This window comes from Acidovorax sp. SUPP2825, assembly GCF_030158995.1.
In the GTDB taxonomy this organism is placed as follows: Bacteria; Pseudomonadota; Gammaproteobacteria; order Burkholderiales; family Burkholderiaceae_C; genus Paracidovorax.
Genome location: NZ_BQXK01000007.1, coordinates 1 through 113,639 on the forward strand (window position 1 = coordinate 1; position 113,639 = coordinate 113,639).

The window sequence follows — 113,639 nt, forward strand, 5'->3', positions numbered from 1 at the left end:
CCTGATGACCATAGCAAGTTGGTCCCACTCCTTCCCATCCCGAACAGGACAGTGAAACGACTTTGCGCCGATGATAGTGCGGGTTCCCGTGTGAAAGTAGGTCATCGTCAGGCTCTTACAGCCCAAAGCGCCCCGACATCCAACGATGTCGGGGCGCTTTGCTTTGGAGAATGAAAATCTCTCCTGCAAATCTTCGCTAAACGCAGCCTGCTTGGTTGAACCAGTCTGAAGTCAGGTACGCCCTGTGCCTCCTGCCCAAGCCTGACAACGCATTGCAGGCTTCAATGCGGCGCTATTCGTCGGCCCCAAGCATTCAACGGACCACGCGACCACGCTGCCATTCCGATCAGCTTGGCCTTGATCCAGGCCAGCTCAATCCGCTCCAGGCCAGCGAATACGATACGATTGACGTTACGTCAACGTCAGCGAGCCCCCTCCCCACCACCGCAGCCGCTGACAGGGATGGATCTCCACTCCACGAGTCTCCCCCACCTCCTATGGCCACCACCACCTACACCATCAGCGACCTCGCCAAAGAGTTCGACCTCACCACCCGCGCTATGCGCTTCTATGAAGACATGGGCCTTCTCCAACCCCAACGCACCGGACCCGGCGCCCGTACTCGCATCTACACCGCTCGCGATCGCACTCGGTTGCGGCTTACCTTGCGGGCAAAACGCCTGGGGCTTTCGCTGACCGAGGCGAAGGAAATCATCGATCTCTACGACAGTCCCAGGGACACCGGTGTACAGCTCCGTAAATTCCTGGACGTGCTGGCGGACCACCGCAAGCAACTGGAAGCCCAGATGGCCGATCTTCAGGCGAATCTGGAGGAGGTGCGGGAGCATGAAAAGGAAGCGCGTGCACTGCTCCTCAAGGCAGAAAAGAAGAAATAGGCCATAATTGACGTTTACGTAAACGTAACTCAGCCAAGCCATGCCGATCACGTTGTCTGACCTTGCCCACCCCGATCATGTGCAACGCGTTTCCCAGAGTTTTGCGCTACAGGGCGCGATGCACACTTTGGGAGCGCATCTGGGGCGCATCGCCCCGGGCGAGGTGGACATCGAACTGGATTGGGCCCCGTCGCTGACGCAGCAGCATGGGTTTTTGCATGCGGGAATGGTGTCCGCCGCGCTGGATTCCGCCTGCGGATACGCGGCCTTCACCTTGATGCCCGACGAGGCAGCGGTGTTGACGATCGAATTCAAGATCAACCTGCTAGCGCCGGCGCGCGGGCCCCGTTTTCGCATGGAAGGCCGTGTCATCAAGCCGGGCCGGACCATCACGGTGTGCGAGGGCCGCGCCTACGGTATTGACGGCAGCCAGGAAAAACTCATCGCTACCATGGGCTGCACGCTCATGTCCGTGATCGGGCGCGATGGTGTTGCCGGCTGAACTTCTTCTTCACTGATTCCAAGAACAGGAGACTTCCATGACCCTCGCCAGCCTTCCCGGCCTGAATTTCCAACTGGGTGAAGACATCGACGCGTTGCGCGATGCCGTGCGCGATTTCGCGCAAGCCGAGATCGCACCGCGTGCGGCGGAGATCGATCGCACCAACCAATTTCCCATGGACCTCTGGCGCAAGATGGGCGAGTTGGGCGTGCTCGGCATCACCGTGCCGGAGGCGTACGGAGGTGCGCACATGGGGTATCTCGCGCACATGGTGGCGATGGAGGAAATTTCCCGGGCCAGCGCATCGGTGGGCCTGTCCTATGGCGCCCACAGCAACCTGTGCGTGAACCAGATCAACCGCAACGGCTCCGAAGAGCAAAAGCGCAAATACCTGCCCGGCCTGATCAGTGGCGAGCACGTGGGCGCGCTGGCCATGAGCGAACCGGGTGCCGGCTCCGATGTGATCAGCATGAAGCTCAAAGCCGAAGACAAAGGCGGCTACTACCTGCTCAACGGTACCAAGATGTGGATCACCAACGGCCCGGACGCCGACACGCTGGTGGTCTACGCCAAGACGGAGCCCGAACTGGGCGCGCGCGGCGTCACGGCTTTTCTGATCGAAAAGGGAATGACGGGCTTCAGCATTGCGCAAAAGCTCGACAAGCTCGGCATGCGGGGAAGCCATACAGGCGAGTTGGTGTTCGAGAACGTCGAAGTGTCGGCGAGCCAGGTCCTGGGCACCGTCAACGGTGGTGCCAAAGTTCTCATGAGCGGGCTCGATTACGAACGCGCGGTGCTGACCGGCGGGCCGCTGGGGATCATGCAGTCGGTCATGGACAACGTGGTTCCCTACATCCACGACCGCAAGCAGTTCGGCCAGAGCATCGGCGAATTCCAGCTGATCCAGGGCAAGGTGGCCGACATGTACACGGTGCTGCAGGCCGGCCGCTCTTTTGCCTACACGGTGGCGAAGAACCTCGACATGCTGGGCACCGACCATGTGCGCCAAGTGCGCAAGGACTGCGCTTCCGTCATTCTGTGGTGCGCCGAAAAGGCCACCTGGATGGCCGGCGAGGGTGTTCAGATTTTCGGCGGAAACGGTTACATCAACGAATACCCCTTGGGCCGCCTCTGGAGAGATGCAAAACTCTACGAGATCGGCGCCGGCACCAGCGAAATTCGCCGTATGCTAATCGGCCGCGAATTGTTCGCGGAAACATACTGATTTGTTGAACAATATTCGAAAGAACTGACATGGCCGTTCCCGACATCGAACAACTTTTTGTCCACAACCGTTCGTGGGCTGCCCAGATGGAGCGGGAACGTCCCGGGTTTTTCACTGGCCTCATGGCGCAGCAGAAGCCCAAGTACATGTGGGTCGGCTGTTCCGACAGCCGCGTGCCGGCCAATCAGATTACCGGATTGGAGCCCGGCGAGGTGTTCGTGCACCGCAACGTGGCCAACGTGGTGGTGCCCACCGACCTGAACTGTCTCTCCACCATCCAGTACGCGGTCGACCAACTGCGCGTCGAACACCTGATGGTGGTCGGCCATTACGGATGCGGCGGCGTGCTGGCCGCGCTGCAGGATGTGCGCGTGGGCCTGGCGGACAACTGGATCCGCCACGTGAAGGATGTGCGTGACCGCCACCGCGAGCTCATCGCCGCGACGCCGCAGGCGTGGCGCCACGACGTGCTGTGCGAACTCAACGCCATCGAGCAGGTGATGAACGTCGCACAGACCACTGTGATGCTCGACGCCTGGGCGAGCGGCCAGAACGTCACCCTGCACGCCTGGTGCTACGGCCTCAAGGACGGGTTGATCAAGAACCTGAACCTGGAGGTCTCTGGTACCGAAGGCCTCGACGCGCTCTACCAGGCAGCCGTTGCCGGCATTGCAGGCACCCGCCGCGAGTAAGCTCGTTCTCCTTCGCAGGACGCGGCCCATGTTTCCCCAGCGACTGGACTCCCCCCACGCCTACGCGATCGCCAAGGCGATGATGGATGGCTTCAACCGCCACTATCAGCTGTTCCGCACGGAGTCCGCGCGCGCCAAGCACCGTTTCGAGACGGCCGACTGGCACGGGCAGCAGCGGGCCCAGCGCGAGCGGATCGAGTTCTACGATCTGCGCGTGAAGGAATGCGTGCGGCGGCTGGACAAGGAGTTCAACGCGGGCGAGCAGCCCATGGACGTGTGGCACCAGGTCAAACTGCACTACATCGGCCTGCTCGTGGACCACCACCAGCCCGAGCTGGCCGAGACGTTTTTCAACTCGGTCACGACGAAGATCCTGCACCGCACGCATTTCCACAACGACTTCATCTTCGTGCGGCCCGCCGTGAGCACGGAGTACATCGAAAACGAAGAGCCGGCCGCCCGGCCGACGTATCGTGCCTATTACCCGTCGCCGGACACACTGCACGAGACGTTGGTCCGCATCGTGGACAACTTCCAGCTGCAGCGCGAGTTCGAAGACCTGGACCGCGATACCCGCCATGTGCTGGCCGCCCTCCAGCAGCGCCTGGGACCGCACACCAAGCTGCGCGCCAATTTCCAGGTGCAGGTGCTGTCGGGCCTGTTCTATCGCAACAAGGGTGCCTACCTGGTGGGCAAGGTGATCAACGGCTTCAACGAACTGGCGTTCGCCCTGCCCATCCTGCACGGCAGCGCGGGCCGCCTGGTGATCGATGCAGCCCTGTTCGGCGAGGACGACCTGCAGATGCTGTTCAGCTTCGCGCGGGCGTATTTCATGGTGGACATGGAAATCCCGAGCGCCTACGTGCAGTTCCTGCGCAGCCTGATGCCGCGCAAGCCCCGGGCCGAGCTGTACAACGCGCTGGGATTGGCCAAGCAGGGCAAGACGCTGTTCTACCGCGATTTCCTGCACCACCTGCGCTATTCCAGCGACCGCTTTCGCATCGCGCCGGGTATCAAGGGCATGGTGATGCTGGTGTTCGACCTGCCCAGCTTTCCGTTCGTGTTCAAGCTCATCAAGGACTACTACCCGCCACCGAAGGACACGACGCGCGAGCAGATCAAGTCCAAATACCTGCTGGTCAAGCAGCACGACCGCGTGGGGCGCATGGCCGATACGCTGGAGTACAGCGAGGTGGCCTTTCCACGCGAGCGATTCGAAGACGGGCTGATCGCCGAGATCGAGAAATTCGCCCCGAGCCAGCTGGAGATCAGCGACCGCGACGGCGACGGCCAGACCGAAGTCATCATCAAGCACCTGTACATCGAGCGGCGGATGATTCCGCTCAACATCTACCTGCAGGAGGCTTTCGATGCCGGCCTGCACGATGCGCGCGCGCGTCAGCAGATGGAGCGCAGCGTGGTCGAGTACGGCAACGCGATCAAGGACCTGGTGGCCGCCAACATCTTTCCCGGCGACATGCTGTGGAAGAATTTCGGCGTCACGCGCAACGGCAAGGTCGTGTTCTACGACTACGACGAGATCGAATACCTCACCGATTGCCAGTTCCGCCGCGTGCCCGCGGCGCGCAACGAAGAGGACGAGATGAGCGGCGAGGTCTGGTACGCCGTGGGGCCGCGCGACGTGTTCCCGGAAACCTTCGCCCCCTTTCTGCTCGGCAACGACGCGGTGCGCGATGTGTTCATGCGCCACCACGCCGACCTGCTGGACGCGGACTTCTGGCAGTCGCACAAGGAGCGCATCCAGGCGGGCCATGTGTACGACGTCTTTCCCTATGACAGCGAACGGCGGTTCTCGTCCAGGACTGCGCCGCCTTCCTGAGCGCCGCCGCGGCCGCACCCTGGCCGTTTCCTTTCGGCTTTTCCACCCTTCCCCTCTTTTTGCAGCAGGAGCAACAGCATGAGCAGTGATTCCATCGTCATCGTCGGTGCCGCACGCACCCCCATGGGCGCCTTCCAGGGCGATTTCTCCAGCCTGGCCGCGCACGACCTGGGCGGCGTGGCCATCCGCGCCGCCGTCGAGCGCGCGGGTATCGCGCCGGAGTCGGTCGAAGAGGTGCTGTTCGGCAATTGCCTGATGGCCGGCCAGGGCCAGGCGCCCGCGCGCCAGGCAGGCTTCAAGGGCGGGCTGCCGCAGAGCGCCGGCGCCGTGACGCTGAGCAAGATGTGCGGCTCGGGCATGAAGGCCGCGATGTTCGCGCACGACCTGCTGCTGGCCGGTACGCACGATGTGATCGTCGCCGGCGGCATGGAGAGCATGACCAACGCGCCCTACCTGTTGCAAAAGGGCCGCGGCGGCTACCGCCTGGGCCATGACCGCATCTTCGATCACATGATGCTCGACGGCCTGGAGGACGCCTATGAGCCCGGCCGCTCGATGGGCACCTTCGGCGAGGATTGCGCCGCCAAGTACCAGTTCACGCGCGAGCAGCAGGATGCCTTCGCCGTGGCCAGCGTGCAGCGCGCCAAGGCGGCCAGCGATTCCGGTGCGTTCGCCGACGAGATCGCGCCGGTCACGGTCAAGACCCGCGCGGGCGAGACCGTGGTGTCGGTGGACGAAGGCCCGGGCAAGGTCAAGCTGGACAAGATTCCCCAGCTCAAGCCCGCGTTCAAGAAGGACGGCACCATCACCGCCGCCTCCAGCTCCAGCATCAACGACGGCGCGGCCGCGCTCGTGATGATGCGCGAGTCCACCGCCCTCAAGCTCGGCCGCCAGCCCATCGCCCGCATCGTGGCCCATGCCATGCACGCGCAGGCCCCGGAATGGTTCACCACCGCCCCGGTCGGCGCCACCCAGAAAGCCCTGAACAAGGCCGGCTGGAGCGTGCTGGACGTGGACCTGTGGGAAGTGAACGAGGCCTTTGCCGTCGTGCCCATGGCGCTCATGAAGGAGCTGAACGTGTCGCACGATATCGTCAACGTGAACGGCGGCGCCTGCGCCCTGGGCCACCCCATCGGTGCCAGCGGTGCCCGCATCATGGTCACGCTGATCCATGCGCTGAAGGCGCGCGGCAAGAAGCGCGGCCTGGCCACGCTGTGCATCGGCGGGGGCGAAGGCACGGCCGTCGCGCTGGAGCTGATCTGATCTGATCTGATCTGATCTGATCGAGGTCCGTGATGTTTTGCTATTAAATATATAGCAATACGCCCTAGAATTGATTGCGGTGGAAGCCGATTGGATACAAGGATTCAGGCAGTGACCCAGACCGTTCTCGTCATCGGCGCATCGCGCGGCATCGGACTCGAATTCGTGCGGCAGTACCGCGAGGCCGGTTGGCGCGTGATCGCCACCGTGCGCGACGACGCCGGCCGCGAGCGCGTGCAGTCCCTGGGGGCCGAGCCGATGCGCGTGGATGTGGCCGACCCGGCCAGCGTCAGCGGCCTGGCCTGGCATCTGGACGGCGAAAAGCTCGACGTGGGGCTGTACGTGGCGGGCGTGATCCGCCGGCCCTCGGCGCTCACCCCGCCCACGCGCGAGGATTTCGATGCCGTCATGCGCACCAACGTGCTCGGCGCCATGCAGGCGCTGCCGCAGGTCGCGCCCCACGTGGCGATGGCGGGCGGCACCCTGGCGTTCCTGTCGTCCACCATGTCGCTCATCGGCAGCGTGCCGGGCAGCGATTCGTGGCTGTACCGCACGAGCAAGGCCGCGCTCAACATGGCGGTGGCCGCGGCGCAGCACGACTATCCGGGGGCCACGCTCATCACGCTCGACCCGGGCTGGGTGCAGACCGACATGGGCGGTGAGGGCGCGGCGCTCACGCCCGAGGCGAGCGTGCGCGGTATGCGCGCGGTGCTGGCGGGCGTCACCCCGGCCGACCGGGGCCGGCTGCTGCACCACGACGGCCGCCGGGCCGCGCACTGGTGAGCGCCGCAGCGCTGGACGCCCCGCGCGGGGCGGCGGTGATCGCGCCGACCGCGCATGGCGCGAACCATTTCAACCTGCTGCGCCTGGCTGCGGCGATCGCCGTGCTGCTGTCGCATGGCGAGTTCCTCTACCGCCTGAGCATGCCCGTGCCCTTCGCCGGACACAGCCTGGGCTCGCTGGCGGTGTACTGCTTTTTCTTCATCAGCGGCTACCTCGTGTGCCAGAGCTGGGAGCGCGAGCCGGACATCGGCGTGTTCTGGGCCAAGCGCGTGGCGCGGATCTTTCCCGGGCTGGTGGTGGCGACCGCGTTCGCTGTGTTCGTGCTGGGCTGGGCCATGACGCAGCTGCCCACGGCGCAGTACTGGTCCGATGCCCGCACGTGGATCCATTTCCTCAACAACGCCGTGGGGCTGGCCGTCATGCAGGTGCTGCCGGGCGTGTTCGAGAACAACCCTTTCGCCCGGTCGGTGAACGGCTCGCTGTGGACGATTCGCTACGAGCTGCTGATGTACCTGCTGCTGTCGATGGCGGGCGTGGCGGGGTGGACGCGGCGGCGCTGGGTGTATCCCGTGGCTGCGCTGCTCATGGCGGTGTCCTGGCAGTGGGCGCGGGTGGCCGGCTGGGACGCCTGGGTCGATGCCGGGCCGCGGTGGCTCACGGCGCTCTTCCACCTGTTCCACTGGGCCGAGGTGTCCGGGTTCGGCGTGGCGTTCCTGCTCGGCTGCACCTTCGCGGCCTACCGCGTGCGCAGCGGCCTGTGGCTGCTGGCGGTGGCCGTGCTGGGCGGCGCCTTGGCTTGGTTCACGCCGCAGGCGTGGAGCGTGCAGATCGGCGTGTGGGCCCTGGTGGCGGCCGGCATCTTCTGGGCCGCGCACGTGGGCGGTGGCCGCTCAGGCGGCTGGCTGCGCGAGGACCTGTCCTATGGCGTCTACATCTACGCCTTCCCGATCCAGCAGGCCGTGACGGAAATCAGCCTCAAACGCGGCTGGAGCCTGGCGGTGTGCATCGCGGTGTCGCTTGCGCTCACGCTGGCCATGGCCGCGTTCTCGTGGTTCTGCATCGAAAAGCCGGGCGTTCGCCACGGCCGCCGCTGGGTCGGTTGGCTGTCGCGCCGGCGCAGCCCGAGCGCGCAGGGCGCGGCGGTCTGACCGCACCGCGCCGGCGTGCCGCCCCTCGGATGCCGTTCCCCTTTTTCCATGCCCCATTCGGCCCCTTCTTTCGACGACGGAGACAAAAAGCATGCTGTTGAACCAAGACCAGGAAATGATCCGCGACGCGGTGCGCGATTTCGCCCAGCGCGAACTGTGGCCGCACGCCGCCCGCTGGGACCGCGAGCACCACTTTCCCCGCGAGGCCCACCAGGGCCTGGCCGCGCTGGGCGCCTACGGCATCTGCGTGCCTGAAGAGGACGGCGGCGCGGGGCTCGACTACCTGACGCTCGCGCTGGTGCTGGAGGAGATCGCGGCCGGCGACGGCGGTACCAGCACGGCCATCAGCGTGACCAACTGCCCGGTGAACGCCATCCTCATGCGCTACGGCAACGCCGCGCAGAAGAAGGCCTGGCTCGCGCCGCTGGCGCAGGGCCGGATGCTGGGCGCGTTCTGCCTGACCGAGCCGCACGTGGGCTCGGACGCATCGGCCCTGCGCACGACGGCGGTGAAGGACGGCGACGGCTACGTGATCAACGGCGTCAAGCAGTTCATCACCAGCGGCAAGAACGGCCACGTGGCCATCGTCATCGCGGTCACCGACAAGGGCGCGGGCAAGAAGGGCATGAGCGCCTTTCTGGTGCCCACCGACTCGCCGGGCTATACCGTCGCGCGGCTGGAGGACAAGCTCGGCCAGCACAGCAGCGACACGGCACAGATCCAGTTCGACCAATGCCGCGTGCCGGCCGAGAACCTGATCGGTGCGGAGGGCGAGGGCTACAAGATCGCGCTCGGCGCGCTGGAGGGCGGGCGCATCGGCATCGCCGCGCAGAGCGTGGGCATGGCACGCAGCGCCTTCGAGGCCGCACTGGCGTATTCGAAGGAGCGCGAGAGCTTCGGCACGCCCATCTTCAACCACCAGGCGGTGGGCTTTCGGCTGGCCGACTGCGCCACGCAGATCGAGGCCGCGCGCCAGCTCATCTGGCACGCGGCGGCGCTGCGCGATGCCGGCCGGCCGTGCCTGAAAGAGGCCGCCATGGCCAAGCTCTTCGCCAGCGAAATGGCCGAGCGCGTGTGCAGCGCGGCGATCCAGACGCTGGGCGGCTACGGCGTGGTGAACGACTTCCCCGTGGAGCGCATCTACCGCGATGTGCGCGTGTGCCAGATCTACGAAGGCACGAGCGACGTGCAGAAGATCATCATCCAGCGCGCGCTGGCCTGAGTTGGATGGCGCGGTGGTGGTGCGTTGGTGCGGCCATCCTCGCATGGGCTGACCGCGCCATCAGGCGCGGTTGATGGATTTCCGGTGCTGTGAGGGGCGAGTGGTCCGGGCGTGCTGTTCCTTCAAAGTCTAGAAGGACGGCCTGCATTTTTCGCTGGTTTGCCCAGTGCTTCGCCATGATGGGTTGGCGCGCGCGCAGATATCGGATGCTCCGAGACGCCGGCAGGTCTTGGCGGCAGAAAGAGAGCCATGTTGCCGGAGAACTCATTTCGGATAGATCGAAACCCCGGCCTGGGATCGCAGCGCATTCACACCGACGTGGAGCCATCCCGGTCGGCATCGCCCTCTCCGTCAGTGCTTAATGCACCAGCCGGGCTGCGCAGCGCTGCCAGGCGCCCACCGGGCACCCAAGAGCATGGCTCTCCCGTGCGCAGCCCGTTGCCACAGTCGCTGTTAGGCAAGGCGCAGGCAAGCACCAAGGCGTCTGTCGCAGCATCGGCGTTGCCTCTGCCTGCGGTGGTACGCCATACGCCCTTCGTCCCGCCACACGCCGGAATTCATGGCGCGTCTGATCCCCTGCAGCGCGCGGCAAGCGCCCCGCGATCCGCGCGTGTGCCCCGAACGACACTGGGGCAATTGCTGGCTCAGGAGCGCCGGGAGGAGGCCGAGCAGGCGCGATTGGCACTGTTCAATGCCGGTGGAGCACTGAAGCGGTTGAAGGACCGCGCGGCCAGGATGCATCCGTCCACGATGGACCAGCGATGGCACGCCATCTTGAATGGAAAGCCCAAACCCATGGAGGGGAAACGCAAAGAGGCGTTCGAGGATCTGATCTGGGCAGACGTCGTGGCGCTTGGCGAGGCTGGTGATATCGAAAACTCACGCGCGATCGACGAGATGATCAACGCGTTGAAAAATGGCACCGCTGGCCCTTCCATCCTGGAGCGAGACCGGCAGATGCTGTTGGAAGTGCTTGAGGGATGGGCCGTCAACTGCCGATACGATGAACTGAACCTGAAAATCACTCCCTATACGCGGCTGACCTTTACCGACGACCAGGTTCTTGAAAAGCCCGAGAAGCTGGGATCGGGAAAGTTCAACACGGTGTTTTCGGTCAAGCTGACGGGCCCGGATGGCGTTCCGATCGACGCCATTTTCAAGCCGCTCAGCACGGTGGAGCGTGGATGGGTGGCCATGGAAACCGGTATTCCCCCTGACGATCCACAGATCGCAATGCGCAACGTGGCCACGGTGGCCTATGTGAGAAAGCTCGGCATGCGCGTGGTTGCCGATACACGCGTCGCGTTGATCGATACCGGACAAGGCCGTCAACTGGGTATGGTGATGGAGCGGGCCCGCGGCAAGTCGGCCGCCGACACTGATCCAAAACTTTTCAGGCAAGCGAACGTATGTGCGGAAGTGACCAAGTTGCAGTTACTGGATCACCTCACAGGGCAAGGCGATCGCCATGCCGGCAACTATTTCATCAACCTCGAACCGGACGGGCGTGCCAAGGTGATGGGGATCGATAACGATCAATGCTTCGGACACAAAATGACGGACCCGGCCGGAATCGAAAGAATCCGGAATGATCCCTCGCGTAAAGGGTTCCGCGGGACGGGGCTGCCTCCGGTGGTGGATACCGAAATGGAGCGATCGATTGGCGCGCTCACTGAAACCGACATCCGTTCGATGCTGGGAGACAAGTTGAGTGAGGCCGAGATCGACGCGGCGGTCCAGCGGCACGAAGGCGTCAAGCAGCATATTGCGCAACTGCGTTCCACCAACCGCGTGATCGATCCGGCCGAGTGGGGCGATGCGGGCGTGCAGCAACTCCTGAACAGCCAAAACAGCTACGTGGGGCGCGAGCGTGACCATGCGCTGTCGATCACCACCTGGTGAGGCATTGATCGCCAACGCATGGCCATCGAATTGCCAGTGGCTCATTGCCAATCGCTCTTCGTTTTTTCGCCTTTCGGCCGTGGGCTTCGCAGCAGCGTGCAGGCCCGTGTTGTTGTCCGGCATAGTCGCTCGGGCCGAACCATTCTGGCGGCAGAAAGAAAGCCATGTTGTCGGATATCGCTTCCCGGCTTGCCCGAGGCCTTATACACAATAAGCCCCGCACCTCCGCCGATGTACCGAAGCCTCCTGAGACGCCTTCGCCCCTCGCTTCGGAAAGTCCTGCGGGACTCCGGCATGCGCCCAAACGGCCCCAAGGATCGTTGGAGCAACTCTCACCCCTTCGCAGCCCGTTGCCCTCCCTGAACAGGCAGCCCAGCATTCGACTGCAAAGTGAGATTCAAGAGTTGTCTTCTGGCGCCAATCCATCGCAAGGGCCGGATGCGGCTCCGCCATCGCAGAAGGTTGGCCGTCCGAGACTGGGCGAACTTTTGAAGCAGGAGCTTCGGCAGGAAAAAATCGAGCAAGCCGAAAAGGCCGAGCAAGACCGTCAGCAACGGCGTGCCGCGCTGGAGCAACTGGTGCATTCGGCGCTGCCCGACGGGGGACAGGCCATGAAACGGCTCAAGGAGCGCGCAGTCAGAAAGCACCCGAAGACGGCGGCTCAGATATGGCATTCGGTCCAGACCGGAATGCCCAAAACCATGAAAGACCAGCGCAGGTCGGCTTTCGAAACGTTGGTGCGCGCTGATCTGCGGGCGCTGGCATCCACTGGCCAGATCGCACCCAGGGCTGCGGTCGACCAATTGACCGAGGCGCTCGGCGAAGGCATCTTCGGCCAAGGCATCCTCAAAAGGGATCGAGCGCTTTTGCTGGAAATATTGGGTGACCTGTCCTTGGAAGGTCTCTACCGGCGGTGGAATCTGGCAATGACAGACGACACCAAGCCTGCCTTTACCGACGCAGACCTTCTGCAAGTGCCTAAACCGTTCGGCGCTGGAAAATCCACACACGTCTATGAAGTCAAGCTCAAGGAAACCGACGGCGCGGTGCTGAATGCCCTCTTCAAGCCGATTCCGAGGGAGGATTGGTCTTATGCCGGTTGGGCGACCGGCATTCCGAGATATGACCCTCAGACCGTGATGCGCAATCTCGCCACCGTCGATTACGCCAGGAAGCTCGGATTTCATGTGATCCCGGATACCCGCGTGGCACTGATCGACGTCGATAAAAAACCGTTTGATCCCTCCTTGGGCCTGCTCATGGAGCTGGCCCCTGGCGAACCGGCCGAGCGCACGCCTGCGAGCGTTTTGGCCCGGGCAGATGTTCGCGCGGAAGTGACCAAGCTCCAGCTGCTCGACCACCTGACGGGGGAGGGGGACCGCCATGGTTTCAATTACTTCATCCATATCGACGCGGACGATCGGCCCACGGTCATGGGCATCGACAACGACCAGTGTTTTGGCGAGATGTTGACCGATCCCGACGGTGCCCGATACGCCGATGACTCGCAGCACAGGCTCTTGGAGGGAGTCGGGCTGCCTCCCGTGGTGGATACCGACATGGAGCGCGCTATTGAGGCGATGACGGAGGACGACATCCATTCCATGCTCGGCAACAAATTGAACACCGCGGAAATTGCCGCCGCGCTTCAGCGGTACCGAGGCTTGAAAGCGCACATCGTTCAGTTGCGGGAGCAGAACTGGGTCATCGATCCGAAAGATTGGGAGACGCCGCAGGTGCAGGCGCTCATGACCCCTCAGAACAGCTACCTGGCACGCGATCTTCAACGAGTGGCAGGTGCTTGAGCCACGGGGCTCTGCGGCGGAAGGTCATGACATTTCGCATGCCGACCCCGTGCTTCGCTGCAATGGGTTCGTCCGGTGTCCTTGGCCGACACACTCATTTGCACCGTTCCCTTTGACGGCAGAGAGAGAGTCGTTTTGCTGGATCACCTGTTTCGGACCGCTCGCAGTTCCGTGCCCAATGCGCCGCGCGTCGAGTCTGGCGGCGTGCCTCCCGCGCGTACGCCGCATACTCCGGTGGCGCTGAAGGGGCCTGAAGGTCTCATGGGCGCACCAAAGCGACTGCAGGGCGCTGGTGAGCAGTCTTCCCCCGTGCGCAGTCCGTTGCCACCGTCTGCACTGAACCGCCTACCGGTCATCGACCGCTCGCAGACAGAGATCCAGCCCCATGTCTCCGACGGCCATGCCTCGCCGACGCACGAGACCTCGCCTTCTCAGCCGGTACGACGCCAGACGCTGCGCCAACTGCTGGACGAGGCCCTGCGAGAAGAAAAGGCCGAGAAGGCGGAGCAGGCCCGGCAAGCCAAACAGGCTCGCCGCGCTGCGCTGGCGCAATGGGTGCACTCGGCATTGCCGGATGGCGGTCAGGCCATGAAACGATTGAAGGCGCGCGCGGCCAGGGAGCACCCGGCCACTTTGGCCGACAGGTTGCTTTTGATCCGCCATGGAACCCCCAAACCGATGGAAGGCCCCCGGAAAACGGCGTTCGAGGCGCTGGTGCGTGACGACCTGTGGGCGATGGCCATGGCTGGTGGGGTCGATCCTTTGGTGGCGGTCGACAAGATGGCCGAGGCTTTGGAAGAGGGGATACTTGGCCAAGGCATGTTGAAGAGCGACCTTGAATTGCTGACGCAAGTGCTGGACGACTTGGCCATCGACCGGTTGTACACGCGGCTGAACCTGAAAATGACGGACGACACCATGCCCGCGTTCACCAACGCGCAGGTGCTGGAGGCGCCTGTGGAGTTGGAGGCGGGGAAAATCAACAAGGTTTACGCAGTCAAGCTTGAGAACACTGATGGCTCTGAACTGGATGCCGTTTTCAAGCCGCTGAACCCCGAAGTGCCCAGCGTGGAGGAGTGGAGTGCGGCTGCCAGACTGGCGGGCATATCGAGAGAAGATCCGCAGACGGCGATGCGCAACCTTGCAACCGTCGCCTACGCGAAGATGATTGGTTTTCACGTGGTCACCGACACGCGCGTGGCGTTGATCGCCATCGGAGATGACCCGTTCAACCCTGCCTTGGGGCTGATCATGGAACGCGCCCTTGGTCAGCCGGCTGAAGAGGTCGATGCTGAAGTGTTCAAGGAGGGCTCCGTGTGCGCTGAAGTGACGAAGCTCCAGTTGCTTGACCATCTGACCGGGGAGGCCGATCGCTACGACAAAAACTATTTTGTCGAGCTCGGCTCCGATGGCCGGGCCAGGGTCATGGGCATCGATAACGACACCAGCTTCGGCGCAGCACTGACTGATCCAGCCGGCGCCAAAGCGCCGCCGACCAACCCGAAAGGCGTCGTGATCGATCCGTCGCGCCTGGGGCTCCGCGGTACGGCGCTTCCCCCTGTGGTGGACACGGACATGGAAAGCGCAGTCCTTGCCCTCACGGAAGAAGGCATTGTCTCGATCCTGGAAGACAAGCTGAACGATGCCGAGGTTGATGCCGCCATCCAGCGGTACCGAGGCGTCAGGCAGCACATTGCCGAGTTGCGCGAAGCGGGGCTCGTCATCGCGCCGAACGAATGGAGCCGTTCCGACATCCAGGAACTCCTCACCCCGGAAAACAGCTATCTGGGCCGCGATCGCGAACTTGCCTGGGTTGCCAGCCAACCATAGACATTGAACAACCCACATGAACCTCTCTGCCAACGAAGCCGAACGCCATGCCGGCGCGTCCTCAGCCCTGACCCTCTTCGCTGACGAAGGATTGCCGTTTCCTCCCGTACCGACAGCGCTGGCGAGCGCATTGCAGGTCCAGGGGCGGGCATGGTTCGCCACGCGTCCCGTGGCCTCGTCTCCTTACGATTTCCATCACTTCCTGGATGAAGTCGAAACGCAACCCGATGTGGCGGATTACGCCGTGGTGGGTTTCGACGGGCATGGCACCAACAGCTGGGCGGTGCATTTCTACCTGGTCGGCCAGGGGTTGGCGCTTTTCATCAAGCTTCCCTGGGGTGGAGCCTACCTGGAGCCCGAGCCCGCCCGCGCGCATATCACTGAAATGTTCGACTGGGCCGCTGCCTTGCTATCGCACCTGCAACGTGCCGAATCGGCCGGCAAGATACCGTCGGGCATGCGGCTGCACGTGGCGGCGAGTCGTTTTGATCACGCGGGTTGGCGCTGGGTGGCCGCAGGGCAGAACGCGGCCGAGACGCCGTGGAACCCGGCCGGCGGCATGAGAGCGGCCGTGCTTCAGGAGCTTGAGGCGGTGATCGCTGGCCGGGCATTGGCGGGTGGGTCGAATCCGCAGGGGCCGATGACTTAGTCGCTGTGCGCCGCCGTCCTTCGGCTGCCGGGCTGCCGTTTCGCCACAGGCTGGATCGCGAGTGCCGTTGGCCGACACACTGCCCGGTGCCGTGCGTTTTGAACGGCGGAGGGAGTTGCCTTGCCAGACAGTCCGTTTCGGGTCACCCGAAGCCAAAACCCCGGCCCGTCGCGCATCGAGCCCGGCACCTTGCCAGCCAGGCCGGTTGCCTCTTCGTCCCGCGCACTGGAGGGGCCCTTGGGACCGGGCCTGGCACCGCGGCTGCATCAGGCCGCGGCAGGGCCGCTTTCGCCTGTGCGCAATTCGGCACCCCGGCCACTGACGGGCCCTTCGCCAGCAAGCACCAGACGATCGCCACCCGGCCTGCGCACGCCAGACAGAGCCGGCCGAATGCGGTTGCTCGAATCGGCCCTGCCAAGCGGTGGTGGAACCCTGAAGCTTTTGAAGGAACGCGCGGCCAGGCAGCACCCGGCCACGCTGGCCGAGCGATTGAATGCACAACTCAAAGGCGCACCCGAAGCCTTGGATGTGCACAGCGATGCGGCATTTGCTGCATTGGTGCGCGCGGACGTGATGGCGATTGCCAAGGCCGGCGCGATGGAGCCCTCGTTGGCCGCCGACGCGCTGGGCGCCGCCATAGAGGAGGGCATGCTGGGCCAAGGCATCCTGCCTACGGACCGGCAGGCGCTGCTGGCCGCGCTGGACCAGTTGTCCATCCACCGCCTCTACCAAAAAATCAACCTGAAGGTCACGCCCGAGACGTCGCCCGCCTTCACCAACGTTCAGGTCCTGGAGCCACCCAGGGCTTCAGATCAGGGAGCTTTCACACCGTTTTCGGGGTCCGTCTCGCGAAGCTGGACGGTTCGGTGTTCGATGGCATCTTCAAGCCCCTCAAGGCCACGGAGAAGAACAATCCGACGACCGCAGGCACCGGCATTCCAGAGAGCGATCCGCAGACCGCGATGCGCAACATCGCGACGCTCGCCTATGCCAGAAAACTCGGCCTGGACGTGATCGTGGACACGCAACTGGCGCTGATCGATACCCGGCAAGCCCCTTCGGTATCCAACCTCCAGTTGGGGTTGGTCATGGAGCGTGCCCCCGGCAAGCCCGCTTTGCACACCGACGTGCAGACGCTGGACCGCGCGGACGTGTGTGCGGAGGTGACCAAGCTCCAACTGCTCGATCACCTCACGGGGCAGACCGACCGCTACCATGAAAACTACTTCATCGATATCGGGCCGGACGGGCGGGCCAAGGTCACAGGGATCGACAACGACCAGTGCTTTGGCCAAAAGCTCACCGATCCCGCGGGCATCCGGCCCGGCGCCGATGGCACTGCACAAGCCCGGTTCCGGGGTGTGGGACTGCCTCCGGTCGTGGACACCGACATGGAGCGTTCGATCCAGGCGCTCACAGAGGGCGATATCCGTTCGATGCTGGGAGACAAGTTGAACGAGGCCGAAATCAGCGCGGCGATACAGCGGCACCAGGGCGTCAAGGCGCACATTGCCCAACTGCGCGATATCGGCCGGGTGATCGACCCCGGACATTGGGGGGAGCCCGGCGTGAAGGAACTGCTGACCGAGCACAACAGCTACATCGGGCGCGAGCGCCGATGGGTGCCGTTCTATGCCGCGGGCCTGCAAAGCAACTGGTGAGAGGTTCGTGCAGGACTTGGCCGGGCATCGGCGTTGCGGCCCGCTTCGCCCCCCGGTCTGGCGCTTCGCAATTCGCCGGCCTTCAGCGCCTGCTCACCCGCACACTGCCTGGTGCCATCCTTTGATTTGGGTTGGCAGAGAGAGTCGCCTTGCCAGAAAGCCCGTTCCGTATCACCCGGGGTTCCAACCCCGGTGCGCCGCGCGTCGACCTCGACGCCGTGCCCTCCACACCCGCTTCGCCTTCCCGCGGTGCGCTGCAGGGGCCTGTCGGGTTGGTGAGCGGCGCGCCTGCGCGGCCTTCGGGGCTGGCCGGGCAGCTTTCGCCCTTGCGCACTGCGTTGCCCAAGGCCCCGGCTGAAAAATCGCCCGCAGCCGCTGCCTCGCCCGGCGCGGCGTCGCCTTCCCTGACGCCTTTTGTCACGGCGCCGTCCTCGCCCGCCCTCCATTCGAGGCATTCCAGCAGCGAGATCCAGCCAGAGCCAGCCACCGGCCCCGTGCCCCGTTCCACATTGGGTGCGCTGTTCGAGCAGGCGCGCCTGCAAGAGAAAGCCGAACGCAACCAGCTCTTGCATTCGTCCTTGCCCCATGGGGGCGCAGCGATGAAGCGGCTGAAGGACCGGGCGGCCCGAAAACACCCGACCACGATGGCCGAAAAATGGCACGCGCGCCTGAACGGATCGCCAAAACCCATGGAGGGCCAGCGCAGAGCGGCGTTCGTGGCCCTGGTGCGTGCCGATGCGATGGCGGTGGCCAGGGTCGGCCAGATCGATGCCCGTTTGGCGGTGGACCGGATGCGCGGGGCGGTCGAGGATGGGGTTTGGGGCCAGGACGTCTTGAAGGAAGACCGAGCATTGCTGCTGGATGTCCTGGGCCAGTTGGCGGACCCGGCCGATCACCTCTACCGGCAACTGAACCTGAAGATCACGCCCGCCACCCAGGTGGCCTGCACGGACGCACAGGTGCTGGAAAAGCCCAAGGACCTCACGTCGGGCAGCTTCGCTTCCGTCTTTGCGCTCAAGGTCGAGAACGCCGATGGCGTTGCGCAAGACCGTGTTTTCAAGCCGCTGAAAGCCAAGGAAAAAGGCTGGGTGGGCAGTGCTTCCGGCATTCCCATGGACGATCCGCAAGCGGCGATCCGCAACATCGCGACCCAGTCCTGTGCGAAGAAGCTCGGCTTCGATGTGATCGCGGATACCCGGTTGGCGCTGATCGACACCGGGCGAGGCCCGCTGGACCCCGATCTCGGCCTGCTCATGGAGCGCGCACCCGGCAAGCAGGCGCGCAATGCCGATGCGGACTGGTTCAAAAATCCGGCGGTCTTCGCGGAGGTCACCAAGCTGCAGTTGCTGGACCACCTGACGGGCCAGGTCGATCGCCATGACAACAACTACTTCATCGACGTCGGACCGAGCGGGGACGTCAAGGTCACGGGCATCGACAACGATCAGTGCTTCGGCAAGGACCTGCTCAGTCCGTCTGATATCCGGCCGATCGGTGGCCTGCCGTTCCATGGCACTGCGCTGCCCCCCGTGATCGATACCGGGATGGCGAGAATGCTGGATGTCCTTGGGGACGATGAACTGCACGCGATGCTGGACAACCAACTGAGCGACGACGAGGTCGATGCCACGGTCTCTCGCCTGCAGGGCCTCAGGCTGCACGTCGAGCACCTGAAGAGTCAGGGCCTGGTCATCGAGCCCGCCCAATGGGCTGATCCAGCGATGCAGGCGCACTTCACCGCGCAAAACAGCTACATCGGCCGCGAGCGCACCAAGCACCAGGTCTTCTAGCCCTCCACCTGGCGCACCGGTTTGGCGCCCGGCACAAACGCAGCGCCTGGTTCAGAGGTCGGCGGGCAACGGCCCCGCATTCAGCAGCCGGGGTGTGGCCGCGCCATGGAACAGCCGCGCGGGCACGTCGCCCACCAGCGTGCGCGCATCGCCCCGCACTCGCACGCCCGTGCCTTCGGGCAGGCCCAGCACCGGGGTGCCGGGGTTGAGCGCACAGAACTCCTGCAGCCGCTCCTGCCGCGTCTCGCCGCGGTGGCCGGGCGGATGGGCCTCTGTGTAGTGCGCGTTGATCTGCCACGGCACCAGGCCCATCGCGTCCAGCCCGCCGGGATCGGTGATGGGCATGTCATTGGTGGTGCGGATGGTGGGGCAGGCGATGTTGGAGCCCGCGCTCCACCCCAGGTACGACGCATCGCCGGCGCGCACCCGGGCGGCGATCGCGGGCAGCAGGCCCTGGCGGCGCAGGTGGCCGAGCAGCGCGAAGGTATTGCCGCCGCCCACCACGATGCGGCGCGCACCCTGCACGGCGGCCAGCGGATCGGCCGCGTGGTGCACCGACCGCACGTTCAGGCCCAGCGGCTGCAGGGCCTGCGCCACCAGCGCCTCGTAGTCGTCCCAGCCGCGCGTGACGCCGGCGAACGGAATGAAGAGCGCCTCGCCGGTATCCGCGCCGCCGGGGCCGGAGGGCAGCGCGGCCCAGTCGCGGACCCAGTCCAGCGCATGGGTGAGATAGCCTGCGTCGCTGCTGGAGTTGCTCAGGAGCAGAAGATTCATGGGGGTGTTCCGATGGGGTCCAGGGTGTGTGGGGTGGTGGGAGACGAGGGAGCCAGCCAGTGACCTGGGCAGGATAATGCTATTGAATTTATAGCTACATGCCCTAGAAAATATTGTGCTAGAGGCCTATTTTGTCATGATCCCGTGCCCCGCTGGCGCAGCACCACGGTGATCTGGCCGTTGGTCTCGATGGTGGCCCGCTCCACCTCGTGCAGGTGCAGGCTGCCCCCGGCGCGCAGCGCGGCGGCGAGGTCCTCGGTGGAGATCAGTTCCTTGCGCATCAGCGCGGCGTTCACCTGGCCGCCCTGCACCAGCACCTCCGGCTTGCCGTCCACCAGGTGCGCCAGGCGCGGGAAGTGGAAGGTCAGCTGGGCCAGCAGCACATGGCAGGCGATGAGGGTCAGGGCCGAGATGAGCCCGCCCACCAGGGAGTTGTCGCCCGCGTTCATCGAGTTCTGCACCGCGTTCGACAGGACCAGCAGCAACACCAGGTCGAACGGCGCGGTCTGCCCGGTCTGGCGTTTGCCGGTCAGGCGCAGGAAGACCAGCAGGAAGAGGTACACGATCACCCCGCGAACGATGAATTCCCACCACGGCACGCTCATTGCCAACATGGCCATTCTCCAGTTGCGCCCGACATGGGCGGGGTGCAGTGTGCCATCTGCAAGAATGCGCCCCTCGGGCCCGGGCCGGGCCGCTTTCTTGCTTTCCGTTTTTGCAGCAAAGGACCGCCATGCAGCGTCGCACCTTCCACCACCGCGCAGGCGCCGGGGCCCTGGCCCTGGGGCTGCTGGCCGCCCGCGGCCAAGCGCTGGCGTTGTCGCTGGGCGAGCTGTCCGGTGCCGATGCCGCCAGCGGCGTGAAAGCCGCGCTGGCGCAGGGCGCGCAGGCCGCCGTGTCCCTGCTCGGGCGGCCCGACGGCTTTCTGGGCAACCCGCAGGTGCGCATCGCGCTGCCGGGGCGCCTGGAAAAAGCCGCGGAGCTGATGCGCCGCTTCGGCCAGGGCCGGCGCATCGACGAACTGGTGACCTCCATGAACCGCGCAGCCGAGCAGGCCGTTCCCATGGGCCGCGACCTGCTGGTGGGCGCGGTGCAGACGATGACCGTGACCGATGCCAAGGGCATCCTGGCCGGTGGCGAAACCTCGGTGACCGAGTTCTTCGCGCGCAGGACCCGGGCGCCACTGGGCGAGCGCTTCCTGCCCGTGGTGAACCGCGCCATCGAGCAGGTGGGGCTCACGCAGCAGTACAACGCCTTCGCCAGCAAGGCTGCGGGGTTCGGCCTGATCCGGCAGGAAGATGCCAACCTGTCGCAGTACGTCACGGGCAAGACCCTGGACGGCCTGTACCTCATGATCGGCGAGGAGGAAAAGAAGATCCGCCAGGACCCGGTCGGCTCGGGCAGCGCCATCCTGCGCAAGGTGTTCGGGGCGTTGAAATGACGCAATCCCAGCCGGTGAGCCCGGCCACCCCACGACCGCCCGCCCCGCCCGAGGGCCTTGCCGCGTGCCCCTGCGGCCGTTCCTCCGGCCCCTCGCCGCAGCACCGGCCCTTGCCCTATGCCGACTGCTGCGGCCGCTACATCGACCACTTCGACACCACCCCCGCACCCGATGCGGAAAGCCTCATGCGCTCGCGCTACACCGCCTTCGTGCGCGAGCAGGCGCCCTACCTGCTGGCCACCTGGGAGGCCGCGCACCGGCCCGCGCAGGTGGTGTTCGATCCGGGCGTGCGCTGGCTGGGCCTGCAAGTGCGTGCGCACCGCCGCCTCGATGGCGAGCGCGCCGAAGTCGAGTTCGTCGCCCGCCAGCGCATGCCCGGCGGCCGTGCCCACCGCCTGCATGAACTGAGCCGCTTCGTGCGGCAGGACGGGCGCTGGTTCTACGTGGACGGCGACCTCCGCTAGGCGCTGCCGCATGCCCGATCGCTCCGGCGGCGCGGTGACGCCCGTTTCCGCATCCGTGCCCGCATTCCCCGACGTGCTGGGCCCGCTGGCATCCCGGGCCGGCGGGATCGAGGGGGCCGACGGGCAGGCGCTGGACCTGGCCGTGCGCCGCCGGCTGCTGCAGTCGCTGGCCTCGCGCGGCTCCTCGGAGATCGCCGCGGTGGTCATCCCCGGCGTGCTGGTGGGGTTCTACAGCCGCTTCGCGCCGCCCGGTCCGCTGATCGCCTGGTGGGTGCTCTTCGGGGTCGTGGCCCTGGGGCTGCTGCGGCTGCGCCGCGGCCTGCAGCGCGACGCCGCGCTGCCCGATGCGGTGGCCGTGCCCAAATGGGAGCGCATCTTCCAGCGGCTGTCCCTGGGGACGGGGCTGATGTGGACGCTGCCCGTCTTTCTCACGATGTCCGCGGCCCCGCTCGAATTCCGGCTCTTCCTGTACATGGTGCTGTGCGCGGTCATCGCGTCGGCCACGACGTTCCTCGCCCCGGTGCCGGTCATCTTCTGGCGCTATTTCGCGGCCAGCTACCTGCCGCCCACGCTGGCGATCTATTGGTACTTCCCGCAGCGCTGGCACTACCTGCTGCCGCTGATGCTGCTGTACGGCGCCGTGCTGTGCCGCCATGCCTGGGGATCGCGCCGCTTCGTGGTGCAGCAGGTGGAGATGGAGCGCCAGCGCGCGCAGCTGGCCGAGCAGTACCGCGCCGCCAAGGAGGCCGCCGAACGCGCGCTGGAGGAGAAGAACCGGTTCATCGCCACCGCCAGCCACGACCTGCGCCAGCCGCTGCACGCCATGGGCCTGCTGCTGGAAACGGCCCTGCAGCGCAACGGCGACGTTCGCCTGAACGCCGTGCTGCAGGACGTCCAGAGCTGCGTGCGGTCGCTGAACTTCATGTTCAACGCGCTCCTGGATTTGTCGCGCATCGAGGCGGGCACCTTCACGGTGCGCGAGGAGACCGTGTCCCTGCGCGCCCTGTTCGACGACGTTGCCACCGTGTTCGCGCCGGACGCCGAGCTGCGCGGCCTGCACCTGCGCCTGCGCCTGCCGCGCCAGCGCGAGGCGGCGGTGCGCGGCGACCCGGCGCTGCTGCGCCAGATGGTGTTCAACCTGGCGCAGAACGCGCTGCGCTATACGGCCTCGGGCGGGGTGCTGCTGGCGGCGCGGGGGCGGGGCGGCCGCTGGCGCATCGAGGTGTGGGACACCGGTGCGGGCGTCGCCCCCAAGGACCGCCACCGCATCTATGCGCCGTTCTACCGCAGCGATCAGGCCCAGGTGCAGCAGGCCGAAGGGCACGGCCTGGGGCTGTCGGTGGTGGCCCGCTCGGCGGGGCTGATCGGCGCCGGGCACGGGTTCGAATCCACGCCGGGCCGGGGCTCGTGCTTCTGGCTGGAGTTGCCGGCGGCGCAGCCCGGCGGTCCGCTGCCGGCCGAGCCTTTGCTGCAGCCGGCGGCGCCCTGGGCCGAACGCATGGCCTCGCTGCAGGGGCGTTGCCTGCTGGTGGAGGACGACCCGCAGATCGCCACGTCGCTGTCCCAGTTGCTGCAGTCGTGGGGGTTGCAGGTGCAATGGGCGGCCACCGGGGCGCAGGCCATGGCCCGGGTGGACGGCGGCTTCGAGCCCGATGCCGTGCTGTGCGACCACCGGCTGGGCGCGGGCGAGAGCGGCCTGGCCGTGCTGCAGGCGCTGCTGGCGCGCTGCGGCCATGCGCACGGCGCCATGGTGAGCGGCGAGCACGACGCCCCGGCGCTGGTGCAGGCCGAGGAAGACGGCTACCTCGTGTTCCGCAAGCCGCTGGCGCCGCAGGCGCTGCACGCGGTGCTGTCGCGCTGGCTGGCGCGCACGGACCCGGCGTGACCGGGCAGGCGGCTCGGCCGCGGGCTCAGCGCGGATAGTGCGCTGGCGGCACTTCCAGCCGCACGCCGCGCAACTTGGCGATGGCTTCGACCCGGTTGCGCGCCTGCAGCTTGTGCAGGATGGCCGTCACATGCTCCTTGACGGTGTGCTCGGACACGTTCAGCGCGGCGGCGATGGGCTTGTTGGGCAGGCCCTGCAGCAGCAGGGCGAGGATCTCGCCCTGGCGCGGCGTCAGCCCCAGGTCGGCCGGGGCCAACGGCACCTCGCGCGCCAGCGGCGTGTCGGCCACGGGCGGGGGGCCGTCCGGCGCGGCGTCGAACCAGGTGCCGCCGTCCAGCACCGCGCTCACCGCGGCGGCGAACGCCTCGGGCGCCTCCTGTTTGTGAACGAAGCCATGGGCGCCGCTGGCCCGCACCTTGAGCACGATGGCCGGATGGCTGTCGCCGCTCACCATGAGCACGCGGGTGGACGGCGCGAGCGCCAGCACGTCGCGCACGAACAGGTCGGTGGCCCCGTCGGCCAGCCAGAAATCCACCAGCGCGATGGCGGGGGCGCCGCGTTGGGCGATGGTGCGCAGGGCCTCGGGCGGGCTGCCCGCGCTCACCGCATCGTCCAGTTTCTTGTGTAACCGCAGGAACGCGGCCATGCCATGCGCGACGAGAGGGTGGTCGTCCACGACCAGCCCGTAGTGGTCGCCGCCAGGGCGCAGGGATTCAGAAAAGCTCAAGGAAACTTCCGTGCCGGTGCAGGCTGCCCGCCCTCGGAACCGGTGCACCGCGTAACAAATACCCCCCGAAAGGGGGGAGGGCATGGGGTGCAATGTACTGAAAATCACCCGCTCCTTGTACCGAACCGCGCGGATATCGTCCGCGTTCGTTGCTTTGATGCCAGTCACCCCGACGCAGGGGCGTGCCGGCGCTTGTGTGCCGGACCACGCGCGTCCGCTGCGATCGTGGGTGTTCTCCCTTCCGGGAGGGCACCTGTTCAACCCCTTTTCAGGAAACAAAAAATGAACACTGCGGACCTGACCCGCCGAACGGCTGCGGCCTTGATCGTCTCCCTGCTGGCCGCCTGCGGCGGAAGCGACGGCAGTGGCGACCCCACGGCGCCGACCGCCCCGGGAACGCCCGCACCCGCCCCCTCGCCCGAGCCGACCACGCCCACCCCGGCGCCGTCGCCCGCTCCGGCCCCCGCCAGCGTGACCGGCCAATACCGCCAGGAAAGCGCGGCCACGTCGATGGATGCCGCCCTGGCGGCCATGAACGCCCAGGGCGCCCAGGGCTACGCGTTCGTTTCCACCTTCGTGGCCGATGCCGGTGGCAGCGCGCAGGCATCGGGCGACTTCTACCTGCAGGACACGGCCCATGCCGGCTCGCGCCTGCAGTACGCGGCCATCGCACAGCCCGCCACGGCGGACGCGCTGCTGGCGCTGCTCAACCAGCAGGGCGCGGGCGGCTTCGCGTACAAGGCGCCTTTGTCGTTCGGTTCGGCATCGGGCATCCGCGGCCTCTTCGTGAAGGACACCTCCAAGTCCCTGACCTACACCTATGAGCGGCAGCCCATGTCGTCCGCACTGTCGCGCGACGGCTTCGTGGCCCAGCTCAACGCGCAGGGCGCGCGCGGTTTTCGCCTGGTGGGGCCGATGGTGGCAGGCAGTGAATCCTTCAACCTCTACATGAAGGATTCGTCGGCCAATACCTATGCCTACGTGGGCCTGGACGGCTTGCCGTCGTCCCCAGCCACCTACGGCGACGCATTGCGGCAGCGGCTGGACGAGCAGGGCGGGCAAGGCCGCCTGTGGATCGGGGACTTCGTGCTGCAGGCGGGCGCGAGCGCGAGCATCTTCGAAAAGAGCGCGGCCCAGAGCGGTGCCATCCGCTACAGCGTGGAGCCGTCGAGCGGTGCGCAGAGCCTGGCGCAGCTGCAGTCCCAGTTCAATGCGCGGGCGGCCCAGGGACTGTTCTATTACAGCGACGTGGGTGTCACCGATGTCGGCACCAGCCAGAGTGCGCGGTTCTCGGTCTCGGTCGGGGGCGCGCTCGCGATGCGCAACCCCTTGGCGGGCATCACCTACCCGTAAAGGCCGGCATCGTCCGGGCCGCCGCAGGCATGCGGTAGATTCCGGGGCTGGCTTCCAGCGGCGCCGGCTTCGGCGCCGCCGGATGCATCGCACGCAGAGCCTGTGCTGCCTGTCCCTCGCGCCGATCCTGCGCGCTCCTGCCCCGACCCTGCCATGCCCCCATCCGTCCTGCCCTCTTCCTACGACGCCGTGTTGTTCGACTGCGACGGCGTGCTCGTGGACAGCGAACCCATCACCCACCGCGTGCTGCGCGACCGGCTCGAAGCCTCGGGCTGGTCGCTCACCCCCGAGGAATGCCTGGCCATCTTCCTGGGCAAGGCCGTGCGCAGCGAGGCGGCGCGCATCGAGGCCGAAACCGGCCAGCCGCTGACCGACGCCTGGATGGCCGACTTCTATGCGCGCCGCAATGCCGCGCTGCAGGCCGAGTTGGGCCCCATTCCCGGCGCCCCCGATGCCGTGCGGGCCGTGCATGCGCGGCTCGGGGGGCGCATCGCCTGCGCGTCGGGCGCCGACCGCTTCAAAGTGGAGCTGCAACTGGCCAAGGTGGGCCTGACGCCGTTCTTCCAGGGCCGCGTCTTCAGCGGCCACGAAATGCCCCGCACCAAGCCCGCGCCCGATGTGTACCTGGCCGCGGCTGCCGCGCTGGGCGTGGCGCCGGCGCGCTGCCTGGTGGTGGAGGACTCGGTCACGGGCGTGCAGGCCGGCGTGGCGGCGGGCGCCACGGTGGTCGGCTACAGCCCGGCGCCCGTGGGACATGGGTCGGCCCAGGCGCTGCGCGCCGCCGGGGCGGTGCACGTGATGCTCCACATGGCCGAATTGCCCGAACTGCTGGGTTGACGGAGAGGCGGCGGCACGGCGGCCACGGGCTGCCGGTGCCGTCGGGGCGGGTGACCGGGGCGGCCATGCCGACGCGCCTTCGCAGCACGGGGCATGGGTTCGCTCCGCCGCGGCAGGTCCGGGGCTTTTGCTCCCACGATCCGAAGCGGTGGGATGGGACGTGGTGCGCGGCACCGCTTGCTGCCCTCCCTCAGGAGCCGCCCATGTCGATTCAGTTTCCCAAGAACCCTTTCTCCCGTTTCAACAGCACCTCCGAACGCGGTGCCAACGCCGTTCCGGAGTACCGGGAGCCTGCACGGCAGGGCCGCTCCAAGCCCGGTGTGGGCGCGGGGCCCATGCCGCAGCGCAGGGCGGCGGGCCACCCGGCCGACAACGCCACCGCCACCGACCGCCGGGGGGCCGCTCCACAAAAATTCGCGGGACACGCCAGCGCCCATGCCCGGCGGCCGGGCGCGCCACCGATCGTTCCGGTAAAGCCGACGGTCGCGCAGGTGCTGTCCAGCATCCCACTGCACGAAGTCGACCGCATGACCCCGATGCAGGTCAAGCAGTTCACGAAGCTCCTGGGCGGGCGCACCCTGGGCGTGGACCCCGCGCTGCTGGCTCGGAACTGGAAGCTGCTGCGCAGCCAGTTCAAAGGGCCTGAGCTGCAGCAGTTGCTGTTGAAGAAGACCGCCGACGTGATGAAGTTCCTGACGGCGCCGGCACTGCCCAAATCGCCTGCGGCCCAGGTGCTGGCCGTGTTCCAGTTGCATGAGATCGACCGCATGGACCCACCGAGGCTGAAGGATCTCGTGGCGATCCTGGGTGGGCATGCCCAGGGCAAGGGCCCCGAAATTCGTGCCGAGAACTGGCAGCGGCTGCGCGAGAACTTCACCGAGCCGGAACTGAAGCAGTTGCTATTGAACGACACGGCCGGTGTGGTGGATTTTCTGACGGCTTTGCCGCCTCCGCCGAAAGCGGACGCCGGAGGTGCCAAGGCGGATGCCGGCCCCAAGCCAGACAACGGTCCCCGGCCGCAGGCGGAGCCCCGGCCGAATGCAGGTCCCCGGCCGAATGCGGGCGCCGGGCGGCAGGAGGCGCCGAAGCCCTCCGCCAAGGTGCAGCAAGCGCCGGCGGCGGTGCCCGCGGCCGCAGGAGCCAAGCCCATCGCCCTCGCCGGGATGAAGCGGGAGGCGGCGTTCCAGGCGCTGAAGGACCGCGGCATGTCGCACGTGCAACTGCAGCAGATGCGGCAGGATTTTCTCGATCAGGTGAACCACGGCAGTGGCGCGTCGGGCGACGCATTGAGCGCCAAGTACCGGGCGTTCATCACCGACGACCTGTCGCAATCGGGCACCTTGCGCAGCTATGCCAAGCTGTTCGTGCGTCCCATTGCGGACGAGGCCAGCACCGGCAAGGCATAGGTCGCAGGCCCTGGCCGGATCAACCCCCGCCTGTGAGCCGGGCGGCGCGGCGGAACGCGGCGGGGGACTGCCCCGTCCAGCCCCGAAACGCGCGGATGAAGCTCTTTTCGTTGAGGAAGCCCGCGGCCTGCGCCACCTGCTTGATCGGCCGGTCGGTGCGGTGCAGCCATTCGATGGCGCGGTGCTGGCGCACCTCGTCTTTCAACGCCTGCAGCGACGCGCCTTCTTCCTTGAGCTGGCGGTGCAGCGTGCGCGGCGACAGGTGCAGCCGCTCGGCCAGCGCGTCCGCGCCCTGCAGCGTGCCGGTGTCGGCTGCCAGCGCCTGCCGCACGCGCTGCACCAGCAGGCGGTCGCGCCGGTACTGGCGCACGGTCAGGGGCAGCGCGCGCTGCAGCATGGTGCGAAGCGCGTTCTCGTCGCGCTGCAGCGGCATCGCCAGATAGCGCGCATCGAAGCGCAGCGCTGCATGCGGCGCACGGAAGGCGATGGGGCCGGCGAACAGCAGCGGATAGGCCGCCTGATGCGGCGGCGGCGTGAAGGGAAAATCCGCGCCCTGCAGCGGCAGGCGCGAATCGATGAGCCAGCAGGCCAGTCCCAGCGCGTTGCGCAGCATCGAGACCAGGCAGAACTCGCGCAGCGTGCCCAGGTCGCGGTGTTCGGTGATCGCCAGCGTGGCGGTGGCGCCGTCGGTGGTCAGGTGCAGGGCGATGTCGTCGGTCAGCAGGCCGTGGTGGCGGCACCAGCGCTGCAGGGCCAGGCCCAGGTGCGGCGCGCTGATCGAGGCCCGCGCCAGCATGCCGTAGCTGCCCCAGGGCAGGCGCCGGCCGAACCAGCCCAGGGCCTCGTCGTCCAGTTCGCGCATGGCGCCGTCGGAGAGCTGCTCCATCTGCAGCGCCGTGATGCGCCCCTGCGGATGCGCGATGTCCGATGGCGTGATTTGTGCCTGCCGCAGCACGGCCGAGGCGTCCATGCCGCGCTGGGTGTAGGCCTGCACGATGGCCCGTACAAAGGCCATGGGCGTGGCGGCGGTGGGCGCGTGGGGGGCGGTGCGGGGCAGGGCGGTGGCGGGTTCGGGCATGCGGGGAGTTTGCCTTGCGTGGCGCATATTGCAACCTTTGTGACCCCATCTGTCATGCGGTCCGGGCCCGGGCGGGCGTATGCTGCGGCCCATCGCCGTTCCCGGCCGGGCCGGGGGCGTGCCACACGAGGAGACATTGCCATGGACCCAGTGAGCCCGACCGCCCCGTTGACTTCCGCCTTTGCACGCGGCAGCACGGCGGTGCCCCTGATCGAGCAGACGATCGGCGCCTTCTTCAGCGACATGGCGCAGCGCCAGCCGGACCGCGAGGCGCTGGTGAGCGTGCACCAGGGCCTGCGCTACACCTACGGCCAGCTGCACACCGAGGTGCGCCGCCTGGCCAGCGCGCTGCTGGGGCTGGACCTGAACCCGGGCGACCGGGTGGGCATCTGGTCGCACAACAACGCCGAATGGGTGCTCATGCAGCTGGCCACCGCGCAGGTGGGCCTGGTGCTGGTCAACATCAACCCCGCCTACCGCACCTCGGAGGTGGAATACGCGCTCAACAAGGTCGGCTGCAAGGCGCTGGTGACCATGGCGCGCTTCAAGACCAGCGACTACCTGGGCATGTTGCGCGAACTGGCGCCGCAGTGGGCCGCCGGCACGCCTGGCGCGCTGCAGTCCGACCGGCTGCCGCAGCTGCGCACGGTGGTGTGGATCGACGGCGCGCCGGGAGACGCGGCGGGCGGCGGCGACCCGCCCGGCCTGCTGCGGTTTTCCGAACTGATGGCGCGCGGCGACGCGCAGGATGCGCGCATCGATGCCGTGGCCGCCACGCTGGACGCCAACGACCCCATCAACATCCAGTTCACGAGCGGCACCACGGGCTTTCCGAAGGGCGCCACGCTCACGCACCGCAACATCCTGAACAACGGGTTCTTCATCGGCGAGTGCATGCGGCTCACCCCCGAGGATCGGCTGTGCATTCCCGTGCCGCTGTACCACTGCTTCGGCATGGTGCTGGGCAACCTGGCCTGCCTCACGCACGGCGCGGCCATCGTGTACCCGAGCGACGGCTTCGATCCGCTCAAGGTGCTGGAGACGGTGCAGGCCGAGCGCTGCACTGGCCTGCACGGCGTGCCCACGATGTTCATCGCCGAGCTGGACCACCCGAGCTTCGCCGAGTGCGACCTGTCCACGCTGCGCACCGGCATCATGGCCGGCTCGCCGTGCCCCATCGAGGTGATGAAGCGCGTGGTGAGCGACATGCACCTGTCGGAGATCACCATCGCCTACGGCATGACCGAAACCAGCCCGGTCAGCTGCCAGAGCAGCACCGAGACGCCGCTGGACAAGCGCGTGTCCACCGTGGGCCAGGCGCAGCCGCACCTGGAGATCCAGATCATCGACCCCGAATCCGGCGCCGTGGTGCCCGTGGGTGAGCGCGGCGAGCTGTGCACGCGCGGCTACTCGGTCATGCACGGCTACTGGGACGACCCGGCCAAGACCCGCGAGGCCATCGACGACGCCGGCTGGATGCACACCGGCGACCTGGCCACCATGGACGCCGAGGGCTACGTGAACATCGTCGGCCGCATCAAGGACATGGTGATCCGCGGCGGCGAGAACGTGTACCCGCGCGAGATCGAGGAGTTTCTCTACCGCCACCCGCAGGTGCAGGACGTGCAGGTGGTGGGCGTGCCCGATGCCCGGTACGGCGAAGAGCTGTGCGCCTGGATCATTCCCAAGCCCGGCACGGCCGCGCCTACCGAGGACGACATCCGCGCGTTCTGCAAGGGGCAGATCGCGCACTACAAGGTGCCGCGCTACATCCGATTCGTCGCCGAGTTCCCGATGACGGTGACCGGCAAGATCCAGAAATTCAAGATCCGCGACGCCATGAAAGAACAGCTCGGCCTGCAGGAAAGCACCACCGCATGATCCTCGAATCCCAACTCAACGCCCGCTCGGCCGACTTCCTGGCCAATGCCGCCGCCATGCGCGCCCTGGTCGATGACCTGCGCGACCGCACCGCCCAGGTGGCCCAGGGCGGCGGCGAAGCCGCCCGCGCCAAGCACACCGCCCGCGGCAAGCTGCTGCCGCGCGAGCGCGTGCAGATGCTGCTGGACCCCGGCACGCCGTTCCTCGAACTGGCGCCCCTGGCCGCGCTCAACATGTACAACAACGACGCGCCCGGCGCCGGCCTGATCGCCGGCATCGGCCGCGTGAGCGGCGTGGACTGCATGGTGGTGTGCAACGACGCCACGGTGAAGGGCGGCACCTACTACCCCATGACGGTGAAGAAGCACCTGCGCGCGCAGGAGGTGGCCGCGCAGAACCACCTGCCGTGCATCTACCTGGTGGACTCCGGCGGCGCCAACCTGCCCAACCAGGATGAGGTGTTTCCCGACCGCGACCACTTCGGCCGCATCTTCTACAACCAGGCGCACATGAGCGCGCAGGGCATCGCGCAGATCGCCGTGGTGATGGGCTCGTGCACCGCCGGGGGCGCCTACGTGCCGGCCATGAGCGACGAATCCATCATCGTCAAGAACCAGGGCACCATCTTCCTGGGCGGCCCGCCGCTGGTGAAGGCGGCCACGGGCGAGGTCGTGACGGCGGAGGACCTGGGCGGCGGCGACGTGCACACGCGCCTGTCCGGCGTGGCCGACCATCTGGCGCAAAACGACCTGCACGCGCTGCAGTTGGCCCGCAACGCGGTGCGCAATCTGAATAGAAACAAGGCCCATGCCGGGGAATTGCATGCCTCTGTTGCTCCTAAATTCATAGCGAACGAGCTGTACGGCGTGATTCCGGTGGACACGCGCAAGCCCTTCGATGTGCGCGAGATCATCGCCCGCATCGTCGACGGCAGCGAGTTCGACGAGTTCAAGGCGCGCTACGGCACCACGCTGGTCACGGGCTTCGCGCGCATCGAGGGCATGCCCGTGGGCATCATCGCCAACAACGGCATCCTGTTCAGCGAGTCCGCGCTGAAGGGCGCGCACTTCATCGAGCTGTGCTGCCAGCGCAAGATCCCGCTGGTGTTCCTGCAGAACATCACCGGCTTCATGGTGGGCCGCAAGTACGAGAACGAGGGCATCGCGCGCAACGGCGCCAAGATGGTCACCGCCGTGGCCACGGCCGCCGTGCCCAAGTTCACCATCGTCATCGGCGGCAGTTTTGGCGCGGGCAACTACGGCATGTGCGGGCGGGCGTATTCGCCGCGCTTCCTGTGGATGTGGCCCAACGCGCGCATCTCCGTCATGGGCGGCGACCAGGCCGCGAGCGTGCTCGCCACCGTCAAGCGCGACGGCATCGAGGGCAAGGGCGGCCAGTGGAGTGCCGAGGAGGAGGAGGCCTTCAAGGCCCCCATCCGCCAGCAGTACGAGAGCCAGGGCCACCCCTACTACGCCACCGCGCGCCTGTGGGACGACGGCGTGATCGACCCCGCCGACACGCGCCGCGTGCTGGCGCTGGGCCTGTCGGCCACGCGCAATGCGCCCATCGAAGACACGAAGTTCGGCCTGTTCCGCATGTGACCGGCCTGTTGCCACTGACCAAGACCCTGCCATGACGTTCCGCCGACACACCCTGGCCTGGCTGTTGCACGCAGCGCTGTTGATGGGCGCCTTGCCCGCGCTGGCCAAGCTGCCTTCGCCCCCTCCGCCCGAACTGGATGCCACGCTGCGCGAGCAGGTCGTCATGGTGCGCAAGGGCGAAGGGCCGAAGGCCATCGAGTTGGAAACCACGGTGTATCGCCCGCCTGGCGCGGGGCCGTTTCCGGTCGTCGTCATCAATCACGGCAAGAGCAAAGGGGACACGCACCTTACGGCGCGGCAGCGATACCTGGCTGCCGCGCGTGTCTTCGTGGAGCGCGGCTACCTCGTGGTGATCCCGATGCGCCAGGGGTTCGCACAGTCCACGGGTGCCTATCCGGGCACCGGCTGCGATGTCGAACGCAATGGCCGCAAGCAAGCCGAGGACGTGCAGGCCGCACTGGCCTACGTGCGCCGCCTGCCGGACGCGGACAGCCAGCGCATCGTGGTCGTCGGCCAGTCGCACGGGGGCCTCACCACCATGGCGCTGGGAGCGCTGAACCCGCCTGGCGTGCGCGGCCTCATCAACTTCGCCGGCGGGCTGCGGCAGGACACCTGCCCCGGCTGGCAGGAACACCTGGTCAGTGCCTTCGGTGCCTACGGCGAGGGCACGAAGCTGCCGTCTCTGTGGTTCTACGGCGACAACGACTCGTACTGGTCGCCCTCGCTGTACCGCGACATGTTCGCGCGCTATTCGGCCTCCGGTGGGCCGGCGAAGCTCGTGGCTTACGGCAAGTTCGGTACCGACTCGCACCGGCTGTTCAGCTCGCAAAGCGGCGTGCCCATCTGGTTGCCAGAGGTGGATCGCTTCCTGGCCGGCCTGGGCCTGCCGTCCCGGCCGGTGACGCACATTCCGATGATGCCGCACGACAGCGCCGTGCCCCGGGCCACCGACGCCTACCCCGTCGCCGATGCGTCGGCCATCCCCTACGTGCGCGATGCGGCGCGCGAGGGCTACCGCAAGTTTCTCGCGGCGCCGTGGCCGCGGGCCTACGCCATCGCGCCCAGCGGCGCCTGGGCCTACTACTACGGCCGGGCCGATGCCATGGCCGCGGCGGTGGCCCGCTGCAACGAAAACGCCAAGGCGGCGACTTGCCACCTGTATGCCGTGGACGACCACGTCGTGTGGGAGGCGCCATGAGGCCTCGGCATTCGCCCGCCGCACGCCTCCGGCCGCATCCGCGTCCGGCCTTTTCTCCAGAGCACCGAGGACCCAACCCATGACTTCCGTCCAGACGGCCTATGACGGCGCCGTGGCGCGCATCACGCTGGCGCAGCCCGATCTGCGCAACGCCTTCAACGACGAAACCATTGCCGCGCTCACCGACGCCTTCGCGCAGGCAGGCAGCCGCGACGGCGTGCGTGCCGTGGTGCTGGCCGCGCAGGGCACGGCCTTTTGTGCCGGTGCCGACCTGAACTGGATGCGCCGCATGGCCGACTACACGCGCGAGGAGAACGTGGCCGACGCCGGCGCGCTGGCCGAGATGCTGCGCACGATCTACGAATGCCCCAAGCCCACCATCGCCCGCGTGCAGGGCGACGTGTATGCCGGCGGCATGGGCCTGGTGGCGGCCTGCGACATGGCGGTGGCCGTCGATACGGCGGGCTTTTGCCTGTCGGAGGTGAAGCTGGGGCTCATCCCGGCGACCATCAGCCCCTATGTGATCCGCGCCATGGGCGCGCGCGCCGCCCACCGCTATTTCCTGACCGCCGAGCGCTTCGGTGCGGCCGAGGCGCTGCACCTGGGCTTCGTGCACGCGGTGGTGGAGTTCGAGCAGCTCGACGACACGGTGGATGCGTGGCTCAAGGCGCTCACCAGCGCCAGCCCGGCAGCGGTGCGCGCCTGCAAGCGGCTGGTGCAGGACGTGGCGGGCCGCGACATCGATGCCGCGCTCATCGCCGCCACGGTGCAGGGCATTGCCGACATCCGCGCCAGCGACGAGGGCCGCGAGGGCGTGCAGGCCTTCCTGCAAAAGCGCAAGCCCTCGTGGCTGGTGGGGCCGGGCTGACCGGGGACGGCATGGACGCGCTCTGGCTGCACATCGTTCAGTGGCTCCACGCCGCAGGGCTGCACGTGGACCCCGGCACCGCCCGCGACGTGGCGGCCGGCGCGGCCCAGGCCACTTCGGAGATGGACCTGCCGGGCCTGCTGGCGCTGGCCGCTGCGCTCGGCTGGGCCAGCGGGTTCCGGCTCTACGCGGTGGTCTTCATCGTGGGGCTCATGGGCGCGGGCGGTTGGCTGCCACTGCCTGCCGGGCTGCACGCGTTGCAGCACCCGGCCGTCCTCACCGTGAGCGGGCTGCTGCTGTGCGTGGAGTTCTTCGCCGACAAGGTGCCCTGGCTGGACAGCGCCTGGGATGCGGTGCACACCGTTATCCGCATTCCCGGCGGCGCGCTGCTGGCCGCGGGCGTGTTCGGCGCCGACAACGCCACCATGGGCCTCGTCGCGGGGCTGTTGGGCGGCTCGCTCTCGGCCACGGCGCTGGCCACCAAGATGACCACGCGTGCCGCGGCCAACACCTCGCCCGAGCCGTTCTCCAACTGGCTGCTGTCGTTCTTCGAGGACGGCCTGGTGGTGGCCGTCGTGTGGATGGCCACGCAGCACCCGGTGCTGTTCGGCATCGCGTTGGTGGTGATGCTGGTGCTGTCGGCGCTGCTGCTGATCGTGCTTTTCAAATTCCTGCGTGCCGTGCTGCGGCGCGTGTCGTCCCTCTTTTCCGGTCCTGCGAAGGTGGTTTGAATGTTCTCCAAAATCCTGATGGCCAACCGCGGTGAAAACGGCCGCATCGCAGCCGTTTCGGTAAATGGCGTGGCACGCGCAGCGTGCGCACGCGGTTTCGCCGCGGAGGTGGCCCATGTTTAAGAAGATCCTGATTGCCAACCGCGGTGAAAACGGCCGCATCGCAGCCGTTTCGGTAAATGGCGTGGCACGCGCAGCGTGCGCAGGCGGTTTCACCGCGGAGGTGGCCCATGTTTAAGAAGATCCTGATTGCCAACCGCGGTGAAATCGCCTGCCGTGTGGCCGCGACCGCCCGCCGGCTCGGCGTGAAGACCGTGGCCGTGTACTCCGATGCCGACGCCGGCGCCAAGCACGTCGCCGCATGCGACGAGGCCGTGCACATCGGCGGCAGCTCGCCCAAGGAAAGCTACTTGCAGTGGCAGCGCATCATCGACGCGGCCCGGGCCACGGGCGCGCAGGCCGTGCACCCCGGCTACGGCTTCCTGTCGGAGAACGAGGAGTTCGCCCAGGCCTGTGCGGATGCCGGTCTGGTGTTCATCGGCCCGCCCCCGTCCGCCATCCAGGCCATGGGCCTGAAGGCCGAGTCCAAGCAGCTCATGGAAAAGGCCGGCGTGCCCCTGGTGCCCGGTTACCACGGGGCCGACCAGGACCCCGCGCTGCTGCAGCGCGAGGCCGACCGCATCGGCTACCCCGTGCTCATCAAGGCCAGCGCGGGTGGCGGCGGCAAGGGCATGCGCGCGGTGGACCGGTCGGAAGACTTTGCCGCCGCCCTGGCGTCGTGCCAGCGCGAGGCCATCAACAGCTTCGGCGACGACGCGGTGCTCATCGAAAAATACGTGCAGCGCCCGCGCCACATCGAGATCCAGGTGTTCGGCGACACCCTGGGCAACTGCGTGTACCTGTTCGAGCGCGACTGCTCGGTGCAGCGGCGCCACCAGAAGGTGCTGGAAGAGGCCCCGGCCCCCGGCATGACCCCGGCCATGCGCGCCGAGATGGGCGATGCCGCGGTGGCCGCTGCGCGCGCGGTGAACTACGTGGGCGCGGGCACGGTGGAGTTCATCGTGGAGCAGCGGGCCGATGGGTCCATGGACTTCTTCTTCATGGAGATGAACACCCGCCTGCAGGTGGAGCACCCGGTGACCGAGGCCATCACCGGCCAGGACCTGGTGGAGTGGCAACTGCGCGTGGCCTGCGGTGAGCCGTTGCCGCTGGCGCAGGACCAGTTGCGCATCGGCGGCCATGCCATCGAGGCGCGCATCTGCGCCGAGAACCCCGACAACCAGTTCCTGCCCGCCACCGGCACGCTGCAGGTGTACCGCAAGCCCGCGGCCACCAGCTTCCAGCGCGCGCCCCTGGACAGCGGCGGTGTGCGCATCGATGACGGCGTGCGCGAAGGCGATGCCATCAGCCCCTTCTACGACTCGATGATCGCCAAGCTCATCGTGCACGGCGACACGCGCGAGCAGGCGCTGGCCCGGCTCGACGAGGCGCTGGCGCAGACCCGCATCGTGGGCCTGTCCACCAACGTGCAGTTCCTGCGCCGCGTGGCCCGTACCGATTCGTTCGTGCAGGCCGACCTGGACACGGCCCTGATCCCGCGCGAGCAGGCCGTGTTGTTCCACCAGGAGCCTGTGGGCCTGCCGCTGGCCGCGGCGGCGGCGGTGGCCCGGACGCTGCAGCGCGAGCGCGCCACCGAGGGGGCCGACCCGTTCAGCCGCCGCGACGGCTGGCAATCGCACGGCGTGACGCGCCGCCGGTTCGCGTTCGAGTTCGGCGGCCAGCCCGCCAATGCCTGGCTCACCTACGCCGCGGGCGGCGCGATGGAGCTGGCGGTGGGCGAGGGCGATGCCGCGGTGGCGGGGTCGCTGGCCTTCACCGCCGATGGCGAAGGCCTGGACCTGCACTTCGCCGGCCAGCGCACGCGCGCCGTGGTGCATGCCCAGGGCGAGACCGACCACGTCTTCACGCCGCGCGGCGCCACGCAGATCGTCGCCATCGACCTGCTGGCCCATGCGGGTGAGGCGCCGTCCGAAGGCGGGCGCCTGACCGCGCCCATGCCCGGCAAGGTGGTGTCGTTCGCCGTGAAAGCGGGCGATGCCGTGACCAAGGGCCAGGCCCTGGCCGTGATGGAGGCCATGAAGATGGAGCACACCATCGCCGCGCCCGTGGACGGCACGGTGCAGGAGCTGCTCTATGCGCCCGGCGACCAGGTGACCGAAGGCGCCGAACTGCTCAAGCTCTCGCCCGCGTGACAGCGCGCAATCCGCAGCCGCGATACGCTCCTGGGCCATGAACATCACCTTTTGCTGTACGCACACCAAGGCCGATCCCTGGCTGCAGGGCCTGCAGGCTGCGCTGCCCGGGGCGCACATCACCGTCTGGCAACCCGGCGCGCCCCCGGCCGATTTCGCCGTGGTCTGGGCGCCGCCCCAGCAGTTCATGGACGAGCAGGCCGGCATCCAGGCGCTCTTCAACATCGGCGCAGGCGTGGATGCGCTGCTGGCCCTGCGCCTGCCGCCCGGCGCGCAGGTGGTGCGGCTGGACGATGCCGGCATGGCCGTGCAGATGGCCGAATACGTGTGCCACGCGGTGGTGCGCCACTTCCGCGAGTTCGAGGCCTACGAGGCCGACATGCGCGCCGGGGGCTGGGCCTACCGCCGGCCGCGCCTGCGCAGCGAATTCTCCGTCGGCGTCATGGGCCTGGGAGTGCTGGGCGAGCGGGTGGCGAAGGCGCTGGCGCACTTCGAGTTCCCGGTGAACGGCTGGAGCCGCTCGCCCAAGGCCGTGGAGGGCGTGCGGGCCTTTCATGGCGCGGAGGGTTTCGACGGCTTCCTGGCTGCCAGCCGCGTGCTGGTGAACCTGCTGCCGCTCACGCCCGACACGCAGGACATCCTGAACCGCGACACGCTCTCGCGCCTGCAGCCGGGCGGCTATGTCGTCAATGTGGCGCGCGGCGCGCACCTGATCGAAGACGACCTGATCGCCCTCATCGACGCCGGCCACCTGGCCGGGGCCACGCTCGACGTGTTCCGCACCGAGCCGCTGCCCGCCGACCATCCGCTGCGCACGCACCCCCGCATCACGACCACGCCCCACACCTCCGCCCGCACGCTGCGCGAAGAAAGCATCGCCCAGATCGCGCGCAAGATCGCCGCCATGCAGCGCGGCGAGCCGGTGGCCGGCATCGTGGACCCCCGGCGCGGCTACTAGGCCTCGGGCACCGCCCCGCATTCTTTACCGCAGGATTTCCCCATGAGCAGCAGCATTCCTTCCCGCGTCAAACTCGTCGACGTCGGCCCGCGCGACGGCCTTCAGAACGAAAAGTCTCCCGTGCCCGCCGAGGTCAAGATCGGTCTCGTGCACCGCCTGCAGGCGGCCGGCCTGACGGAGATCGAGGTCACCAGCTTCGTCTCGCCCAAGTGGGTGCCCCAGATGGCGGACAACGTGGAGGTGATGGCGGGCATCGAGCGCCAGCCCGGCGTGCGCTATTCGGTGCTCACGCCCAACCTCAAGGGCTACGAGGCCGCGGTGCCCACGCGGCCCGACGAGATCGTCGTCTTCGGTTCGGCCAGCGAGGCCTTCAGCCAGAAGAACATCAACTGCAGCATCGCCGAGAGCATCGAGCGCTTCGCGCCGGTGGTCAAGGCGGCGCGCGCGGCGGGCATTGCCGTGCGAGGTGCCATGAGCTGCACCGTGGGCTGCCCCTACGAGGGCGAGGTGGCGCCCGAGCGCGTGGCGTACCTGGCGGGCCTGATGAAGCAGATCGGTGTGCAGCACGTGGGCGTGGCCGACACCATCGGCGTGGGCACGCCGCGCAAGGTGCAGCGCGCCATGGAGGCCACCTTGCAGCACTACGGCATCGACGCAGTGTCGGGCCACTTCCACGACACCTACGGGCAGGCGCTGGCCAACACGCTGGCCTCGCTGGAGATGGGCGTGTGGCAGTACGACACCTCGGTGGCGGGCCTGGGCGGCTGCCCCTACGCCAAGGGCGCCACGGGCAATGTGGCGACCGAAGACGTGGTGTACATGCTGCACGGCATGGGCATCGAGACCGGCATCGACCTGGACAAGCTCATCGATGCGGGCACGTACATCAGCGACTTCCTCGGCCGGCCATCGAACTCGCGCGCGGCCAAGGCCCTGCTGACCAAGCGGCTGGGCTGAGGCCGAGCGGTCAGCCGCCAGGCAGCGGCGCCGCCACGTTCTGCAACTGCTCCTTGAGGTGCGCCAAAAACGATTGCGCCGCGCGTGACAGCGTGCGGCCCATCAGCGTCTGCACCTCGATGTTGCGCAGGTCCAGCCCACGGTCGCGCAGGCGCACGCAGGCCATCTCCTCGCGCTCGATCTGGTAGCGCATGGTGATTTCGCCCGAGATGGACACGCCCTCGGGCTCGTGCTTGACGAACCCAAACAGGCTGGCGATGTAGTTGCTGGTGAGCACGGGGTCGATCTGCACCTTCTGGCGGCTGCACGCGATGTCGAACAGCTGCCGCACGGTGGTGTCCATTTCGGGCAGCGCCACGGGATAGTTCTGCAGCTGCGACAGGCTGACCTGCTGAAAGCGCGTCAGCGGATGGCCGCGCTGCACCACGGCCAGCACGGGCGAGGGCTGCAGCAGCTCGATGCGGATGTCCTTTTCGGCGCTGCGGCTCATGGTGATGCCGATGTCCGCATCGCCCAGCAGCACGCGCCGCGTGCTTTCGGCCGGCGGAAACACCCCCAGGTGGAACTGGATGCCCGGGTGCCGCCGCCGGAAATCGCTGATGAGCCGGGGCAGGAATTCCAGCGCGAAGCCCTCCGACGAGGCCAGTCGCACCCGCCCGCGCTCCATGCCCTGCAGCGCCTGCATTTCATGCACCACGCGCTCCGCGTCGTGCGCGGACTTCTGCGCGTGCACCGCCAGCAGCTCGCCCGCCGCGCTGGGCACCATGCCGCGCGCGTGGCGGTCGAACAGCGTCGCGCCCAGGAGGTCTTCCAGGTGCGCAATGTGGCGGCTGATGGCCGAGCCCGCCACGTTCAGCCGCTGCGAGGCCTCGCTGATCGAGCCGCAGCGCACCACCTCCAGGAAGTAGCGCAGGGCCGTGTCCTGCAATTGGCGGGCGACGATCTGCGAGCGTTTCATGGCGGTGGGCGATGGGGCGTGGTGCACTGCGGCAATCCCACAAGCATAGGCGCAATGCGGCGGGAGCATTGCCTTTTTGAGATCGCTCGCCGCGATATTCGGTAATGGCGGAAACGCCTCCGAGGTCCCATTCTTGCTCCCGTTCACTGTGTTTCCTGTTTCATCACGATGAAGGAGTTCGCAATGGGGCATTTATTCACCCACTGGGTGCGCCGGGGCTGTCTGGCACTGGGCATGATGGTTTTCGGGGCCGGCGCGCACGCCGGCAAGGCCAACGACACGCTGACCTACGCGTCGGACAACGAGGTCGAGAACGTGAGCCCGTACCACAACAACATGCGCGAGGGCGTCGTGCTCGCGGCCATGGCGTGGGACACGCTGCTCTACCGCGGCACGAAGACGGGCGAGCTCAAGCCGCAGCTCGCCACCGCCTGGAAGTGGGAGTCGCCCACCGCGCTGCTGGTCACGCTGCGCCAAGGCGTCACGTTCCACAACGGCGACAAGTTCACCGCCGACGATGTGGCCTACACCTTCAACGTGGTGACCGGCCCCGACGCCAAGATCGCCACGCGCCAGAACACCGACTGGATCAAGAGCGTGGACAAGGTGAGCGACTACGAGGTGCGCATCCACCTCAAGACGCCGTTCCCCGCGGCGCTGGAATACCTGGCCGGCCCCACGCCCATCTACCCCGCAGCCTATTTCACCAAGGTGGGGCTGGAAGGTTTCAGCAAGGCGCCGGTGGGCAGCGGCCCCTACAAGATCACCAGCGTGGTGCCGGGACAGGGCGTGACGATGGTGAAGAACACTGCCTACTTCAAGGACAGCCCCGCGGGCCAGCCCAAGATCGGCACCGTGAAGTTCACCGTCATCCGCGACCCGGAAGCCCGCATGGCCCAGCTGATGACCGGCGCGGTGGACTGGATCTGGCGCGTGCCGGCCGACCAGGCCGATTCGCTGAAGGCCGCGCCCAACCTCTCGGTGCTGAGCGGCGAGACCATGCGCGTGGGCTTCATCTCCATCAACAACAACGGCACCACGCCCGAGGCCGCGCCCTTCAAGGACCCCCGCGTGCGCCAGGCGCTCAACTACGCCATCAACCGCAAAGGGCTGGCCGACAGCCTGGTGCGCGGCGGCAGCCAGCCGGTGTATGCGCCGTGCTTTCGCACGCAGTTCGGCTGCGACACCAGCAAGGTGCAGCAGTACGAATACAACCCGGCCAAGGCCAAGGCGCTGCTGGCCGAGGCGGGCTACCCCAACGGCTTCGACACCGCGCTGTGGGCCTACCGCGAGCGCGAGTACGCCGAGGCGATGATCGGTGACCTGCGCAAGGTCGGCATCCGCGCGCGGCTGCACTTCGTGCAATACCCGGCGCTGCGCACCGAGCTGCGCGCCGGCCGTGCGCCGCTCACGTTCCAGGCCTGGGGATCGTTCTCGATCAACGACGCCTCGGCCTTCGTGGGCAACTTCTTCAAGGGCGGCCCGGACGACACTGCTAAGGACCCGCAGGTCATCGCGCTGATGCAGACGGCCGACGCCACGGTGGACAAGGCCGAGCGCAAGGCCAAGTACGCCCAGGCGCTGCAGCGCATCTCCACCCAGGCCATGTGGGCGCCGCTGTTCTCGTACTCGACCAACTATGCGTTCACCTCGGACCTGAAGTTCGAGGCCCAGCCCGACGAGCTGCCGCGCTTCTTCCAGGCCAGCTGGAAGTGACGTCCCCGGCGTTCGTGTCCCTCCCACACCCTCGCGGGCCCCTGCCATGCTGATCTACATCTTTCGCCGCCTGCTGGTGGCGCTGAGCGTCATGCTGACCGTGGCGGTCGTCAGCTTCATGCTGCTGCACCTGTCGGGCGACCTGGCCACCGCCATCGCGGGCCCGGAATCGAGCGCCGCCGACGTGGAGAAGATCCGCGTGCAGTACGGCCTGGATCGCCCCATCGTGGAGCAGTTCTTCGACTGGCTGGGCGCGGCGGCGCGGCTGGATTTCGGGCGGTCGTTCTATTTTCAGAACACCGTCATGGAGCTGGTCGGCGAGCGCCTGCCCATCACGCTCAAGCTCGGCGGCGTGGCGCTGCTGCTGGCCGTGGCCGTGGCCATTCCATTGGGCGTGCTGGCCGCGCTCTACCGCGACACGTGGATCGACCGCCTGGCATTGATGGTGGCGGTGGTGGGCCAGGCGATGCCGACCTTCTGGTTCGCGCTCACGCTGGTGCTGCTGTTCGCCGTGGGCCTGAAGTGGCTGCCCGTGGCGGGCAACACGAGCTGGCAGCATTTCGTGCTGCCGGCGGTGGCGCTGGGCTACTACGCCATGCCGGCCATGATGCGGCTCACGCGGGCCGGCATGCTGGACGTGCTGGGCGCGGACTACATCCGCACCGCGCGCGCCAAGGGCCTGAGCCGCTCGCGCGTGGTGTTCAAGCACGCGCTGCGCAACGCCATCATTCCGGTGGTGGCGCTGGCCGCGGTGGAGCTGGGCTTCATGCTCGGCGGCTCGGTGGTGATTGAGTCGGTGTATTCCATGCAGGGGCTGGGGCAGCTCGCCTGGGACTCCATCGCGCGCAACGACTACCCCGTGGTGCAGGCCGTGGTGCTGATCATCGCGGTGTTCTACATCGCGCTCACCTTCCTGGCCGACGTGCTCAACGCCGCGCTCGACCCGCGCATGCGCACCCGCTGAAGCCGCCGCACCGGAGATTGCCATGAACGCTTCCACCACCCTTTCCTCTCCCGGCGCGGCGGCCACCCTGGCCCTGCCGTCGCCGCCGGCCTGGCGCCGCTGGCTGCGCCGCGTGCTGGGCCAGCGCGGCCTGGTGCTCGGCGCCATCGTGCTCGTACTGGCCCTGGTGGCCGCGCTGCTCGCCCCCTGGATCAGCCCGCACGATCCCTACGCGCAGGACGTGACCCAGCGCCTCATTCCGCCCGTCTGGCACGCCAAGGGCAGCTGGGAGCACGTGCTGGGCACCGACAAGCTCGGCCGCGACTACCTGAGCCGGCTCATCTACGGCGCCCGCGTGTCGCTGCTGATCGGCGTGGTCACCGCGCTCATCGCCGGGGCCATCGGTACCACGCTGGGCGTGCTGGCCGGCTACTTCGGCGGCCGGGTGGATGCGGTCATCAGCTACATCATCACCACGCGCCTGGCCATGCCGGTGGTGTTGGTGGCCCTGGCCATGGCCTCGCTCGTGGGCGGCTCGCTGCAGGTGGTGATCGTGCTGCTGGGCCTGCTGCTGTGGGACCGCTTCGCCATCGTGACCCGCTCGGCCACGCAGCAACTGCGCGATGCCGAGTTCATCGCGGCGGCCAAGGCGCTGGGCGCCTCTACGCCTTACATCCTGGTGCGCGAGTTGCTGCCCAACCTGATGAGCGCACTCACCGTGGTCGCCACGCTGGAGATGGCGCACGCCATCCTGCTCGAATCGACCCTGTCGTTCCTGGGCCTGGGCGTGCAGCCGCCCACGCCGTCGTGGGGCCTGATGGTGGCCGAGGGCAAGGCCTACATGTTCTTCCAGCCCTGGGTGATCCTGATCCCCGGCGTGGTGCTGGCGGTGCTGGTGCTGGCCATCAACCTGGTGGGCGACGGCATCCGCGATCTCACGGCCCCCGATGGCCGGAACTGAAAGGCAAAGACCCATGACCACCCCTTTGCTGGAAGTGAAGAACCTGCGCGTGGACCTGCCCACCGAGCGCGGCATGCTGCACGCGGTGCGCGGCATCGATTTCCATGTGAACCGCGGCGAACTGCTGTGCCTGGTGGGCGAGTCGGGCTGCGGCAAGTCGATGACCTCGCTCGCGCTCATGGGCCTGCTGCCGCGCAAGGCGGTGCGCACGGCCGACCACATCCGCTTCGACGGTGCCGAGCTGCAGGGCCTGCCCGAGCGCGGCATGGCAGCGCTGCGCGGCGCCCGCATGGCGATGATCTTCCAGGAGCCGATGACTTCGCTCAACCCGTCGTACACGCTGGGCGACCAGCTGTGCGAGGCGCTGCGCGCGCACCGCAAGGTGAGCATGGCCCAGGCGCGCGAGCGGGCCGTGTACCTGCTGGAGCGGGCGGGCGTGCCGCAGGCGCCCGAGCGCCTGCGCCAGTACCCGCACCAGCTCTCGGGCGGCCTGCGCCAGCGCGTGATGATCGCCATGGCGCTGATGTGCGAGCCCGACCTCATCATTGCCGACGAGCCCACGACGGCGCTGGACGTGACCATCCAGGCGCAGATCCTGCGGCTGCTGCGCGAGCTGCAGCAGGAGTTCGGCACGGCCGTGGTCTTCATCACCCACGATCTGGGCGTGGTGGCGCGCATCGCCGACCGCGTGGCGGTGATGTATGCGGGCGAGGTGATCGAAACCGCGCCGGTGGGCGAGCTTTTCGCGCGCCCCACGCACCCCTACACGCAGGGCCTGCTCAATTGCATTCCCGTGCGCGGCAAGACGCTGCCGGGCAGCCGGCTGCAAGCCATTCCCGGCGTGGTGCCCAGTCTCGTCGGCACCGTGCAGGGCTGCGCTTTTTCCAACCGCTGCGCGCATGCGCAACCGGCCTGCGCGCACACGCCGCCCTATGTGGCGGTGGATGCCCACCACGCGGTCCGCTGCGTGCAGGCCCATCCCCTGGCGGAGGCCGCATGACCCCTTCACCTCTCCCCCCCGCACCCGGCAGCGACATCGCGCTGGAGCTGTGCGCGCTGCACCGCAGCTTCCGCCTGAAGCGCGGACTGTTCCGCGCGCCCGGCGAGATCCACGCGGTGAACGACGTCTCGCTGCGCGTTCGCAAGGGCGAAACGTTGGGCCTGGTCGGCGAATCCGGCTGCGGCAAGAGCACGCTCGCCAAGATGCTGCTGGGCCTGCTGCCGCCCAGCTCGGGCAGCGTGCTGGTCGATGGCAAGGAGATCGATCCGCGACAGCGCCGCGCGCTGGCGCGGCGCATCCAGCCCATCTTCCAGGACCCGTACTCGTCGCTCAACCCGCGCCGCACCGTGGCCGACATCGTCGGCGTGCCGCTGCGCCTGCACCAGGTGGGCACGGCCGTGGAGCAGCGCCGGCGCGTGCGCGAGATGCTCGATCTGGTCGGCATGCCCGAGCGCACCCATGCGCAGTACCCCAACCAGCTGTCGGGCGGGCAGCGCCAGCGCGTGGCCATCGCGCGGGCGCTGGTGCTGCGGCCCGACATCCTGATCTGCGACGAACCGACCTCGGCGCTCGACGTGTCGGTGCAGGCGCAGATCCTGAACCTGCTGCTCGACCTCAAGGCCGAGTTCGGCCTGACCTACCTGTTCATCAGCCACGACCTGGGCGTGGTCGAGCACCTGGTGGACCGCGTGGCCGTGATGTACCGCGGCGCCATCGTGGAACTGGGCACGCGCGAGCAGATCTTCGCCCGGCCCGAACACGCCTACACCCGCCGGCTGCTGGCCTCCGCGCTCACGCCCGAGCCGGGCCTGGGCATTCCCGACATCGAGCGTGCGGCCCTGGCCTGAGCAGCCTACACGCACCTTCCATTCACTCCACCCACCCCACCCGAGGACCTTTCCCATGAGCCGTGACCAAGCCATTGCCCAGACACTGGCCTGCTTCGACGACGGGCGCTTTCAGCAGACGCTGGCGCGCCGGGTCGCCTTCCGCACCGAAAGCCAGGACGCCGCCAGCGGCCCCATCCTGCACGCCTACCTGACCGAGGAGATGGTGCCGCAGCTGCAGGCGCTGGGCTTTGCATGCCGTGTGGTGGACAACCCGGTGCCGGGCAAGAGCCCCTTCCTGCTGGCCGAGCGCGCCGAGGAGGGCGCGGCCTTCACGCTGCTGACCTACGGCCATGGCGACGTGGTGCGCGGCTACGACGCGCAATGGCGCGCGGGCCTCAAACCGTGGGACATCGTGGTGGAGGGCAACCGCTGGTATGGCCGCGGCACGGCCGACAACAAGGGCCAGCACACCATCAACCTCACCGCGCTGGAGCAGGTGCTGGCGGTGCGCAGCGGCCGCCTGGGCTACAACGTCAAGATCATCCTGGAGATGGGCGAGGAGGACGGCTCGCCGGGCCTGAACGCGGTGTGCGCGAACGAGCGCGATGCGCTCGCGGCCGACCTCTTCATCGCCTCAGACGGACCCCGGGTGTCCGCCTCGCGCGCTACCCTGTTCCTGGGCTCGCGCGGTGTCTTCAACTTCGACCTGCACGTGAAGCTGCGCGACGGCGGCCACCACTCGGGCAACTGGGGCGGCCTGCTGCGCAACCCGGGCATCCGGCTGGCGCATGCCATCGCCAGCCTGGTGGACGAGCGCGGCCGCATCCAGGTGCCGGGCCTGCGTCCCACCGAGCTGCCCGCCAGCGTGCGCGAGGCGCTGCGCGACATCGACGTGGGCGGCGGCCCGGACGACCCTGAGATCGACCTGGACTGGGGCGAGCCCGGCCTGACCCCGTCCGAGCGCGTGATCGGCTGGAACAGTCTGGAGGTGCTGGCCTTCACCACCGGCAACCCGGCCATGCCGGTGCATGCCATTCCCGCCGAGGCGCGCGCGCACTGCCACATGCGCTACGTGGTGGGCTCCGACCCCACGGCGTTCCTGGACCACATTCGCGAGCACCTGCAGGCCCGCGGCTTCACCGACGTGGAGGTGCGAGGCACCGACGTGCACATGGCCGCCACCCGGCTGGACCCGGACGATGCCTGGGTGCGCTGGGGCCTGGCCTCCATCGAGCGCTCCACCGGCCGGCGCCCGGCGCTGCTGCCCAACCTGGGCGGCTCGCTGCCCAACGACGTGTTTTCCGAGACCCTGGGCCTGCCCACGCTGTGGGTGCCGCACTCGTACCCGGCCTGCTCGCAGCACGCGCCCAACGAGCACATCCTGGCGGACGTCACGCGCGAATCGCTTCAGATCATGGCCGGCCTGTTCTGGGATCTGGCGGAGCAGGGCCCCGGCGTGCACCAGGAGCGCGCGGCGGCTTGAAGGTCCCCCGAGAGGCTGCGCGCCCCGGCGGCCATCGCTAAGATCAACGCTTTGGACCACCGGCCTTCCGGCCTTGAGAGATCCCATGTGCGCAGCCGAACTCATTCCCCTCCCCGAAGGCGTCCAGCGCGTGGCCGCCACGCTGCAGTCGCTGGGCCATCCGCACATGCCGCGCATGCTCGACGACGCGGCGCGCACCGCCCAGCAGGCGGCCGATGGCCTGGGCATCCTGGTCGGCCAGGTGGCCAAGAGCATCATCTTCCGGCGCAAAAGCGACGATGCGGCCGTGCTGGTCGTCACCTCGGGCGACCGGCGCGTGGATGAGAAGAAGGTCGAGGCCCACGTCGGCAAGATCGGCCGGGCCGATGCCGAGTTCGTCAAGGCGCGCACGGGCTTCTCGATCGGTGGCGTGTCCCCCGTGGGCCACGCCACGCCGCCGGTCACGCTGATCGACCGCGAGCTGTTCCGCTTCGAGGAGATCTGGGCCGCGGCCGGCCACCCGCACAGCGTATTCGCGCTGCGCCCGCAGGACCTGGAAAAGCTCACCAGCGCGCCCGTGGTCGATGTGGTGCAAGCGCCGATCGAACCATGAGTGCGACCGAATCGATCGCCAACCGCGCGATGCTGCTGAGCGCGGGAGGCTATTTCGACGAAGACAGCACGGACGGCGTGCCCTCGCCGTGCATCTCGGTGTGCCGCCTGTCGGCCGACGGCACCTACTGCGACGGCTGCTTTCGCACGCTGGACGAGATCCGCGCATGGTCGGGCGCGGATTCCAACGAACGCCGCGCGATCTGGGCCCGCCTCGCGCAGCGCGCGGGTTTCGAGTTTCCCCCGCCATCCCCTTTTCCGGACCTGCCGTGAAGCACATCACCTTCTACCTGGACTTCGTCTCGCCCTATGCCTGGCTGGCGTTCGAGCAGTTGCCGCAGGCCCTGGAAGGACTGAGCTACAGCGTCGAGTACCGCCCCGTTCTGCTGGGCGCGCTGCTGCAGCGCCACGGCAACCCGGGCCCGGCGGGTATTCCGGCCAAGCGGCTGTGGACGTACCGCCATGCCGAATGGCTGGGCCATTCGCTCGGCACGGGCCTGGCCATGCCGGCCCAGCACCCGTTCAACCCATTGCCGCTGCTGCGCCAATCGCTGGCCTGCAGTGAGGACGGCGCCATCAACCGCTTCGTGGCTGGCACCGTGCTGCGCCACGTGTGGCTGGGCGGGCACGATGCCAACGACCCCGCGCGTCTGCAGGCGCTGGCCGAGACGCTTGCGCAACAGGTGCGCCCGGACCCCGCAGGCGCTGCCGCCAAGGCCCTGCTGCGCGCCAACACCGACGCGGCGGCGCAGCGTGGCGTGTTCGGCGTGCCGGCTTTCGAGGTGGAAGGCCGCCTGTTCTGGGGGCTGGACAGCCTGCCCATGCTGCGGGCCTGCCTGAGCGGCGACCCCTGGTTCGACGGCCCCGCATGGGACCGTACCGAAGCGCTGCCCTCCGGCTTGCCGCCCGCCGCCGCCTGATCCCGCCGAACCCGGTGGCAGGCACCGAGTCGGCCCGCTTGATCGCGCTGATGCGGCCGATTCCTCCGAGGTCCCCGCCCTTTCAGGGTTAGTCCCTGGCAGGGTTTTCCCGCGGCGCGGCGGTGCGGCGTTGGTGCCTCCGTGGCCCGTTCGGTGGGCTGCACCGCAGTTTTACCCCCGATTTACCGCATCGAGAAATGCGGGTGCAGGGTTGGCCCGGGGTTTGTCAGGTGGCTGTCAGTCCGGGGCGCCGTGGGGCGCCTGGCGCTTGTCAGTGTTTGGTCAGATGCACGTCCGATATTGCGGTCCAGGCTGCGACGAGTGCCCGGAAACCCCATCGCACCGTGTATTTCCGCATCCATCCGACCACCAATGGAGACAAGCACCATGGCTACCAATGTTGCATCCCGGCCCATGTCGCCGGAAGAAAGAAAAGTCATCTTCGCCTCGTCGCTGGGCACCGTGTTCGAGTGGTATGACTTCTACCTGTACGGCTCGCTCGCGGCCATCATCGCCAAGCAGTTCTTCAGCGGGCTGGATGCGGGCTCGGCCTTCATCTTCGCGCTGCTGGCCTTCGCGGCCGGGTTCATCGTGCGGCCCTTCGGCGCGCTGGTGTTCGGGCGCCTGGGCGACATGATCGGGCGCAAGTACACCTTTCTCGTCACCATCCTGATCATGGGCCTGTCCACGTTCATCGTGGGCATCCTGCCGACCTACGCCAGCATCGGCGTGGCCGCGCCGGTGATCCTGATCGCGCTGCGCATGCTGCAGGGCCTGGCCCTCGGCGGCGAGTACGGCGGGGCCGCCACCTATGTGGCCGAGCACGCGCCGCAAGGCAAGCGCGGCGCCTACACCTCGTGGATCCAGACCACCGCCACGCTGGGCCTGTTCCTGTCGCTGCTGGTCATCCTGGGGACCCGCACCGTGATGGGCGAGCAGGAGTTCGGCGACTGGGGCTGGCGCATTCCGTTCCTGGTGTCCATCCTGCTGCTGGGCATTTCGGTGTGGATCCGGCTGTCGCTGTCGGAATCGCCCGCCTTCCAGAAGATGAAGGCCGAAGGCAAGACCTCCAAGGCGCCGCTGGCCGAGTCGTTCGGCGAGTGGAAGAACCTCAAGATCGTGATCCTCGCGCTGATCGGCCTGACCGCCGGCCAGGCCGTGGTCTGGTACACGGGGCAGTTCTATGCGCTGTTCTTCCTCACGCAGCAGCTGAAGGTGGATGCCGTCACGGCCAACCTGATGATCGCCGCCGCGCTGCTGATCGGCACGCCGTTCTTCATCGTGTTCGGCACGCTGTCGGACAAGATCGGCCGCAAGCCCATCATCATGCTGGGCTGCGTGCTCGCCGTGCTGACGTACTTCCCGGTGTTCAAGGCCCTGACCGAAGCCGCCAACCCCGATCTCGCCGCCGCGCAGGCCAAGAACAAGGTGGTGATCGTGGCCGACCCGGCCGAGTGCTCGTTCCAGTTCAACCCCACGGGCACGTCCAAGTTCACGAGTTCGTGCGACATCGCCAAGCAGGTGCTGGCCGCCGGTTCGGTGAGCTATGACAACGAAGTCGCACCGGCCGGCACGCCCGCCGTGATCAAGATCGGTGCCACCACCATCCCGAGCTACAGCGCCAAGGGCCTGCCCGCCGACCAGGTCAAGGCCAAGGACGCAGAGTTCAAGAAGGCCGTGGCCGACACCCTCAAGGCCGATGGCTATCCCACCAAGGCCGACCCCGCCAAGATGAACAAGGTGATGATGGTCGTCCTGCTGACCTACCTCGTGCTGCTGGTGACCATGGTGTACGGCCCCATCGCTGCCATGCTGGTGGAAATGTTCCCCACCCGCATCCGCTACACGTCGATGAGCCTGCCGTACCACATCGGCAACGGCTGGTTCGGCGGCCTGTTGCCCACCACCTCGTTCGCCATCGTGGCGCAGACCGGCAACATGTACAACGGCCTGTGGTACCCCATCATCATCGCGGGCGCCACGGCAGTGATCGGCACGCTGTTCATCCGCGAAACCAAGGATGTGGACATCTACGCCAACGACTGATTGGAACCGCCCGGGCTCCCGTGAATCGGGAGCCCGCAGTGCGGAAAAGGGCTGCATGTGTTGGCAAAAAACGCCAAAGTGTGGTGGCGATGCATCAAGGCTGTTATGAAAATGACTTTTGGGGGTGGTATTGAGGCGCCACCCCCTAGAATTTCGTAAGTAGTTGCACCAACGCCCGGCGGCCACCCGCTCTGCAGTGCCTACCACACCATCTGACGGATAAAAGCATTCAAGGAAATCACATGCAAAAGACGAATCGTTTGGCACTGGCTGTGCTGGCTCTCCTGGGTAGCACCGCTGCCTTCGCCCAAAGCAGCGTCACGCTGTATGGCCGTGTGAACACCACGGTGGAACGCCAAGAAGTGGGCGACACCAAGACCACCGGTCTGTTCAACAACGCTTCGCGTTTCGGCTTCAAAGGCGTGGAAGACCTCGGCGGTGGCCTGAAGGCTGGCTTCCAACTGGAAAGCGGCTTCGCTTCCGACACCGGTTCTTCCGATGCACGTGGTTTCTTCGCCCGTCAAAGCGAAGTGAACCTGTCGGGTGGTTTCGGCGCCCTGCGTCTGGGCCGCTTCACGGCTGAGTCCTACTACGCCACGGCCGACTACGTCAGCCTGCACAACCATGACACCGGTTCGTCGTCCGACGCGTTCTACGCCTACGTGATGCCCGATGCCAACAAGATTTCCTACCGCACGCCCGATTTCGGCGGCCTGACCGTCGAAGGCGCCGTGGCACTGCACGAGCAAGCTGTCGGCGTGAAGAACGCCTATGACCTGGCTGCCAACTACAACCTGGGCGCTCTGGCCCTGGGCGCTGGCTACAGCAAGCAAGGCGACGTGAACCAGTTCGCACTGCGCGGCCTGTACACGATGGGTTCGTTCATGTTCGGCGGCTACTACCAACGTGACGAAGACGCATACGTCCTGAACGGCGGCAAGCGCAACACGTTCCGTCTGTCGGGTGCCTACCTGATGGGCGCTTCGGAATTCCACGTGAACGTGGGCCGTGCCGGCAAGTACAAGAACGTGGCTGACAGCGCCGCTACGCAATACACGCTGGGCTACAACTACAACCTGAGCAAGCGTACCAAGGTGTACGGCTACTACACGAAGGTGAACAACAGCCGCAACGCCGCTTACATGACGGGCATCGCCGGCGCTGACTTCAGCTCCGTGGCCGTGGGCGTTCGCCACGCATTCTGATGGTTGACGCGGGTCGGCGGCCCCGGCTGCCAACCCGCGTTCCAGACGATCCGAGCCTCACATCCCGAAAGGGGTGTGGGGCTTTTTTTCAGCCGTTCGTTTCACTAAAAAGGAGATAGGTATGTGGAAAATTGTCGTGGGCTTCGTTCTGTTCGCAGCGCTGTCGCTCTTCGTCATCATGAAAGCCGGAGACAAAGTGGACATGAGCGGTGAAAAGCACGGGGCCGATGCCGTGCACGTGCCTGAAACGGCGGTCCCTGCGGCCAGCAGCCCCGCATCGGCACCTGCCGTGCCCGCCTCGGGAGCCAGCAGCGCTTCCTAAAGCAGGCGGTTGCCCGATGCAGACATGAAAAAGCCCGCTGATGCGGGCTTTTTGCCGAGCGCGGAGGGCTGGTGGGGCGAAAGCGAGGTTTTCAGCCCCTCAGCGGCGGAATTTTCCGTCCGCGCCGAGGATGGACAGGTCGGCAAAGTCCAGCCCGGTGTGGTCGTCGGGGCCGTAGCTCACCTCCAGGCCGCCCAGGTCGAGCTTCTGCAAGCCTTCCAGCGCCGCATGGATCCGCTCCCGGGTGGGCTTGGGGCCGGCGCGGCGCAGGCCTTCCACCAGCACCTTGGCGGCCGCGAAACCTTCCAGCATGGCGGGGCTGACTTCCTTGCCCCGGCTCTTGGCGAGGTCCTGTGCTTCGCTCACCAGGGGCAGGTTCACGGCGCGCTCGCTGGGGAACACCTGGGTGACGATCACCCCCCGGGCGTTGGCGCCCAGGCTTTTGGCGAAACCGGCGGAGGCATTGTTGGACAGGGTGGCCATCTGCGCCGTCGAGCCCGCGGCGCGCAGGGCCGCGTAGCCTTCGGCCACCGCGGTGCTGGAGGCGATCATCAGCACGGCCTGGGCCTGGGACTGCGCGATCTTGGGCACGAGGGCGGCGAAGTCGGGCTTGGAGCGATCGACCTTCTCCAGCAGCACGGCCTTGACCTTGGCGGCGTCCAGCCCCTTTTGTGCGCCGACCAGGCCGTCCGCGCCGAAGCTGTCGTCCGCATGGACCACGGCGATCTTGGTGATGCCGACGGACACCAGGTGCGCGATGGCCTTCTCGGCCTCGCGCTGGTAAGGCGCCCGCACGTTGAAGACGTTCCGGCGCACGGGCCGGTGCAGCACCATGGCACCGGTGGAGGGGCCGACCAGGGCCACGCCGTACTTGTCCAGCAGCGGGATGACGGCTTCGGTGGGCGGCGTGCCCCGGGTGAGGAAGAGGGCGGAGACGTTCTGCTCTTCGATCAGCTTGCGGGCATTGGCCGCGGCCAGCTGGGGGTCGAGCTTATCGTCCAGCGAGATGAGCTGGATTTTCTGCCCGTGGATGCCGCCCCGCGCATTGATGGCGTCCAGGTACAGCTTGGCGCCGTCGGTGGTTTCCTGCACCCCTGCGGCCACCGTGCCGGAAAAACCGGCGGTCTGTCCGATGAGGATCTGCGCCTGCGCGGCCGACAGCAGCGCCGTCAGGGCCACGCCCGCGCTGATTTTCTGGAGGGTTCTCATAGCTCTCTGGTCAAAGGATGGAGGGGCGTGCCGGACTCGCTCCGGCCCCGGCATGTCCGGCGATGGCGCTTCTCAGGAAGGGACGTAACCGAAAGGTACGGCGATTGTGCCGAGGCGATGGCCGCGGCTTTCCTCATATCCCCCGGATGGGCTGGGCCATTGCGGCCGCTCGGGCACGCTGCCCGAGCCTTCAGCGGCGGAACTTTCCGTCGGTTCCGATGATAGACAGGTCGGCGAAGTCCAGGCCGGTGTGGTCCTCTGGGCTGTAGCTGATTTCAAGCCCGCCCAGGTCGAACTTCTGCAGCCCCTCCAGGGCCGCCTGGATGCGGTCGCGGGAGGGCTTGGGGCCGGCGCGGCGCAGGCCTTCGACCAGGACCTTCGCGGCGGCATAGCCTTCCAGCATGGCGGGGCTGATTTCCTTGCCCTGGGCCTTGGCGAGGTCCTGCGCCTCGCGCACCAGGGGGAAGTTCATGGCCCGTTCGTTGGGGAACACCTGGGTGACGATCACGCCGCGGGCGTTGGCGCCCAGGCTTTTGGCAAAACCGGCGGAGGCGTTGTTGGACAGCGTGACCATCTGCGCGCCCGAGCCGGCGGCGCGAAATGCCGCATAGCCTTCGGCCACGGCGGTGCCCGAGGCGATCATGAGCACGGCCTGGGCCTGCGACTGCACGATCTTGGGTGCGATGGGAGCAAAGTCCGGCTTGGATCGGTCGAACTTCTCCTGCAGCACGGCCTTGAGCTTGGCGGCTTCCAGCCCCTTTTGCGCGCCGACCATGCCGTCGGCCCCGAAGCTGTCGTCCGCCTGCACCACGGCGATCCGGGTGATGCCCATGGACACCAGGTGGGAGATCGCCTTTTCGGCTTCGCGCTGGTAGGTGGCGCGCACGTTGAAGACGTTCTTGCGCACCGGCTTGTGCAGCACCATGGCGCCGGTGGAGGGGCCGACCAGGGCCACGCCGTGCTTGTCCAGCAGCGGAATGATGGCCTCGGTGTGGGGCGTGCCGCGCGTGAGGAAGAGGGCGGAGACGTTCTGCTCCTCGATCAGCTTGCGGGCATTGGCGACGGACAGTTGCGGATCGAACTTGTCATCCAGAGAGACCAGCTCCACCTTCTGGCCGTGGACCCCGCCCCGGCCGTTGACGGCGTCCAGGTACAGCTTGGCGCCCTCGGTCGTCTCCTGCACGCCCGAGGCCACTGCCCCTGAAAATCCGGCGGTCTGGCCGATGAGAATCTGTGCCTGGGCCGCCGACAGCAAGGCGGCCAGGACCAGTGCGGCGCCGGTGTTGCGCATGAATGCCATGGTGTGTCTCCAATCCGTGAGGGGTTGCCGAGGAAAGCCCTCTGCCTGGGCTCCACCTTGCCGAAGTTGACGATTCGTGACAATAGGTAACACCCTGGGTCGAAGGCCTTTTCCATGCCGCGGGCGGTTGCCAACGGCGGCCTCGCCCCGATATGGGAAAACGCCCTACCTTCCGCGCGCGGAAGCCGTCCCTAGAATGCTCCGCCTCCCCTACCCGAAAGACCCCCGATGACCCAGGGATTGATCCGCATCCACGGTGCACGCCAGCACAACCTCAAAAACCTCGATCTGGACATCCGCACGGGTGAGTTGACGGTGGTGACGGGCCCCAGCGGTTCGGGCAAATCCAGCCTGGTGTTCGACACCCTCTACGCCGAGGGCCAGCGCCGCTACGTGGAAACCTTCAGCGCCTATGCGCGCCAGTTCCTCGACCGCATGGACAAGCCGGCCGTGGACAAGGTGGAGGGCGTGCCGCCCGCCATCGCCATCGACCAGACCAACCCGGTGCGCTCCAGCCGCTCCACGGTCGGCACGATGACCGAGTTGAACGACCACCTGAAGCTGCTCTTCGCCCGCGCCGGCCAGCTGTTCGACCGGCAGACCGCGCAGCCGGTGCGCCACGATTCGCCCGAGACCATCTACGCCGAACTGCAGCGCCGCTGCGCCGAGGCCGGCGACCCGCGCGTGGTGCTGACCTTCCCCGTCGAGCTGCCCGCCAACACCTCGCCCGAGCAGGTCGAGCAGTGGCTGTCCGCCAGCGGCTTCACCAAGGTCCAGGCCGAGCGCGAGGTCGCAACGCCCACCGGGCCCCGCAAGCTGCTCGATGTGGTGGCCGACCGGTTCCGCCTGGGCAATGCCGAGAAGGCGCGGGTGGTGGAGGCCATCGAGGTGGCGATCAAGCGCGGCACCGGGCGGCTGAACGTGTACCGGCTGGTGGACGACGGCGAGCCGGAACTGTGGCGGTTTTCCACCGGGCTGCACTGCCCCGACAGCGACCTGCGCTACAGCGAGCCGATTCCGTCGATGTTCTCGTTCAATTCGGCCGTGGGCGCGTGCGACACCTGCCGCGGCTTCGGCCGCGTGATCGGCGTTGACTACGGGCTCGTGATCCCCAACGAGAAGCTCACGCTGCGCGCGGGCGCGATCAAGACCATCCAGACGCCGGCGTGGAAGGAGGCGCAGGACGATCTCATGCGGCACGCCGAAACCGCAGGCATCCCGCGCGACACGCCCTGGTACAAGCTCACCGAGGACCAGAAGCAATGGGTCATCGGCGGCGCGCCCGGCTACAAGGACGGGCAGTGGAACAAGCAGTGGTACGGCATCAAGCGCTTCTTCGAGTACCTGGAGAGCAAGGCCTACAAGATGCACATCCGCGTGCTGCTGTCCAAGTACCGCAGCTACACGCCGTGCCCCACCTGCGGCGGCGCGCGCTTGAAGACCGAGAGCCTGCTGTGGCGCGTGGGCAGCAAGGAGGACGCCGACATCGCGATCGACCCGGCCCGCCGCTTCATGCCCCAGGGCGTGCAGTGGAGCCGCGCACAGCTCGAAGCGCTGCCCGGCCTGTGCCTGCACGACCTGATGCTGCTGCCCATCGACCGGCTGCGGCGCTTCTTCGACCGCATGGAGCTGCCCGAGGGCGACGCCGCCGCGGGTGGCGACGCGCAGGCGCTCAAGCTGCTGCATGAAGAGATCACCACGCGCCTCAAATACCTGTGCGACGTGGGCATCGGCTACCTCACGCTGGACCGGCAAAGCCGCACGCTCAGCGGCGGCGAGGTGCAGCGCATCAACCTGACCACGGCGCTGGGCACCTCGCTGGTGAACACGCTGTTCGTGCTGGACGAGCCCAGCATCGGCCTGCACCCGCGCGACATGCACCGCATCACCGAGGCCATGCTGCGCCTGCGCGATGCGGGCAACACGCTGGTGGTGGTGGAGCACGACCCGGCCGTCATGCTGGCGGCCGACCGCGTGATCGACATGGGCCCCGGCCCCGGCGAGCGCGGCGGCTCCATCGTGTTCGACGGCACCACGGGCGAGCTGCGCCGCGCCGACACGCTCACCGGCCAGTACCTGGCCGGCACCAAGCAGATCGGCATGGGCTACCAGCGCCGCGTGACCGAGGCCACGCCGCGCCTGATCCTGGAGGGTGCGCGCGAGCACAACCTGCAGAACGTGTCGGTGGAGTTCCCGCTGCAGCGCCTGGTCACCGTGACCGGCGTGAGCGGCTCGGGCAAGTCGAGCCTGATCCAGGACGTGCTGGCCCCGGCGCTGCTGCGCCACTTCGGCAAGGCGACGGAGACGCCCGGCGCGCACGACCGCCTGCTGGGCGCTGACCACCTGGGCGAGGTCGTGTTCGTGGACCAGTCGCCCATCGGCAAGACCGCCCGCTCCAACCCGGTGAGCTACGTGGGCGCGTGGGACGCGATCCGCGAGCTGTTCGCCGTGGCGCCGCTGTCGCGCCAGCGCAGCTACACCGCGGCCAAGTTCAGCTTCAATTCCGGCGACGGGCGCTGCCCGACCTGCGGCGGCTCGGGGTTCGAGCACGTGGAGATGCAGTTCCTGTCGGACGTGTACCTGCGCTGCCCCGACTGCGACGGCAAGCGCTACCGGCCGGAGATCCTGGAGGTGACCATCGAGCGCGGTGGTCGCTCCTTCAACGTGGCCGACGTGCTCGACCTCACGGTGAGCGAGGCGGCCGCCCTGTTCGCCGCCGACCGAGACGTGATCCGCGCGCTGCAGCCCATCGTGGACGTGGGCCTGGAATACGTGAAGCTGGGCCAGCCCGTGCCCACGCTGTCGGGCGGCGAGGCCCAGCGCCTGAAGCTGGCGGGTTTCCTCGCGGAAGCGGCGCGCGTGGAAAGCAAATCGCGCCAGCCGCTGGCGCGCAAGGGCACGCTGTTCCTGTTCGACGAGCCCACCACCGGCCTGCATTTCGACGACATCGCCAAGCTCATGCGCGCGCTGCGCAAGCTGCTGGACGCCGGGCATTCGCTGGTGGTCATCGAGCACAACCTGGACGTGATCCGTGCCAGCGACTGGCTCATCGACCTCGGCCCCGAGGGCGGCGACGGCGGCGGCCTGCTGGTGGCCGAGGGCACGCCCGAGGACGTGCGCCAGCACCCCACCTCGCACACGGGCGCCGCGCTGCGCGAGTACGAGCAGGCCCTGGGCGCGGGCGGCCACTCGGTGCACGAGAAGGCGGCGGTGCTACGAAAAGAGAAGCAGCGTGCCCTAGCGGAACATGCGCCGGCGGCCAAAAATGCCATTGAAATCGTCAACGCCAAGGAGCACAACCTCAAGAACCTGAGCGTGGACATTCCGCGCGGCCAGTTCAACGTGATCACCGGTGTGTCGGGCTCGGGCAAGTCGACGCTGGCGTTCGACATTTTGTTCAACGAAGGGCAGCGCCGCTACCTCGAATCGCTGAACGCCTATGCGCGCTCCATCGTGCAGCCGGCGGGCCGGCCCGAGGTGGATGCGGTGTACGGCATTCCGCCCACGGTGGCGATCGAGCAGCGCCTGTCGCGCGGCGGTCGCAAGAGCACGGTGGGCACGACCACCGAGGTGTGGCATTTCCTGCGGCTGCTGTACGTCAAGCTGGGCGTGCAGCACTGCATCCACGACGGCGCCGCCGTGCAGCCGCAGACGCCCGACAGCATCGCCGCGCAGCTGCTGCGCCACTTCAAGGGCCAGCACATCGGCCTGCTGGCGCCGCTGGTGATGAACCGCAAGGGCGTCTACACCGAACTGGCCGACTGGGCGCGGCCGCGCGGCTACACCCACCTGCGGGTGGACGGGCATTTCCTGCCCACCACGGGTTTTCCGCGCATCGACCGCTTCAAGGAGCACACCATCGAGCTGCCCGTGGCCAGCCTGGACGTGTCGCCCGAGAACGAGGGGCTGCTGCGCTCGTCGCTGGCGCGCGCGCTGGAACTGGGCAAGGGCGTGGTCCACGTGCTGAGCCAGCTCGATGGCCTGAAGGACGCGATGGTGGCCGGCACCGCCACCGCGCACATCGGGGCGCTGCAGGCGTTCTCCACCAAGCGCGCCTGCCCCGTGTGCGCGACCAGCTATGCCGAGCTGGACCCGCGCCTGTTCTCGTACAACAGCAAGCACGGCTGGTGCCCGGACTGCGTGGGCACGGGCGTCAAGCTCACCCGCGAGCAGCGCAAGGTGTTCGACGACTCGGTGCAGGACGACAAGGAAAAGGGCCGTGAGCAGACCTTCGCCGAGCCCGAAGCCGAGGACGTGGCCGACGTGGCCTGCCCCACCTGCCAGGGCACGCGGCTGAACGCCACGGCCCGCGCCGTGCGCTTCGGCGAGAACGCCGCCGCCGGCCGTGCCGGCGTGGGCATCGCCGACATCGCCGCGCTTTCGGTCACCGACATCCGCCAGTGGATCGAGGCGCTGCAGCAAGGCGCGGCCCTGAGCCAGCGCGAGGCCGACATCGCGCGCGACCTGATCCCCGAGATCCAGAGCCGGCTCGAATTCCTGGAAGAAGTGGGCCTGGGCTACCTCACGCTGGACCGGGGCGCGCCCACGCTGTCGGGCGGCGAGGCGCAGCGCATCCGCCTGGCGGCGCAGCTGGGCAGCAACCTGCAGGGCGTGTGCTACGTGCTGGACGAGCCCACCATCGGGCTGCACGCGCGCGACAACCAGATCCTGCTGAACGCGCTGCACAAGCTGGGCGACAAGGGCAACACGCTGGTGGTGGTGGAGCACGACGAGGACACCATCCGCCGCGCCGACCACATCATCGACATCGGCCCGAGCGCCGGCAAGCGCGGCGGGCGCCTGGTGGCGCAGGGCAGCGTGGCCGACGTGCAGGCCGCCGAGGATTCGCAGACCGGTCGCTACCTGCTGCATGCCATGCGGCACCCGCTCAAAGCCCGTCGCCCGGTGGTGGTGCCCGTGCACATCGCCCGCTCGGATGCTACTGTTTTAATAGCTAGCAAGGCAGAAAGTACTAAGGCATCCGGCCAGAAAGAGGCCGAAGCCGCGCAGCCGGAGCACTGGCTGACCGTGCGCGGGGCGAAGCTGCACAACCTGCAGGGCGTGACCGCCAGCGTGCCGCTGAACCGCCTGGTGGCCGTGACCGGTGTGAGCGGCTCGGGCAAATCGACCCTGGCGCGCGACGTGCTGCTGGCCAACGTGCAGGCCTGGGTGCAGCAGCGCTCCACCAAGGCCGGGCGCGATGCGATGGACGCCGGCAAGGCGCCGCCTCTCGTGGGCTGCAGCGGCCTGTCGGGCTTCGAGACCGTAGACCGCGTGCTGGAGGTGGACCAGACCCCCATCGGCAAGACGCCGCGCAGCTGCCCCGCCACGTACATCGGCTTCTGGGACACCATCCGCAAACTGTTCGCCGAAACGCTGGAGGCCAAGGCGCGCGGCTATGCGGCCGGGCGGTTCAGCTTCAACACCGGCGAAGGCCGCTGCCCCAGCTGCGAAGGGCAGGGCATCCGCACCATCGCCATGAGCTTCCTGCCCGACGTGAAGGTGCCCTGCGAGACCTGCCACGGCGCGCGCTTCAACCCCGAGACGCTGGCCGTCACCTGGCGCGGCAAGAGCATCGGCGACGTGCTGCAGATGGAAGTGGACGAGGCCGTGGAGTTCTTCGCCAGCATGCCCAGCATCGCGCACCCGCTGCAACTGCTCAAGGACGTGGGCCTGGGCTACCTCACGCTGGGCCAGCCCAGCCCCACGCTGTCGGGCGGCGAGGCGCAGCGCATCAAGCTGGTGACCGAGCTGACCAAGGTGCGCGACGAGGTCGGCCGCCGCGGCCAGAAGGCGCCGCACACGCTCTACGTGCTGGACGAGCCCACGGTGGGCCTGCACATGGCCGACGTGCACAAGCTCATCCAGGTGCTGCACCGGCTGGTGGACGGCGGGCACAGCGTGGTCGTCATCGAGCACGACCTCGACGTGATCGCCGAGGCCGACTGGATCCTCGACCTGGGGCCGGAAGGCGGCCGGGAAGGGGGCCGCATCGTCGCGGCGGCCGCGCCGGAAGAGGTGGTGCGGCTGGGCACGCACACGGGCAAGGCCCTGGGGCCGGTGCTGGCGCGGGGGTAGCAAAAGGAGCGGCGGGGTTCCGGTAACCCCGTTGCTGGCGCAGCAACTTCGTGGTCCTACCTAGCGAATCCTTGTCTTGAAGGCAGGCTGCGGATGGCGAGTCCGCTGCCGTTTTTCGTGGACGGGAGTAACGATGGAAGAACTCGAAATCGCTTGGTTTCCCAGACGCAACCGATCCATTTCAAAGAAATGACGAAACGCTCTCCCGTGCAATCGCGTTGATCATGTCCTCATAAACCTGCATGACCTTTTCGTAAGCGCCGGGCTTTTCTCGCAGCATATTTTTGACGTAATCCATCCTGCTGTCGGAGCATTCGACACCGGATGCGCACCGGTTGACTACGTCGAATTCGGTTGAATCACAATTCAAACCCAAACCACAAGGCAGCAGGTAGATGGCAAGACCCACATCGGTATCGGAGGTGAGTGGGTAGAAATGGCCATTGAATTTGTATCCACGCATGCCCGTGTCGGGATCGGCTTGCAGCGCGATGCGTGGGCCGATATCTTCGATCACCATCGGATCTTGGGTTGCCAGCAGTTGGGTCAATGCGGCTTTTCGATTTTGCTTTTGCTCCTCATTGCTGTTGCTGAGGCCGGTGGTTTTTTCTAGAAAAGCTTTTTCTGCGAGCAGCAAGGGGTCTTTGTCCCGCAGGCCGTTGGATTTGACTTCAGAAATTCTGCTATCAGACAATTCATCCGCGATGAAGTTGCTGCATCGGGCCCGCAAAATATCGGTTGCTTTGGAAATGGCGCCATATTTTTCATCGTTCTTTCCGATGCTGTAGGGCGTTTGTACTTGTTTAAAGTATTTTCCTGCGACGATACTTTTGCATTGGGACAGCGCTTGCGCTGCGTAATAAGTGCCACCGCGCTCGGGGTGTTGCAACGCGTACAGGACGAACTCGCGGAGATCTTTGGATCCGTTGTAGCGGTCCAAAATTGGAGCGGATAAGGCCGTTTTTTTTGATGAGGCTTCGTCCGGGTTTTGTTTTGCTCCGTCAAGGCTCGGAGCAACGTTCAAATGCGAACCGCCAGTGTTCTGTATCAAATTTTCAGTGGGAGGGCGTGCGGTTTTTGGGGTCGGCTTGCTCACCATTAAAACGCCGACCACTGCAGCGATACCGATGGCTGAAATTACTGCGAGCCTTTTTCTATTTTTTTTCATGCTCATCATCCTTGATTGCATTTGCGGTGGGTCGGCTTGTTGATGTTGATGGAGTCAGGAAATGGAGTGTCTATCAACTTGATGGAAGAGTATTTGTAGCCTGGATTGATCGCCCAGGTTTCTCTGCTGCCATCTGCATACGAAACAGTAAAGCCATTGTATGTGACCCCATTCATCGAGATTTTAAAATCCCTGGCGAAATCTCGGTAGGCATCCAGCGTTCCAAGATTTGTCATGTCATTGAATACCTCTTGGGCCGCCAGCCAGCGATTTGTCACATCCGAGTTTTTTGTCGTGCTTTTAGCGCCTGAACTCACCCTTGCGAGGCATACACTCGTCCCGCTTTCAATGGCGGACATCTGAGCCATGATGTCGATGCTGTCTCCTAAAACGACAGTTCCATAATAGCCTGGGCTGTTATAAAAGCCGGTGAATGGATCTGGACTGGCTACCACGGTCACATCTGGCAGAGTCGGCTCATTCGTTAGTCCAACAGGTGAATGTGCCAACCCGAAAAAAGCAATGGACGGATAAAGCAGATACTTGATTTTCATTTTCCTCCCTTGTCTGAAGTTGATTAGATCAACTTTCTGAAGGGTGGAATTATTGTTATTGAGACGTCCATCGTCAATTGCTTTTTCGTAACAAAAAAGTACGTAATATCGAGGCTGCTCATGTCTTGTGAACGAGGTAGTCCTTGTGGGCGCATAGGCATCCACTGGCCCAGTCACCGGCGAAATCAACAGCCGCGATGGGAAGCCGGTGACGCTCCACGATTTGCACACAAACGCTCGATAGACGGTCAAGGTTGGGGGGCCAGACTGCGCTGCAGATGCTGAAGGCCAAGCCCGTTGCGGGATGCCAAGGCATGCAAGCCAACCCTCTGGAGCCCCTTCCGACATGAGCCAAGACAACGCCCAACTGCTGGCCGACGAAGCAAAGTACTGCTCGTTCGGCGACACCGTTCACTACGTCAACCCGCCCAAGATCTTCGACGGCTGCGACGGCAGCTACATGTACGACGCCGAGGGAACGCCCTACCTCGACCTGCAGATGTGGTACTCGGCCGTGAACTTCGGCTACAAGAACAAGCGGCTGGAAGAGGTCATGATCCGCCAGCTGCAGACCCTGCCGCAGGTGGCCAGCCAGTACCTGCACCCCACGAAGATCGAGCTGGCGAAGTTCATCGCCCAGGACGCCGAAGCCAAGTGGGGCAACGCGGGCCGCGTGCACTTCAACGTGGGCGGCGCACAGGCCATCGAGGATTCGCTCAAGGTGGTGCGCAACGCCAGCGGCGGCAAGAGCCTGATGTTCGCCTTCGAGGGCGGCTACCACGGCCGCACGCTGGGCGCCTCCAGCATCACCTCCAGCTACCGCTACCGCCGCCGCTTCGGCCACTTCGGCGACCGCGCGCAGTTCCTGCCGTTTCCCTATCCGTTCCGCCGCCCCAAGGGCATGACGGCCGAGGAATACTCCGAATCGCTGGTGCAGGAGTTCGCGCGCAAGTTCGAGAACGAATACCACGCCGTGTGGGACCCCAAGACGCGCCAGTGCGAATACGCGGCCTTCTACGTCGAGCCCATCCAGGGCACGGGCGGCTACGTGGTGCCACCGGCCAATTTCTTCAAGGGCCTCAAGAAGGTGCTGGACGAGCACGGCGTGCTGCTGGTGGTCGATGAGATCCAGATGGGTTTCTGGCGCACCGGCAAGCTGTGGTCGGTCGAGAACTTCGGCGTGAAGCCCGACGTGCTGGTGTTCGCCAAGGCGCTGACCAACGGCCTGAACGCGCTGTCCGGCCTGTGGGCGCGCGAGGAACTGATCAACCCCACGATCTTCCCGCCGGGCTCGACGCACTCCACCTTCGCCTCCAACCCGCTGGGCACGGCGCTCGGCCTGGAGGTGATGAAGATGACGCACGAGATGGACTTCGGCGCCCAGGTGCGCGACAGCGGCGCCTACTTCCTGGAAGGACTCAAGGACCTGCAAAAGCGCCACAAGGAGATCGGCGACGTCGACGGCCTGGGGCTGGCGCTGCGGGCCGAGATCTGCACCGAGGACGGCTTCACGCCCAACCGCGCGCTGCTGGACAAGATGGTGGACATCGGCCTGGAAGGCAATCTCGAATACAAGGGCCAGAAGCGCGGCCTGGTGCTGGACGTGGGCGGCTACTACAAGAACGTCATCACGCTGGCGCCTTCGCTCATGATCACGCGCCCCGAGATCGACGAGGCCCTGGTGCTGCTGGAGCAGCTCCTGACGCGCGCCAAGCGCAGCTGATGCCCTGGCGCAACGCGCTCGAGCCGCAGGCGCTGGCCGGGCACTTCGCCGCGCACCCGCCGCAGGGCTTCACGGTGCTGCAGGGTCTGCCGGCGCCGGCCTTCGCGGCGCCGCTGGACCTGCTCACTACGGCGGACGATGCGCTCAAGGCCCGGGTGCGGGCGCTGCCGCTGTTCGCGCGCTGGTCCCGCTGGCTGCGGGTGGCCACGGGGTTCGTGGGCACCACGGTGACCGAATACGCACCGCTGCCCGCGGATGGCTCCGCGCCCGATGCTCTCGCGCAGGCCGTGCGCGCGGGGCCGGGGCGGCGCTTCGCGCTGGCCATCATCAAGGACCTGCCGCAGCAGTCGCCCTTGCTGTCCGACGCCGACAACGCCTACGCGGCCGCCCTGGCGCACGCCTGCGAGCGCGAAGGCTTCGTGCTGGTCGAAGGGCAGGCGCTGGCCTATGTGCCCATCGACTTCGCGAGCATCGCCGACTACCTGGGCCGCCTGTCCGCCAGCCGGCGCCAGAACCTGCGCCGCAAGCTGCGCAGCCGCGCGGGGCTGGCGGTGCGCCACATCGCCACGGGCACGGCCTTTGCCGACGACGCCGTGGTGGATGCCTACTACGCGCTGTACGAGGCCGTGTACGCGCAGAGCGAGGTGCACTTCGACCGGCTCACGCGCGGTTTCTTCGCCGCCGTGCTGCGCGATGCGTCCAGCGGCGGCATCGCCTTCGAATACCGCCAAGCCGCCTCGGGCGAGCTGCTGGGCTGGAACCTGTGCTACGTGCATGGCGGCCGCCTGGTGGACAAGTACATCGGGCTGGCCTATCCGGCCGCGCGCGAGGCCAACCTGTATTTCGTGAGCTGGATGGAAAACCTCGAATACGCGCTGGCGCACGGCCTCACGCACTATGTCGCCGGCTGGACGGACCCCGAGGTCAAGCGCAGCCTGGGCGCGCGCTTCACCTTCACCCGTCACGCGGTGTACGTGCGCCAGCCCGTGCTGCGCGCCCTGGCGCGGCGGTTCGCCGGGCGCTTCGAGAGCGACCGGCAGTGGCGCGACCGCGCGGAGGCCGCATGAGGCCGGCGGACTGGCCACCGGTCGTGCTCGACCTCGACGGCGCCGTCGGGGCGCTGCCGGACGAGCGGCGCATCGATCTGGCGCAGGACTGGCACGAGGCGCTGCGGTTCGGCTGCGGCCTGGCCCGCATCCGGGCCTTCGGCGGCCTGCTCGACGCCCGGCTGCCGGCCTTCGACCGCCACGGCCCGGTCTTCATGGGCAGCGGCGATTTCCACCACCTGAGCTGGCCGCTGATCGCCCGCTGCATCGCCGCGCGCGGGCACACCGCCGCGCGGCCCCTGCGCGTGGTGGTGCTGGACAACCACCCGGACAACATGCGCTTTCCCTTCGGCGTGCACTGCGGCTCGTGGGTGCGCCGCGTGGCGATGCTGCCGCAGGTGTCGCACGTGCACGTGGTCGGCATCACCTCGGGCGACATCGGCCTGCGCCACGCGTGGGAGAACTACCTCGCGCCGTTGCGGGCCGGCCGGCTCACCTACTGGAGCGTGGGGGTGGATACGCGCTGGGCGCGCTGGCTGGGCCTGCAGGCGCGGTTTCGCAGCCTGCCCGATGCCGACGCGCTCGCCGCTACGCTGTACCGCGTGCTCTCGGCCCACCGCCAGCCCACCTACCTCAGCATCGACAAGGACGCGTTCTCGCCCTCGGTCGTGCGCACCAACTGGGACCAGGGCGTCCTGGGCGCGCACCACGGCGCCGCCCTGATCTCCGCGCTGCGCGGGCAACTCGTGGGCAGCGACGTGACGGGTGAGGTGTCCGTGCACCGCTATCGCACGGCGTGGAAGCGGTGGCTCAGTGCGGGCGACGGGCAGGACACAGCCCAGGCCGACGCGGCGCTGCCGCAGTGGCAGGCGCAGCAGGCGGCGTTCAATCGGGTGCTGCTGGGCCAGCTGGCGATGGCGGCGGATTGAACGGCGCGCGGGCTAAGTCCGCACCGCCTGCGCCAGCGTGGCGCAGATCCGCTCGAAGCCCGCGTCGTCCAGCCAGGGGCTGTTGCTGATGGACAGCACCTGCGTGGCGAATCGCCGGGCCTGGGGCAGCCCTGCCGCGCGGTCCTCCGCCGAAACGAGGTGGGCGTATCGCCCGTAGTCGGGCAGCACGTGCACGAAAGGCACGCCCACGCCCAGGCCGGCGCCCCACAGGGCCGCCAGGGCGGCCTCGCGGGCTGCGGCGTGGGGCAGCAGCACCAGCAGGGTGGGCCAGGTGCCCTGCGCACCGCCGGCGGCCACGCTGTCCTCCAGCACCTGCAGCCCTGCGATGCCGCGCAGCCGTGCGACCCGCGCTGCGGCGCGCGCTTGCGCCGCGGCCAGCCAGTCGGGCAGCCGCGCGAGCGCCCGCACGCCCACCGCCTGCCGCCAGCGGCCCACGCGGTGCAGCGGAATGCGCGGCGAGAAATCGTCCCCCGCGGCGCCCACGCGGTCGCCCCGGGCGAGCGCCCGGCGCAGCGGCGCGCCGTAGGCCATCGGCAGGGTGGCCGGGCGGTAGAGCGCGGCGTAGCCCAGCAGTTCGGCGCTGCGGCGCAGTTCCCAGAAGATGCGGCGCGGCACGGTGCTGCGGCTGGCGTGCAGGCATGCGGTGCGCAGTTGCGGGTCGGCTGCGATGAGCGCGCCACCCTCGAAAAGGGTCAGCCCCTTGCCCACCGCCAGGCTGAAAAAAGCGAGGTCGCTGTTGGCCCCCACGCTCGCGCCGGCCACGCGCGCACCCAGGGCCTGCGCCGCGTCCTCGATGACCCAGGCGCCCGCGGCCCGCGCCAGGCTGCGCACGTTGGCCGTGTCCACCACGCGGCCAGCCAGGTGCGTGGGCAGCACCGCCAGCGTGCGGTGGCCGCACAGCGGATCGAGCTCCGCCAGGTCCAGGTCGAGCGTGCCGGGGCCGAGGTCGCAAAGCCGCAGCTTCAGGCCGCAGTGCGCCACCGCCATGGCCACCAGCGGGCAGGTATAGGCCGGCACCACGACTTCGTCGCGGTCCGGCGCCAGCGTGCGCAGTGCCGTGAGGGCGACCACCAGCGCGGCGGTGCCGGAGCACTCCACCTGCACGGTGGGCACGCCCAGAAAGCGCGCGAGCGCACTGCCCAGGTCGGCATCGCCGCCGGGCAGCAGGTCGGCCATCCGCAGCGGCAGGCCCGCGGTGGGCGGGGCTTCACGCGCCATCGTGCGCCGGGACGTGCTCGGCCCTGGGCTCGGCATCGGCCTCGCTGCGAGCCAGGCAGGCGATGCCGCCCAGGATGAGTACCGCGCCCGCCACCTGCGGCCAGCCGATGGGTTCGTTGAACCACACGGCAGAGATCGCCAGCACCGAGACGACTTCCAGGTGCGAAGCGGCGAACGCCGGGCCGATCGGGGCGTGCTCCAGCAGCGTCATCCAGGTGAAGAACGCGCCCAGGTAGCCGATGAAGGCCCCGTAGATCCACGGGTGCCCGAAGACCCGCACCAGCCAGTCGGCGGACAGTTCCAGCGGCAGCGCGTGCTCGCCCGCGAGCTTGAAGCTGATCTGCGCCAGCGTGTCGAATGCCACCAGCGCGAGGAACCCGAGGGCATAGAAGCGCTTCATCCGTGCAGCCCCACGACGGCCACGCCGGCCGACACCAGCAGGATGCCGGCCACGCGCATGCGCGACAGCTTCTCGCGGAACAGGAACCGGCCGGCCACCATGACGGCCACGATGTTGATGGAGCCCAGCAGCACGCCGTCCGACAGCGGCACGAGCGAGAGGAACGCCAGCCACACCAGGAACTCGGCGACGTAGCAGCCCACGCCGATCCACAGCCACGGCCGGCGCGCCATGAAGGCCCAGCGGGCCAGGCCGCTGCCGGCGCGCGGGTCGGCCGTGGCCGCCGCCTTGAACGCCAGCTGCCCGCCCGTGTCCACCAGCATGTTCAGCGCCCAGAGCGCCGCCACCAGTGGCGTGATGCCGCCCTCGGCCCCGGCCGGGTTCACGGCGTGCCCCCGCGGGCGACGTGCTCCGCGAACGCGACGGTGCGCGCCACGACGGCGCGGCGCTCCCGGTCGATGGTGATCATGTGGTAGCTGTCGTCCAGCAGCACCAGCTCCACCGGCGCGTACCGCACGCCCTGCACGATGGCCTGGGCGTTGGCGGCCGAGGCGATGTCGTCGTGGCGCGCATGCAGCACGAGGCAGGGCGAGCGCACGGCGTCCAGGCGCCGGCGCACGTGGGCCGCCAGCGCGCGCATCTCGATCACCGACCACCATGGGTTGCCCGGCAGGCCGGCCGCCGCGCTGTCGCCCGACTGCATCTGCGCCACCACGCGCTCGCGCAGCGCCGCGTCCTTGATGCCGTAGGGCGGTTGCTCCATGAAGACGCGGCGGCGCCCGATGCCGAGCATGCGAAACAGCGGCAGCAAAAACGACAGCCGCGTGTACGCGGGCATGCTCCAGCCGTCGTAGCGGAAGGTGGGCGACAGCGCCACCACGCCGGCCACCTGGGCCGGGCGATCGGCGGCCAGCGCCAGCGCCAGCACGGCGCCCATCGAGAGGCCGCACGCCACGAGCCGGCCGCCGGTCACCATCGCCAGCCGGTCGGCGCCGCGCTGCACGCTGGCGTGCCAGTCCTGCCAGCGCGTGGCGACCAGATCGTCCTGCGTACCGCAGTGGCCGGCCAGCTGCACGGCCAGCACGGTGAAACCGGCGCGGTGCAGGCCCTTGGCCAGCAGGCGCATTTCGTTGGGCGTGCCGGTCAGCCCGTGGATCAGCAGCACGCCGGTGCCGGCGTTCGGGCCGTGCCCGCGCAGCAGGTACTCGTGCTGCGTTCCGGCATCGCCGGGGCGGGCCGCAGCGTCGCCCAGGGGGAGGGCGGTTTCGCGGGACATCACGGCGGCGTTCATGCCGCCAGTTCCAGTGCCACGGGCTGCGGCAGCAGGGCCAGCGCCTGCGAGAAATCGGTGAACGCCGCATGGGCGATGCCGTGGTCCACGCAGTGCTGGATGAGCTTGTACTTGGCCAGCACGAGGTCGGCTCGGCCGGACACGCAGAAGTCCGAGGTGCTGTCGCCCACGTACAGCACGCGGCCATGCCGCTCGCGCTGCTCGGCCAGGCGTTCGCATTTGCAGTTGCCGCTGGCGCGCGCGCAGGCGGCGCTGGCCCAGGGCGACTGCAGCTGCCAGCTGCGCGGGCCGGTCTGCACCAGCCGGTTGGCGATCACCGGCAGGTCGCCCAGGCCGTGGCGTTCCAGCACGGCATGGATGGCGTAGTCGATGCCGTCGCTCACCACCTGCACCGGCATGCCCCGCTCGCGGGCTGCGCGCACGAAGGCGCCGAAGTGCGGGTCCACCGCGATGGTGGCCAGGTGCGCGTCCAGCTCGGCGCGGTCCATGTCGAGCAGGGCCACCTGGCCCTTCATGCATTCGCGCGAGCCGATCTCACCGCGCTCCCAGGCGGCCTCGAGCGCCTCCCAGCCGTCGCGGCCGAAGCGCTGCAGCAGCGAGTCGGTCACGTCTTCGGTGCTGATGGTGCCGTCGAAGTCGCATTGCACCATCCAGCCCGAGCCGGTCGCGGGCTGGGACACATGGCGTGCATCGACCAGGGCGATGCGGTGGGTTCTGGCGTCATTCATGGAAGCTCACTCTCACGTTCTGTCCGACCCGCGCGGTGGGCGCCTGATCGAACTCCAACACACATTCGACGATGCGCACGGGGCCGCGCTGGACGTCGTCCTGCAGCCGCCCGGTGCCGAGCACGGGGCTGATGCGCACCACATGCGCCGGCGGCATCGCCGCAGCGGCGGTGTCGCCATCGGTGGTGACGGTGGCGCGCTGGCCCACGTGCACCTGGGCCGCGTAGCTTTCGTTCAGTTCGGCCCGTACCACGAGCGGGCGGCGCGGCAGCAGCGTGATGGCCGCTGCGCTGCCCGACGCCGGCGCGCGCTGGCCGGCCTGCGTGCCCACGCGGACCACGGTGCCGTCTTCCGGCGCGTGCAGCTCCAGCCGTGCGCGCTGCGCCTGCACCTGGGCCAGGCGGCTGCGCGCCACTTCGGCCTCGGCCTGCGAGACGGCGAGGTCGGCTTCGGCATCGCGCACGGCCTGCAAGGCTTCGTCGGCACGCTGGGGTTCGGCGGCGCCGGCGGTCACTGCCTCGGACAGCCGCGCCGCCGTGCGGCGCAGGGCCGGCAGGCGCTGGGCGCGTGCCTGGTGGCGGGCCTGGGCCAGGTGCAGTTCGGACTGGGCGACCGCGGCTTCGCTGCCCGCGGCATCGCCCGCCAGGCGCAGCAGCAACTGGCCGCGCTGCACGGTCTGCCCTTCCTGCACGGCGACGGCCTGCACCAGCCCTTCCTGGGCGGGCGACAGTTCGAGCAGGCCGCCCGGCACTTCGATCTTGCCGCGCGCCACGGCCACCTGGGCCGGGGGCGGGGGCTCAGCCGCGACGGCCGAGGGCAGGGGCTTTTCGTTGCAGGCGACCAGCAGCACGGCCGTGGCGAGGAGCGCCGGGATCAGGCCGAGCAGCGACGGGGGCGTAAGGGGCAGGCGGGTCATGGGGTGTTCGTGGTCAGTGGCGCGTCGGGCTGGCGCCAGTCGCTGCGGATGGCGCCGTCCTCCATGCCCAGCACCCGGTCGGCATGGCGCACCAGCCGGGGGTCGTGGCTCACGCACAGCACCGTGGTGCCGTGCGCATGGGCGATGCGGTGAAGGATGTCGATGACGCGCTGGCCGCTGTCGGCATCCAGCGCGCTGGTGGGTTCGTCGGCGAACAGCAGTTGCGGTTCCTTGGCGATGGCCCGCGCGATGGCCACGCGCTGCTTTTCTCCACCGGACAGCTGCGCGGGCCGCATGCTGGCGCGGTGCGACAGGTCCACCTCGTCCAGGGCGCGGCGGGCGCGCTTTTCGCTCTCGCGGTCGCTCAGGCCCAGGTAGCCCAGCGGCAGTTGCACCTGTTCCAGCGCCGTCAGGGCGGGAAACAGATTGAAGCCCTGGAACACGAACCCCGTGTGGTGCAGCCGAAAGCGTTCGAGCGCGCGCACGCTGAGCGCGCCCAGGTTCTCGCCCAGGGCGATGGAATGGCCTGCGTCCGCCCGCTGCAGGCCGGACAGCAGCGATAGCAGCGTGCTCTTGCCGCAACCGGAGGGGCCGGAGATGAGCGTGAGCTCGGCCGGGTAGATGGACAGCGTGAGGCCTTCGATGACCTGCACGCGCACGACGCCCGACACGAACGACTTGTGCACCTGCACCGCCTGCAGGCTGGGCGTGAGGCGGGGGGCTTCGGGAGCGGTGCCGTGGTTCATCGCAGGAGCAGGGCCGGGTCGGCCCGCAGCAGGCCACGGATGGCGAAGAAACCCGAGAACAGGGCCACGATCCCGACCAGCACCGCGCAGGCGGCGGCTACGCGCGGCGTCATGGCGACCGGCACGCCATAGGCGGCGGCCACCCCCAGCAGCGCCGCGCTGGTGGCGCCGGCGACCAGCAGGCCCAGCCCGCCGATCCAGCAGGCCTGCTCGATCACGAGCCGGCCCAAAGCGCCGCGGCTGGCGCCCAGGGCATTGAGCACGGCGTATTCGCGCGCCGTGCCGGCCACCACGCCCATGAGCGACTGGCTGGTGACCACGGTGCCGACGAGGCACACGACGATCACCATGAACAGCACGGCCACGCCGGCGCCGGTGTCGAACATCCAGTACAGCTGCGACCGGCGCGAGAACTGCCGGGCCGTCCACACCTCGAACGGGCCGAAACCCGGGCCGCCCTGCGACAGCCGGGCCTGGGCGGCCGCGGCGTCCGCAGGGCTGCGGGTGCGTGCCACCACATAGGTGCTGCCGGAGCCGGCTTCGGCACCGGCGATCTCGCGCGCGGTGTCCAGCGAGGCCAGTACGTTCACGCCACCCAGGCCGCGCAGGCCGTCCACGGCCGCGGCCACGCGCACCGGATGGCTGTTGATCCACGCGGTCTGGCCGACCCGCACGCCCAGCGTGTCCAGATCGGCCCGGTCCACGATCACCGCGCCCGGCTCGCGCAGCGCATCGCGTTGCCATGGAGCGATGAGGCGTGCAAACAGCATGCCGTCGGGCGCGCTGCGGATGCCCGAGACATAGACCGAGATGCCGCCCGCGCCCGCCTGGGCACTGCGCCAGTCGCCATCGACCCAGAGGTAGGGCTCGACGGCGGTCACGGCGGGGTCCATGCGCATCCGGCTTTCCACGTCGCGGCCGATGGCGCGGCCGAAGTTCACGCTCTGCGTGCCCGGGTAGCCGGCCCAGAGATCGGCTGTCGAGGCCCGCACATAGACGGCGGCGCTGCCGAAGATGCCGAGCACCAGTGCGGCCTGCACCATCAGCAGCAGTCCGGAGAACCCCACGGCGAACACCGCCGGCACGAAGCGGCGCCATTCGTGCACCAGGGTCTTGCGGGCCAGTGGAATCATGGCGCGGTCCCCGCGATGTTCTCCGCGATGTGCGTGGCCTCGGGCGCGGCCGCCCCGGCCGTGGGCTCGGCCGGCGGCAGCGGCGCACCGCCCAGGGCTTTGTAGAGGGCCACGAAGGCGAGGGCGCGGGCGTCCTGCGCCGTATCCCATTCCGCGGCGGCCTGCAGTTCGGCGCGCCGCTGCGGCAGGGCGTCGTATTCGCTGGCCAGCCCGAGGCGGATCTGCGCCTGCCCGGCCACCGTCCGCTGGCGCAGCAGGCCCAGGGCCTGGGCGAGCGCGTCCGCGCGGGCCTGCTGCGCCCCCAGGGCCGCGAGGGCGCCCTCCACCTCGGCCACGCCGTTGTTCACGGCCTTGCGGTAGCCGAGGAGCGCGGCGTTCACTGCTTCCTGCCGGGCCTGCACCTGCATCTGCCTGCGGCCCCAGTCGAACAGTGGAATGTCGATGACGGGCCCGAGCGCGGGGGCGTTTTCGCTGCGCGTGCGGAAATGCTGGGTGATGTTGTACGAATAGAGCAGCGAACCCATGAGCGAGATGCGCGGGTACAGCTCGGAGCGCGCCAGCCCCAGCGCAGCGGCCGCCTTGTTCACCTCGGCCTCGGCGGCGTGCACGTCGGGGCGGGTGCGCAGCAGGTCGGCGGGCAGTTCGGTCAGGGCGAACGGCGCCAGCGCCGAAGGGGCGCTGCCGGGCACCTCGGCGCTCCAGGCCGGATCGGGCGTGGTGCGGCCCACCAACACGGCCAGGGCCTGCGCGGCACGGGCACCGGCTTCGGCCAGGGGCGCCTGCGCGGCGCGGGCCTGCGACGCCCGCACGCGGGCCTGCATGATCTCGTCCGCCGGTCCCAGGCGGGTGCGCAGCCGCACCTCGGCCAAGGCGGCGCTGCGCTCGTCCAGGGCGGCCATCTGCGCCAGCCGCTGGGCCTGGCGGCGCGCGGCGCGCAGGTCGAGGTAGTTGCGCACCACATCGGCCACGACCGCCACGCGAACGCCCTGGGCATCGGCCCCGGCCGCATCCAGCTCGGCTTCGCCGGCCTGGCGCGTGCTTTCGCCGGCGCCGAAGAGGCCCAGCTCCCACACCATGTCCAGGCTGGCGTGAAAGTAGGTGTCGGTGGCCGAAATGTCCTGCAGCGAACGGGCGCTGGCGCCCAGCGACGGCCGGAACTGCAGGGCGGCGCGGCCCGATTGCAGTCGGGCCTCGCGCAGCCGGCTGGCGGCCTGCGCCAGGTCGAGGTTGCTGGCCAGCGCTTCCTGCACGAGGGTATCCAGCGCAGGGTCGTTGAAGGCCTTCCACCAGGACCGCAGGTCGGCCGCCGGCGCACCGGCGGGCGCCGGCTGGCTCCAGGTCGCTGGCACCGGGGCCACGCCCTGTACCGAGGGGGCGTCGGCCCCCCCGAGCGCGGTGCACCCGGCCACCAGGACGGACAGCGCGGCGCACGGCAGGAGGCGAAGGGATCGGTTCACGCGGACAGGACCTGGAGGGGGAAGGGCATTCGGGAAGGTTTTCAGCGGGCATTGGGCCCGCCAAAATTCGCGCAGCCGTGAATACCGTGTGGAGAAAGCGTGGAGACGCGCCGGGGCCCGGTGCGGAGGGCGGCCCATGGATAATCGGCCGGCGATGTGCCGCCCTCGGACCCTCCCCGGGCCCCGTGGCCGCCGCCCTAGCCCCTGGTGCCATGAACAGTCCTGCCCCTCTGCCTGGTCCGCTTGTCCTCGTGGTCGAGGACGAACCCGGGATCGCCAGCATCCTCACGGCCTACCTGCAGCGCGACGGGCTGCGGGCGCAGCAGGCCGGCAACGGTCTGGACGCCCTGCGGCTGTTTCGCCAGCTGCGGCCCGACATGGTGCTGCTGGACATCCACCTGCCCGGCATGGACGGGCTGGACGTGCTGCGCGCCATCCGCGAAGAGGGTCAGACCCCGGTCATCATGGTCACCGCACTGGCGGACGACATCGACAAGCTGCTCGGCCTGCGCCTGGGGGCCGACGACTACGTGGTCAAGCCCTTCAGCCCGCCCGAGGTGGTGGCCCGTGTGCGCGCCGTGCTGCGCCGCACGCGGTCGCAGGAAGCGCCTGCCACCACGCCGATCCGCGTGGGCCGGATCGAGATCGACCAGCAGGCCCATGCCGCCCTGGCCTATGGCGAGGACGGGCGCGCCGTGCCGCTGCCGCTCACGTTGACCGAGTTCCGGCTGCTGGCCTGCCTGGCGGCGCAGCCCAAGCGCTGCTTCTCGCGCGGCCACCTGATCGAGCATTGCCTGCCCGAGAGCGACGCGCTCGACCGGGTGATCGACTCCCACCTGTCCAAGCTGCGGCGCAAGCTGCAGCAGGCCGGGCAGGGCGAGCTGATCGAGACGGTGCGCGGCATCGGCTACCGCCTGTGGCCCGGCGAGTCCGCCGAGGCCTGACCCGAGCCGCGCGCCATGCAAGGCTCCATCCTCGATCGCATCTGGGTCCGCTTCGGGCTATACATCGCCGGGACGCTGCTCGCCACCATGGGCCTGCTGGCGGCCAGCGTGGTCGTGTTCTCCGAAATGCAGTACCGCGATTTCTACCGCAGCCTGCCCGCCACCGTGCAGCACGAACTGGACGAGCTCAACGACCATGACCAGGAGGACAGCCCCCAGGCGATGGCGATCTACGGGCAGTACTGGCGCGGCGACCTGCTGTTCGGCGAGAAGTGGTCGCTGGTCGTCGGGCTGGTGGTGTGCCTGCCTTTCGGGTTGGCCGTGGGGTTCTGGGTGTCGCGCTTGGTCACGCAGCCCGTGGCCTCGATGGCCGAGGCCGCCACGCGCGTGGCGATGGGCGACTTCACCGTGCGGGCGCAGCCGGGCCGCTACAAGGGCGAGATGGCCGAGATGGTGGGCCACTTCAACCAGATGACCGATGCGCTGGAGGACATGGCGCGCGAGCGCCGCGCCACCGCCGCCTCCATCTCGCACGAGTTGCGCACGCCGCTGACCGTGCTGCGCGCGCGCTTGCACGCGATCTGCGACGGCGTCATCGAGGCCGACGCCGCCGAGTCGCGCGCGCTGCTGGAGCAGGTCGAGTACCTCGGGCGCCTGGTCGGCGATCTGCACACCCTGTCGATGGCCGAGGCCGGCCAGCTATCGCTCAAGATGGCGCCGCAGGACCTGGCGGAACTGGTGCGCGAAGCGCTGGCAGGCCACGCCAGCCGCATCGCCGAACACGGCGTGGCGCTCGATTTGCAGGTGCCGCAGGCCCCGAGCACGGCGCTGGTGAATGCCGACCCCGACCGCCTGCGGCAGGTGCTGTTCAACCTGGTCGAAAACGCGCTGCGCCACGCGGGCGACGGCGGCTGGCTGGGCGTGGCGGTCGAGGTGACGGCTGCCGGTGTGGCGCTGCGCGTGAGCGATGCCGGGGCCGGGCTGCCTACCGAGATGCTGTCGCGGCCGTTTCGACGCTTTCCGCACGCACCCGGACACGGGGGCGAAGGCTCTGGCCTGGGGCTGTCCATCGTCCATGCCCTGGTGGTCCGCCAGGGCGGCACGGTCGAGGTGGAAAACCGCCCGGAGGGGGGCTCTTGTTTCACCGTGCGGTTTCCGGCGGTGGCGCCCCAGGCGTTGGCTTGAAGGGTTGCCTCCCCGCCTGCGCTGCGCCCGGCGGGCACGGGCGGTGCGGGAATCTGTCCTACGGACCCCGCTGCCAAAGACCCACAGCAGGGGCGAAAGGCCATTTCTAGGATCGGGGCTTGTCGCGAGGACGGGGCCTGACACCCGTTCCTGCGACTTTCCAATGACCGATCCTGACTGACCCATGAACGCTTTTCTCAAGACCTTTTCCGCTGCCGCCTGCACCGCCTTGCTGCTCACCGCCTGTGGCGGCGGCAACGACGACGATCCCACCCCGAGCGACCAGCCCGGCGTGCTCACGGTGAGCAACGCCACGGTCTCTGGCCTGAACGGCGTGTACGGCGACGGCACCATCAACCTGACCGATGTGGAAAAGAAGAACCCGGTGGGTTCGTCGCCCGAAGTCTGCACCTTCCGTTTCGACGGCGCCAAGAAGGTCGGCTCCAGCGACCAGGCCTCCGGCGACGTGCGCTACCAGCCCAATGCCGGCAACCTGTACATCGCCTTCCTCACGTTCTCGCAGCGCGAATTCAGCGCCACCGACTGGAGCGACACCACCGTGTCGCGCGATTCCAACCAGGTGCGCCTGCTGAGCAAGACGCTCACGGCCACCGATGGCTCGGGCGACCGCATCACCGTCTCGGGCATCGTGCCCATGCGCGGCAACCGCCCGTCCGGCTGCTGATCCGAAATACCAACCCGCAACCCCCTCGCCCCATTATTTGGGGTTTACCCTGTCCATCCTCCCGGGTGGGCAGGGTTTTTTCATGGGCCGGTGCGATGGGACAATGGCGCCCATGACCGCTGCCCACTCCCCCGACACCCTCACGATCACCCGCCCGGACGACTGGCACCTGCACGTGCGCGACGGCGAAGCGCTGCTCACCGTCGTGCCGCACACGGCCGCCCAGTTCGGGCGCGCCGTCATCATGCCCAACCTGCGCCCGCCCGTGACCACGGCGGCCCTGGCCACGGCGTACAAGGAGCGCATCCAGGCGGCGGTGCCGCCCGGCGTCGCCTTCGAGCCGCTGATGACGCTGTACCTCACCGACAACCTGGCGCCCGAGGAGATCGTGCGCGCCAAGGCGGCGGGCGTGGTCGCCCTCAAGCTCTATCCCGCCGGCGCCACCACCAACAGCGATGCCGGCGTGACCGATCTGCGCAAGACCTACCGCACGCTGGAGGCCATGCAGAAGGCCGGCCTGCTGCTGCTGGTGCACGGCGAGGTGACCAGCAGCGACATCGACCTGTTCGACCGCGAGGCCGTGTTCATCGAGCAGCAGCTCATTCCGCTGCGCCGCGACTTTCCGGAACTGAAGATCGTCTTCGAGCACATCACCACCCGGGATGCGGCGCAGTACGTGCAGCAGGCCGACCGTTTTACCGCGGCCACCATCACCGCGCACCACCTGCTCTACAACCGCAACGCGATCTTCACCGGCGGCATCCGCCCCCACTACTACTGCCTGCCCGTGCTCAAGCGCGAAACGCACCGGGTGGCGCTGGTGGAGGCGGCCACCAGCGGCAGCGACAAATTCTTCCTGGGCACCGACAGCGCGCCGCACCCGGCCCACCTCAAGGAGCATGCGAGCGGCTGCGCCGGCTGCTACACCGCCCATGCAGCGATCGAGATGTATGCCGAGGCGTTCGACCATGCCGGTGCGCTGCACCAGCTCGAAGGCTTCGCCAGCTTCCACGGCCCCGCGTTCTACGGCCTGCCGCGCAACCAGGGCACGATCACCCTGCGCCGCGAATCGTGGACGCCGCCGGGCAGCTTCGCCTTCGGCGAGGCCGAACTCAAGCCGCTGCGCTCGGGCGAGGCGCTGCCGTGGCGGGTGGTGGGGTGAACGCCACCGCGCACCCGGCGTGCCTGCCCGCCTTGGCGGCCGTGCTCCGACAGTCCCTGCGAGGCCACCCATGACCGCTTTTTTCATCGACGCCGACAACCTGTGTGCGCCCGCCTGGGTGGAGGAGGCCTTTCGCACCCTGGAGCAGCACGAGGGCAGCGTGTCCTTGCGCCGCGCATACGGCAGTGCCGACAAGCTCAAGGGGCTCGGGGAGGTGCTGCGCACCCGCATGATCCGGCCCTACATGAACCTGTCGCTGACCAAGAACACGACGGACGTGGCCCTGGCGGTCGATGTGATGGAGCTGTCCTATGCGCCTTCGCGCCCGTCCACCATCGCGATCGGTTCGGGCGACGCCGACTTCGTGCCGCTGGTGTTGCGGCTGCGCGAGCGCGGGTTCCGGGTGGTGTGCCTTTCCGATCGCGGCAAGATGGCGCCCGAGGCCGTCAATGCCTACGACCAGGTGTTCCTGGTCGGGCCGGAGGGCGATCAGGTGACCGAGGTCCCCGCCACGATGCCGGAGGCCGCGCCACCGGCCCCCCGAAGCCGCGCGGCCAAGAAAGCGCCCGCGCGCGAAACCACCCCGCGCAAGGCCGCTGCGCCCAAGCCGGCGGTGCAGGCCGCACCGGCCAAGAAGGCGCCTGCGAAGAAAGCCGCCGCCAAGAAGGCGGCTTCCACCACGGCGACCAAGGCGGCGGCTAACGCTGGGGCGGATGGCCGTCGGGCGGGCTCGGGCGCCGGCGAGGCCGTGAGCGTCCGCCACATCCTGGACCACGCCCCCGCCCTGAAAGCCGGGCAGTGGCAGCCGCTGGGCGACATCGTGAAACTGCTGCACGACGCCAAGCTGCTGGGCAAGAACACGGCATCGACCAAGCTGTTCAAGAAATTCCCCGACCATTTCGAGCTGAAGCCCCAGACGCAGCCCAACGCGGTCCGTTACCTCCCTGAGGCACGCTGAATCCGTGGACCCCGGCGCGTTCGGCGCGGTGCCGCCCTGGCTGCAGCCGTTTGAAGACCTGGGCCCCGGGGTCCGGGCGGCATGGCAGGCCGGCACGCCCCTGCCGGACGCCCTGAACCGGATGCCGGGCGCCGCCGTGCGATTCGTGTCGCACTCGGCCCTGCCGGCGGGCCGGGCCTACGAGGCGTTCATCTTCGACACCGGCACCGTCCCCACCCGCGACAACCTGCACGATTTTTTCAACGGCCTGGTCTGGCTGCGCTATCCGCAGGCCAAGCGCCGGCTGAATGCCCTGCAGGCCGAGGCCATCGCCCAGACCGGGGTGGGCGCAGTGCGCGGGCCGCTGCGCGACGCGATCACGCTGTTCGATGAAAACGGCGCCGTGCTGTTCGCCCCCGCGCCGCTGTGGCAGGCGCTGGCGGCGCGCGACTGGCGGCGGTTGTTCGTCGATCTGCGGCCGCTGTGGCGGCAGGCGCAGTTGCTGCTGTTCGGCCATGCCTTGCTGGAAAAACTCGAGGCGCCAAGAAAACCGATCACGGCGCATGTGTATCAAGCGCAGGGTGCTATGGATTCGGTAGCGGATGTGGATGCCTGGCTGGCCGGCGCGCTCGATGCGGCGCACCTGGCCACCAAGCCTTTTCTGCCGCTGCCGGTGCTCGGCGTGCCCGGCTGGTGGCCCGGGAACGAGAACTTTTGCTTCTATGATGACTCCCTTGTATTCCGCAGCGCGCGCCCCGCATAACAAACCACACCAGGGCCATCGCAACGCTGCGAACACGGCTTGAACGCCTGCGCACCATCCCCATTTTCCGGTTTGTGACAGCGCGTTCCTGCCGCTGGTCACACCCCCGTATCCCTCCGTGGAGAACCCTTCGATGAAACGAATCGCGCTTTTCTTGTTGACCAACGTCGCCGTCGTGGTGGTGCTGGGCATCGTCGCCAGCCTGCTGGGCGTCAACCGCTTCCTGACCGCCAATGGCCTGAACCTGGGGGCACTGCTGGGCTTTGCCTTCATCATGGGCTTCGGCGGCGCCATCATCTCGCTGCTGATCAGCAAGCCCGTCGCCAAGTGGAGCGCGGGCGTGCAGATCATCGACGGCACCGGGTCGGCCGATGAGGCCTGGATCGTCGAGACCGTGCGCAAGTTCGCCGACAAGGCCGGCATCGGCATGCCCGAGGTCGGCATCTTCCCCGGCGACCCCAACGCGTTCGCCACCGGCGCCTTCAAGAACAACGCCCTCGTGGCGGTGTCCACCGGGCTGCTGCAGGGCATGACGCGCGAGGAGGTCGAGGCGGTGATCGGCCACGAGGTGGCCCACATCGCCAATGGCGACATGGTGACCATGACGCTGATCCAGGGCGTGATGAACACCTTCGTGGTGTTCCTGTCCCGCGTGATCGGCTATGCGGTGGACAGCTTCCTGCGCAAGAACGACGAGAACAGCTCCGGCCCCGGCATCGGCTACTACGCCACGACCATCGTGCTCGACATCCTGCTGGGCTTCCTGGCGTCGATGATCGTGGCCTGGTTCAGTCGCCAGCGCGAATTCCGTGCCGACGCCGGCGCGGCGCAGCTGATGGGCCGCAAGCAGCCCATGATCAACGCGCTGGCCCGCCTGGGCGGCGCCCACCCGGCCGAACTGCCCAAGAACATGGCCGCCCTGGGCATCGCCGGTGGCATCGGCAAGCTGTTCAGTACCCACCCGCCGATCGAAGAGCGCATCGCCGCGCTGCAGACGAACGCCTGAGGTGGGCCTATGAATGGGGTGGGCGGCCTTCCATGCCGCCTGCCTCGCGAAAGAGCGGCCGGAGCGATCCGGCCGCTCTTTTTTTGCGCTTATATCAAGTTGTCAGAATCGGTGCCGATACTTACCATGGACCCCACCCCATGCGCCTGGCGCACCGCCGGCGGCTCTTTCCCGCCTGCGGCCTTTCTCACCGGTATCTGACATGACCCTGCACAACGCCCGCCTTTCCCTGCGCCTTGCCCTGGCTTTCGGGGTCATCTGCCTGGTCATGTCCCTCGCCGCTGCCGTGGGCATCTGGCGGCTCATGGAACTGCAGGACATCGCCGATGGCCTGGGCGGACCAGCGGCGGAGCGGGCCTTGCTGGCGCGCGAACTGCACGCGATCGTGGTGCTGAGTTCCTCGCGCGCCGAAACCCTGCTGGAAATCGACAACCCCGCCTATGCCGCGCGCATCGACACGGACCGCAAGGCGACCTCCGCCCGTTCGACCGAGGTGCGCAAGCGGCTCGAAGAGCTGGCGACGGACAGCGAGTCCAAGCGCATCTTCGAGGCCATCGACACCGCAGGCAACGCTTTTCGGGGCGCGCGCGACGATCTGGTCAAGCGGCGCAAGGCCGGCGAAACCCTGCCGCCCGATGCGGTGGGCAAACTGCTGCGCCCTGCGGCCGACCGCTATGCTGCGGCGGTGAACGACATGGCCGACTACCAGCGCAAGCAGGTCGAGGAAGACAGGGCCGCCGCCGCCGCCAGCGAACGCCAGGGCATCGCGCTGCTGGTGGGCGGCTCGGTGCTGGGGCTGCTGCTGGCGCTGGTGTGCGCCGTGGTGCTGTCGCGCTCCATCCTGCGGCCGCTGTCGCATGCGTCCACGGTGGCGGACCGCATCGCCGAAGGCGACCTGACCTCCACCGTGCCGGCCATCGGCGCCGGCAACCGCGACGAGGTACGGGCCATGCTGGCGCGCCTGGACGGCATGCAGGCGCGCCTGACCGGCCTGGTGATCGGCATGCGGCAGGCCAGCACGTCGGTGGCCGGCGCCAGCGCAGAGATCGCGGCCGGCAATTCGGACCTGTCGGCGCGCACCGAGCAGACGGCCTCCAACCTGGAGGAAATCGCGGCCAGCATGGAAGAGTTGCTGTCCACCGTGCGCCACAGCGCGGATGCGGCCCAGCAGGCCACCCACCTGGCGGTGTCGGCCAGCGACGTGGCACGGCGCGGGCGCGACGCGGTGGAGCGCGTGGTAGGCACCATGGACGGCATCGCCCAGTCCTCGCGCCGCATCGCCGACATCACCAGCGTGATCGACGGCATCGCCTTCCAGACCAACATCCTGGCGCTGAACGCCGCCGTGGAAGCGGCCCGCGCCGGCGAGCAGGGCCGGGGTTTCGCCGTGGTGGCCAGCGAGGTGCGCAGCCTCGCGCAGCGCTCGGCCACGGCCGCCAAGGAGATCGGTGGGCTCATCGGGGACAGCGTGCGCCAGGTGGCGGAAGGTTCGCAGTTGGTCCACGCGGCCGGCGGCACCATGGGCGAGATCGTCGACTCGGTGCAGCAGGTGGCGACCATCATCGGCGAGATCGGCACCGCCACGCGCGAGCAGAGCACGGGCCTGGGGCAGGTGGGCGAGGCGGTGAACCAGCTCGACCAGATGACGCAGCAGAACGCCGCGCTGGTGGAGGAATCCTCCGCCGCCGCCCAAGGGCTGCGCGTGCAGGCCGAGCAATTGGCCCAGCTGGTGGAGGCCTTCCGGCTGCCAGCGGGTTCGGCGCTCGCGGTGCGCTGAACCGCCCCCAGCCGCGTCAGGCGAGGGCTCCCCAGCGGCAGGCCCACGCTTTACCGGGGATTTACGCCAGCGCGTCAACAGGGCCCGCGGGCGCAGGCGTTGAGCACGCATCAGTCACTTTCCCGGACCGGTGCCCATGATGCTTTCTTCCCCTGCTGTCACTTCTTCCTCCAGGCCCGCATTCGCCGGCCTGGCGGCGGCCCTGGTGGCCGCCACGGTTCTCTCGGGCTGCGTCGTCGCCCCGCCGCCCCGTCCACGCACCGTGGTGGTGGAGCCACCGCCCGCGCGCGCCGTGATGGTCGAGCCCGCTCCCGTGGTGGTCGTGGCGCCCACCGCACCGCCCGCACCCTATGTCGAGACGATCACCGTGGCGCCTTCGCCCGTGCATGTGTGGGTCGGCGGATTCTGGGAGTGGGGCGGCGGCCGCTACGTCTGGCGGCCGGGCCACTGGACCACGCCGCCGCGCCCCGGCGCGGTGTGGGTGCCCCACCACTGGGAGCCGGGCCCGGGCGGCTGGCACATGCGGCCCGGGCACTGGGCGCCCCGCTGAGGCCAGGTGCCTGCGCCCTGAAGATGCTGGGCGACGGGCCGGGAATGCGCGTCAGGCGAGCAGCGCACGCGCCACGGCCTCGCCCACCTTGATGCCGTCCACCCCGGCCGAAAGAATCCCGCCCGCGTAGCTGGCGCCTTCGCCGGCCGGGTACAGGCCGGCGGTGTTCAGGCTCTGGAAGGCCTCGTTGCGCCCGATCTTGAGGGGCGACGAAGTGCGCGTCTCCACCCCGGTCAGCACCGCGTCGTGCATGTCGAAGCCCTTGATCTTCTTGCCGAAGGCCGGCAGCGCCTCGCGCAGGGCCTCGGTGGCGTAGCGGGGCAGGGCGGCATCGAGGTCGGTCAGCGTGACGCCGGGCTTGTACGAGGGCTCCACGGTGCCCAGCGCCTGCGAAGCCCGCCGTGCCAGGAAATCGCCCACCAACTGCGCGGGCGCGTTGTAGTTGCTGCCGCCCAGCACGTAGGCGTTCGACTCCAGCTGGCGCTGCAGCACGATGCCCGCCAGCGGGTGCGGCGTTGCACCGGCCGCCAGCGCCTGCACGCCATAGGTGCCGCCCAGCGCGGCCTCGAACGCCGCGGGGTCATGCGGATAGTCGTTGGGATCGATGGCGACGACCATGCCGGCGTTGGCATTGCGCTCGTTGCGCGAATACTGGCTCATGCCGTTGGTGACCACGCGGTGCGGCTCGCTGGTGGCGGCCACCACCGTGCCGCCAGGGCACATGCAGAAGCTATACACCGCGCGGCCGTTGCCCGCGTGGTGCACCAGCTTGTAGTCGGCCGCGCCCAGCAGCGGGTGCCCGGCGTGCCGGCCCCAGCGCGCGCGGTCGATGAGCCCTTGCGGGTGCTCGATGCGAAAGCCCACCGAGAAGGGCTTGGCCTCCATGTGCACGCCGCGCTCGTACAGCATGGCGAAGGTGTCGCGCGAGCTGTGGCCCAGCGCCATCACCACGTGGTCGGCGCGCAGCGCATGGGTCTGTCCCGTGGCCTGGTCGAGCACCTGCAGGCCGCGCAGGTGGCGCTGACCGGCGGCGTCCTGCTCGACCACCACGTCGGTCACGCGCTGCTCGAACCTCACCTCGCCGCCCAGCGCGATGATCTGCTCGCGCAGCGTCTCCACCACCTTGACGAGCTTGAACGTGCCGATGTGCGGGTGCGCCACCGAGAGGATCTCGGGCGGCGCGCCGGCCTGCACGAACTCCTCCATGACCTTGCGGCCCAGGTGGCGCGGGTCCTTGATCTGGCTGTAGAGCTTGCCATCGCTGAACGTGCCGGCACCGCCCTCGCCGAACTGCACGTTCGACTCCGCCTGCAGCTCGCGCCGCCGCCACAGGCCCCAGGTGTCCTGCGTGCGCTCGCGCACCGCGCGGCCGCGCTCCAGCACGATGGGCCGGAACCCCATCTGCGCCAGCACCAGCGCCGCGAAGATGCCGCAGGGCCCGAAGCCCACCACCACGGGGCGGTGCGCCAGCCCGGCCGGCGCCCGGCCCACCGGCCGCCAGACCATGTCGGGCGTGGGCTGGATGTGGGGCTGCCCGGCGTGGCCCGCCAGCAGCGCGGCCTCCTGCGACGGATCGGCCAGGGTGATGTCGATGATGTACACCGCCAGCAGCTCGGCCTTGCGCGCGTCGAAACTGCGCTTGAAGACGTGGACATGGGCGATGCCTTCGGGCGGCAGCGCCAGGATGCGGCAGGCGGCGGCGCGCAGGGCGGGCTCGGGGGCTTCGGCTGCGCTGAGCGGCAGCTTGATTTCGGACAGGCGGATCATGGCTTGCGGGCCCGTGTCGATCGGGCGAAGGGCAATGTCGTGGGGACCGGCATGATAAAGGAGGCCCGCGGTGCCGGGCAGACCGGGTATGGCAAGCCCGTCCGATGCATCGGATGGATGCTATTTATTAATAGCAATATGCCCTAGTGTTTATTGTGCTGGAGGCCGTTTTGATGCGAAGTCTCTGCCGCAGCGCCTGGCGATTCCGCCTGGGGCCGGCGGCGGCCCAGCAACTCCACCCCGCCGAACGCGAGCGCAGCCAGCCCCAGGGGCAGGAAGAAGTACAGCGTGCGGTAGGCCAGCACCGAGGCCAGTGCCTGCGGCGCGGGCAGGTAGGCGGACAGCACCGCCACGCCCACGGCCTCCAGCACGCCCAGCCCCGCGGGGATGCGCGAGATGAGCCCGGCCACCGCGCCCAGCAGCACCGTCGCCAGTGCGGCTGCATACGGTGCGCGCTGCCCGGTCAGCACCCACAGCGCCGCGCCCATCACCATCCAGTTGGCGGCCGACAGCGCCACCTGCAGCATGCCCACGGGCCAGCGCGGCATGGCGATGCGGTGCCCGCGCAGGTGCACGGGCCGGCCATGGCGCAGTGCGCAGGCGGCGACGTAGAGCAGGCTCGCCGCCGTCAGGGCGGCACCCATCCAGCGCAGGTGCTGGGGGCCGACGTGCCAGTTTTCGGGCAACTGCGGCGACCACAGCCAGAACACCGCGCCCGCCAGGAAGAAATAGCCCAGCCAGTTGGTGAGGATGCTCATCCCGATCACCTGCCCGATGGCCGCCACCGACACGCCCTGCTGCGAGTAAAGGCGGTAGCGCACCGTCACCCCGCCGATGATCGATCCCAGGTTCAGCGTGAACGGATAGGCGATGAGCGTGATGCCCACCGTGCGCCCGGCCGACAGCCCGTGCCGCGTGTAATGGCGCCCGAACAGGTCGAAGGTGCTGTACAGCAGGTGGCTGGCCAGCGCCAGCGCGCCGCCCAGCAGCAGCACCGGCACCGGCAAGGCCAGGAACGACGCCCAGACCGCGGGCCAGTCCACCGTGCGCGCCTGGCGCACCAGCAGCGAGACGACGAAGAGGACGAAGGCGCCGCTGGCGAGGGTCACGGCCCAGGGCCACCAGCGGTGGGCGGTCAGGCGCTTCCAGCGGCTGGCGGGGCGCGCCGGCAGCGCAGCGCCGTCCCTGGGAGTCCCGGCCTGGGGCCGGGCGGGGTCTTGCCCGGGCGCGGCCGGGTCCAGGGAGGACAGGGCCGGGGAGGGCGCCGCTACCGCCATGGCTCAGGTGGCCGAAGGCCGGTGGGTGGGGTCGGAGGCCGGACCGTCCTGGGCGCCAACCAGTGAGATCTCGGGCTCGTGGCGCGGCAGCCAGCCCGCCCACGAGGGGAACCAGCGCATGACATGGAACAGGAAATAGCTGCGCAGCAGGCGCAGGCCATCCCAGCGCGAGGGTGGCGTGGCCTCGACCTGGCGGCAGCTGTGCTGCATCAGGTGGTCCAGCCGTTCGTGCAGCGTCGCGTTGAAATCCTTGTCGCGGATCACCACGTTCGCCTCGAGGTTGAGCGAGAGGCTCAAGGGGTCGAGGTTGCTGGAGCCCACGGTGGACCATTCGCCGTCCACCAGCGCGACCTTGCCGTGCAGCGGCCGGTCGCAGTATTCGTAGATGCGCACGCCGGCGCGCAACAGGTGGTCGTAGAGCATGCTGGCCGCCGTGCGCACGATGGGCATGTCGGGCTGGCCCTGCAGGATGAGCCGCACGTCCACCCCGCGCCGCGCCGCGCGGCGCATTTCGCGGATGAAGCGGTAGCCGGGAAAGAAGTAGGCATTGGCGATCACCACGCGCTCGCGCGCGGCGCGCAGGGCCACGCGGTAGTGGCGCTCGATGTCGTTGGTGTGGTTGTGGTTGTCGCGCGTGACGAAGATCGCGTCCGCCGTGCCCGCATGGGGCAGCGGCGGCACGGTGTTCGCCCCCTGGCGGCGCCGCCGTGTGCGTGGCGGCATGACGGCATCGCGCGCGAAGCCCAGCATGTGGGCGACGATGGGGCCGCGCACCTCGACCGAGTAGTCCTGCTTGGCCTCGGGGCCGTAGTCGGCCACATGGTCGGCTGAGTAGTTGATGCCGCCGATGAAGCCGATCTCGCCGTCCACCACCACAATCTTGCGGTGCATGCGCCGCAGCACGTTCAGCCGCTGGCCGAACAGCCGGCGGCCTGGGTCGAAGATGCGAAAGCGCACGCCGGCGTTCACCAGTTCGCCGATGAAGTCTTCCGGCAGGTCGGGCGAGCCGAAGCCGTCCACCAGCACGTGCACCTCGGCGCCGTTGCGCGCGGCCTGCAGCAGCGCGGCGTGCAGCCCCCGGCCGATCTTGTCGTCGAAGAGGATGAAGGTTTCCAGGATCACCTCGCGCCGCGCCTGCGCGATGGCCTCGAACACGCGGGGAAAAAACGCCTCGCCGTTCTCCAGCAGAGTGAAGTGGTTGCCGGGCACCCAGCGGGAGGGGCGGGGGCGGCGCATCACAGCGAAATCTCCGCGGCCAGGGGTGCGTGGTCCGACAGCTTGTGCCAGGGCTTGCGCGGCAGCACCACCGGCGCGTGCACCGAGGCATTGCGCACGTAGATGCGGTCCAGTGCCAGCAGCGGCATGGAGGCCGGGAAGGTGCGCACCGCCTTGCCCCGCGCATGCATGAACACCTCGTGCAGGCCGGCGCCGGCGCGCAGCACGTCGTGCGCACGGCCGCGCCAGTCGTTGAAGTCGCCCGCCACGACCACCGGGTCTTCGGGCGGAAACGTGGCCACCAGCTCGCACACGCGCTTGAGCTGGCGCTGGCGGTGCGCCTCCTGCAGGCCCAGGTGCACGCAGATGGCATGCACCTGCCGGGCGTGGCCCGGGGGCTGCAGCACGCAGTGCAGCATGCCGCGCCGCTCGGGCCCGCTCACGGAGATGTCGTGGTTTTCGTAGTGAACGATGGGGAACTTGGACAGCAGCGCGTTGCCGTGGTGACCGTTGTCGTACACCGCATTGCGGCCATAGGCGTATTGGCCCCAGATGGTGTCGGCCAGGAATTCGTAGTGCGGCTCCTGCGGAAAATTGGCCACGCGCCCGGCGTGCCGCTGGTGGGTGCCCAGCACTTCCTGCAGGAAGACCAGGTCGGCCGATACGCCGCGCACGGCTTCGCGCAGCTCGTGCAGCATGAAGCGGCGGTTGAAGGTGGTGAAGCCCTTGTGCACGTTCACGGTCAGCACCTTGAAGGCAACGGGAGAGGCGGTGGATGGTTCCATGGGGCAATCAGTGAGCGCGGGGGAGGGGCGGGAACCGGGCCGAAAAGCCCGGTTTCAGGCGGGCCCCGCATGGGCTTTGATTGTTTCGATGGCGGTCCGGCTGGGCTGTAGGACGGCTGGCCGAACGCTTGTGACCCGATGGCGGCGGGGCCTGAGGGCCGCTTGCAGCCCGGCTCCCGCGGCCGGGACGGGTGCCGCCCCAGCCCGGAAAAGGCCCCACCCATGGGCTGCGGGTGGGCGCACTTCGCACGCTGCCCTGGCCCGGGGCAGCGCGCGGTTTCAGAAAGCGCCTCAGGAGGGCAGGAAGCCTTCGACCGACAGGTAGCGCTCGCCCGTGTCGTAGTTGAAGCCCAGCACCTTGGCGCCCGCGGGCAGCTCGGGCAGCTTCTGTGCGATGGCGGCCAGCGTGGCGCCGGAGGAAATGCCCACCAGCAGGCCTTCCTCGCGCGCGGCGCGGCGGGCGTATTCGCGCGCGGGCTCGGCATCGACCTGGATCACGCCGTCGAGCAGGCTGGTGTCGAGGTTCTTGGGCACGAAGCCCGCGCCGATGCCCTGGATCGGGTGCGGCGCCGGCTGGCCGCCGGAGATCACGGGCGAGGCCACGGGCTCCACCGCGAAGATCTTGAGGGCCGGAAACTTCGCCTTCAGCACGCGGCCCACACCCGTCAGGTGGCCGCCCGTGCCCACGCCGGTGATCAGCGCGTCCAGGCCATCGGGAAAGTCCGCGAGCACTTCCTGCGCCGTGGTGCGCACGTGCACGTCGATGTTGGCGGGGTTCCCGAACTGCTGTGGCACCCAGGCGCCCGGGGTCTGCGCGCGCAGCTCCTCGGCGCGGGCGATGGCGCCCTTCATTCCTTTTTCGCGCGGGGTGAGGTCGAACTGCGCACCGTAGGCCAGCATGAGGCGGCGGCGCTCGACGCTCATGCTGTCGGGCATCACCAGGATGAGCCGGTAACCCTTCACCGCCGCCACCAGGGCCAGGCCGATGCCCGTGTTGCCCGAGGTGGGCTCGATGATCGTGCCGCCGGGCTGCAGCGCGCCGGTGCGTTCCGCATCCTCCACCATCGACAGGGCGATGCGGTCCTTGATCGAACCGCCGGGGTTGCTGCGCTCGGACTTCACCCACACGTTGGCACCCGCGCCGACCAGGCGGTTGATGCGCACATGGGGCGTGTTGCCGATGGTTTGCAGGATGTTCTCGACTTTCATGGCGTCTCCAGGTTGGACAGGTACGGGACAGGCAAAAAAACATTTTGGCCCATGCCTACGACACTCCGCGCATATGGTTATGCCGGCGATGCGGCTTTCTCGATGTCGATGCGCGTGGCACCCGCGCAGGGCGCCATGGCGATGCGCACCGGCAGGCACTGCGCGATGACCTGCGCATTCGTGCTGGCATGCGGGGTGATCGCCTCGGCCGTGTAGCTCGCCCGCTGGCCACTGCGCCAGACGGCGAGGGCCAGCGGCAGCATCCACTGGTCCGCCAGGTGCGGACCGACAGCGCCGCGACTACGCTCGAACGAGCGCACCTCGCCGGCCAGCTGGCGCGCCACCTGTTCGGCCGGCATGCCGCGCTCACCCAGCGCGCAGAACACCTCGGTCACCTCGGCATGCTCCAGCACCGCCAGCAGGGCGTTGCCCGGGCCTTCGTTCTGCCGTGCGGGCGGGATGCGCCACGGGTCGTCGCCTTCGCTCCAGTCCAGTTGCTGGCGAAGCGCCGCCAGCTCGCGCACCGCGATGCCGCGTGCCAGGCCCGGCACCAGGGCCTCGGCCCAGGCGCTGCGGCGCGTGCCGCGGTCCAGCAGATCGAACGGCGCCAACGGGCCTGACGCGGGCGCGATGACTGCATGCACCTCGCCGCCGCCTGCGGGATAAAAGCCCCGGCGTCGCAGCGTGAGCTCCAGCCCCACGCCCAGGCGCCGAACCAGCGGCGCAAAGGCCCGCTGCAGGAAGTCGAACGGGGGCGCCATGGGGTTGTGCGTGCCGCCCGAAAGCTGCACCCGGCTGGGCTCGCCAGCCAGCATCAGCGCGGGCAGAACGGTCTGCAGCACCAGCAGGCAACTGCCGGCCCCGGCGATCGCGAAGGCGTAGTCGCCCGCCTGCACCGGGCCGGGCGTGAACTGCAGCGCCTGCGATCCCAGCTCCGCCCCTTCCGCCTGCCCGCCGCAGACCTGCACCGCCGCCTGCACGCAGGCCAGGTGCTGGCGCATCAATCCCGGCTTGGGCCGGCCCGCGCGGATGCGGTCGATGCGCAGCGGCCGGCCGGTCACCATGGACAGCGCCAGGCCGGTGCGCAGGATCTGCCCACCGCCCTCGCCGTGGGAACCGTCGAGGGTCAGCATGGCGCGGGCCCCTCGGCGCCGCCATGGGCATGATCGAAGCGCAGTACCGTGTCGTGCAGCAGGGCGTCCAGCCCGGCATGCCCGGCAATGGGCAGGGGCTGCACCGGCTGCGCCGCATTGGCGGCCAGCTCGGCCTCGATGAATGCGTGTATGCCGGGCCAGCGTGGGCTGGTGGCCGACTCGTTCGCACGCATCTTCACCGCCAGCAGGGCGTTGATCTCTTCGATGAGCGCCGCATCGCGTTGCGCATCCAGCGTGTGCTGGGCCAGTTCGGCGAAGCGCATGGGCGGTACCCCGGGGCGCGTGCGGATCCATCGCGCCGCCAGCAGCGGGCGCAGCACGTACAGGTATTTCTTGTAGCGCACCACGTCGGCCTGCAGGTGCTCGCGGAAGTTCTTCTTGGCCATGGAGGCGTAGTGGTGCCAGGCCTTGGCGTTGGAGAACACTTGCACCGCCAGGGCGCGCACCTGGGCTATCGTGTCCGCCGCCTCGCGGTAGACGACGGGCGAGCGCAGCCACTCCAGCAGCGTGGGGTTCGATTCGCGCATCAGCCCGAGCGCCTTGCGCAGGTCCCAGCCATTGATGTCCAGGTCCCCGCTGATCGGCACCTCGATGACGTCGCGTCCGGGCGAGACCGTGAGGTACCAGGGCAGGCGGTGCACGTAGAGAAAGCGCACGTCGTAGTCGCTGTCGGGCGAGGCGAAGCCCCAGCCGCGGCTGCCCGATTCGCAGGCGAACAGGATGGTGACGGCGTGCTGCGCCTCGATGTCACGCAGCGCATCCATGATCTGCCCGCGCATGGCGGGCTCGATCGGATGGGCGGAATGAAGCAGTTCTCGGGGTTCTGTCTTTTGCATGTCCATGCTTTCAGCGCACGCTCCTCGTGCGTTGGTCTTGATCCGATGATGGGCCGTGGTGCGCTCGCTATCCCTTCACGCACACCACTTGCTTGAGCGTGTACACCACTTCCACCAGGTCTTCCTGCGCCGCCATCACGGCGTCGATGTCCTTGTAGGCCATCGGGATCTCGTCGATCACATCGGCGTCCTTGCGGCATTCCACCCCTTCGGTGGCGGCAATTTGGTCGGCAACGGTGTAGAGCTTCTTGGCCTTGGTGCGGCTCATCTTGCGGCCCGCGCCGTGGCTGCAGCTCATGAAGCTCTCCGGGTTGCCCTTGCCGCGCACGATGAAGCTCTTGGCGCCCATGCTGCCGGGAATGATGCCCAGCTCGCCGGCCTTGGCGCTCACGGCGCCCTTGCGGGTGACGAACACGTCTTCGCCGAAGTGCGTCTCGCGGCTCACATAGTTGTGGTGGCAGTTCACCGCTTCCACATGGGCCTCGAAGGGCTTGGCGATCACCTTGCGGGCGGCCGCGATCACGCGCTGCATCATCACCTCGCGGTTGGCGCGCGCGAACTTCTGCGCCCAGCCCACGGCACGCACGTAGTCGCCGAAATACCGGGCGCCTTCCTCGAAATACGCCAGGTCCTGGTCGGGCAGGTTGCGCTGGTGCAGCTCGGCATCCTTCTTGGCCAGCTCGATGAAGTGCGTGCCGATGGCGTTGCCCACTCCGCGCGAGCCCGAATGCAGCATGAACCACACGCCACCGTGTTCGTCCAGGCACACCTCGATGAAGTGGTTTCCGGTACCCAGCGTTCCCAGGTGCTTGTGGTGGTTGGTGCTGGCAAAGCGCGGATAGTCCTCGCAGATCGCGTCGAACTCGCCCTTCAGCGAGGCCCAGGCCGCATCGCTCTCATCGGGCGGCGTTTCCCAAGAGCCCTTGTCGCGGCCCATGCGGCGCGGGTTGCTGCCGTGTGGCACGGCCTTTTCGATCGCGGAGCGCAGCGGGCCCAGGTTGTCCGGCAGGTCGTTGGCGTGCAGCGTGGTCTTGCACGCCATCATTCCGCAGCCGATGTCCACGCCCACGGCCGCCGGGATGATGGCCTTGAAGGTGGGGATCACCGATCCCACCGTGGCCCCGATGCCGTAGTGCACATCGGGCATGGCGGCCACGTGCTTGAACACGATGGGCAGGCGCGCCGCGTTCTCCAGTTGCTTCTGGGCCTCGTCCTCCACGGGCACGCCCTGGGTCCACATCTTGATGGGGACACCGTTTTCCACATTGCGTTGCAGGTAGTTCATTGCGTTCTTCTTTCTTTTCGTTTGTCTGTCTGTCTTATTTTCGGGTGCTCATTCACTGACCCAGTCGAACACCGCTTCCACGATCTGTCGCGGGCCCGTGCAGTTGCCACAGGTGCAGTGCGCGGGTTGTGCCATCGCGCTGGTGTCCAGCGCCAGGATCTTCTGTGCAAAGCGCTGGCGGTTGCCGGGGTCGAGCATCCAGGCTTTCATCGCCTCGCAGAATTCCGGTTGGTCTTCGGCAAAGGCGTTCTGGATTTCGTTCTTTCCCCAGAAGTCCCAGTAGCTCGCCTCGGCGTACCGCAGCACGGCGCTTTGGCGCTCGTCGTTCAGCCAGTGCGTCAGCAGCGGTTGCACGTTCACGCCGCCCTTGTGGAACATCAACAGGATGTCGAAGGCGTTCGCGCCATTGAACGGGCTGGGCTCGCGCCCGGCGTGCCCCAGGCCTTCGTGGAAGAAGGCCAGTGCGTAAGCGTCCACGGCGGCTCGCTCCTGGGGCGACAGGGCATCGGCCGGGCAGTTGCCCAGGCGGTCCAGGTACAGCTCGGTCGAGTGGTGCAGCTCCTCGCCCAGGGCCATCAGTTCCAGCATGCGGGGCAGGAAGTAGAGCAGTTCCTCGGCCGGCTGCTCGCTGCCCTTGGCGGAGCTGTTGTATTCGTAGAAGTGGCGGGTCGTTATGCGGCGCAGCGGCAGGCGCCGCATCTCGCGTTCCATGGCCTCGTCCATGCAGCAGGCCGTGCACACATCCAGCATCTGTGTCGGAGCGCCATGGCGCTGGAAGGCGGCATAGACGGCATCCACCGCCTCGCGCAGGGCGGGCGGCAGCATGGCGGCCTGCGCCGCGGGGGCGTTCGTTTTCATCGGTTTCTTTCCTGTTTGGTTCGCCATGGGGCTCAGCCCTTCCGGCGCATTCAAAAAAAGAGGTGACAAGGGGTGTCGGGTTGCGCCATTGAGCTACCTGCCGAAGCAGACCGGGGATTGAACCCGGAACCTTCAGAGCCCGAGGGCCCCGACGCTCTACCTGTAAACCCGTCTGCATTCACCTCGCAAACACACAAAAAAAGCAGCGACAAGGATCGACGAAACGTCGTGCTCTACCACTGAGCTACGGCCTTTCGACCGGCGGGATTCGAACCCGCGACCACGAGAGTAGAAGTCTGTAGTTCCGTCAGCATTCGCTGCAAAAAAAGCAGTGCGACAAGGGCGGCAAGACATGGACCACGCCGCGGTGCGGCGCTGGGATTCGAACCCCGGTCCCTCCAGATGTAGTCCTGCCTGCATTCGCACATTCATTCATCGATGGCCTTCCCGTTCGGCGACAAACAGGCGGTGCGACCGGGATGTAGTCACACCTGCATTCGCCGAACGACAGCCGTCATTCCCACGATCGGATGCCCTGAATTGGCATTCATGACACCTTCTCGTCGATCGTCAGATCGGGGTGTCCTCGATCACGCCGACCCAATGCGCCGCGCCCATGCCCCCTGCGGCATACACCGCCAGCAGCTTGAACACTTCGTCGCTGAAGCCGCCGATGTTCAGCACATCGGGCTGCTCCTGCGCCTGCGTCGTTGCGCAAGGCTGGATGTCGATGCACACCAGCCGGGCCGTCGGGTTGCGCTGCTTGAACGCCGCCCACTCCTGCATGGTCGCGGTGCCCCGGCCCCGTGCACGGTCGGCCCACGATTCGTTGTCGGACACCAGCACCACCAGCTCGGCCTGCGCCTTCTCGCGGTTCAGCAGGGCCAGCGGTGCGCTGCACGACGTTCCTCCACCACCCACCGCGGCCAGCTTGGCCGCATTGGTCATGACCGAATCGCGGGGATTCAGTGGCAGCGGCACCACCTTCGTTTCGAAGGGCAGCACACGCGCATCCGCATTGCGGCGCAGCACGGCAGCGGCCACCAGAGCGGCCACGTCGATGCACCGCACCGCGGAAGTCGCCGAGCCCCGGTGGCCCGTCACAGGCGAGCCCATCGAGCCCGACACATCGGGGCAAACCACTACGCGGCCTTCGAACTGCGGCACATTGGCCAGCGCGAGTTCCATCGCATCCTGCAGAGCTTCCTTCACTACCGTCGGCACGTCGGCGCCGCAGGCGGTGTACGCCGCCATCAACTGGTACGGCAGCACGCGGGCCTTGGCCACGGCCTGCGGGTCACGCAGCTTGGCGGCCACGGCATCGGCCAGGCCTGGCAGCGCGAACACGCCATGCCGGGCAAAGGTGTTCAGGTTCTGGCGCACCATCTGCCACGAGCCTCGCTGTGCAATCGTGGCCCAGGCCGATGCGTCCAGCTCCAGCGCGGTCAGCATCTGGAAAGGCACGTCGGGCACGGGCTGCGTGCGGTCTTGCTTGAAGCGTTCGAAGGCCTGCGTCAGTGGAGGCAGCGCCTCCTGGGCATAAGGGCGACCGATCAGCCAGGCGAACCACGCGGCGCGCCAGGCTTCCGTGGGCTTGGGGTGCACCATCTTCACCACGTCGGCCAGCGACGGCGTATTGCCCACGGCGGCGTTCAGCAGTTGCGCCTCGGTGGCGTCGAGCAGCCATTGCTGCACCAGCTTTTTCGGACGCGTGCCGAGCGATTTGCGGCCTACTGCGCCGGAGCGCAGCATCTGCACGAAATTGCGCAGCATCTTGCCGTTGTCGATCACGCGGCCGAACACCTGGGCCAGCAGCGGCACATCGCGAACCGCCAGCGTGGCCGCCAGCAGGGCCGGCATGTCTTTCATGGAGCCGGCACGGCGCGCATACAGGGCCGTCTTCGCCAAGAACACCGGGTCGACTTCACGGGCCAGAGCCTGCACGGCGTCGAGCTGGTCCTGCGCCTGGGCATAGAAGGTGCTGTGGAGGCAGCCGGTGGCGGCCAACTGCGCCAGTTGGTGCTTGGGCGACAGGGCATAAGCCGCACCGCCGGCCTGGTTGCGCACGGTGGCAGCGGGGAGCAGGGTGCCGCGCAGCGTCTGGAAGAGTTGGTTGTTGGCCATGTGCTTTTGCTCCGTTCGTTGGTTCTCGGTGGGTTTGTCTTTTCGACTTGCCTCTTCCATTGCAACCGGTGTGCCAACTGTGGTTTTGAATGGATGGAGAACCTCTTAAATCAATGATTTGATTCGATTTTCTTTAATCCGCTTGTCATTTCTGCCGCACTGGCTGGAGGTTAAAATGCTTTGATTTTTATAAAATTAGCTAGTTTTTTATCCAAAAAATGAAGAAGCAAAACGTGGTGATCGGCTTTCTGGGCACCCAGCTCGACTCGGGCAAGGGGGCAGGGCGTTGGGAGAAGTGGCGCCCGACGCTTTCGCTGGTGCAGCACGACGACGTGGTCATCGCACGGATGGAGTTGTTCTACACACCGTCCCACCAGGAACTGGCCGAGCGGGTGCGCACCGATATCCAGGCGGCCTCGCCCGAAACCACGGTGGCGCTGGTGCCGCTCGACATTGCCGACCCCTGGGACTTCGGCGAGGTCTACGCCAAGCTCTTCGACTGGACGCGGGGCTACGCTTTCGACACCGAGCGCGAGGAGTACTGGACGCACATCACCACCGGCACGCACGTGGCGCAGATCTGCCTTTTCCTGCTGGTGGAGTCGCGACGCATTCCGGGCGTGCTCGCGCAGACGTCGCCCCCAAAGCGCCAGCAGGCGGGCGATCCTGGCAGCTACGCGCTGATCGATCTGGACCTGTCACGCTACGACGTGATCGCCCAGCGCTTCGGCGCCGAGCAGCGCGATGCGGTGGATTTCCTCAAGAGCGGCATCGCCACGCGCAATGCCCGTTTCAACGCCCTGATCGAAGAGGTGGAGCGGGTGGCGGTGCGATCGCGCGCGCCCATCCTTTTCACCGGGCCGACCGGCGCGGGCAAGTCGCATCTGGCGCGGCGCATGTTTGAATTGAAGAAAGCCCGCCACCAGGTGGAGGGCGAATTCGTGGAGGTGAACTGCGCCACGCTGCAGGGCGACGGCGCCGCGTCCACGCTGTTCGGGCACAAGAAAGGCGCCTTCACCGGTGCGGCGGCCGACCGGGCAGGCCTGCTGCGCACGGCGCACAAAGGGGTGCTGTTTCTCGACGAGATCGGTGAGCTGGGCCTGGACGAGCAGGCCATGCTGCTCAAGGCCGTGGAGGAAAAGCGGTTTTATCCCATGGGCAGCGACCGCGAGGTGGCCAGCGATTTCGAGCTGATCGCCGGCACCAACCGCGACCTGCGGGCCGAGGTGGCGGCCGGGCGCTTTCGCGAAGACCTGTACGCGCGCATCAACCTGTGGAGTTATCAGTTGCCGGGCTTGGCCCAGCGGCCCGAGGACATCGAGCCCAATGTGGACCACCTGCTGGCGCGATGCGGCGTGGAACTGGGCCGCACGGTGCGCCTGTCGGCCGAGGCGCGGGCGGTATACCTGCGCTATGCGCAGTCTCCCGAGGCGCTGTGGAGCGGCAACTTTCGCGACCTGTCGGCCAGCGCCACCCGCCTGGCCACCCTGGCCGAGGGCGGGCGCATCGGCCTGCCGCTGGTGGAGGCGGAGATCTCGCGCCTGCAGTGGCTGTGGCAACCCCTCGGTTCGTCAGACCGCAGCCAGGACGGCGATGCGGTGGATCTGGCCGCACTGCTGGGCGAGCCACAGGTGCAGGCCATGGACCTCTTCGACCGGTTGCAGTTGGCGGCCGTGTTGCAGGTGTGCCGCGGGGCGCGCACGCTGTCGGATGCAGGGCGGCAGCTGTTCCAGGCGTCGCGCGCGCAGCGCGCGGTGGTCAACGATGCGGACCGGCTGCGCAAATACCTGGCGCGATTCGGCCTGGACTGGGAGCAGGCCCGCAGCGGTGGACGATAATCGCCCCCGTGAAGCGCGCCAGACCGCCGCTGGTGCAATCTGGGAAACCAGGCACTGGAGGAACGTCCGGACTGCACAGGACAGCGTAGCAGCTAACGGCTGCCCACCGTGAGGTGAGGATCAGAGCAACAGAGACGAGTCGCAAGCAGGCGGCAAGCCACCGAAGGTGTGCTATCGGTCATCCGCGCAAGCGGGTACGGCTGGCGCAAGCCAGGCGGTTTGCGGCGAAAGCCGCAAAGACCATAGCCACCCGAAGCGGGCGGCGCCCGCTTCGGGTGAAACGGGCAATCTCTACGCGCAGCAATACCAAGTAGGCCAGCGTTGATGTGGTTCCGCAGAGCTGGCGGGTAGGTAGCATCGAGCTGTGGTGGCGACACCCGGCCCAGAGTAATGGCGGTCACGCCGCAGGCAACTGCGGTGCACAGAATCCGGCTTATCGGCGCGCTTCACACTTTAAATTCCATTCCGATCCCTTGGCCCGGCAGGCGCTGAGGTGATTCGGCGCCATCCCCGCGTGGATTGGTGCCTTCGCTTTGGCGCCCTTTGCAGGCGCCACAGGCCCTCCGGTGTTTCTCCCCCTTCGTCTTTCAGCGCCGGCACTGAATCCTCGCCTGCCGCGCCGCTCCTCTGCCTTCGGTTAATCCTGCAAGCGCTCTGGCCGGCTTTCAGAACGCTTCAGAAGTCTTAAGGGAGATCGGCTGGGTTTTCATCCCGTGCTGCATTCAATCCCCCCAGAATATTTCCAGGCGCCAGTAGCCACTCAGGCAAGGGATTAACGGCGCTGCGCATTTTCAATTCGAAGGAAATGCTGGCGCGCGGCCAATGGCGTGCGGCATACCGAGGGCCCGACCGATTTTCAAATGGGCCTTCGAATCGATTTTCTTTCCTCAAAGGATATAGACATGAGCAGTGATCCATTCACCCAGATCCTCAACGAAATCCTGCAGGGACTCGTCACGCAGTTGAATGGCGAAATCGGTGGGGCCATCCGGGGCGCCGGCTATGACCCGTATCCCAATGTCGCCTCGGGGTCCGCCAGCATCGGGGTGGGCACGGCCTCTTATTCCGTCTCCAATCTGACGGGCATTTCGTCCCTGCAGATCCAGGACATGGTGGTTGGCAACGTCACTTCGTCCGGTGCCAATATTTCCGGCACAGTGAATTTCCATGCGGTCCTGAACAGCTCCCTGAGTGCGCAGGCGGGTGGCAGCTTGAAGGTGCTGTTCTTCGATCCGGGCATCTCCGGCAGCGTCCGGATCGACAGCCCCAGCATCTCCGGCACGGCGCAGTTCCAGGCCGGCACGGCCGGCGGCAAGCTCTGCCTGAACCAGCTGTCGGGCATGAACGCGAACTTCAACTACGGCAACGCTTCGGTCTGGATCGATGGCCTGGGGCCGCTCAACTACCTGCTGCAGCCCGTGGAGAACCTGATTCTGGATGCGGCCAAGGGCGCCATCAGCGAGCTCATCTCGTCGCAGATCAACAGCATCGTCAGCCGGGAGCTGAACCAGGCGCTGCCCCAGTGCGTGCCCTTTCCATGAGGGTGAGGATCGAGCCGCTGGCCCGCACGACGCAGCGCATCGGCCCGATGTTTCCTGCCTGGCAAGCGGTCGAGGCGAGCACAGGGCAGGCGCTGAACCTGCCGCTGGAGCCGCAGCAGCGCACCAACTGGTGCTGGGCCTCGGTGACCTGTGCGATCGCCGCGCACTACGGCGATACCTCCTGGCGGCAGGACACGCTGGCCTGGCGCATTCTCGCGCCGGACGAAGTGCTTCCCAACTGCCTGCCGCCACCCGCGCTTCTCCTGGAGCCCCGCTACGACCAGCAAGCCGCGATGGAGCGCACCCTGCGCTACGTGAACTGCCTGGCTGGATGGAGCAGCGGGCGGCCGCCGTTTCGCCGCCTGATGCGCGAGCTCGACGATGGCCGGCCTGTCGCGGTCGCGATCCGCTGGCATGCGGGGCCGCAGCACTACGTGCTGGTCGACGGCTACTGCCGCACCCAGCGCACGGTTTCGGTCGCCGATCCCCAATGCGGCCGCGCCACGGTCGATTTCGATGATTTTCCGTTGCACTACCGCCATGGCGGCGAGTGGATGGAAACCTACTGGACACACAACCCCCGCTCGGCCAACCCGACACGCAAAGGAGAGGTGGAATATGAGTAGCTACGACGTCGCGCTGGTGCTGGATGCCGGCACCCTCAACCAGGGCATGGCCCAGCTGTATGCCAATGCCCAGGCCAAGCAGAAGCTGTTCCAGGGCGTGCAGGACGTGGGCCAGATGGGCATCACCTCCGTCAACTGGAGCATCGATGCCGTGCCCCAGTTCGTGCTGGCGCCACCGACCCTCACGCAGTGGAACGACAAGAACACGTTCGTGCCGTCTGGCCAGACGAAGCCGAAAGATCCGACCGATCAGATGTTCCAGGTGCAGCTGGCGTCGGTGTCCACCACGTTCAACATGCAGAGCGGGCCGCCTTCCCCGCTGACGTTCTCGTTCACCCTGTTTGCGCAGGTGACCGTGTCCAACAACCAGATCCAGCTGGGATCGGTGGCGGTGCTGCCGATCAATCCGACCGGCGCCACGGAGTTCATGCTCCAGGTGATCTGCGGGATCGTCTACACCAAGGTCCAGGCCCTGCTGCAGGGCTACCAGATTCCACCCAGCATCACGGTGGAAGGGCAGAGCTTCACCCCGCCGGTCATGACCGTCACCGGCGCGCACCTGGTGCTGGCAAGCAACCTGGTGGCCAACGGCACGCCGGATATCAGCGGCGTGCAGTGGCCGCAGCAGGCGCTGGGCGTGCTCGTCGGCCGCAAGCTGCTGACCGCGCTGGTGGCCCAGTACAGCGGTGCGATCGTGCAGAAGATGGACGCCGCGCAGGTCAATGCCAGCGACAGCAACTGGACGGGGAGCTACTCGCTCGACGGCGGGATCAGCAACGCCTCCATCGCGGTGGCATCCACGCTGCCCAACATCAACATCACCGCCACCTTCGCCGCCACCGCCTCGGTGGGCGTTTCATGGTGGCTGGTGCCAGCCGCCTGCGCCCTGGAAGCCGCCTCGAACCTGCTGCCCTGATTGGAGCCACACCATGGTTGACTTTGCCAAAGCCGATTTCGCCACCAGCCCCACGCCGCTGACTTTCACCGTCGCCCCCGTGGTGTCGGGGTCGAACACCGTCCAGCTGCAATTGCAGCCGTTGCCCAGCTTCACGATCACCTACGCCGAAGACGGCAGCGGGTGGGAGAAGTTCAACGCAGGGCTGCTCAAGCACGTGGCGACCACCATCATCGGTGTTGCCACGCCCTTCATCACATCCACCATCCAGAGCAAGGCGCAGGCCTATCTGAACGACAAAGCCTCGTTCCCGGTGCCGCCCATCCCCATCACGTTCGAAGGCATCAGCCTGAGCCTGACCGCATCGAACCTGAACATTTCCACCGCGGATGCGGACCACCTGCTGATCACGGCCACCGTCAATGTTTCCTGACCCGCCGTCCCTGCCCATCGGACCCGGTCACATCGTACGAGGAGAATTTTCATGAGCGCTGGAATGCAAGCTTTTCAAGACGGCTGGAAGAATCAGCCCGCCGCCACACTGAACGCCGCCTTGCCCCGCAGCATCGGGCTTGGCGACATCCCGATGCTGCCGCTGTCGCGCGCGCTCGACATGCCCGCGCAGGCCGGTTTTGCGCGCGGCTCTCTGGGCATCGACCTGTCGGGCATGCAACTGGCGCTGGCCGGTGACGGGCCGCTCGCGGTCGAATGCAGCAGCGATGCGCAAGGCCGCTGCGTGCTCGCCGTGCGCCTGCAGGGCATTGAGCTACGGGGCACGCACGCCCTGAAAGGCACGCAGATCTGGGAGACCGGACTGGACGGTGCCGGCACGGCCATGCCCATCGGCGCCCGGCGCCGCGGCGGCAGCGCGGACGACAACGCGCACCCCACCTGGATCAAGACCGCGAACGACCAGCGCGGGTTGCTGCAGAACGTGCCCGGCGGCAATGGACAGACGCTGCTGACCACCTACTCCAATCACCGGGCGGCCTTCAACGATGTCTTCAATGAGCAGAATTTCCAGGCCTACGCGTTCCAGCAAGGCTGGGGCAACTCCGCCATCTCCGAAATGGCCGACGACACCAACACGGCGCTGACCGAGGGCGGCGTGGTCAACGATCCCAAAAAGCAATACAACAACTCGGGCACGGGAATCACCACCAACTACAACGGACATGCCCAGAACCAGAAGCTGGCCTTGCTCACCACCCTGACCGCCATGGCGGAGGGCGCCGACCCCAACAATCCCAAGGATCCCACCAATCCCTACAACCAGGCGGCCGCTGCGACCCTGGGCTTTGGCTCGAGCATCGTGCAGAACATCAAGGTGACGAACCCCAATGTGACCAAGATCGAAGACTTGCCCCCATTGCAGAAGGACGGCGTCTACGAATTGGTGCAGAACGGCACGCCGGCGGCAACGCCTTCGGTGGATGAAGTGCACAACTTTCTGAACGGCAGCCCGATCGGCGGCCGCGATGCGCAAGGCAACAGCTGGACGTGGTCGCTGAGCGAGGACGAGCGCGCGTTCGTGCGCAAGCTCCAGGCAGACATTGCCGAGCATGCCGCTCGGGTGGCCGCGCAAAAGCCGGTGGCCCTGGTGACGGGGGCGCTGCACGCCCGCCTGGCATGCTATGTGTACCTGCAGTTCGGTGCGCAGGGCGACCAGGGCGTACCGGCGCTGATCGACGGGCGTATCGAGCTGGACGGCTTCGACCTGCACTTCGACGATGGCGCGTGGAACGGCGCCCTGGGCGACGGCCCGGCGCAGGCCGCGCGCGATGCCTTGTCCGAGGCGCGCTTCATCAAAAGCCTGGTGCATGACCGCATTGCCGATGCACTGGAGCGCGCGCTGGTCCAGCCGCTGGCCAAGGCCCTGCTGGATTCGCAGCCGTGAGGATTGGCGCCGCTGCGCCGGACCCGGTCCACGCCATCCTGCAGGGGCTGATGGCGGCGGACATGCAGGGCTTCGAGGGGGAGCTGGCCCAGGCGCTGCAACCGCAGCAGGGCTATCTGACCGATGCGGAGATGTCGCTCTACCAGGGGGGAAAGAAGCTGCGCCCGCTGATGCTGCTGCTGACCGCGCGGCTGTTCCAACCCGGCGGCGAACTGCCGAACAAGGTGCTGCGCGCCTCCGCGTCGCTGGAGATGCTGCACGTGGCGAGCCTGATCCACGACGACATCATCGACCACGCCTCGCTGAGGCGGGGCCACGCCAGCGTGAACGCCGCGCGCGGCACCGAGATGGCGATCATGATCGGCGACATGCAGTTTCTGCAGGCCGTGCGCTGCTTCGTCGATGCGATCGAGGACGCGAACGACATGCAACTCGTGAAATGGGTGCTGGACTCGGCGTTCGACATCTGCCGTGGCGAGATCGACGAGATGACCACGCAGCCTTACTGGCATCCGGACTCGCTGATGAGCCGCTACCTCACCACGGTGGACCGCAAGACCGCCGTGCTGTTCGGCCTGGCCTGCGAGTCCGGCGCCGCGCTCATGCGCGCGCGCACCTCGGAGCTGCGCCGCCTCGGCTCCTTCGGGCGCTACATGGGCCGCGCGTTCCAGATGATGGACGACATCTTCGACCTTGCGCATTCCGATGCGGAAGCCGGCAAGTGCCGGGGCATCGATCTGCACCAGCGGCGCATCACCCTGCCCATCATCCATGCGATGAAGCTGTTCGGCGATGCGCACCCCATGGTGCGCTATCTGCGCGACACGCAGACACCGCCGCCGGAGCAGATCAACGCCTGGGTCGATGAGATCCGCCGCTCCGACGCCTTCGCGCTGGCCTACGCCCAGGCGCGGGACACCGCGCTGCAGGCCGTGCAGTACCTGCAGAACCTGCCCGCCGGCCCGCACCTGCGGGCATTGCACGACATCACCCTGCATGTCGTGAATCGACCTTACTGACCGCCAACATTTTCGAGAGGACGCCGCCATGGGCTTGCAGCTATTCCATTTCGTGTACGACACGCTGATGCAGAAGGCCAACGACAACACGCCTGACAACAGCCTGTTCCTGCCGGTCGCGCTGTCCGGCATGAAGGGCTCGGACGGCAAGCCCTATCTGCCGCTGAAAGGAACCCAATGGAACCTGGACAACATCGGCGGCGCGCAGGACATCTCGGCCGACATGGCCACGTCCTGGTTCCAGGCCCTGTTTCCGCTGATCGGCCAGTTGAGCCTGCAGACCAATCCCACGCCTCCCGTCACCCAGCAGATGGTCGATGACGCCAAGGCCGCCGTGACCTACATCATGTCGCAGCACCTGAACGTGATTCCATATCCCGGTGTAGGGCCGGATCTGGACGTGAGCAGCATCGAGATCCAGGGGCTGGCGAACATCCAGGTCAGCGGAGAGCCGCCGGCAGTCACCACCAGCAACGCCGGCTATACCGCGGACATCACGCTGAACCTCAATGCCTACGCTTCCACCGGGCAGGACTGGAACCAGCCGCTGGCGCTGGCGGGCCCTGAAAAGGGAACGGACAGCACGACCAACCCCCCTACGGCCTTCGACGGGCTGGGGTTCACGTTGAAGCAATGTCTGTGCTTCGTCGACAAGCAGATGAACATCGTCGCCCCGCCGCCGACACTGGGACTCACGCTATCGTCCGACCATGCGAACGGCTTCGACTGCCTGGCCACGGGCATCGCGCTGCTGACCTTGTCCAACGCGAAGGTGGTGTCGGGAACCACCGTCACCGTGGACGGCACCGGCAGCAGCGCGGCGCTGCAGATCGGCCTGAACACTGTCCAGCTCGTTGCGGTGCAAGGCAGCACGCCCACGTTCACGCTGCAGAACCTGCAGTACCAGAGCATCTCGCCGGTGCCCTTTCCCGCCTACATCAACACCAGCATCTTCTATGCGCCGTGGAGCCAGTTCTTCAAGCAGGTGCTGTCCACCGGGGATGCGGCCCAGCTGTTGAGCACCCAGGTCAACAACGCGCTGATGGACCCGGGCAACCGCGGCCAGGTCGAAAAATTGCTCAACCAGCAGCTGAAGAGCGCCTTCGACGACATCTTCGGCAGCACCCAGGTGGCAGGCAGCACCGTGGACACCGATGCGAACGCGGTGGACAAATACCTGTTCGATCGGGCGCGCGGGGCGCTCAACGACCCGAGCAGCTACGTCTATCTGCCGACCCTGGTGCTGGGATCGACATCGCCGGTGATGGAGCCCTACACCGCCGTCAACCTGAGCATTCCCGGCCCTTTCACGACGTCGATCATGGGGCAGAACATCGCGCTGTCGGGCATCGTGCTGCAGAGCCTGGCGATCCAGGGGCTGTCGAACCTGATCGCGCCACCGAACAACATCGTCTTCGGCACCAACCAGCAGGCCAGCGCCACGCTGCTGCTGGGCACCATGAACCCCGGGCCCACGGTGCAGGTGAAGGGCAGTCCCCGCACGGTGCCCTCGCCGCCGGCCACCGCCAGCACGCCCTTCACCCTGAACGTGCAGGTGAATCAGAACGCGCCGATCCCGCTGAGCGGCACCCTGAACCTCAGCCTGCAGAACAACAGCAACACGCTGGGCATCCAGACCACGCTGAACGCGTCGGGCGACACGCCGGACGATCTGGTGCTGACCTACAGCCAGATCCTGCTGGTGGCCGGCGACCAGGATGTGCTGCTCACCATCTCGCTGCCGGACGACGAGGCGGCCTATGCCATGTTCATCAATGCGTTCCTGAGCCAGTCGCAGCTGATCGAGCAGGTGGTGTCCGCCTTGAACGGCTGCATCAAGGACAACCTGCAGCAGATCAGCGACGCGGCGACCCAGTTCGCCCGCTCGGCCTTGAAGAACCTGGGGCAGTGACGCCATGAGCAACGACATCTACACCACCCTCCAGGGCGTCCTGAAGACCGACGCGGCCAGCAAGGTCCTGCAACTGGCCCAAACCCAGTTTCCCGGACCGATCCAGACGGCGCTCGGCTATTACCTGAACGGCATCACGCTGCAGCTCGGCCCATCCGCCAGCCTGGCGGTCGATCCCTCCAGCAAGCAATTGCAGCTGCAGGCGCAGCTCGACGGCGCCGATCTCGATCTGCAGGCGACCCCGAGCGGCGCCACGCTGACGCTCACCAGCAAGCAGTACACCGATGCGCAGGTGGTGCTGACGTTCAGCCGGGGCGACAGCGGCGTGGAAATGGTGCTGAGCGCCACCATGGGCGCGAGCCTGCAATGGCCGCTGCAAAGCCTGTGGCCTGCGGAGCTGGACTGGACGCCGGCCAACCAGATCGCCTTTTCCCAGGGGCAGTTGACGCTGAGTTACGCCACGGGCCCGTCCATCCAGTTCAACGGGCAAGGCGGCCTGCTGTATTCCGGGCAGCCTTTCCTGAACGCGGCGCTCAGCGTGCAGAGCACCGACCAGGGCGCGGGCGTCATGTTCGGCGCGGTGGTCCAGCAGTGGTCGCCGGGGTCGCTGTGGACGCCGCTGTCGGCACTGACCTTTAACGACAGCGGGGTGGTCGTGTCCACCATCGCGGGCCAGTCCGGCAGCCTGGCCTCGCTCGGCCTGCTGAGCGCGGACGATGTGCCCGCGATCGCGGCCGATTTCGACATCGCCCCCGGCTTCGTGCTGTTTTCGTCGCTGCAACTGACCGACTCCCTGAAGGCGATCGCCAACTTCATGGGCGACGTGTCGCAGCTCGACCTGTTCGCCACCTATGCCAAGGACAGCGGCGACAAGACGCTCAAGGCGGTGCTGAAGAACACGTTCAGTGCCCAGGGCAACGGGGTGTTCGAGTTCGACGGCTTCACGCTGGACTGGGAGGACCCGGGCCAGGGCAACAGCAGCGTGAACGCCACGGCGTCCGGTGTCTTCCGGCCCGATGCCGGCACCGAGATCACGCTGGGCCTGACGGGCAGCATCGTTCCGTCGCAAGGGGATCTGAGCATCACCCTCAAATTGCAGAACTGGAATCAGCCCTTCGGTCTGCAGACCGTGGACATCGTCGAGCTGCAGGGCACGGTGACGGTGGGTGCCGAGGCCGCCGGCGTGACGCTGAGCGCGGGCGGCGACCTGAAGCTGCAGAACCCCAACGCGCCGCAGTACGAGTTCGACGTGGGCTTCGAAGTGGAAGTGGTGGATTTCGAGGTGCCCAACGGCATCGCGGTCTGGACGCAGGCCGACCAGCAGCCGATGCAGCTGTCCAATGTGTTCAACGCCGCCTTCGCGCTCGACTTCTCCCCGCAGACGCTGGACAACGACCACGAGCCCGAGATCGCCGACGTGGTGCGCTTTCTCGACGAGATCATCAGCATCAAGCAGTTCACCTTCTGGTTCGTGGAAGGGGCGCAGTTGCAGAAGATCGGCGACCGCGGCCCGTTCCCGGCCGGCTTCGGGCTGCAGGCCGAGTTCAGCCTGCTGGATCAGGACGATGTGCAGGTGACGGCCACGCTGGCCGAATCGGCCGATGCCAAGGCCGGCTTTTCCGGCTACATCCTGGTGCAAAAGGCGATTGCCTGGGGCAGTGTCTTCGCGCTGTCCGGCTGGGACCCCACCACCAGCAAGCCGAACGGCCAGGGCCCGATGCTGGCGATCGCCGCCACGCCGGATGGCATCGTGGTGCCGCAGATCAACGGCGGCAATCCGGTGCGTTTCTATTCGTCGCTGTACCTGAAGTTCCTGGACGTGGTGGAAGACCACCTCTACGCACTCGCCACCACCGACAACCAGTTCCAGCTGGACTATGCGGTGCAGAACGGCCAGCCGACGGGGGGCTGCGGCGCGTGGGCCGGCGACCGCATCACGTTCATGCTCAATCCGCAGGCCAAGCAGCTCAGCGCTTCGTTCGGCTTCAACTTCGGCTGGCACGACATCGAGTGGGACGGCATCACCCTCTGGGGCGTGACGCTGGTGCCGAAAATCCAGCTGCCCGATTTCAGCGTGGCGGCCGGCCTGGGCTTCTCGGCCTCGATGCAGGCGCTGGTGGTGACCGGGTATTTCGACTTCAGCCTGTTCGGGCTCGACCTGCACCTGGGCGACGAGGCCAGCCCCTACACCCTGCTGAACGTGAACGTGGCCGGCGTCATCGCTCAGCTCAAGGACGTGGCGGGCCACCTGCTCACCGCGCTGAAGCAGGAGGCCTCGGCCCTGATCCAGGCGGTGCTGTCCGGCCTGAGCAGCTTCGTGGCCTGGGTCAAGAACCAGTGGCGCAACTTCGTCAACGGCCTGCAGCTGGTCGGCCAGATCCTGCAGGACCAGTTCAAGCAACTGGGCAAAGACCTTGCCTCGGTGCTGCAAAGCCTCGGCGCCCTGGCGGCCGAAGTGCAGCAGGCCATGGTCGCGCTGGGCTATGAACTGGAGAAGGTGGCGGACTGGCTGGGCGACCTGTTCGGTTGCCCGATCAGCCATGGGTCCAATGCGCTGCCTTGATGGTGGCCGAGGCCGCCGCCCGGCTCAGCGGGCGCAGTGCGGTGCCCGGCCCTCGCGCAGCTCGGTCGCGCGCTGCACGGTGCCCGGGTGGCTGCTCAGCAGCGACAGCAGGCCCTCGCCGCCGGGCTCGACGCCCGGTGAGCGTTGTTTGGGCGGATCGCTCTGGCCCTTGCTTTCCTGGGGCTTGCCCGCGGGGGCGCCGGGGTGCTTCTTCTCTTCGTCGTGCGCAATGGCTAGCAGCAAGTCGGCCATGGGCGCCGTGGGCAGGCGGGCCTGGCCCATGAGCGCGATGGCGTAGCAGTCGGCCTCGCGCTCGTGGTCGCGGCTGTAGGCCAGGCCGGTGAGCAGCGCGCCGCCGGTGGACAGCAGGCCCGACACATCCCCCAAGGCCAGCCCCAGGCCGATGTTGAGCACGCCTTGCTCGACCACGGTGCGCGTGGTGTGGCGGTGCACGACATGGCCGATTTCGTGCGCGAGCACGCCGACCAGCGCGTCGTCGCTCAGGCCGTTCTTCGCAGCCGCCTGGGCCAGCCCGTCGGTCATCACCACACGCCCGCCGGGCAAGGCGAAGGCGTTGGCGCCCATGCCCTGGCGGAACTCCAGCTGCAGGCGCGGCGTGTAGCCCCTGTAGCGCGGCGGCAGGGTGCCCGCCTGCGCCGCCAGCGCATCGAAGCGCTCGCGCAACTGGGTCTGGCGCACTGCGGGCAGGGTGCTGGCCTTGAGTGTGCCGTTGTCCATCTGCTGCATGACGCGGTCCGCCAATGCGGCCTCCCAGGCGATCGGCACGTGGCGCGTGAGCTGCGTGGCGGCCCAGGGCGTGCCGTAGCGGTAGAACAGCACCAGCGCGAGCACCGAGGCCAGCACGGTGGCGGCCAGCACGGTCCATCGGGTCTGCATGCGCTGCGCGATGCCGGGGCGGTGGCCGGCCGCGTGCATGGCGGCCTGCCAGGCACCGACCGCCTCGATCTCCAGGCTGCCGTGGTCGCGCAGGTCCACCACGATGCGCGGTGGGGGTCGGTTCGCGCTCCAGGCCTCGGGCCAATCGACCTCGCGAAAGCCGAACACGCGGGGCGGGGCGCCGGGGGCGAGGGGGTGCAGCGTGAGCGTGGGCCCGCGCGCGCCGGCCGACAGGCCCACGAGCGCCGGCTGGCCTTTGCTGCTCCGCCCGTCGTACCAGCGCGCGGGCACCAGGGCCGGCGCCCCAGGGTGGGGGGGCGAAGCGGCCGGGGGCGCGGAAGGGTCGGCCATGCGGTCGCGGTGCGGCAACGGCGAAGCGTCAGCCGATCAGGTCGAGGCCGGCCGCATCGGCCAGCGCATCGCCCACGCCGCCCTGCTGCTGGCGCACGAGCTGCCCGGCCACCTGGTCCACGCCGCCCTTGATGTGCAGGGTGACCGATTCGAGCTTCATGCGGTATTCGCTCACGCGGGCGAACGGGCGGTAGAACCCGAGCGTGACCACGGTGAGCAGGATGTTCTTGAGCCGCAGCCCCACGTAGCGGCCCGCGCGCAGGTCGCACTTGAAGCGGGCCATGTGGCTCACGCCGATGTTGTTCCACATGAGCTGGAACATGCGCGCCTCGCGGAAGGCGCGCGCGGGGGCCGATGCGAGCAGGAACACCACGAAGAACAGGATGAAGCCCAGCACGATGAACACGAACAGCCACAGCCCCATGCGCTGCGTGGAGTTGGCCAGCAGCGCCCACGAGCCCTTCAGCGCCGCGGCGATGACGGCGCCCAGCACGGCCGACGACAGGAGGAACACCAGCACGGTGGCGACCCAGACCTTGACGAAATCCACGTACTCCGGCTTCCAGCGGCCGGGCTCGGCGCCGATCTGCGAGCGCAGCACGAGCAGGCTGCGGTAGTTGTATTCGAGGCGGATGAAGCACAGCACGATGAGCACCAGGCCCACGGCCAGCAGGCCCCACATGGGCCCCGTCACCCGTGGCAGCTTGCGCCCGCCGGCCGGCAACTGCGCCTCGGGCGCCAGGGCCTGCAGACCGAAGAACACCGCCATGCCCACCAGGGCGATGGCGAACACCGGCCAGCTGGCCTGGTAGACCTCGCGCCAGTTGGCGTTGAACTGCAGGCGCAGCCCCTTCCAGCGCGTGTTGGCGAGGCGAAAGCGCATGGCGCTGCCCCAGATCAGCGGGGCGAGGAGGGCGCCGCCGATCAGGAACAGGCCCACGGTGGCGTCCTGCCCCGTGCGCACGGCGATCTGGTAGGCGGCGGTGAGGCCCAGCAGCACGACGAATCCGAAGACCATGCGGCGCTGCTGCGCGGTGAATTCGAGGGGGCTGCCGGCCACCAGGGTGTGGCCGTAGAAGTACTGCGCGGTGCGCCGGCGGGCCCAGGGCGTGTACAGGCCGAGCGTGAGGATGCCCAGCAGCACGTTCACGATCCACACCCGGAAGTACTCGCCGCCGCTGCCGGTGAAGACCAAGGCATGCGGTTCGATGCCGTGCGATGTGAAGGTGGAAGACACCCTGTCTGCGGGTGGTGGGGTCATGTCCATGGGCTGCTCTCCTCGGTGCCGCGGAGTGTAGCGCAGCCCCTGGGGCATCGGTGGCCTGTCCATCGGCCTGTAGCGCAATACCAACTTGCGGTGGCAGCTACTGATTTTGTAGCGTTTGCGGTGGCGCCGCGCGCGGCGGGGCGCCCGCCGGCATCAGAACTTTTCCCACGGCTGCAGATAGCGCCACTGGCCCTCGGGCACCTTGGCCAGCGGCACGCGGCCGAGGCGGATGCGCTTGATGGCCACGACCGACAGGCCCACGGCCTCGCACATGGCCGGGATCTGCCCGGGGCGGATGCCCTTGAGCGCAAAGCGCAGGCGCGTCTCGTTCTGCCAGCTCACCTTGATGGGCGGCAGCGGCCGGCCGTTGAAGCTCAGGCCGTGGCAGAGCTTTTTCAGGCCGCTGTCGGACAGCGTGCCCTGCACCTCGACGATGCATTCCTGCTCCAGCGATTCGATGTCCTCGGCGAGCTTGCGGGCGATGCGCGCATCCTGCGTGTAGACGACCAGGCCGCTCGCCGGCGTGGGCAGCGGGGTGAAGCATTCGAGCGCCCGGAAATGCCGCTGCAGCACCCGTGTGCCGCTGGCGTCGTCGGCCGCATGCGAGGCCGCGCCGAGCAGGGTGAGCGCCGAGGGCTCGCCCTGGCTGCGGCTGCCGTGGCTGCCATGGCGGCCTGGGCCTGCCGGCGCCGCGCCGACCGGGCCCTGCGGTGTGCCCGGGCTGCCCAGTCCCGCTTCGTAGCCCACGGGCTTGTGCAGCAGCAGGGTCACCGGGGTCAGCTCCATCAGGTTGGCGTCCTGGTCCATGGCCACCGTCTGGTGCGGCGAGACGCGGGCACCGGGCGCCTCGACCACGCGGCCGTCCACGCGGACCCAGCCGCCCTCGATGTATTGCTCGGCCGTGCTGCGCGAGCAGCCCAGTTGTTCGGCCACGCGCTTGGCGAGGCGGATGTGTTCGCGGGTGGGATCAGACATGGCCGGGCTCCAGGGAAAGGTTCAGTGCGCGGATGCGCTCGACATGGGCCAGCAGCGAGCGCCGGGCCACCGGCCACATGCGCTCGGGCACATCGCCGTAGGCGTGGCGCACCCAGTCGTCCGGGCTGCCATCGGGAAAGGCCCGCATCGCGGCCAGCACCTTGGCCTCGCGCGCCAGGCGGTGGGCCTTGAGGCCGGCGATGGCGCCGCGCGCATCGCCCAGCACGTAGCCGTGCGCGGGCAGGATGAACTGCACGCCATGCCGCTCGCACAGCGCATCGAGCCGGTCGAGCGAATCGAGGTAGTCGGCCATGTTGCCGTCCGGCGGGTCCACCACCGTGGTGCTGCCGTTCAGGATGTGGTCGCCGCTGAAAAGCAGGCCGTCCTCGACCAGCAGCAGGCACAGGTGGTTGGCCGCGTGGCCGGGGGTGTGCACCACCTCCAGCGTGTGCGTGACTTCGCCCTCGGGCGACGGGCCGGTCAGCACGAGCCGCTCGCCCTGCGCCACTGCGCGCTCGGGCACGAAGTGGCTGGCCGCGCGCGCGGTGGGCGCCGAAGGCAGGCCCAGGATGGGCGGTGCGGCGCGGCCATGGGCGGCCACCCGGGCCTGCAGCGGCAGCGCGCCGGGGGAATGGTCGGGGTGCGAATGCGTGCAAACGATCATGCGGATGTCGCCGCCGGCCGCGCGCCACAGGCGCTCCAGGTGCTCGGCATCCTGCGGGCCGGGGTCGATGGCGATGAACCCCGTGGCCGGGTCGCCCACCAGGTAGCTGTTGGTGCCCGGGCCGGTCATCACGCCGGGGTTGGGCGCGGTCAGGCGCTGCACGTTGCGCAGCAGCGGCACCGGGTGGTCGCTCTGCCAGTCGAGCGGATGCACGATCTGGCCGTCGGGGCACACCAGCGCCAGTTCGCCGAAGGGCAGCTCGTGCTCCATGTAGCGCGATTCCCGGCCCGCCAGCAGGCCGGCGCGCGGGCAGCTGGTCCACAGCGGCGCCTCGTGCGCCACGGCGGCCAGCACGGCGTCCACGCCGTCGAACCGGGCCAGCCGCTCCAGCGTGCGGATGGTGGGGTAGATCATGAAGAAGCGCCCTGCGGCATGGCGCTCCAGCGCGTCGGCCGGGCGCACCCACACCGGCTCGAACTGCTCGGCCTCGTCGGCCACGGGTTCCTGGCCCTCGGGCATGCGCGCCACGAGAAAGGGCACGTCGAAGCGGCGTGGAAGGTCGCGGTCGGCCGTCCAGTGGGCGAGCAGGAACACGGCATCGGCCGCCAGCCGCAGCCCGCGCGCCTGGCACTGCGCCACGAACGGCGCGTGGCGGTCGAGCGCGGCGATGTCCGCGGCACCGGCGAAGCGGCCGTCGGCATGGCGCGCCAGCAGCACGCCCAGTTCCTCGAAGCTCTCGCGGATGGCGGCGATGGCCTGGGTCACGCGCAGGTCGTTCTGCGTGGCGCGCCGGTCCGCGGCGGCGTGCGAGGCGGGCGCGGCATCCAGCGCGTCGATGCCGCCGCCCGGGAACACGTAGGCGTCGGGCGCGAAGCTGGCGTTCGGCGAGCGGCGCGTCATCAGCACTTCGAGCCCGGTGCCGCCGCCGGCTGCCGGCGCGTCGCGCAGCAGCAGCACGGTGGCCGCGGCGCGCGTGGCCACCGGTTCGCGGTGGGGATGGAGTTGTTGGGAGGTGCGGGGCATCGGGCGATTATCGGCAGTGGGCGCCGGGGCGCCGCCCGCCCGCGCCCCGTTGGGGAGCTAGACGGCCGATTGCTATAAAAATAATAGCATTATGCCCTAGTCAATCATGTGCTGGAGGCCGATTTTGCTTCGACCTGCCGG

At 68.0% G+C, this 113,639-nt stretch carries 99 protein-coding genes, 1 rRNA gene and 1 other RNA gene (1 of these 101 running past the window's edge); 68 read left to right on the forward strand and 33 right to left on the reverse strand.

The window, feature by feature from the left end; all coding sequences use genetic code 11:
* The 17 genes from rrf (at window position 1) to AVAK2825_RS10580 (ending at window position 19,208) form a co-directional block, all read left to right on the forward strand.
* A 5S ribosomal RNA gene (gene rrf, locus AVAK2825_RS10500) occupies window positions 1-113 on the forward strand.
* Window positions 114-497: 384 nt separating this feature from the next.
* The gene (locus tag AVAK2825_RS10505) at window positions 498-896 is read left to right on the forward strand and encodes a MerR family transcriptional regulator (RefSeq protein WP_284397690.1); all 399 of its coding nucleotides are present in this window, start codon (window positions 498-500) and stop codon (window positions 894-896) included.
* Window positions 897-936: 40 nt separating this feature from the next.
* Window positions 937-1,398: a PaaI family thioesterase gene (locus AVAK2825_RS10510; protein WP_284397693.1), complete on the forward strand. Its 462-nt coding sequence runs from the start codon at window positions 937-939 to the stop codon at window positions 1,396-1,398.
* Window positions 1,399-1,435: 37 nt separating this feature from the next.
* Window positions 1,436-2,623, forward strand: coding sequence for an isovaleryl-CoA dehydrogenase (locus tag AVAK2825_RS10515; protein WP_284397695.1), 1,188 nt, complete (start codon window positions 1,436-1,438; stop codon window positions 2,621-2,623).
* A 29-nt stretch (window positions 2,624-2,652) separates the two neighbouring features.
* Entirely contained in the window at window positions 2,653-3,315 is a 663-nt protein-coding gene (gene can, locus AVAK2825_RS10520; RefSeq protein WP_284397697.1) for a carbonate dehydratase, read from the forward strand.
* 28 nt (window positions 3,316-3,343) lie between these two features.
* Entirely contained in the window at window positions 3,344-5,155 is a 1,812-nt protein-coding gene (gene aceK / locus AVAK2825_RS10525; protein WP_284397699.1) for a bifunctional isocitrate dehydrogenase kinase/phosphatase, read from the forward strand.
* Between the two features lie 78 nt (window positions 5,156-5,233).
* Complete coding sequence (locus tag AVAK2825_RS10530; RefSeq protein ID WP_284397705.1) at window positions 5,234-6,418, forward strand: acetyl-CoA C-acyltransferase; 1,185 nt, start codon at window positions 5,234-5,236, stop codon at window positions 6,416-6,418.
* Between the two features lie 111 nt (window positions 6,419-6,529).
* On the forward strand, window positions 6,530-7,201 hold the full coding sequence (locus AVAK2825_RS10535; RefSeq protein WP_284397708.1) for an SDR family oxidoreductase: 672 nt from the start codon (window positions 6,530-6,532) through the stop codon (window positions 7,199-7,201).
* Window positions 7,198-8,349: an acyltransferase family protein gene (locus tag AVAK2825_RS10540; RefSeq protein WP_284397711.1), complete on the forward strand. Its 1,152-nt coding sequence runs from the start codon at window positions 7,198-7,200 to the stop codon at window positions 8,347-8,349. Before AVAK2825_RS10535 ends, AVAK2825_RS10540 begins: the two co-directional genes overlap by 4 nt.
* Window positions 8,350-8,440: 91 nt before the next feature.
* A complete protein-coding gene (locus AVAK2825_RS10545) occupies window positions 8,441-9,571 on the forward strand; it encodes an acyl-CoA dehydrogenase family protein (RefSeq protein WP_272565347.1) in 1,131 nt (376 codons plus the stop codon).
* A gap of 426 nt (window positions 9,572-9,997) precedes the next feature.
* A complete protein-coding gene (locus AVAK2825_RS10550; protein ID WP_284397717.1) occupies window positions 9,998-11,473 on the forward strand; it encodes a protein kinase family protein in 1,476 nt (491 codons plus the stop codon).
* A gap of 350 nt (window positions 11,474-11,823) precedes the next feature.
* Complete coding sequence (locus AVAK2825_RS10555) at window positions 11,824-13,278, forward strand: hypothetical protein (RefSeq protein ID WP_284397720.1); 1,455 nt, start codon at window positions 11,824-11,826, stop codon at window positions 13,276-13,278.
* 135 nt (window positions 13,279-13,413) lie between these two features.
* Entirely contained in the window at window positions 13,414-15,108 is a 1,695-nt protein-coding gene (locus AVAK2825_RS10560) for a hypothetical protein (protein ID WP_284397723.1), read from the forward strand.
* A gap of 16 nt (window positions 15,109-15,124) precedes the next feature.
* On the forward strand, window positions 15,125-15,757 hold the full coding sequence (locus AVAK2825_RS10565; RefSeq protein ID WP_284397724.1) for a hypothetical protein: 633 nt from the start codon (window positions 15,125-15,127) through the stop codon (window positions 15,755-15,757).
* Between the two features lie 390 nt (window positions 15,758-16,147).
* Window positions 16,148-16,771, forward strand: coding sequence for a hypothetical protein (locus tag AVAK2825_RS10570; protein WP_284397726.1), 624 nt, complete (start codon window positions 16,148-16,150; stop codon window positions 16,769-16,771).
* A complete protein-coding gene (locus tag AVAK2825_RS10575) occupies window positions 16,720-17,418 on the forward strand; it encodes a hypothetical protein (protein WP_284397728.1) in 699 nt (232 codons plus the stop codon). Before AVAK2825_RS10570 ends, AVAK2825_RS10575 begins: the two co-directional genes overlap by 52 nt.
* Window positions 17,419-17,912: 494 nt before the next feature.
* A complete protein-coding gene (locus tag AVAK2825_RS10580) occupies window positions 17,913-19,208 on the forward strand; it encodes a hypothetical protein (protein ID WP_284397731.1) in 1,296 nt (431 codons plus the stop codon).
* Between the two features lie 51 nt (window positions 19,209-19,259).
* Here the strand turns inward: AVAK2825_RS10580 and pepE are convergent, their stop codons facing one another.
* Together pepE and AVAK2825_RS10590 are read right to left on the reverse strand one after the other, a co-directional pair.
* Window positions 19,260-19,982, reverse strand: coding sequence for a dipeptidase PepE (gene pepE, locus AVAK2825_RS10585; RefSeq protein ID WP_284397733.1), 723 nt, complete (start codon window positions 19,980-19,982; stop codon window positions 19,260-19,262).
* Window positions 19,983-20,116: 134 nt separating this feature from the next.
* A complete protein-coding gene (locus tag AVAK2825_RS10590) occupies window positions 20,117-20,596 on the reverse strand; it encodes a DUF421 domain-containing protein (protein WP_284397735.1) in 480 nt (159 codons plus the stop codon).
* A gap of 119 nt (window positions 20,597-20,715) precedes the next feature.
* On the opposite strand from AVAK2825_RS10590, the gene AVAK2825_RS10595 reads away from it, so the two are divergent.
* The 3 genes from AVAK2825_RS10595 to AVAK2825_RS10605 are packed head-to-tail and all read left to right on the forward strand — an operon-like array spanning window position 20,716 to window position 23,772.
* Window positions 20,716-21,423, forward strand: coding sequence for a DUF4197 domain-containing protein (locus tag AVAK2825_RS10595; RefSeq protein ID WP_284397740.1), 708 nt, complete (start codon window positions 20,716-20,718; stop codon window positions 21,421-21,423).
* Window positions 21,420-21,887 (forward strand): YchJ family protein, encoded by a 468-nt coding sequence (locus tag AVAK2825_RS10600; RefSeq protein ID WP_284397743.1) that lies wholly within the window; start codon window positions 21,420-21,422, stop codon window positions 21,885-21,887. Before AVAK2825_RS10595 ends, AVAK2825_RS10600 begins: the two co-directional genes overlap by 4 nt.
* A 10-nt stretch (window positions 21,888-21,897) precedes the next feature.
* Window positions 21,898-23,772, forward strand: a complete 1,875-nt coding sequence (locus AVAK2825_RS10605; protein ID WP_284397748.1) for an ATP-binding response regulator — start codon at window positions 21,898-21,900, stop codon at window positions 23,770-23,772.
* 25 nt (window positions 23,773-23,797) lie between these two features.
* Here the strand turns inward: AVAK2825_RS10605 and AVAK2825_RS10610 are convergent, their stop codons facing one another.
* A complete protein-coding gene (locus tag AVAK2825_RS10610; RefSeq protein WP_284397751.1) occupies window positions 23,798-24,499 on the reverse strand; it encodes a LuxR C-terminal-related transcriptional regulator in 702 nt (233 codons plus the stop codon).
* A gap of 282 nt (window positions 24,500-24,781) precedes the next feature.
* On the opposite strand from AVAK2825_RS10610, the gene AVAK2825_RS10615 reads away from it, so the two are divergent.
* The 3 genes from AVAK2825_RS10615 to AVAK2825_RS10625 all read left to right on the forward strand — a co-directional run bounded on the left by AVAK2825_RS10615 (window position 24,782) and on the right by AVAK2825_RS10625 (window position 28,095).
* Entirely contained in the window at window positions 24,782-25,852 is a 1,071-nt protein-coding gene (locus AVAK2825_RS10615) for a hypothetical protein (RefSeq protein ID WP_284397753.1), read from the forward strand.
* Between the two features lie 153 nt (window positions 25,853-26,005).
* Window positions 26,006-26,689 (forward strand): HAD family hydrolase, encoded by a 684-nt coding sequence (locus tag AVAK2825_RS10620; protein ID WP_284397756.1) that lies wholly within the window; start codon window positions 26,006-26,008, stop codon window positions 26,687-26,689.
* Between the two features lie 203 nt (window positions 26,690-26,892).
* Complete coding sequence (locus tag AVAK2825_RS10625) at window positions 26,893-28,095, forward strand: hypothetical protein (protein ID WP_284397758.1); 1,203 nt, start codon at window positions 26,893-26,895, stop codon at window positions 28,093-28,095.
* A gap of 19 nt (window positions 28,096-28,114) precedes the next feature.
* Here the strand turns inward: AVAK2825_RS10625 and AVAK2825_RS10630 are convergent, their stop codons facing one another.
* Window positions 28,115-29,173 (reverse strand): AraC family transcriptional regulator, encoded by a 1,059-nt coding sequence (locus AVAK2825_RS10630; protein ID WP_284397762.1) that lies wholly within the window; start codon window positions 29,171-29,173, stop codon window positions 28,115-28,117.
* Window positions 29,174-29,314: 141 nt separating this feature from the next.
* Here AVAK2825_RS10630 and AVAK2825_RS10635 point away from each other — a divergent pair, with 141 nt between their 5' ends.
* From AVAK2825_RS10635 to AVAK2825_RS10680, 10 genes are all read left to right on the forward strand, one after another.
* A complete protein-coding gene (locus AVAK2825_RS10635) occupies window positions 29,315-31,054 on the forward strand; it encodes an AMP-binding protein (RefSeq protein WP_284397765.1) in 1,740 nt (579 codons plus the stop codon).
* Window positions 31,051-32,655, forward strand: coding sequence for a carboxyl transferase domain-containing protein (locus AVAK2825_RS10640; RefSeq protein ID WP_284397768.1), 1,605 nt, complete (start codon window positions 31,051-31,053; stop codon window positions 32,653-32,655). The genes AVAK2825_RS10635 and AVAK2825_RS10640 overlap by 4 nt, the downstream gene beginning before the upstream one ends.
* A 31-nt stretch (window positions 32,656-32,686) precedes the next feature.
* A complete protein-coding gene (locus tag AVAK2825_RS10645) occupies window positions 32,687-33,853 on the forward strand; it encodes a dienelactone hydrolase family protein (RefSeq protein ID WP_284397770.1) in 1,167 nt (388 codons plus the stop codon).
* Window positions 33,854-33,932: 79 nt separating this feature from the next.
* The gene (locus tag AVAK2825_RS10650) at window positions 33,933-34,721 is read left to right on the forward strand and encodes an enoyl-CoA hydratase/isomerase family protein (RefSeq protein WP_284397772.1); all 789 of its coding nucleotides are present in this window, start codon (window positions 33,933-33,935) and stop codon (window positions 34,719-34,721) included.
* A gap of 11 nt (window positions 34,722-34,732) precedes the next feature.
* Complete coding sequence (locus AVAK2825_RS10655) at window positions 34,733-35,452, forward strand: DUF4126 domain-containing protein (protein ID WP_284397776.1); 720 nt, start codon at window positions 34,733-34,735, stop codon at window positions 35,450-35,452.
* The gene (locus tag AVAK2825_RS10660; protein ID WP_284397778.1) at window positions 35,453-35,575 is read left to right on the forward strand and encodes a hypothetical protein; all 123 of its coding nucleotides are present in this window, start codon (window positions 35,453-35,455) and stop codon (window positions 35,573-35,575) included. It begins immediately after the preceding gene.
* Window positions 35,568-35,690 (forward strand): hypothetical protein, encoded by a 123-nt coding sequence (locus AVAK2825_RS10665; protein ID WP_284397780.1) that lies wholly within the window; start codon window positions 35,568-35,570, stop codon window positions 35,688-35,690. The genes AVAK2825_RS10660 and AVAK2825_RS10665 overlap by 8 nt, the downstream gene beginning before the upstream one ends.
* On the forward strand, window positions 35,683-37,704 hold the full coding sequence (locus tag AVAK2825_RS10670; RefSeq protein ID WP_284397785.1) for an acetyl-CoA carboxylase biotin carboxylase subunit: 2,022 nt from the start codon (window positions 35,683-35,685) through the stop codon (window positions 37,702-37,704). Before AVAK2825_RS10665 ends, AVAK2825_RS10670 begins: the two co-directional genes overlap by 8 nt.
* Window positions 37,705-37,741: 37 nt before the next feature.
* Entirely contained in the window at window positions 37,742-38,662 is a 921-nt protein-coding gene (locus AVAK2825_RS10675) for a 2-hydroxyacid dehydrogenase (RefSeq protein ID WP_284397787.1), read from the forward strand.
* A 42-nt stretch (window positions 38,663-38,704) separates the two neighbouring features.
* A complete protein-coding gene (locus tag AVAK2825_RS10680) occupies window positions 38,705-39,619 on the forward strand; it encodes a hydroxymethylglutaryl-CoA lyase (RefSeq protein WP_284397789.1) in 915 nt (304 codons plus the stop codon).
* A 10-nt stretch (window positions 39,620-39,629) separates the two neighbouring features.
* Here AVAK2825_RS10680 and AVAK2825_RS10685 read toward each other — a convergent pair whose 3' ends face one another.
* A complete protein-coding gene (locus AVAK2825_RS10685; RefSeq protein ID WP_349817169.1) occupies window positions 39,630-40,577 on the reverse strand; it encodes a LysR family transcriptional regulator in 948 nt (315 codons plus the stop codon).
* A gap of 234 nt (window positions 40,578-40,811) precedes the next feature.
* On the opposite strand from AVAK2825_RS10685, the gene AVAK2825_RS10690 reads away from it, so the two are divergent.
* From AVAK2825_RS10690 to AVAK2825_RS10745, 12 genes are all read left to right on the forward strand, one after another.
* Window positions 40,812-42,293 carry an ABC transporter substrate-binding protein gene (locus tag AVAK2825_RS10690; protein WP_284398362.1) on the forward strand — a complete coding sequence of 494 codons (1,482 nt, stop codon included), beginning with the start codon at window positions 40,812-40,814 and terminating at the stop codon, window positions 42,291-42,293.
* 46 nt (window positions 42,294-42,339) lie between these two features.
* Entirely contained in the window at window positions 42,340-43,257 is a 918-nt protein-coding gene (locus AVAK2825_RS10695; protein ID WP_272550879.1) for an ABC transporter permease, read from the forward strand.
* Between the two features lie 22 nt (window positions 43,258-43,279).
* Window positions 43,280-44,197, forward strand: a complete 918-nt coding sequence (locus AVAK2825_RS10700; protein WP_272565313.1) for an ABC transporter permease — start codon at window positions 43,280-43,282, stop codon at window positions 44,195-44,197.
* 13 nt (window positions 44,198-44,210) lie between these two features.
* Window positions 44,211-45,197, forward strand: coding sequence for an ABC transporter ATP-binding protein (locus AVAK2825_RS10705; protein ID WP_284397801.1), 987 nt, complete (start codon window positions 44,211-44,213; stop codon window positions 45,195-45,197).
* The gene (locus AVAK2825_RS10710; RefSeq protein ID WP_284397805.1) at window positions 45,194-46,045 is read left to right on the forward strand and encodes an ATP-binding cassette domain-containing protein; all 852 of its coding nucleotides are present in this window, start codon (window positions 45,194-45,196) and stop codon (window positions 46,043-46,045) included. The genes AVAK2825_RS10705 and AVAK2825_RS10710 overlap by 4 nt, the downstream gene beginning before the upstream one ends.
* Window positions 46,046-46,100: 55 nt before the next feature.
* Window positions 46,101-47,510 (forward strand): M20 family metallopeptidase, encoded by a 1,410-nt coding sequence (locus tag AVAK2825_RS10715; RefSeq protein ID WP_284397807.1) that lies wholly within the window; start codon window positions 46,101-46,103, stop codon window positions 47,508-47,510.
* An 85-nt stretch (window positions 47,511-47,595) separates the two neighbouring features.
* Window positions 47,596-48,102, forward strand: a complete 507-nt coding sequence (locus AVAK2825_RS10720) for a YbaK/EbsC family protein (protein ID WP_272565308.1) — start codon at window positions 47,596-47,598, stop codon at window positions 48,100-48,102.
* Window positions 48,099-48,374 carry a DUF1289 domain-containing protein gene (locus AVAK2825_RS10725; protein ID WP_284397811.1) on the forward strand — a complete coding sequence of 92 codons (276 nt, stop codon included), beginning with the start codon at window positions 48,099-48,101 and terminating at the stop codon, window positions 48,372-48,374. Before AVAK2825_RS10720 ends, AVAK2825_RS10725 begins: the two co-directional genes overlap by 4 nt.
* On the forward strand, window positions 48,371-49,021 hold the full coding sequence (locus AVAK2825_RS10730; RefSeq protein ID WP_284397813.1) for a 2-hydroxychromene-2-carboxylate isomerase: 651 nt from the start codon (window positions 48,371-48,373) through the stop codon (window positions 49,019-49,021). The genes AVAK2825_RS10725 and AVAK2825_RS10730 overlap by 4 nt, the downstream gene beginning before the upstream one ends.
* 387 nt (window positions 49,022-49,408) lie before the next feature.
* Complete coding sequence (locus tag AVAK2825_RS10735; RefSeq protein ID WP_284397816.1) at window positions 49,409-51,067, forward strand: MFS transporter; 1,659 nt, start codon at window positions 49,409-49,411, stop codon at window positions 51,065-51,067.
* Window positions 51,068-51,309: 242 nt separating this feature from the next.
* Window positions 51,310-52,272 carry a porin gene (locus AVAK2825_RS10740; protein ID WP_272565303.1) on the forward strand — a complete coding sequence of 321 codons (963 nt, stop codon included), beginning with the start codon at window positions 51,310-51,312 and terminating at the stop codon, window positions 52,270-52,272.
* Window positions 52,273-52,393: 121 nt separating this feature from the next.
* Window positions 52,394-52,594 (forward strand): hypothetical protein, encoded by a 201-nt coding sequence (locus AVAK2825_RS10745; RefSeq protein ID WP_284397820.1) that lies wholly within the window; start codon window positions 52,394-52,396, stop codon window positions 52,592-52,594.
* Window positions 52,595-52,693: 99 nt separating this feature from the next.
* On the opposite strand, the gene AVAK2825_RS10750 is transcribed toward AVAK2825_RS10745, so the two are convergent.
* The gene (locus tag AVAK2825_RS10750; protein WP_284397822.1) at window positions 52,694-53,803 is read right to left on the reverse strand and encodes an ABC transporter substrate-binding protein; all 1,110 of its coding nucleotides are present in this window, start codon (window positions 53,801-53,803) and stop codon (window positions 52,694-52,696) included.
* A gap of 190 nt (window positions 53,804-53,993) precedes the next feature.
* The gene (locus AVAK2825_RS10755; protein WP_284398365.1) at window positions 53,994-55,094 is read right to left on the reverse strand and encodes an ABC transporter substrate-binding protein; all 1,101 of its coding nucleotides are present in this window, start codon (window positions 55,092-55,094) and stop codon (window positions 53,994-53,996) included.
* Between the two features lie 237 nt (window positions 55,095-55,331).
* Here AVAK2825_RS10755 and uvrA point away from each other — a divergent pair, with 237 nt between their 5' ends.
* Window positions 55,332-61,181 carry an excinuclease ABC subunit UvrA gene (gene uvrA / locus AVAK2825_RS10760; protein WP_284397825.1) on the forward strand — a complete coding sequence of 1,950 codons (5,850 nt, stop codon included), beginning with the start codon at window positions 55,332-55,334 and terminating at the stop codon, window positions 61,179-61,181.
* 181 nt (window positions 61,182-61,362) lie between these two features.
* Here uvrA and AVAK2825_RS10765 read toward each other — a convergent pair whose 3' ends face one another.
* Window positions 61,363-62,349, reverse strand: a complete 987-nt coding sequence (locus tag AVAK2825_RS10765) for a hypothetical protein (RefSeq protein ID WP_284397828.1) — start codon at window positions 62,347-62,349, stop codon at window positions 61,363-61,365.
* 5 nt (window positions 62,350-62,354) lie between these two features.
* Complete coding sequence (locus tag AVAK2825_RS10770) at window positions 62,355-62,903, reverse strand: hypothetical protein (protein WP_284397830.1); 549 nt, start codon at window positions 62,901-62,903, stop codon at window positions 62,355-62,357.
* Between the two features lie 346 nt (window positions 62,904-63,249).
* On the opposite strand from AVAK2825_RS10770, the gene AVAK2825_RS10775 reads away from it, so the two are divergent.
* From AVAK2825_RS10775 to AVAK2825_RS10785, 3 genes are read left to right on the forward strand one after another with little or no spacing between them, the layout of a single operon-like run.
* On the forward strand, window positions 63,250-64,626 hold the full coding sequence (locus AVAK2825_RS10775) for an aspartate aminotransferase family protein (protein WP_284397832.1): 1,377 nt from the start codon (window positions 63,250-63,252) through the stop codon (window positions 64,624-64,626).
* Entirely contained in the window at window positions 64,626-65,693 is a 1,068-nt protein-coding gene (locus AVAK2825_RS10780; RefSeq protein WP_284397834.1) for a GNAT family N-acetyltransferase, read from the forward strand. Before AVAK2825_RS10775 ends, AVAK2825_RS10780 begins: the two co-directional genes overlap by 1 nt.
* Window positions 65,690-66,601 (forward strand): arginase family protein, encoded by a 912-nt coding sequence (locus AVAK2825_RS10785; protein ID WP_272565289.1) that lies wholly within the window; start codon window positions 65,690-65,692, stop codon window positions 66,599-66,601. The genes AVAK2825_RS10780 and AVAK2825_RS10785 overlap by 4 nt, the downstream gene beginning before the upstream one ends.
* A gap of 12 nt (window positions 66,602-66,613) precedes the next feature.
* Here the strand turns inward: AVAK2825_RS10785 and AVAK2825_RS10790 are convergent, their stop codons facing one another.
* The 9 genes from AVAK2825_RS10790 to AVAK2825_RS10830 all read right to left on the reverse strand — a co-directional run bounded on the left by AVAK2825_RS10790 (window position 66,614) and on the right by AVAK2825_RS10830 (window position 74,511).
* Window positions 66,614-67,840, reverse strand: coding sequence for a DegT/DnrJ/EryC1/StrS family aminotransferase (locus AVAK2825_RS10790; protein WP_284397838.1), 1,227 nt, complete (start codon window positions 67,838-67,840; stop codon window positions 66,614-66,616).
* Window positions 67,830-68,240: a DMT family transporter gene (locus tag AVAK2825_RS10795; protein ID WP_284397840.1), complete on the reverse strand. Its 411-nt coding sequence runs from the start codon at window positions 68,238-68,240 to the stop codon at window positions 67,830-67,832. The genes AVAK2825_RS10790 and AVAK2825_RS10795 overlap by 11 nt, the downstream gene beginning before the upstream one ends.
* On the reverse strand, window positions 68,237-68,563 hold the full coding sequence (locus AVAK2825_RS10800) for an EamA family transporter (protein ID WP_272553130.1): 327 nt from the start codon (window positions 68,561-68,563) through the stop codon (window positions 68,237-68,239). The genes AVAK2825_RS10795 and AVAK2825_RS10800 overlap by 4 nt, the downstream gene beginning before the upstream one ends.
* A 59-nt stretch (window positions 68,564-68,622) precedes the next feature.
* Complete coding sequence (locus AVAK2825_RS10805; RefSeq protein ID WP_284398374.1) at window positions 68,623-69,516, reverse strand: alpha/beta hydrolase; 894 nt, start codon at window positions 69,514-69,516, stop codon at window positions 68,623-68,625.
* Between the two features lie 11 nt (window positions 69,517-69,527).
* A complete protein-coding gene (locus AVAK2825_RS10810; protein ID WP_284398380.1) occupies window positions 69,528-70,181 on the reverse strand; it encodes an MtnX-like HAD-IB family phosphatase in 654 nt (217 codons plus the stop codon).
* A gap of 70 nt (window positions 70,182-70,251) precedes the next feature.
* Window positions 70,252-71,175, reverse strand: coding sequence for an HlyD family secretion protein (locus tag AVAK2825_RS10815; protein WP_284397843.1), 924 nt, complete (start codon window positions 71,173-71,175; stop codon window positions 70,252-70,254).
* Window positions 71,172-71,921, reverse strand: coding sequence for an ABC transporter ATP-binding protein (locus AVAK2825_RS10820; RefSeq protein WP_272565281.1), 750 nt, complete (start codon window positions 71,919-71,921; stop codon window positions 71,172-71,174). Before AVAK2825_RS10820 ends, AVAK2825_RS10815 begins: the two co-directional genes overlap by 4 nt.
* The gene (locus AVAK2825_RS10825) at window positions 71,918-73,054 is read right to left on the reverse strand and encodes an ABC transporter permease (RefSeq protein WP_284397849.1); all 1,137 of its coding nucleotides are present in this window, start codon (window positions 73,052-73,054) and stop codon (window positions 71,918-71,920) included. The genes AVAK2825_RS10820 and AVAK2825_RS10825 overlap by 4 nt, the downstream gene beginning before the upstream one ends.
* Window positions 73,051-74,511: an efflux transporter outer membrane subunit gene (locus AVAK2825_RS10830; protein ID WP_284397851.1), complete on the reverse strand. Its 1,461-nt coding sequence runs from the start codon at window positions 74,509-74,511 to the stop codon at window positions 73,051-73,053. Before AVAK2825_RS10830 ends, AVAK2825_RS10825 begins: the two co-directional genes overlap by 4 nt.
* Window positions 74,512-74,723: 212 nt before the next feature.
* Between AVAK2825_RS10830 and AVAK2825_RS10835 the strand changes: the two genes are divergently transcribed.
* The 9 genes from AVAK2825_RS10835 to AVAK2825_RS10875 all read left to right on the forward strand — a co-directional run bounded on the left by AVAK2825_RS10835 (window position 74,724) and on the right by AVAK2825_RS10875 (window position 83,520).
* Window positions 74,724-75,455 carry a response regulator gene (locus AVAK2825_RS10835; RefSeq protein WP_284397853.1) on the forward strand — a complete coding sequence of 244 codons (732 nt, stop codon included), beginning with the start codon at window positions 74,724-74,726 and terminating at the stop codon, window positions 75,453-75,455.
* A gap of 15 nt (window positions 75,456-75,470) precedes the next feature.
* Window positions 75,471-76,640 (forward strand): sensor histidine kinase, encoded by a 1,170-nt coding sequence (locus tag AVAK2825_RS10840; protein ID WP_284397857.1) that lies wholly within the window; start codon window positions 75,471-75,473, stop codon window positions 76,638-76,640.
* 184 nt (window positions 76,641-76,824) lie between these two features.
* Window positions 76,825-77,325, forward strand: a complete 501-nt coding sequence (locus tag AVAK2825_RS10845; RefSeq protein WP_284397861.1) for a hypothetical protein — start codon at window positions 76,825-76,827, stop codon at window positions 77,323-77,325.
* Window positions 77,326-77,437: 112 nt separating this feature from the next.
* Window positions 77,438-78,487 (forward strand): dihydroorotase, encoded by a 1,050-nt coding sequence (gene pyrC / locus AVAK2825_RS10850; RefSeq protein WP_284397862.1) that lies wholly within the window; start codon window positions 77,438-77,440, stop codon window positions 78,485-78,487.
* A 70-nt stretch (window positions 78,488-78,557) separates the two neighbouring features.
* Window positions 78,558-79,445, forward strand: coding sequence for an NYN domain-containing protein (locus AVAK2825_RS10855; protein ID WP_284397864.1), 888 nt, complete (start codon window positions 78,558-78,560; stop codon window positions 79,443-79,445).
* Between the two features lie 4 nt (window positions 79,446-79,449).
* The gene (locus tag AVAK2825_RS10860; protein ID WP_502870525.1) at window positions 79,450-80,187 is read left to right on the forward strand and encodes a DUF3025 domain-containing protein; all 738 of its coding nucleotides are present in this window, start codon (window positions 79,450-79,452) and stop codon (window positions 80,185-80,187) included.
* A 133-nt stretch (window positions 80,188-80,320) separates the two neighbouring features.
* Complete coding sequence (htpX, locus tag AVAK2825_RS10865; RefSeq protein WP_272565273.1) at window positions 80,321-81,193, forward strand: protease HtpX; 873 nt, start codon at window positions 80,321-80,323, stop codon at window positions 81,191-81,193.
* 202 nt (window positions 81,194-81,395) lie between these two features.
* A complete protein-coding gene (locus AVAK2825_RS10870) occupies window positions 81,396-82,970 on the forward strand; it encodes a methyl-accepting chemotaxis protein (protein WP_284397868.1) in 1,575 nt (524 codons plus the stop codon).
* A 139-nt stretch (window positions 82,971-83,109) separates the two neighbouring features.
* Entirely contained in the window at window positions 83,110-83,520 is a 411-nt protein-coding gene (locus AVAK2825_RS10875; protein ID WP_502870527.1) for a hypothetical protein, read from the forward strand.
* A 51-nt stretch (window positions 83,521-83,571) separates the two neighbouring features.
* Here AVAK2825_RS10875 and AVAK2825_RS10880 read toward each other — a convergent pair whose 3' ends face one another.
* From AVAK2825_RS10880 to AVAK2825_RS10925, 10 genes are all read right to left on the reverse strand, one after another.
* Window positions 83,572-85,287: an NAD(P)/FAD-dependent oxidoreductase gene (locus tag AVAK2825_RS10880; RefSeq protein WP_284397874.1), complete on the reverse strand. Its 1,716-nt coding sequence runs from the start codon at window positions 85,285-85,287 to the stop codon at window positions 83,572-83,574.
* A gap of 143 nt (window positions 85,288-85,430) precedes the next feature.
* A complete protein-coding gene (locus AVAK2825_RS10885; RefSeq protein WP_284397880.1) occupies window positions 85,431-86,564 on the reverse strand; it encodes a lysylphosphatidylglycerol synthase transmembrane domain-containing protein in 1,134 nt (377 codons plus the stop codon).
* 3 nt (window positions 86,565-86,567) lie between these two features.
* Window positions 86,568-87,800 carry a cardiolipin synthase ClsB gene (clsB, locus tag AVAK2825_RS10890; RefSeq protein WP_284397882.1) on the reverse strand — a complete coding sequence of 411 codons (1,233 nt, stop codon included), beginning with the start codon at window positions 87,798-87,800 and terminating at the stop codon, window positions 86,568-86,570.
* Complete coding sequence (locus AVAK2825_RS10895) at window positions 87,800-88,564, reverse strand: endonuclease/exonuclease/phosphatase family protein (RefSeq protein WP_272565266.1); 765 nt, start codon at window positions 88,562-88,564, stop codon at window positions 87,800-87,802. The genes clsB and AVAK2825_RS10895 overlap by 1 nt, the downstream gene beginning before the upstream one ends.
* A 291-nt stretch (window positions 88,565-88,855) precedes the next feature.
* Complete coding sequence (gene cysK / locus AVAK2825_RS10900; RefSeq protein WP_284397883.1) at window positions 88,856-89,773, reverse strand: cysteine synthase A; 918 nt, start codon at window positions 89,771-89,773, stop codon at window positions 88,856-88,858.
* Window positions 89,774-89,850: 77 nt separating this feature from the next.
* Window positions 89,851-90,906: an RNA 3'-terminal phosphate cyclase gene (gene rtcA, locus AVAK2825_RS10905; RefSeq protein WP_284397885.1), complete on the reverse strand. Its 1,056-nt coding sequence runs from the start codon at window positions 90,904-90,906 to the stop codon at window positions 89,851-89,853.
* Entirely contained in the window at window positions 90,900-91,763 is an 864-nt protein-coding gene (locus tag AVAK2825_RS10910) for a nucleotidyltransferase domain-containing protein (protein WP_284397886.1), read from the reverse strand. Before AVAK2825_RS10910 ends, rtcA begins: the two co-directional genes overlap by 7 nt.
* 67 nt (window positions 91,764-91,830) lie before the next feature.
* Window positions 91,831-93,048 carry an RtcB family protein gene (locus tag AVAK2825_RS10915; RefSeq protein WP_284397889.1) on the reverse strand — a complete coding sequence of 406 codons (1,218 nt, stop codon included), beginning with the start codon at window positions 93,046-93,048 and terminating at the stop codon, window positions 91,831-91,833.
* A 48-nt stretch (window positions 93,049-93,096) separates the two neighbouring features.
* A complete protein-coding gene (locus tag AVAK2825_RS10920; protein WP_284397891.1) occupies window positions 93,097-93,906 on the reverse strand; it encodes a hypothetical protein in 810 nt (269 codons plus the stop codon).
* Between the two features lie 570 nt (window positions 93,907-94,476).
* On the reverse strand, window positions 94,477-96,030 hold the full coding sequence (locus AVAK2825_RS10925; protein WP_284397894.1) for a vWA domain-containing protein: 1,554 nt from the start codon (window positions 96,028-96,030) through the stop codon (window positions 94,477-94,479).
* 218 nt (window positions 96,031-96,248) lie between these two features.
* Between AVAK2825_RS10925 and rtcR the strand changes: the two genes are divergently transcribed.
* From rtcR to AVAK2825_RS10975, 10 genes are all read left to right on the forward strand, one after another.
* Entirely contained in the window at window positions 96,249-97,868 is a 1,620-nt protein-coding gene (gene rtcR, locus AVAK2825_RS10930; RefSeq protein WP_284397896.1) for an RNA repair transcriptional activator RtcR, read from the forward strand.
* A gap of 10 nt (window positions 97,869-97,878) precedes the next feature.
* An RNA gene (rnpB, locus tag AVAK2825_RS10935) (RNase P RNA component class A) lies at window positions 97,879-98,320 on the forward strand.
* Between the two features lie 450 nt (window positions 98,321-98,770).
* Window positions 98,771-99,409 carry a hypothetical protein gene (locus AVAK2825_RS10940; RefSeq protein ID WP_284397898.1) on the forward strand — a complete coding sequence of 213 codons (639 nt, stop codon included), beginning with the start codon at window positions 98,771-98,773 and terminating at the stop codon, window positions 99,407-99,409.
* Window positions 99,406-100,035, forward strand: a complete 630-nt coding sequence (locus tag AVAK2825_RS10945) for a C39 family peptidase (RefSeq protein ID WP_284397901.1) — start codon at window positions 99,406-99,408, stop codon at window positions 100,033-100,035. The genes AVAK2825_RS10940 and AVAK2825_RS10945 overlap by 4 nt, the downstream gene beginning before the upstream one ends.
* Window positions 100,028-100,951, forward strand: coding sequence for a hypothetical protein (locus tag AVAK2825_RS10950; RefSeq protein WP_284397902.1), 924 nt, complete (start codon window positions 100,028-100,030; stop codon window positions 100,949-100,951). Before AVAK2825_RS10945 ends, AVAK2825_RS10950 begins: the two co-directional genes overlap by 8 nt.
* 13 nt (window positions 100,952-100,964) lie before the next feature.
* Window positions 100,965-101,363 carry a hypothetical protein gene (locus tag AVAK2825_RS10955; protein ID WP_284397905.1) on the forward strand — a complete coding sequence of 133 codons (399 nt, stop codon included), beginning with the start codon at window positions 100,965-100,967 and terminating at the stop codon, window positions 101,361-101,363.
* Between the two features lie 63 nt (window positions 101,364-101,426).
* Window positions 101,427-102,827: a hypothetical protein gene (locus AVAK2825_RS10960; RefSeq protein ID WP_284397908.1), complete on the forward strand. Its 1,401-nt coding sequence runs from the start codon at window positions 101,427-101,429 to the stop codon at window positions 102,825-102,827.
* Window positions 102,824-103,846, forward strand: coding sequence for a polyprenyl synthetase family protein (locus tag AVAK2825_RS10965; RefSeq protein ID WP_284397911.1), 1,023 nt, complete (start codon window positions 102,824-102,826; stop codon window positions 103,844-103,846). The genes AVAK2825_RS10960 and AVAK2825_RS10965 overlap by 4 nt, the downstream gene beginning before the upstream one ends.
* A 28-nt stretch (window positions 103,847-103,874) precedes the next feature.
* Complete coding sequence (locus AVAK2825_RS10970; RefSeq protein ID WP_284397915.1) at window positions 103,875-105,758, forward strand: hypothetical protein; 1,884 nt, start codon at window positions 103,875-103,877, stop codon at window positions 105,756-105,758.
* A 4-nt stretch (window positions 105,759-105,762) separates the two neighbouring features.
* On the forward strand, window positions 105,763-108,321 hold the full coding sequence (locus AVAK2825_RS10975; protein ID WP_284397918.1) for a hypothetical protein: 2,559 nt from the start codon (window positions 105,763-105,765) through the stop codon (window positions 108,319-108,321).
* A 24-nt stretch (window positions 108,322-108,345) separates the two neighbouring features.
* On the opposite strand, the gene AVAK2825_RS10980 is transcribed toward AVAK2825_RS10975, so the two are convergent.
* The 5 genes from AVAK2825_RS10980 to AVAK2825_RS11000 form a co-directional block, all read right to left on the reverse strand.
* Window positions 108,346-109,569, reverse strand: a complete 1,224-nt coding sequence (locus tag AVAK2825_RS10980) for a M48 family metallopeptidase (RefSeq protein WP_284397921.1) — start codon at window positions 109,567-109,569, stop codon at window positions 108,346-108,348.
* 28 nt (window positions 109,570-109,597) lie between these two features.
* On the reverse strand, window positions 109,598-110,830 hold the full coding sequence (locus AVAK2825_RS10985) for a YjgN family protein (protein ID WP_502870528.1): 1,233 nt from the start codon (window positions 110,828-110,830) through the stop codon (window positions 109,598-109,600).
* Between the two features lie 159 nt (window positions 110,831-110,989).
* Window positions 110,990-111,811 (reverse strand): RNA pseudouridine synthase, encoded by an 822-nt coding sequence (locus AVAK2825_RS10990; RefSeq protein WP_284397927.1) that lies wholly within the window; start codon window positions 111,809-111,811, stop codon window positions 110,990-110,992.
* Window positions 111,804-113,498, reverse strand: a complete 1,695-nt coding sequence (locus tag AVAK2825_RS10995) for an MBL fold metallo-hydrolase (RefSeq protein WP_284397929.1) — start codon at window positions 113,496-113,498, stop codon at window positions 111,804-111,806. Before AVAK2825_RS10995 ends, AVAK2825_RS10990 begins: the two co-directional genes overlap by 8 nt.
* Window positions 113,499-113,602: 104 nt before the next feature.
* Window positions 113,603-113,639 carry the end of a flavin-dependent oxidoreductase gene (locus AVAK2825_RS11000; protein ID WP_284397932.1) on the reverse strand. The gene runs 1,238 nt beyond the window's last position, so the window shows 37 of its 1,275 coding nt (coding positions 1,239-1,275); the start codon falls outside the window, past its right edge; its stop codon occupies window positions 113,603-113,605.

What these genes read in the sequence shown, in the direction of transcription:
- AVAK2825_RS10505 (WP_284397690.1), top strand. Translation starts at nt 498, where the DNA reads ATGGCCACCACCACCTACACCATCAGCGACCTCGCCAAAGAGTTCGAC.
- AVAK2825_RS10510 (WP_284397693.1), top strand. Translation starts at nt 937, where the DNA reads ATGCCGATCACGTTGTCTGACCTTGCCCACCCCGATCATGTGCAACGC.
- AVAK2825_RS10515 (WP_284397695.1), top strand. Translation starts at nt 1,436, where the DNA reads ATGACCCTCGCCAGCCTTCCCGGCCTGAATTTCCAACTGGGTGAAGAC.
- can (WP_284397697.1), top strand. Translation starts at nt 2,653, where the DNA reads ATGGCCGTTCCCGACATCGAACAACTTTTTGTCCACAACCGTTCGTGG.
- aceK (WP_284397699.1), top strand. Translation starts at nt 3,344, where the DNA reads ATGTTTCCCCAGCGACTGGACTCCCCCCACGCCTACGCGATCGCCAAG.
- AVAK2825_RS10530 (WP_284397705.1), top strand. Translation starts at nt 5,234, where the DNA reads ATGAGCAGTGATTCCATCGTCATCGTCGGTGCCGCACGCACCCCCATG.
- AVAK2825_RS10545 (WP_272565347.1), top strand. Translation starts at nt 8,441, where the DNA reads ATGCTGTTGAACCAAGACCAGGAAATGATCCGCGACGCGGTGCGCGAT.
- AVAK2825_RS10565 (WP_284397724.1), top strand. Translation starts at nt 15,125, where the DNA reads ATGAACCTCTCTGCCAACGAAGCCGAACGCCATGCCGGCGCGTCCTCA.
- AVAK2825_RS10570 (WP_284397726.1), top strand. Translation starts at nt 16,148, where the DNA reads ATGCGGTTGCTCGAATCGGCCCTGCCAAGCGGTGGTGGAACCCTGAAG.
- AVAK2825_RS10575 (WP_284397728.1), top strand. Translation starts at nt 16,720, where the DNA reads ATGCGCAACATCGCGACGCTCGCCTATGCCAGAAAACTCGGCCTGGAC.
- pepE (WP_284397733.1), bottom strand. Translation starts at nt 19,982, where the DNA reads ATGAATCTTCTGCTCCTGAGCAACTCCAGCAGCGACGCAGGCTATCTC.
- AVAK2825_RS10590 (WP_284397735.1), bottom strand. Translation starts at nt 20,596, where the DNA reads ATGTTGGCAATGAGCGTGCCGTGGTGGGAATTCATCGTTCGCGGGGTG.
- AVAK2825_RS10595 (WP_284397740.1), top strand. Translation starts at nt 20,716, where the DNA reads ATGCAGCGTCGCACCTTCCACCACCGCGCAGGCGCCGGGGCCCTGGCC.
- AVAK2825_RS10600 (WP_284397743.1), top strand. Translation starts at nt 21,420, where the DNA reads ATGACGCAATCCCAGCCGGTGAGCCCGGCCACCCCACGACCGCCCGCC.
- AVAK2825_RS10605 (WP_284397748.1), top strand. Translation starts at nt 21,898, where the DNA reads ATGCCCGATCGCTCCGGCGGCGCGGTGACGCCCGTTTCCGCATCCGTG.
- AVAK2825_RS10615 (WP_284397753.1), top strand. Translation starts at nt 24,782, where the DNA reads ATGAACACTGCGGACCTGACCCGCCGAACGGCTGCGGCCTTGATCGTC.
- AVAK2825_RS10620 (WP_284397756.1), top strand. Translation starts at nt 26,006, where the DNA reads ATGCCCCCATCCGTCCTGCCCTCTTCCTACGACGCCGTGTTGTTCGAC.
- AVAK2825_RS10625 (WP_284397758.1), top strand. Translation starts at nt 26,893, where the DNA reads ATGTCGATTCAGTTTCCCAAGAACCCTTTCTCCCGTTTCAACAGCACC.
- AVAK2825_RS10630 (WP_284397762.1), bottom strand. Translation starts at nt 29,173, where the DNA reads ATGCCCGAACCCGCCACCGCCCTGCCCCGCACCGCCCCCCACGCGCCC.
- AVAK2825_RS10635 (WP_284397765.1), top strand. Translation starts at nt 29,315, where the DNA reads ATGGACCCAGTGAGCCCGACCGCCCCGTTGACTTCCGCCTTTGCACGC.
- AVAK2825_RS10640 (WP_284397768.1), top strand. Translation starts at nt 31,051, where the DNA reads ATGATCCTCGAATCCCAACTCAACGCCCGCTCGGCCGACTTCCTGGCC.
- AVAK2825_RS10645 (WP_284397770.1), top strand. Translation starts at nt 32,687, where the DNA reads ATGACGTTCCGCCGACACACCCTGGCCTGGCTGTTGCACGCAGCGCTG.
- AVAK2825_RS10650 (WP_284397772.1), top strand. Translation starts at nt 33,933, where the DNA reads ATGACTTCCGTCCAGACGGCCTATGACGGCGCCGTGGCGCGCATCACG.
- AVAK2825_RS10655 (WP_284397776.1), top strand. Translation starts at nt 34,733, where the DNA reads ATGGACGCGCTCTGGCTGCACATCGTTCAGTGGCTCCACGCCGCAGGG.
- AVAK2825_RS10660 (WP_284397778.1), top strand. Translation starts at nt 35,453, where the DNA reads ATGTTCTCCAAAATCCTGATGGCCAACCGCGGTGAAAACGGCCGCATC.
- AVAK2825_RS10665 (WP_284397780.1), top strand. Translation starts at nt 35,568, where the DNA reads ATGTTTAAGAAGATCCTGATTGCCAACCGCGGTGAAAACGGCCGCATC.
- AVAK2825_RS10670 (WP_284397785.1), top strand. Translation starts at nt 35,683, where the DNA reads ATGTTTAAGAAGATCCTGATTGCCAACCGCGGTGAAATCGCCTGCCGT.
- AVAK2825_RS10675 (WP_284397787.1), top strand. Translation starts at nt 37,742, where the DNA reads ATGAACATCACCTTTTGCTGTACGCACACCAAGGCCGATCCCTGGCTG.
- AVAK2825_RS10680 (WP_284397789.1), top strand. Translation starts at nt 38,705, where the DNA reads ATGAGCAGCAGCATTCCTTCCCGCGTCAAACTCGTCGACGTCGGCCCG.
- AVAK2825_RS10685 (WP_349817169.1), bottom strand. Translation starts at nt 40,577, where the DNA reads ATGAAACGCTCGCAGATCGTCGCCCGCCAATTGCAGGACACGGCCCTG.
- AVAK2825_RS10690 (WP_284398362.1), top strand. Translation starts at nt 40,812, where the DNA reads ATGATGGTTTTCGGGGCCGGCGCGCACGCCGGCAAGGCCAACGACACG.
- AVAK2825_RS10695 (WP_272550879.1), top strand. Translation starts at nt 42,340, where the DNA reads ATGCTGATCTACATCTTTCGCCGCCTGCTGGTGGCGCTGAGCGTCATG.
- AVAK2825_RS10700 (WP_272565313.1), top strand. Translation starts at nt 43,280, where the DNA reads ATGAACGCTTCCACCACCCTTTCCTCTCCCGGCGCGGCGGCCACCCTG.
- AVAK2825_RS10705 (WP_284397801.1), top strand. Translation starts at nt 44,211, where the DNA reads ATGACCACCCCTTTGCTGGAAGTGAAGAACCTGCGCGTGGACCTGCCC.
- AVAK2825_RS10710 (WP_284397805.1), top strand. Translation starts at nt 45,194, where the DNA reads ATGACCCCTTCACCTCTCCCCCCCGCACCCGGCAGCGACATCGCGCTG.
- AVAK2825_RS10715 (WP_284397807.1), top strand. Translation starts at nt 46,101, where the DNA reads ATGAGCCGTGACCAAGCCATTGCCCAGACACTGGCCTGCTTCGACGAC.
- AVAK2825_RS10720 (WP_272565308.1), top strand. Translation starts at nt 47,596, where the DNA reads ATGTGCGCAGCCGAACTCATTCCCCTCCCCGAAGGCGTCCAGCGCGTG.
- AVAK2825_RS10725 (WP_284397811.1), top strand. Translation starts at nt 48,099, where the DNA reads ATGAGTGCGACCGAATCGATCGCCAACCGCGCGATGCTGCTGAGCGCG.
- AVAK2825_RS10735 (WP_284397816.1), top strand. Translation starts at nt 49,409, where the DNA reads ATGGCTACCAATGTTGCATCCCGGCCCATGTCGCCGGAAGAAAGAAAA.
- AVAK2825_RS10740 (WP_272565303.1), top strand. Translation starts at nt 51,310, where the DNA reads ATGCAAAAGACGAATCGTTTGGCACTGGCTGTGCTGGCTCTCCTGGGT.
- AVAK2825_RS10745 (WP_284397820.1), top strand. Translation starts at nt 52,394, where the DNA reads ATGTGGAAAATTGTCGTGGGCTTCGTTCTGTTCGCAGCGCTGTCGCTC.
- AVAK2825_RS10750 (WP_284397822.1), bottom strand. Translation starts at nt 53,803, where the DNA reads ATGAGAACCCTCCAGAAAATCAGCGCGGGCGTGGCCCTGACGGCGCTG.
- AVAK2825_RS10755 (WP_284398365.1), bottom strand. Translation starts at nt 55,094, where the DNA reads ATGCGCAACACCGGCGCCGCACTGGTCCTGGCCGCCTTGCTGTCGGCG.
- uvrA (WP_284397825.1), top strand. Translation starts at nt 55,332, where the DNA reads ATGACCCAGGGATTGATCCGCATCCACGGTGCACGCCAGCACAACCTC.
- AVAK2825_RS10765 (WP_284397828.1), bottom strand. Translation starts at nt 62,349, where the DNA reads ATGAAAAAAAATAGAAAAAGGCTCGCAGTAATTTCAGCCATCGGTATC.
- AVAK2825_RS10770 (WP_284397830.1), bottom strand. Translation starts at nt 62,903, where the DNA reads ATGAAAATCAAGTATCTGCTTTATCCGTCCATTGCTTTTTTCGGGTTG.
- AVAK2825_RS10775 (WP_284397832.1), top strand. Translation starts at nt 63,250, where the DNA reads ATGAGCCAAGACAACGCCCAACTGCTGGCCGACGAAGCAAAGTACTGC.
- AVAK2825_RS10780 (WP_284397834.1), top strand. Translation starts at nt 64,626, where the DNA reads ATGCCCTGGCGCAACGCGCTCGAGCCGCAGGCGCTGGCCGGGCACTTC.
- AVAK2825_RS10785 (WP_272565289.1), top strand. Translation starts at nt 65,690, where the DNA reads ATGAGGCCGGCGGACTGGCCACCGGTCGTGCTCGACCTCGACGGCGCC.
- AVAK2825_RS10790 (WP_284397838.1), bottom strand. Translation starts at nt 67,840, where the DNA reads ATGGCGCGTGAAGCCCCGCCCACCGCGGGCCTGCCGCTGCGGATGGCC.
- AVAK2825_RS10795 (WP_284397840.1), bottom strand. Translation starts at nt 68,240, where the DNA reads ATGAAGCGCTTCTATGCCCTCGGGTTCCTCGCGCTGGTGGCATTCGAC.
- AVAK2825_RS10800 (WP_272553130.1), bottom strand. Translation starts at nt 68,563, where the DNA reads ATGCTGGTGGACACGGGCGGGCAGCTGGCGTTCAAGGCGGCGGCCACG.
- AVAK2825_RS10805 (WP_284398374.1), bottom strand. Translation starts at nt 69,516, where the DNA reads ATGTCCCGCGAAACCGCCCTCCCCCTGGGCGACGCTGCGGCCCGCCCC.
- AVAK2825_RS10810 (WP_284398380.1), bottom strand. Translation starts at nt 70,181, where the DNA reads ATGGTGCAATGCGACTTCGACGGCACCATCAGCACCGAAGACGTGACC.
- AVAK2825_RS10815 (WP_284397843.1), bottom strand. Translation starts at nt 71,175, where the DNA reads ATGACCCGCCTGCCCCTTACGCCCCCGTCGCTGCTCGGCCTGATCCCG.
- AVAK2825_RS10820 (WP_272565281.1), bottom strand. Translation starts at nt 71,921, where the DNA reads ATGAACCACGGCACCGCTCCCGAAGCCCCCCGCCTCACGCCCAGCCTG.
- AVAK2825_RS10825 (WP_284397849.1), bottom strand. Translation starts at nt 73,054, where the DNA reads ATGATTCCACTGGCCCGCAAGACCCTGGTGCACGAATGGCGCCGCTTC.
- AVAK2825_RS10835 (WP_284397853.1), top strand. Translation starts at nt 74,724, where the DNA reads ATGAACAGTCCTGCCCCTCTGCCTGGTCCGCTTGTCCTCGTGGTCGAG.
- AVAK2825_RS10840 (WP_284397857.1), top strand. Translation starts at nt 75,471, where the DNA reads ATGCAAGGCTCCATCCTCGATCGCATCTGGGTCCGCTTCGGGCTATAC.
- AVAK2825_RS10845 (WP_284397861.1), top strand. Translation starts at nt 76,825, where the DNA reads ATGAACGCTTTTCTCAAGACCTTTTCCGCTGCCGCCTGCACCGCCTTG.
- pyrC (WP_284397862.1), top strand. Translation starts at nt 77,438, where the DNA reads ATGACCGCTGCCCACTCCCCCGACACCCTCACGATCACCCGCCCGGAC.
- AVAK2825_RS10855 (WP_284397864.1), top strand. Translation starts at nt 78,558, where the DNA reads ATGACCGCTTTTTTCATCGACGCCGACAACCTGTGTGCGCCCGCCTGG.
- htpX (WP_272565273.1), top strand. Translation starts at nt 80,321, where the DNA reads ATGAAACGAATCGCGCTTTTCTTGTTGACCAACGTCGCCGTCGTGGTG.
- AVAK2825_RS10870 (WP_284397868.1), top strand. Translation starts at nt 81,396, where the DNA reads ATGACCCTGCACAACGCCCGCCTTTCCCTGCGCCTTGCCCTGGCTTTC.
- AVAK2825_RS10875 (WP_502870527.1), top strand. Translation starts at nt 83,110, where the DNA reads ATGCTTTCTTCCCCTGCTGTCACTTCTTCCTCCAGGCCCGCATTCGCC.
- AVAK2825_RS10880 (WP_284397874.1), bottom strand. Translation starts at nt 85,287, where the DNA reads ATGATCCGCCTGTCCGAAATCAAGCTGCCGCTCAGCGCAGCCGAAGCC.
- AVAK2825_RS10885 (WP_284397880.1), bottom strand. Translation starts at nt 86,564, where the DNA reads ATGGCGGTAGCGGCGCCCTCCCCGGCCCTGTCCTCCCTGGACCCGGCC.
- clsB (WP_284397882.1), bottom strand. Translation starts at nt 87,800, where the DNA reads ATGCGCCGCCCCCGCCCCTCCCGCTGGGTGCCCGGCAACCACTTCACT.
- AVAK2825_RS10895 (WP_272565266.1), bottom strand. Translation starts at nt 88,564, where the DNA reads ATGGAACCATCCACCGCCTCTCCCGTTGCCTTCAAGGTGCTGACCGTG.
- cysK (WP_284397883.1), bottom strand. Translation starts at nt 89,773, where the DNA reads ATGAAAGTCGAGAACATCCTGCAAACCATCGGCAACACGCCCCATGTG.
- rtcA (WP_284397885.1), bottom strand. Translation starts at nt 90,906, where the DNA reads ATGCTGACCCTCGACGGTTCCCACGGCGAGGGCGGTGGGCAGATCCTG.
- AVAK2825_RS10910 (WP_284397886.1), bottom strand. Translation starts at nt 91,763, where the DNA reads ATGCAAAAGACAGAACCCCGAGAACTGCTTCATTCCGCCCATCCGATC.
- AVAK2825_RS10915 (WP_284397889.1), bottom strand. Translation starts at nt 93,048, where the DNA reads ATGAACTACCTGCAACGCAATGTGGAAAACGGTGTCCCCATCAAGATG.
- AVAK2825_RS10920 (WP_284397891.1), bottom strand. Translation starts at nt 93,906, where the DNA reads ATGAAAACGAACGCCCCCGCGGCGCAGGCCGCCATGCTGCCGCCCGCC.
- AVAK2825_RS10925 (WP_284397894.1), bottom strand. Translation starts at nt 96,030, where the DNA reads ATGGCCAACAACCAACTCTTCCAGACGCTGCGCGGCACCCTGCTCCCC.
- rtcR (WP_284397896.1), top strand. Translation starts at nt 96,249, where the DNA reads ATGAAGAAGCAAAACGTGGTGATCGGCTTTCTGGGCACCCAGCTCGAC.
- AVAK2825_RS10940 (WP_284397898.1), top strand. Translation starts at nt 98,771, where the DNA reads ATGAGCAGTGATCCATTCACCCAGATCCTCAACGAAATCCTGCAGGGA.
- AVAK2825_RS10945 (WP_284397901.1), top strand. Translation starts at nt 99,406, where the DNA reads ATGAGGGTGAGGATCGAGCCGCTGGCCCGCACGACGCAGCGCATCGGC.
- AVAK2825_RS10950 (WP_284397902.1), top strand. Translation starts at nt 100,028, where the DNA reads ATGAGTAGCTACGACGTCGCGCTGGTGCTGGATGCCGGCACCCTCAAC.
- AVAK2825_RS10955 (WP_284397905.1), top strand. Translation starts at nt 100,965, where the DNA reads ATGGTTGACTTTGCCAAAGCCGATTTCGCCACCAGCCCCACGCCGCTG.
- AVAK2825_RS10960 (WP_284397908.1), top strand. Translation starts at nt 101,427, where the DNA reads ATGCAAGCTTTTCAAGACGGCTGGAAGAATCAGCCCGCCGCCACACTG.
- AVAK2825_RS10970 (WP_284397915.1), top strand. Translation starts at nt 103,875, where the DNA reads ATGGGCTTGCAGCTATTCCATTTCGTGTACGACACGCTGATGCAGAAG.
- AVAK2825_RS10975 (WP_284397918.1), top strand. Translation starts at nt 105,763, where the DNA reads ATGAGCAACGACATCTACACCACCCTCCAGGGCGTCCTGAAGACCGAC.
- AVAK2825_RS10980 (WP_284397921.1), bottom strand. Translation starts at nt 109,569, where the DNA reads ATGGCCGACCCTTCCGCGCCCCCGGCCGCTTCGCCCCCCCACCCTGGG.
- AVAK2825_RS10985 (WP_502870528.1), bottom strand. Translation starts at nt 110,830, where the DNA reads ATGACCCCACCACCCGCAGACAGGGTGTCTTCCACCTTCACATCGCAC.
- AVAK2825_RS10990 (WP_284397927.1), bottom strand. Translation starts at nt 111,811, where the DNA reads ATGTCTGATCCCACCCGCGAACACATCCGCCTCGCCAAGCGCGTGGCC.
- AVAK2825_RS10995 (WP_284397929.1), bottom strand. Translation starts at nt 113,498, where the DNA reads ATGCCCCGCACCTCCCAACAACTCCATCCCCACCGCGAACCGGTGGCC.